We start from the raw sequence: 84228 nt of genomic DNA, 5'->3' as shown, positions 1-84228 counted from the left end.
ATCGCCGTACCCGGATGGCCGTTACCGACCTTCTGTACGGCATCGGCGGCCAGGACACGCGCGGTGTCGACGGCCCGCTGGTCCAACTCGGTCCAGGTGAAGGGGCTGACGGGCGGGAGGTGAGCTGCGTCCGCGGACGGGGACGGGGACGGGTGCACGGTGAACTCCAGATTCGAAAAGGGGCGGCGCGGTGGAGTCCCTCCCGCCGGGGCCGGACGGGAGGGACGGTCTGCCGGAGGAGGTCGAGGTCACTTCCCCCAGAGCTTCTGGTACGCCTCCCGGTATCCCTTGGGGTCCCACGAGGACTTGCCGCCGCTGTTGTCCGCCGTGGTGATGTGGGCCGGGGCGACGTAACCACTGGCGGGCTTGCCGGAGAAGGCGCGGTTGAACTCGTCGATGATCTGCCAGCCCTGCTCGGACAGCGGTTCGGGAACGGTCGCCTTCTGGAACTGCTTGCTGTTGATGCGCTGGAAGGCGGATGGGTCGCCGTCGCCCGCGCCGATGTTGAAGGGTGCTCCGTCGCCCTGCTTGCCCGACGCGCGCAGGGACGGGGCGGCGTCGGCGAAGTACAGGTCGTTGATGGCGATGGAGTTGGTCCACTTGGTGCCGAAGCGCGACAGCAGCGCGGACACCTCCTGTGGGGTGCGGTTGCTGGCGTCGGCGATGGGGATGTTGGACGTCGTCAGGACCTTCACGTCGGAGCAGGTGGCGAGTTCCTTCTCGATCAGGTCCGACTTGCCCTTGGCGAAGGGGATGGAGGCGTCGGTGAAGACGACCACGCCCGCCCGGCCGTTGGACTGGCTGATGACCCAGTCCGCGCTGATCTTGGCGACGTCCTGGACCCTGGTCGTGACGTTGCTGAAGAGCTTCGGGTTCGTGCTGGGGCCGGGGGCGTCGACGGCGTGCCAGCCGATAAGGGGGATGCCGGCGGCGTTGGCCTGGGCGACCTGCTGTGCGGTCGACTTGGGGTCGAAGCCGGACAGTACGATCCCGTCGGGCTTGACGGCGACGGCCTGGCTGAGCGCGGCCTGGATGCCGGCCGGGGTGCCCTGGCCGTCGATGATCCGCATCTTCCAGCCGATGGCCTTGGCGGCCTCCTTGACTCCCTCGGCGGCGCCGGCGACTCCCGGGTTGGTCATGCTCTGGGCGACGTAGACGATGGTCTTGCCGGGGACCGCCTTGGGGCCTGTAGTCGGGCCGTCCCAGGGGGCGTTGACGTCCTCGGCCGCCTTGACCGCCTTCTTGGCCTTGGCGAGGACGGCGGGGCAGCCGGCCTTCGCGTCGGAGACGGCGGCGGCGGTGCCGGCTTCCGAACCTCGGGTGCAGCCCGCGGCGAAGGCGGTGACGAGAGCGAGCGCGGCCACGGCTCTCAGCGGCGTGATGCGGGTGTGGTGGTACGACACGGACGTGCTCCTTGACGACGTGCGGGAAGGTTCGAGGGGGAAGGGGCAGGCGGCTCCTGGGGCGGTCCCTCCGCCGGGAGCGCTCAGGCCTGGTCCGCAGCCGGGGCCGGTGTGGACGGCGCGGGCTCGGAGAGCGACTTGCGGGTGGCGGTGGCCCCGGCGCGCAGCCGGCGGCGTGCGGAGTAGCCGGCCAGGCCGACGGCGAGGAGAAGGGTGCCGCCGTTGAACAGGGACGTGGCCCAGAACTCGGCGCCGAGCTGCTGGATGCCGGCGAGGCCGATGGCGAGGATGGCGACGGCGACGACGGTTCCGGCGGCGTTGGCGCGGCCGGGCTTGATGGCGGTGGAGCCGAGGAGCGCGCCCACGAAGGCGGGGAGCAGGTAGTCCATGCCGACGCTGGGGTTGCCGATCTGCTGCTGGGCGGCGAGCAGGACACCGGCGAAGCCGACCACGATGCCGGAGCCGGCGAAGGCGTAGATGCCGTAGCGGCGGGTGGGGATGCCGACCAGGTCGGCGGCGCGGGCGTTGGAGCCGATGACGTACAGGTAGCGGCCGAGCGGCAGCCGCTCCAGCAGCAGCCAGAGGATGACGGCGAGGCCGAGGACGTAGAAGGCGGGTACGGGCAGGCCGAGGAACGTCGAGTCGTACAGGTCCGTGAAGGCCGGGGGCAGGCCATGCGGGCCGGGGACGATGCGGGCGCCGTCGGTGATCCAGCCGGTGCAGGCGTACAGGACACTGCCGGTGCCGAGGGTGGCGATGAAGGAGTCGATCTTGGCGAACTCGACCAGCAGGCCGTTGAAGACGCCGATGAGGCCGCCTCCGGCGATGACGACGAGGCAGGCCACCGGCCAGGGCCAGCCGTTGTTGACGATGAGCTGCATCGCCAGGACGTGGGCGAGGCCGAGGCCGTAGCCGACGGAGAGGTCGAACTTGCCGGTGACGATGGGGATCATCGCGCCGAGCGCGAGCATCGCGGGGATCGACTGGTTGGACAGGATCGACGAGGCGTTGGCCAGGGTCGGGAAGGTGTCCGGCAGGGCGAAGGAGAAGACCAGGAACAGCAGGACGGTGAGGGTGAGCAGGCCGTAGGTGCCTATGAGGTGGCCGCGGAGCCGGCCGCCGCCAGGGGGCTTCTGCTTTCCGGTGCCCGGTTTGCGCGGACCTTCGGTTGTGGCGGTGCGGGGGGTCGGGCTCGTGTTCCGCAGGGCGTGGCGGGAGGATTCGGTCTCGGTGGCCATCAGTGGGTGCCCGTTCCGGTCAGCGCCGGCATGGCCGACGCGGCATGGGTGAGTTCGGTGACGTTGAGGGCTTCGCCGGACAGTTCCGCGGTCACGCCGCCCCGTACGAAGACCAGGGCCCGGTGGCAGACGTCGGCGACCTCTTCGAAATCGGTGGAGATGAGCAGGACGGCGAGTCCAGCTGCGAGGGCGTCGTCGAGGAGCCGGTAGATCTCGGCCTTGGCGCCGACGTCGACGCCGGCGGTCGGTTCCTCGAGGATCACCACGCGGCGGCTCAGGCGCAGCCAGCGGCCGATCATGACCTTCTGCTGGTTGCCGCCGGAGAGGGTGGCGATCGGTGCCTCGGGGTCGGCGGGGCGCACTCCGAAGCGCCCCACCAGGTCGCCGGCCTCCGCGCGCTCATGCCTCGGGCTGATCCAGCGCCAGGGTGAGCGGGCGTCCGCGCGGGGGTTGGCCAGGAAGTTCTCGCGCACGGTGAGTTCGAGGGCGCAGCCCTCCTCCTGGCGGTTGCTGGTGACGAAGCCGATTCCCGCGTCCACGGCGGCGGCTACCGAATGGGGACGGTACGGACTGCCGTCGAGCACTACCTCGCCTTCGGTGAAGGGGCGGGCTCCGGCGAGGGCGCGGCCGAGGTCCATGTGGCCGGCGCCGGTGAGGCCGACCATGCCGAGGACCTCCCCGGCGCGCAGCTCCAGGTCGACGGGGCCGGCGCCCTCGGTGGTGGCACCGGTCAGGCGCAGCACGGTGGCGGCCGTGGTGCCGGTGGTGCGGGGTGCGGCGGGACGGTGGCTCTCCGGCTCACGTCCGACGATGTCGTGCACGATCCGCTCGGGGCCGTGCTCGGCGAGCAGGCCCTGGCTGATGAGGTGCCCGTCGCGAAGGACGGCGAAGCGGTCGGCGACCTGGTAGACCTCGTCGAGGCGGTGGCTGACGTAGACGATGGCGTGGCCGCGGTCCCGCAGCGTGTGCAGGACGTCGAAGAGCCGGGCGCAGTCGGCGGCGGGCAGGCTGGCGGTGGGCTCGTCGAGGACGATGAGGCGAGCGCGGGTGGACAGCGCGCGGGCGATGGCGACCAGGGAGCGCTCGGCGCGGGTGAGGTCGGCGACGGCCGCGTCCGGGTCGAGGTGACCGGCGACGATGTCCAGGGCCTCGGTGCAGCGCCGCCGTACCTGCCGCCAGGAGACGAGGCCGCCCTTGCGGGGGTAGCCGGTGCCCAAGGCGACGTTCTCGGCCACCGACATCCACTCCACCAGGCCCAGGTCCTGGTGGATGAAGGACATCTCGGTGGAGGCCGCGTCGGTGCCGAGGGGGTGTCCGGCGATGGTGACCTGGCCTTCATCGGCGCGGTAAACACCGGCAAGGATCTTGATAAGTGTGGATTTTCCGGCACCGTTGTGCCCCAATAGGGCAAGGACGCTGCCCGCGTGGATATCGAGGTCGACATCGGCGAGGGCGAGGGTGCCGCCGAACCGCTTGCGCAGTCCGCGAATCGTCACCAGCGGGCGGGGATCCGCGAGGCCGTCGGGCGGCGAATGGCTGGGAGTCGTGTCATCGGGAGCGTCGTTCACGGACTTCTCCGGGGATCTGCCGGCCGAGGACCACTCCATCGGCTCGCCCAGAATCCTGAACTCAACCCAACATGTTGGTCAAGGCTTCGGCAGACATAGATTGCCCCAAAGTTACGGCGGCCGTACGGAAAGGTCCGTACGGCCGCCGTCGCGTCGCTCTCCCCGCCGGGACCTCACAGGTCCCGCGCGCCCTCACCCGCCGCTCGTGGACATCCCCTGCGGCAGCATCGGGTTCTCCAGCCCCGCCGCGATGTCGCGCAGGTCCTTCAGCAGCGCCTCACGGAACTCGCCGTCGAGCCGCGCCTTGAGTACGGTGACGCTGATCGCGAAGGGCGCCGAGTCCGTACGGAATCCCGTGACAGGTACGGCCAGGCAGAGCACACCCGCCGTGGCCTCCTCGTCGTCGATCGCATACCCCCGCTCCCGGGTCGCCGCCAGGTCCTCCAGCAGCGCGGGCACGGACGTCAGGGACCGCTCACTGAGGGCGGGCAGGGTCCTGCCGCGCAGCCGGTCCTCGGCCACCGCCGGGTCCAGGGTCGACAGGATCGCCTTCCCGGTGGCCGTGCAGTTCGCCGGGAACCGGTCGCCGATGTTGGCCGTGAGGCGCAACGGCTGAGTGCCGTCGTACCGGGCGAGGTACAGCACGTCCAGGCCGTCGAGGACGGCGACCCGGGCGGTCTCACGGGAGATGTGCGCGCTGCGCCGGCACAGCTCGTAGAAGTCGCGGAGCTGGTCCACCGTGGAAAGGTAGCGGCCGCCGAGCTCCACCAGCTTGCGCCCCAGGCTGAAGCCGGTGCCGTTGCGCGTGATCATGCCCGCCGCCTCCAGGGAGGCACAGAGGTTCCCCGTCGAGGACTTCGGCAGGCCCAGGGCGCGGGCGAGCTCGCTCACCGACAGTGGGCGGCCTTCCGCCTCACCGAGCGTGTCGAGGATCGCCACGGCCCGCGTCACCGCCGGGACAAGACTTCCCGGGTCGCTTGCGCTCACCGTCAACTCCACCCATCATTCTGTTCGTCGTTCAGCATGTTGTTATTGTCCCTCGTGTGTCCCCGAACGACAATGCCGTCGGCGCACGCTTTGCCGTCGAGTCTCACGGAGATTCCCGTCCGGATCCCCCCACGATCCCCGGCCGGGTCCCACCGAGAACTCCGACCGTAGCGCGCCTTCCGGGCCGGCCGACGACACCCTCCTAGCCTTGGAGCGCTGAGCAGCACATGACCAGCAGCCCGTCCGATTCCCCGCCTCCCCCTTCTGACCCCTCCCCTCCCCGCAACGGCCCCAGCCTCTCTCGGGAGGAGTTCGACACCCTCTTCGACACCCTGCGCACCTGGGGCCACTGGAGCCCCGCCGACCGCGGCGCGTGGAACCGGGTCACCCCGGCCCACGTCCAGCGTGCCACCGCCCTGGTCCGCTCCGGCACCACCGTCCCGATGGCCCTGCCCTGGAACACGATGCCCGGCCCGGACAACGGCAAGCCCGCCCTGCACTACATGTCCGACCTCGGCGACGTGGAGGCCCCCGAGCCCTCCTGTCACAAGGATTTCATTGCCGTCGACTACCACGGCAAGGGCGTCAGCCATCTCGACGCCCTCTCCCACATCGCCTACCGCGGCCAGCTCTACGACGGCCGCACCGCCCGCGAGGTCGTCGACGCCGTCGGCGCCCACTTCGGTGCTGTCTCCGCCCTGGGTCCGCTCGTCACCAGAGGTGTCCTGATCGACCTGCCTGCCGCCCTCGGCACCGACTGGCTCGAACCCGGCACCGCCGTACACGCCGACGACGTCACCGCCGCCGAGAAGGCGCTCGGCGTGACCATCGGCGAGGGCGACGCCGTCCTGCTGCGCTCCGGTCACTTCCGGCGCCGCGCCGAACTCGGCGCCTGGAACCCCGACAACGCCAGCGCCGGCTTCCACGTGGACGCCGTCCCCCTGCTGGCCGAGCGCGGGATCGCCCTCCTCGGCGGCGACGGCGACAGCGATGTCCGGCCCTCCCCCGTCGAGGGACTGCACTCCCCCGTGCACGCCCTCGCCATCACCGCCATGGGCGTGCCCCTGCTGGACAACCTCGACTTGGAGGCGCTGTCCGCCGCCTGCGCGGCGGAAGGCCGCTACGAGTTCCTGCTCGTCGTGGCGCCGCTGAACGTCCCCGGCGGCACGGGCTCGCCCGTCAACCCGGTGGCGGTGCTCTGATGGCGGGCACACGCCCGGCCGCGGGCCGGTTCACCGTGGGTGTCAGCCGTGACTTCCTCGACGCCGACGGGCGCAACGTCTGGGGTGACATCCGCCTCGGCGACCTGGACACCGCAGGGATCGACTGGCACTACCTGCCGCACGACTCCGCCGAACTCCTCGCCCCGGACATCGACGGCCTCGACGCCGTCCTGTTCGCCGGCCCCGCCGTCACCACCCGCACCTTCGCCGGCGTCACCAGACCCCCGCTGCTCCTCGCCCGCTTCGGAGTCGGCTACGACGCCGTCGACCTCGACGCCTGCACACGCAACGGCGTCCTGGTGACCATCACGCCGGACGGCGCCCGGCGTCCGGTGGCCACCGCCGCCCTCACCCTGCTCCTGTCCGTCCTGCACAACGTCACCGCCAAGGACCGGCTGGTGCGCGAGGGACGCTGGTCGGAGAAGGAACAGTGGATGGGGCGCGGGCTCACCGGCCGCCGGATCGGCCTGCTCGGACTCGGCAACACCGCCCGTGATCTGGTCGGACTGCTCCGGCCGTTCGAGGTCGAGGTCATCGCCTACGACCCGTACTGCCCGCCGGAGACCGCAGCGGAACTCGGCGTCCGTCTCGCCGACGCCGACACGGTGATGGCCGAGGCCGACGCGGTGATCGTGATGTGCGTGCTGACCGAGGAGACCCTCCACCTGGTCGATGGCCGGCGGCTGGCCCTCATGAAGCCCTCGGCCGTTCTGCTCAATGTCGCCCGGGGCCCGATCGTCGACGAGGCGGCACTGGTCGAGGCGCTGCGCGCCGGCCGGCTCCGCGGCGCCGGACTGGACGTGTTCGAGACCGAGCCGCCCGATGCGAGCAACCCCCTGCTGAGCATGGACAACGTGGTGCTCAGCCCGCACAGTCTGGCGTGGACGGACGAGATGTCCGCCGGAAACGGCGGCAGCGCGGTGAGGGCGATCCTGGACGTGGCGATCGGCCGGCTGCCCCGGTTCGTCGTCAACCGGGACGTGCTCGGCCACGCGGACCTGTCCGAGCGGCTGGGTGCGCTGGCAGCCGGTCCGGGCGAGCCCGCGACCGCGGGAGCCCGCCCGTGAGCTCCCCGTCTCCCCCGCCCCGGACGGTCGGCTTCATCGGACTCGGTGCGATGGGTCTGCCCATGGCGGCCAACCTCGCCGAGGCGGGCTTCGACGTCCTGGCCTGGAACCGCAGCCGGCCCTCCCTCGAAGCCGCCGTCGCCGCCGGATGCCGTGCCGCCGGCCGTCCCGCCCAGGTGGCCGGCGCCGCCCGGGTCGTCGTCACCATGCTGCCCGACCTCCCCCAGGTCCGGGTGCTGCTGGAAGGCCCGGACGGGCTGCTCGCGGGCGCCGGCCCGGGAGGTATGGACACGCTCGTCGTGATGGGAACGGTCTCGCCGGTGGCGGTCCGTGTCCTGGCCGGGGAACTGCGCCCGCACGGCATCGAGGTCGTCGACGCCCCCGTCAGCGGCGGCGTGACCGGCGCCCGCGACGCCGCCCTGTCGATCATGGCGGGCGGGACGGCGGACGCCGTCGAACGGGTCCGCCCCTACCTGGCCGCCATGGGCTCGACCGTCCGACGCATGGGCGACATCGGAGCCGGCTCACTCGCCAAGGCCTGCAACCAACTGGTGGTCGCCGGAACGCTGGTGGCCCTGGCCGAAGCCGTCCTGCTCGGTGAGCGCGGCGGACTCGAACCGGCGGCGCTGCTGGAGGTACTGGCCGGTGGCCTCGCCGCCTCCGAGGTGCTGACGCAGAAACGCCACCACCTCGCCGACAGCGACTTCACCCCCTCAGGCCCCGCGCGCTACCTCCACAAGGACCTCGGCTTCGTCCTGGACTGCGCCGCCGACGCCGACGTCACGCTGCCGCTGTCCGCCACCGTCGCCGGACTCTACGCCGAGATCGACTCCGGCGGCCTCGGCGACCTGGACAACAGCGTCGTACTCCGGCTGCTGCGCGAGGGCCGTCTCCCCTCCCCCGACTCGCACTCCACCACCCCGAAGGACGCAAACACATGCAGGTAGGAATCGTCGGTCTCGGACGTATGGGCGGCAACATGGCGGCCCGCTGGCGCGACCGCGGCCACGAGGTGCTCGGCTACAGCCGCACCTCACCGGACCGTGACGCGGACTCCCTGGAGGAACTGGTCGGCAAGCTCGCCGCTCCACGCGTCGTGTGGCTGATGCTGCCCGCCGGCGACCCCACCCGCCAGGCGATCCAGCAGCTGACCGGGCTGCTCTCCCCGGGCGACGTGATCGTCGAGGGCGGCAACTCCCGCTTCAGCGACGACACCGAGCACGCCGCGCTGCTCGCCGAGCACGGCGTCGGATACGTCGACTGCGGCGTCAGCGGCGGCGTCTGGGGCCGGGAGAACGGCTACGCCGTGATGTGCGGCGGCGCCGACGAGCACGTCCGGCGGGTGTGGCCGCTGCTGGAGTCGCTCGCCCCGGAGCAGGACGGCATCTGCCACGCCGGGCCGGTGGGCGCGGGCCACTACGCCAAGATGGTCCACAACGGCATCGAGTACGGCATGATGCAGGCCCTCGCGGAGGGCTACGAACTGCTGGAGGCCAGCGAGTTCGTGCCCGACGTGCCGAAGGTCCTCGCCTCCTGGCGGCACGGCACGGTCGTCCGCTCCTGGCTGCTCGACCTCCTCGTCCGCGCCCTGGAACAGGACTCCGGGCTGGCCGGCCTGTCCGGCCGGGTCGACGACTCCGGCGAGGGCCGCTGGACCGTCGAGGAGGCAGTGCGTCTGGCCGTGTCCGCCCCGGCCATGACCGCCGCCCTCTTCGCCCGCTTCGCCTCCCGCAAGCCGGATGCCGCCCAGCTCAAGGCACTGGCCGCGATGCGACAGCAGTTCGGCGGGCACGCGGTGCACGCGGCGGCGGGCACGCCCGGCGGCAACGGCTGAAACTCGGTCCGGCCACACGGCCGGAACACAACACCGCGGCCCGTCGGACGACCTGTCCGACGGGCCGCGGGCCCAGACGGACGGAACCTGGGATGGCCGTGGCACGGGCGACGAACCGGCGGTCAGCGAACACACACGCCGTCGATGCACACCGCCGCGACGCGGAGCGAAGGACATAACTGACGAGATGCACGGCAACCAGGCGGACAGTGGACACGGTGCCGGTGAAAATCCTGAGAGGGGCTCGTCGCTGAGCCGCCGGAAGTTCCTCGCCACCACGACGGTGGTGGTCACGGCGGGCGGCGCGCCGACGGTTGCCGCCACGGAGCCGCCGAGCCGGTCCGCTCCGGGCCTGCCCGGCCCGCAGTCCCGACTCACGCCACCCTCAGCCCCTTCCTGGACCCGCTGCCCGTCCCCCCGTCCGCACGCAAGACCCGCACCGACGGCATCTCGCACCTCACCGTCCGGATGCGCGCCACGACGACGCGGCTGCACTCCCAGCTGCCGCCCACCCGTCTGGTCCTACGACGGCCTGGTGCCGGGCCCCACGATCGAGGTGCGCCGGGGCGAGAAACTCCACGTCACCTGGGCCAACGACCTCTCCGGGCCCCTCCCCGTGACGGTGGTCGAGGTGCCCGCCACCACGACGCCACCAGCCCTCTGGGACCAGCCAGGCCGGAGCGGGTACGCGGCCCGGGACGACGTCGCGCAACTCCGGCCCTGGACAGTGGTGCACCTGCACGGGGCGGTCACCGGCAGCGGCAACGACGGCTGGCCCGAGAACGGGGTGGGGCCGGGGATGTCGCAGCTGTCCGAGTACGTCAACGACCAGCCGGCGACCGCGCTCTTCTGCCACGACCACGCCATGAACATCACCCGGTGGAACGTGATGGCCGGCCTGTCCGGCCTGTATCTGATCCGTGACGAGCAGGAGGACGCGCTCGGCCCCCCGAGCAGTCCGTACGAGGTGCCGCTGTTCATCGCGGACCGCAACCTGGACACCGACGCCGAGGGCCGGCTCACCGGTCGCCTGCTGCACAAGACGGCCGTCGTCCATCGTGAACCGATGCTGCAGATGCGGGCCTTCACCGGCCCGTTCACCCAGGTCAACGGTGTCATCTGGCCGTATCTGCACGTGGCGCCCCGCTGGTACCGGTTCCGCGTCGTCAACGCCGCCAACACCCGCCAGTACCGGCTGACGCTGACCGACGAGGACGGGCAGCCCATTCCGGCCGGCACCGTCCGGCAGATCGGCACGGACCACGGGCTGCTGCCCGAGCCAGTGCCGCTGGAGGACAACAGCCTGACGCTGTGCTCCGCCGAACGCGCCGAGCTGCTGGTCGAGTTTTCGGCGTTTGCCGGGAAGCGGCTGCGGCTGGTGAACACCAACGCCAACCCCGACCCCGGCCCCTGGCCCCAGGTGATGGAGTTCCGGGTGGACGCCCGTCCCGCGCACGATCCGTTCGTCCTGCCCCTGCGGCTCAGCACTGGCGCCCCTGCCCCACAGAGTGCCGCGCTGGACCGTCCCGGACAGGACCGGCTCGTGGTGCTCACCACCAGGGCCCCGGACAGGCAGCGCGTACGCCACGATCGCCTTCGCGGACATCGAGCCGGAGCGGACCGCGGACGCCAACGCCCTGGCGAGCACCGTGCAGCAGCTGGCCACCGGCCTGGGCATCGCCTGGCCGCCCTGGGCCTGCGCGCGTCCGGTCCCCTCGCCTCGCTGCTCGGCCTGGACGGCCCTACGGCGGCCTACGCGGTGGCGTTCGGGCTCCTCGCCGTGCTGCCGCTGGCCTGTGTCGCCGAGGCGTTGCGGCTGCCGCGGGACGCGGGGGCGGTGGTCACTGGGCCGGCTTCCGAGCGCGTGGGGCGACCTGCTGCCCGGACGGCCCGGTGACGGGCTGGACAGCGCCCGCCGCCGCGCCTGCGGTCGGCGCCCCTCCCCCTGGGCGGGATGCCGCGTTGCGGACCACGGCGCACGCCCCGTAGGCCCGGGCAAGGAAGAGCACAGTTCCCGGCCCTGCCGGTCAGCCCGCCCGTCCTTCGGGCACCGAGACCGCGGGGCCAGTGTCGTCGTCCGTCCGGGGCAGCGTGCCGCTTCCAGGCCGCGGTGGCTCCGAGCCCGCGCTGCGGGCTCGGAGCCACCGCGGCCGCCTTACGCGGAGAACTCCCGCAACACCGTGTACAGTCGCTCGACCCGGGGCCGGGCATCCGCCATCCGCCGGACGGCCACCGGGTCCGGCAGTACGGTCCCGTGCGGCCGGGACCAGACCGCGGCAGGCAGCGCGGACAGGTCGGGCACAGCACCCAGCGCACGCCAGCCGAGGAGCGCGGCGCCGAATCCGGAGCCGGCGGTGTCGTCCGTGATGCCCAGCGGCATGTCGAGCGCCGCCGCCACGATCTCCCCCCACAGCGACGACCGCAGCGCTCCGCCTGTCGCCCGCACGGAGGCGACCGGCGCCCCGGTGGCGACGACCGAGTCCCGGACCAGGGCGAGTTGCTGCCCCACGCCCTCGATCATGGCCCGGGTCATGTGGGCTCTGCCGTGTCCGCGCCGCAGCCCGACCAGGGCGCCCCGAGCGTCGGGATCCCACCAGGGAGCGCGTTCGCCGAGGAGATGCGGCAGCGCGGTGAGGCCCTCGCAACCGGCTTCGACCTCCGCCGCCTCCTTCAAGAGGTCGGCCACGTCGACGCCGCCGAAGGACTCGGCCGCCCACTGGGCCACGACTCCGGCATTGCTGACCGCCCCGCCGAGCACCCAGAGACCGTCGGCGAGGTGGTAGCAGAAGACACGGCACCTGTCGTCCACGCCCGGCCGGTCGCGTACGACGCGGAGCGCGCCGCTGGTGCCCAGCGACAGCGCGGCCGTACCGGGCGTGATGGCGCCGACTGCGAGATTGGCGAGTGGCCCGTCTCCGGCGCCCGCGACCACCGGCAGCCCGGCGGGCAGACCCAGCGCGGCGGCAGGCTCGGGCAGCAACGGGAAGGTGGCAGTCGGCGATACGAGGTCGGGCAACCGTTCGCCGGACACCTCTGCGACCTCCAGTGCTGGCCCGTGCCAGTCGGTGGTGCGGAGGTTCATCAGCCCGGTGGCGGAGGCACAGGAGTGGTCGGTGACCAGGCGGCCGGTGAACCGGGACAGCACGTAGTCCTTCATCCCGCACCACACGGCCGTGCGCCCGCAGAGGTCTGGTTCGTGTGCGGCGAACCAGGCGAGCTTGGTCAGCGGCGCCATGGGGTGCACCGGGGTGCCGGTCGCCCGGTGAAGTGCGTCCCCGCCCTCGGCCCGCAGCCGGCGGGCCGTCCCGGCCGCACGGGTGTCGGCCCAGCTCAGGGCGGGAGTCAGCGGTTCACCGGAGGAGTCGAGGGCGAGCAGGGTGTGCAGGGCCGCGCTGAAGGACAGGCCCCGGACGGTCAGCCCCAAACGCGCGCAGTGTCCGACGCTCTCCCGTACCGCGTCGGCCACCCCGGCCAGCACGGTGGCGGGGTCGTGGCCGGCTTCGCCGTGCCGCCCGGTGCGCAGGGGAGCGGGGTGTTCGACGGTCGACACCAGGCGGTACTCGGCGTCCACCGCGACCACCTTGGTGGCCGTGGTGCCCAGGTCGATGCCGAGCACCGCCTCGCCAGCGTCGTTCATCGCGGTCTCCGTTTCGGGTTGGTTCCGGGCACGCCGTGGGGTGGCCCGGCAAGGGGGTTTCGTTTGGGTGCCCGCCCGGCGTCCCCGGCCGGGGAACACGGGGGCGCTGGGCGGGCGGCTGAGGGAGGTCGGACGGCCGCGGGACCGGCCTTGGCGTGCCGGCCTTGAGGTGCCCGTCCCGCGCCTGGCAGCAGGGAGGAAGGGGCGCGGGACGGGCGGTTCGGACGCGGAGCGTCAGCGGGCGTCGGCGGGATCGGTGAGGTCCCGGCCGCGGGTCTCCGGTGTGGCGAACGTGGTCAGGAAGGTGATGAGGGACAGCACGATCACGTAGCCGGCGAGGGGCCGGCAGGAGTCGTTGAAGGCGAGCAGCAGCGTCGCGCCCAGCAGCGGGGCCACACCACCGGCGACGATCGCGCTGAACTCCCGGCCGATGGCCACGCCCGTGTAGCGGTGCCGCGCGCCGAACAACTCGGCGAGCAGGGCGCACTGGGAGCCGAGCATGCCGTTCACGCCGACGCCGATGCCGATGGTGATCACGGTGCAGATCAGCACCGTGTTGCCGGTGCTCATCAGCGCGGAGGCGGGGATGGCGAACAGGGCCCGGAAGAGCGCGGCCCAGCGGTGAACACCAGCGCCGAGGCGGTGCCGTAGATGGCGAAGTCGTAGTACTCGAGGGCGCTGCCCACCGAGCTCGTGAAGAGTGCGCGGCGCAACCCCGGGTTCTTGTGGGTGCTGTCGCCTTCGGCGGGCCGGGAGGATCTCGTCGTGGGCACCGTCATGGATGCCGCCCTTCCGTCTCACGGACGTGTCACACACCGTTCATCTGGGGACGACGGGGACCGTAACAGCATGCGGCACTGAAACCAATATGCTGTTCAGAACTCAAGCCCTCTCCTTTCGTTACAGCACTTCTCTTGCTCGTCGTCAACCATTGGGTCCAGTATATTGTCCTTAGTGCAGCATTTGGTTCAGGAGGTCAGGTGTCAGGACAGAAGAAGGTCGGCGTCGCAGGGCTCGGAGTCATGGGCTCCGCGATCGCCCGCCGGTTCCTCAGGCGCGAGCGCGCGGTGTGCGTCTACGACATCCGGCCCGAGGCCGCAGCCGAACTCGTGCGGGACGGGGCCAGCACGGCCGAGTCGCCCGCTCTGCTCGCCGCGTCGCGAGTAGTGGTCCTCTCCCTCAACACCGCCGATATCGTGGAGCAGGTCGTCTTCGGACCGGACGGAGTACTCAGTACGGCCGCGGACGGCGTGCTGGTGATCGACATGTCGAGCATCGACCCCGGACACACCCACGAGTTCGCCGAACGCGCCGCCAAACTGGGCGCCGGCTGGGTGGACGCACCGCTGTCGGGCGGCGCACCGGGCGCCGAACGCGGTGAGCTGACGCTCATGCTCGGCGGCGAGGAGGAGCACGTCGAACGTGCCCTGCCCGTTCTTGGCGCCCTGGCCTCCCGGCTAACGCATCTGGGCCCGGCCGGCTCCGGCCAGTTGGTGAAGTCCGTGAACCAGGTGCTGGTCGGCTGCGGTTTCGCCGCGCTCGCCGAAGCGGCCGCCCTGGTACGGACGGCGGGCCTGCCGCCCCGGCAGGTGCTGACCGCGCTCAGCGGAGGCAGGGCCGACTCGGCGCTGCTCCAGGAGTTCTTCGTCAAGTTCGCCGACGCCGACCTCTCCCCCACGGGGCGCGTCAGCAACATGGTCAAGGACCTGGAGGCCGCCCGCGACTACGCGCGCTCGGCCGGCGTACCGCTGCCGGTCACGACCGCCGTCGCCGAACTGCACCGCTGGCTCGCCGCGGCCGGGCACGGCGACGCCGACAACGCCGCGCTCATGCACTACTACGCTCCCCTGGAGGTACGGCCGTGAAGGCTCCTGCCCTGTTCGATCTCGCCGGCCGCCGTGCCCTGGTGACCGGCTCCAGCAAGGGCATCGGTGCGGCCCTCGCCGCCGGCCTGACCGAGGCCGGGGCCGAACTCGTTCTCAACGGCCGCGACGCCGGCGCGCTGGAGCGCGCCCGGGAGGAGCTGGCCGAACGCACCGGCGCGAAGGTGCACACGGCGGCCTTCGACGTCACCGACGAGAACGCCGTACGCCGCGCGGTCCGGGAGATCGAGGAAGGCATCGGCCCCCTGGACATCCTCGTCAACAACACCGGAGTGCAGCACCGCGAACCCATGCTGGAGGTCTCGGCCCAGACCTTCGAGCGAGTCCTGCACACCAACCTCACCAGCGCCTTCCTGGTGGGCAGGACGGTCGCCGCCGGGATGGTCGAGCGCGGCCACGGAAAGATCGTCAACATCTGCTCCGTGCAGACCTGGCTGGCCCGGCCCGGCATCGCGGCCTATGCCGCCTCCAAGGGCGGCCTGGCCATGCTGACGCGCAGCATGTGCGCGGAGTGGGCGGGCTCGGGCCTCACCGTCAACGCCCTCGCCCCCGGCTATGTGGTCACGGAGCTGACTCGCCCGCTGGTGGACGACCCCGCCTTCGACTCGTGGATCAGGGGCCGCACCCCTGCGGGCCGCTGGGCCTCGGTCGAGGACCTGGTCGGCACGCTGGTCTGGCTCGCGGCACCGGCGTCGGACTTCGTCAACGGCCAGGTGATCGCCGTCGACGGCGGTCTGACCGCGGTGGTCTGACGCACCGCCGACCACCCACCTGCACAACCAACTTGAGGCAGCCGAGCCGTTCGGCAGAGAGCGGGACGAGGACATGAACGACAGGGACTCAGCGACGATGCGAGCCGTGGTCGCGCACGGCGCGGGCGACCTGAGACTGGAGGAACGACCGGTACCGACGCCGGGGCCCGGCGAGGTCGCCGTCGAGATCCGGTACGGCGGCATCTGCGGCTCCGACCTGCACTACTGGCGCCACGGCGCGGTCGGCGAGTTCCGGCTGCGCGAACCCCTGATCCTGGGCCACGAGGTCGTGGGCCGGGTACGCGAGGCGGGCCCCGGCACCCAGGCGCCCTCGCCGGGAACACCGGTGGCCGTACACCCGCTGGCATCCTGCGGCCGGTGTCGGCAGTGCCTCGCCAGTCGGCGCAACACCTGCCTCGACACCGGCTATTTGGGCAGCGCCGCCCGCAACCCTCACGTCCAGGGCGGCTTCGCCGATGTCCTCGTCGTACCCGCCGAGCGTGTGCTGCCGCTACCCGAGGGTCTGGGCCTGCGGCTGGCCGCGGTGGCCGAGCCGGCCGCGGTCGCCTGGCACGCCGTACGGCAGGCCGGCGACGTACGTGGCAAGCATGTCCTGGTCACCGGTGCGGGCCCCATCGGCTGTCTGGTGGTCGCCGCGCTGCGGGCGGCCGGCGCGGCCGAGATCACCGTGACCGACGTGCACGAGGCTCCGCTGGCCGTCGCCAAGCACGTGGGCGCCACGTCGACCGTACGGGTCAGCTCCGGCGCCGACGGCGGACTGGAGGAACTCGCCGCGGACATCGCCATCGAGTCCTCGGGCAACCCGGCCGGACTGCGCACGTGCGTGTACGGAGTCGACCGGGGCGGCCTCGTGGTGGGCCTCGGTCTGCTGCCGCCCGGGGACACCCCAGTGGCCGCGAACGCCCTGATCACACGGGAGCTGCGACTCGTCGGCTCCTTCCGCTTCGACGACGAACTCACCGATGTCCTCCGGGCGTTGGCCGACGGACGCCTCCCCGTGGAGCCGGTGGTCACGTCCGTGCTCCCGGTGGCCGATGCCCTGGAGGGGTTCGAACTCGCGGCCGATCCCGCCCGCTCCTGCAAGGTTTTGCTCGACTTCGGCGGGGCCTGACGCGACGCCGGGACTTGTCCCCGTTGCCTGCCCCACCCCCACTACCGGACGGAGTTGAGCATGTCCGCCGCCCCCGCCCACCGTCCCCGCGTGGCCGTCAGCCGCACCGGCCTGCCGGGCGCCGGCGTCGAGCGCCTCACCGCCCGCTTCGACGTCATCGACTGGACGGGAACGGAACCACCGTCATCCGACCAACTGGCCCGACTGGCCAAGGGCTGCCAGGGCCTGCTCGTCCTCGGCAGCGACCGGATCGACGCCACGTTGCTCGACGCGACGGGGCCGGACCTGCGGGTCGTCGCCCTCGCGTCGATGGGCTACGACGGCGTCGACGTGGCGGCCGCCGCCGACCGCGGTGTCGTCGTCACCCACACACCCGACGTACTGGCGGACACCACCGCCGACGTGGCGATGGCACTGGTCCTGATCGCCCGGCGCCGCCTTCCCGCCGCCATGGACGCGCTACGCCGCGGCGCATGGGGCGCCTTCCGCATGGACGCTTTCCTCGGCCTCGACGTACACGGCGCCACCCTCGGGCTCATCGGCTACGGCCAGATCGCCCGCGCCCTCGCCCGCAGGGCCGCTGGATTCGGCATGCGCGTACAACACCACCACCCACGGCGCAGGGAGAGCGACGAGCTGTCCCGCTGGGTGCCGTTCGACGAACTGCTGCGCACCAGCGACGTGGTGTCCGTGCACACGCCGCTGACGAAGGAGACCGAAGGCCTGATCGGCGTGGCAGAACTTGCCATCATGAAGCCGACCGCGACCCTGGTCAACACCGGCCGCGGAGGGGTCGTCGACGAGCAAGCCCTCCTCTCAGCGCTGCGCAGCGGGGACCTGCACTCAGCAGGACTGGACGTCATGACCGACGAGCCGCGTACGGACCCGTCCGACCCTCTGCTCAACGAACCGCATTTGGTGGTACTGCCACATGTGGGCTCGGCAACCGAGGAGACCCGCGCGGCCATGGTGGAGCTCGCCGCCCGTAACGTCGAAGCGGTCCTGGACGGCCACCCCGCACCGACCCCGCTCCCCGGTACCGCGAGCCTGCCCGGCCGGGTGAGTTCCGTCTGATCGAGAGTTCACGTCCGGATCTAGAATCCACGTCGAAGCTGCCCGTCCAGGCCAGCGAGGCCCGGACGGGCAGCTTCGTATGTCCGCGTGCCCGGTCAGACCAGCGGCCACAGGACCGCGGTGAGGGCGAAGCCCGCGCATCCCATGACCGTCGTCAGCACTGTCCATGTGCGCAGCCCCGCCGCGACGTCCAGGCCGGCGAGCTTGGTGAACATCCAGTACCCGGTGTCGTTGATGTGGGAGAGCGCGAGGGCTCCCCCGCCCATCGCCAGGGCCACCAGCGACAGGTGACCGGTGGACAGGTCGGCGCGGTGCAGCAGGGGGGTGAGGATGCCGGCGGTGGTGATGAGGGCGACGGTCGCCGACCCCTGGGCGGCGCGCATGGCGAGGGAGGTGAGGAAGGCCAGCAGCAGCACGGGAAGGCCGGTGCGCTCCAGGACGTCGGCGATCACGTCGCCGACGCCGCTGGCGACCAGGACCTTGCCGAAGACACCGCCCGCGCCCGCGACCAGGATCACCACGGCCACGGGCGGCAGCGCGGAGCCCATGACCTCGGCGATGCGTGCGCGGTTCCAGCCGCGACGGGCGCCCAGAAAGTAGCCGCACAGGGCGACATCGATGAGCAGTGCCACCATCGGGGCGCCCAGGACGGTGAGTACAGCTCGCAGGGTGGAACCCTCGGCGAGCGTGTTCTGGCCGATGGTGCCGAGGAGGATCAGCAGGATCGGGGTGGCGATCAGCGTCAGGACCATGCCGAAGGACGGCGTCCGGAGGTCGGTGCCCGTGTCGGCGGGCTTGGTCAGCACCGCTGTGGCATGCCCGCCGTCGCCCGGTGTTCCCCCGGTCGGCGCTCCGCCCGCTGTCTCCGCCGGGCCGGGCGTGTCCTCCTCGGCGCCCGTTTCCCCGTACACCTCGGCGTACACGGCCGGGTCCGTTGGGTACTCGCGGCGGGTGAGCCGACGGGAGACGAGGTAGCCGAGCAGGACGACGACGGCCGCCCATCAGCAGCACCAGGCCCTGGCTGGCGCCGATCGTCTCGACGACGGCGACCGCGCCGGGGTGCGGCGGTCACCGTGGTTATAAAGGGTCGCCATTGCCGCAGGTTGTCGGCGCAGCCCGAGCAGCAGGCGGCCTTGCGCCCTTTCCGGCCCCAGGTCGGGCACCTGTGCAGGGTCCGGCTGGCGTCCATGGAGAAGGGCCGCTGGACGCCGCTCCGCCACGCGGCGACTGCGGGAGGCGGCCGTCGCCCCCATTCGCCGCTTCTTGTAATACACGGGCAGGGCTGAGTACTCCACGCCTGCGCGCTGGCGGCCCATGTCGGCGTGTGCACGCCGCCGCCCTCCTCGTACCGCGCATCCGCACACTTCCCAGCCTCGTCGATTTCCGGCGGCCTGGAACGACAGGGGCCGAACGGGCGTCATGGGCGGGACTTTCGGTGCCGGCCGCCGCTGCGGGCGCGCGGGCCTTTGGTGGCGGTGAAGGCGAGGGCTAGGCCGAGGGCCTGGAGGATGGCGCAGGCCGTAATGACGTGATCCAGGGCGGCCGGGGGTGTGGTGGCGACCAGGATGCCGGCGAGGGGGTAGGGCAGGAGCAGGATCAGGACGGTCAGGGACAGGGTGCTGCCGAAGACCTCGGCGGGTATGAGGCGGGAGCGCAGGGTTCGCAGGACGACGGTGAGCACGCCGTCTCCCGCCATGAAGGCAGCGATCAGCAGAAGGTACGTCGGATAGGCGTCGGCTTGAGCGAGGGCGAAGCAGGTCACGGACGCCACGCAGGCGGCGACGCGTCCCACTGAGGACAGGCCCCATCGGTCGATGGCAAACCGGCAGACCGCGATCGCCGCCAGGGAGGTTGCCGCTGCGGCGGACCACACCACGCCGACCGAGGCGCTGGTGTGACCGAGCTGTTTCACCAAAATCACCGGAACTGCGGCCTCCAGCACTCCGAGCGCCAGGTTGGACAAGGCCAGCCCCACCACCAGAAACGCAAGCGCAGGCAGCGCGCGCAAAGTCGACCACCCGGTCCGCAGACTGTCGGCGAGGGACATGGCCGCCGTCGACCGGGCTCCGCGCACCCGCGGGGTGACGGCAGCCGCCAGCAGGGACAACCCGCCGATGGCGGCGAGCATCCCTGTCGAGCCGGTCCACTGCAGGAGAAGGCCGCCCGCCGCGGGTCCCGCGAGAGCGGCGCCCTGGTCTATGCCGAGGAGGACCGACTGGACGCGATGCGCCCCGTCGGCGGCCTCCCGGCTGGCCTCCGCGCCGACGCTCTCGGCCGCGATGTAACTGAACTCGGTCAGGAAGCCGGTGCACGCGGCGAGCAGCATCACCACGACCGTTGCGGTGTGGCCCTGCGCGAACGCCAGGACCAGCGCGGCGAGGCCGACAACACCGGCCCGGGCGGTCGCGGCCAGCCGGAAGACCCGCGCGGCGCCGAAACGGTCGACAGCCGAGCCGGCCATACCGAAAATGCTCAGCCGGGGCACCCACGCCAGCATGAACGCGATCCCCGTCAGCGACGCCGAGTCGGTGGTGGCCAGCACCAGCAGCGGGAGGGTGTACGTGGCCATGGACGATGCGGCGGCATCGGCGAGGCGGGGTAAGTAGATGCGCCGCGACGGACCGTACTCCGGGAGACGGGCATGTCGGGGACCGGCGGATCGGACCAGAGTAGTCATCAGGTAGGGCAGTACTTCGCTTGTGTCTCACCGGAGCAAACGGTCGCTCATGTCGATTGCCGCCACAGGTCTGTGACTGCAAAGTGGTCGATTCGTCCCTCTACTGCATGTCCTGCTCTCTCCGCGAAGTAGCGCCGACGTCCTCTCGGGCGCCCGGCATTGCCGCGCACCGCCGTTCCGTCCTGCCCGAGCCGCGAAGGCTGTCGGGCCGCCTTCCGCTACCTGCCCGTGTCCGACCGATGCGGGATGCCCTACCGCCGCTGCACGCTGACGGTCATGATGCAGGGACAGTCCCGTCACGGGGGGAACGAGCCTGTCCCTGCACGTCGGAGCCCGCGTACCCCCTCCACAGAGGACGGGCCCCATGCCCCACACCGGTGGGCCACCTCGTACAGCGCACTGTGGGTCAGAAGTGTCACGGGTGACTGCGGAAGATCGCAGAGTCAACACACTTGTGCAGGAGGCCGCTCGGTGACGTCACAAGTCGGTTGCAACGACTGGCGCGTCCTTCGGCCTTGTGACGAGACCGTTCCAGTCGCCCTGCCAGTGCTCGCGGGTGAGGTCGACGACCTTCTCCATCTGCTTCAGCGCGGACCGCTTGCCGATCTGGTTGAAGACGAGCAGGACCGGCGGGTGCGACGCGTCGCCCCACCGGGGATCGTGGGTGGACGAGCGGGTGCGCCACATCGGCTTGTCCTAACCGTCGGTGTCCTTCGCCTTGCGGTGGAAGTGGAGCATGTACTTGTCGAACTTCGCCGCCATCTTCGCGGCATCCTCGGTGCAGTTGTCGGCCTCGATGAACAACAGCGGCAACCGCACCTCCGGGGCGGTGAGGACGATGACGGCCCACGCGCATCCCACGAGCGACAGGCACACAATGTTCCCTATGTCATAATGTGTGCATAGAGTAACTAAAGGAACACATGGACGTGTCATGACAGAGCTGCGCACCGCAGCGAGGGCAGCCGTCGCCGCAGCGCTGGCCGGGACGCTGGTTATGGCGTGCGGCGCCGACGGTGGCGGCTCGAGGACGTTGACCTGGTCGATGTGGGCCGACGGCGGTGAGGAACAGCGGGTCTGGCATGAACTCGCGGACCGTGTGTCCCGCGAAGATCCGCAGATCGCGATCAAGCTTGAGACCTCGTCCTTCAATGACTACTTCGCCAAGCTCGGCACCCGTTTCGGCAGCGGCGACGCGCCCTGCATCGTTTCGATGCAGGCGCTCCGCACCGCGGGCTATTCCCAGGGCATGCTGCCGCTCGACGATCTGATCGCCAAGAACAACTTTGATGTGACGGACTTCGACAAGTCCGTCATGGAGGGGCTGAGTGCCGACGGGAAGCAGTACGCGCTGCCGTACGACGTCGGCCCGGTGATCCTCACGTACAACAGGGACATGTTCCGGAACGCCGGAGTGCCCGAGCCCAAGCCCGGGTGGACTCTGACCGAGTTCGAGTCGGTGGCCCGCAAGCTGACCGGGAACCGGAGATACGGGTTCGTTGCGGGGCCTCAGGATGTGTGGATGTTTCCCATGGTGCTGACCAAGACGGGGGCGCAGCCCACTGACGGGGAGGGCAAACTCCGACTCACCACCACCGCCATGATCAAGGGCGTGCAGTGGTACGCCGACCTGGCGGCCAGGAAGAAGGTCGCCCCCCGCTTGCCCGGGGTCGATCCCGCCTTCGTCGACCAGCAGTTCCTCAGCGGCAACGTGGCCATGGGCACCAGCGGTCCATGGGCCTTGCTGAACCTGAAGAACCAGGCCGGCTTCCCGGTGGGCCTGACCACGATTCCCGCCGGTCCCGACGGCCTGAGGACGTACTCGTCCGGTTCCGGGTTCGGCATCTCCAAGTCCTGCCCGGACCCGGAGCGGGCGTTCGAGGCGATCACACTGATGACCGCCAAGAATCAACTGGAGTGGCTTGGTGAGGTGGGACGTGCCTATCCGTCACGTGAGTCGGCACAGCACGCGTGGTACGAGAACGCCCGCATCGCCGGTGCCCGACAGGTCCTCGAAGCCGCAAACGCCACGGCGATTCCGCTGCGTACGACGAAAAACTGGGAGCGAGTCAACGAACTGCTCAACCAGCACGGGCCCAAGCTCTTCAACGGAGCGAGCTCCGCGAAACAGGTCCTGGAACAGGTGCAAAGACAGGCAGGGCAGGATTGACCGGCGCGTGCCTGGACTGAAAGGCAAGTGGACGGAATCGACGAGCACCTGCGCCTGGGGGCCGAGCCCGTACTCCGGGAACTGAACATCCCCTCTTCCACCGATTACCGGTGGCGCCAGGCCGAGACCGAGCCGTGCGAACGGCTCCGCCGGGACGCCGAGCTGACGGGCAGAATCCGGCAGGTCCACGACGAGCCCGGCGGGATCTACGGCTCACCCCGCGTGCACGCCGTCCTCAGGCGTGAAGGCGTCCACGTCGGCCGCAAGCGCGTCGAGCGGCTCATGCGCCAGGCCGGCCTCGCCGGGATGAGCCCCCGCCGGGACAAGGGCTTCAGTCGCCGTGACCCGGACGCCGATCTGGCCCCTGGCCTGGTGCAACGCGACTTCGAACGGGCCGAACCGGCTGTGGGTGAACCGCTCCGGGATCGGTGGAGGCTCTATGCGTTGACTCCGGCCGCCGGTTGGGGCTGGTGTTGAGCGTAGTGGTTGGTCTCGTATTCGTGGGGTGGGAGGTTTCCGATAGCGCTGTGGAGCCGGTGATTGTTGAACCAGTCGACCCATTCCGCGGTGCCGAGTTCGACATCGGCGAGTCCGTGCCAGGGCCGACGGGGCTTGATCAGCTCTGCTTTGTAGAGGCCGATTTGGGACTCCATGAGCACGTTGTCCAGGGCATCACCGACGGTGCCGACCGAGGCGTCGATGCCGGCCTCCAGGAGATGCGCGGTGAACGCGAAAGACGTGTACTGACTGCCCGCATCGGAATGATGAACCAGCCCCAGTCCAGCGGGAGTTCCAGCACGGTCACGTCGCCACAGGGCCATGTCGAGGGCGTCGAGGACGAGTTTGGCCCGCTTGCTGGTGGCCGCGGACCAGCCGACGATCGCCCGGGAGAAGACGTCCACGACGAACGCGACGTAGACGATCCCGGACCAGGTGGCCACGTAGGTGAAGTCGGCGACCCACCTCTCGTTCGGCCGGGACGCGGTGAAGTCGCGCCTGAGCAGGTCAGCTGCCCGTTCGTGCCCGTCGTCGCGCACGGTGGTGCGGATCTTCCTGCCGCGACGGGCGCCTTCCAGCCCCAGCTCGCGCATCAGCCGGGCGACCGTGCAGCGGGCCACGGGTATGCCCTCACGGTGCAGCTGCCGCCACACCTTCCGCACTCCGTAGACGCCGTAGTTGTCGGCGTGGACCCGGCTGATGTGCGTCCTTAGCTCCGCATCCCGCACCGCGCGGGCGCTGGGAGCACGGTTCTTGGCGGCGTAGTAGGTGCTCGTTGCGATCTTCAGTCCGTGGTCGGACAGCACACGGCAGATCGGCTCGACCCCGAACACCTTCTTGAACTCGTCGACGAACGCTACGAGCGCCTGGACGGCCGGTCGAGCTCGGCCGCGAAGAAAGCCGACGCCGCCTTCAGGATCTCGTTGGCCCGCCGCAGTTCGGCGTTCTCGGCCCGCAGCCGCTTGATCTCCGCGGCCTCCTCAGACGTCGTGCCGGGCCGCCGACCGGCGTCCACCTCCGCCTTGCGGACCCGCGTCCGCACCGTTTCCGCTGCTCCGATGCCCAGCTTCGCCGCGACTGCCTTCATCGCGGCCCACTCGGTCGGATAGTTCGGACGAACCTCCGCGACCATGCGCACCGCACGCTCACGAAGCTCAGCAGGGTAGGGGGACGGACGTGCCATGACTCGATCCTCTCAGGGAATCGAGCCTCCATCAGACCCGGAGCGGTTCAATGGGCCGCACCGTCTGACCTCCACCCTGCACCAGGCACAGATGGACGCCAACGAGTCGCAGAAGAACGCGGCCTGCTCCCAGACCGGTGACTACGCCACCACCGGCCTGCCGTACACCCTGCAGCCGAAGACCGGCCAGGACTGCGATGAGTACCCGTTCCGCTCCACCCTCGAAGGCGCCGCAAGCCCGGACTGGGACTTCTCCGTCCGCGCCGTCGACAGCACGCAGAACCGCTCCGCTGGCGGCTCCCTGTCTGCCCTCGGATCTTCTCGCCGCCCTCGGAGTCAGCAGCCCGCAGCCACTTGAGGACGTAGCAGCAGCCTTGCGCGAGCACTACCACGACGCCTGGTTCCTCGAGCAGTACCCAGCCTCCGAGCGGCAACCTCCTATGCTGGCCGCATGCCAGATCGCATGCCAATGGTCTGCCGCCGTGGAGATCTTCGGCGCCACTGGATGGGTCGGCTGCACACCGCGCCTACTACGCGCACTATCCGAGCGCCACGGATTCGCCTGCACCGCCTACTTCGACCAGGAAGACGCGAAGATCTTCCTGTGCGACCAAGGCGCAGACATCGCACAGATCGACGCGACAACGGGAAATCGGATCGGCACGATCAACGCCAGCACAGAGGCAAGGCTGGCCCAGGCAGGCTTCCCCCCCGGGCGGCTTCCCCGCCATGTCCCCTGAAATGAAAGAGCTGGCCTACGTCGGTCGACTCGGTGCCGTATTTGCCGCGGTCACTCAGTACACCCTTGAGGACTGTCTCGCCGGTAGTTCATGGATCGGCGGCCTCGCTCAGCGGTGACGAGGTACACGAATGGCAAGGCCCCGCAGGCTGGTCGACCTGCAGGGAGGAGTGTGCATCATGAAGTTGCAATTCACGGATCTGGTGTGCGCGGGGTTCGGTGTGCTCGGGCTGGTCGAGGGCGGCTGACTTCGGTGTAGATCATCGGTCAGCGGGAGACTTCGCGGTTCGTCAAGACGAGCAGGGCCCTCACCAGCACGGCCGTCCACTTCGGGTCGGTGCGGACCTTGCCGAGCACGCGCCAGTTCTTCAGGTGCGCGAAGCCGTGCTCGACCGGCGCCCGGACCGCGGCCAGCGCCGTGTTGGACAGTTTCTGACTGCGGGTGAGCGGGCGGTTGCGGGCGGCCTTGTAGCCGGTGATCACCGCCGGGTCGGCTCCGGGCCGCTGTCGTCGAGGCCGACGAACCCCAGGTCGGCGATCGTGCCGAGGCCGACCGCCCGCAAGTGGGCGGTGAGTTTGTCGTGACGGCAGGCGGTGATCTTCGGCGCGGGCGTCCGGCTCTTCGACGGCGTCTCGCCCGAACTCGTGGCGAGGTAGGCGTCGCGCAGCCGATTGCACCAGCCGTCCAAGTAGCGGCCGTTCTCGTCCCGGACGTACGCCTCGATCGGACGGACCTCATAGTCGGCCTCATACCCACGCAGGTGATCGGCTCCCCGCAGGTCACCCACCTGGCTGTTCCTGCCCGCATCCTGGGATCCCGCCTCGCCGGAGGCCGATGCGGACAAGATCGCCCGCCGCGGCCGCTGCGGGATTTCCGCCCGGGTGGGGCATGTGGAGAAGTGGCAGCTGGCCCTGGACATGATCGACGAGGCCCGGTCATGGGGCGTCGACGTTCCCCTGGTGGTCGCGGACGCCGGATACGGTGATGCCGCCGCCTTCCGCCTGGACCTGGAGGAGCGCAGCTTGCCCTATGTGGTGGGAGTTTCCTCTCGCCATACCGCCCAGCCCGCCGGCGCCCGGCCCGTCCAGCCCGCCTACGCGGGCACCGACCGGCCACCGAAAGTGCAGTACCCCGAGTCTGCGCAGGGCGGAGGTCTCCCAGGCCACGACCCGGCGGCTTGTCATGCCTTCCGGCCTGCCCCTGCGGACTCATGCTGCGCCAGCCGCCGCCAGCACCGCCACCGGCAACAGCAGCATCCATTGCGGCAGGCGCAGCAGCGGCTTCGACCAGTTGGCCGCCAGAGAGACAGCGAGAAAGACGCCCGAGTAGGCGACGAAGTGGGCGGCCAGAAGCCAGGCGATGGTGTCACCGCCGGGGCGGTCGCCCAAGGCCAGCCAGATCAGGGCCACAGCGGCCAGCATCAGGTCGGCGGTGACCATGTGCCAGACCGCGTGCAGGACGCGGCGAGGTTCGCCCGGGAGATTGCCGGCCAGCAGCGGCCGGACGACATCCCGACCGCCCGCCACGGCGTGGATGGCGGCGATCGCCCCGGCGGTTATGCCAGCGGCGAGGAACCAGGCGTTCATCGGGTCTCGATTCCGCGGCCGACGATGGCCGCCAGTTGCGCGGCCAGCTGCGCGCTGGGCTGCTCGCCCACCAGGCCGACGTGGAAGAAGACAGCGCCAGCCAGTGTGTCCAGAACCAGATCGACGGGCAGGCCGGGGTCAGTCTCCCCGCGCTGGGCGGCTCGCTCGAACACGGCCATCAGGCCGGCCTTGGCCGGGGCCAGGAACTCAGATTGGATGCGGGCCTGCAACTCCGGGTTGGCGGCGAAGTCGGCCAGCAGGCCCGGCAGGGCCGCGGCGGCGGCCGGAGCAGAAAACTCCTGGATGAGGACCTCCAGCAGGGCGGTCAGATCGCTGGCCAGGCTCCCGGTGTCCGGTGCCGGAGCGGTTTCGGTCTCGGTGAAGACCGCCTCGTACACCAACTCAGCCTTCCCCGACCACCGCCGGTAGACGGTGTCCTTGCCGACGCCGGCCCGGGCCGCCACCGCCCCGATGGATGTGGCGGCGTAGCCCAGTTCGGTCACCAGCTCGACCGTGGCAGTCAGGATCGCCTGATGCGCACGGCTGTCTCGGGGACGCCCACGCGGGGCGTTGGAAAGCGTCACGGTATAACCATACGGGACGACCCGTTGGATTAATGCGTCAGGGGAGTAACACGGGTAGGTCGATGTGGCCACCAGTCGCGATTGGTGGCCGCTTCAGTGAGGTTCGGCAGTTACCGCCGCCTCACCGTCGATCAAGAACCATCAGGACCAGTGTTGCCGTCCCCGGTAGAGACAGGGCCGGAGACGCCCCCACCCATAGCGACCGATCGCACACCTGAACCGCCCCGGTTCGGTGGCCGACCTGCTGGAAAGCCTGCGGCAGGCTGCGGAGGACGAGCAGATTGCCGCACTGCTGGCCCGCGACCCCGCCACGCACGTCACCCTCGACGACCCGCACGCCCTGGGCTCTCTGCTCTACAGACTGCGGGAAGTCGGGGCGGACGAGCAAACTGCCGCCCTGACAGCACGGGCTGCCGCAGCGGGACACTTTGCTCAGTTCATCAAAAACAGCGACCACCGGAACTGGTTCCGATTCGGCCAGGAGCCCGATGGGAGTGCCGCTCCTTCATGGGTATGGGACGACCTGGAGTGACTCAACCGGAGCAACAGACCGGACCGTCCGCTCCCTGACATCACCAACGTGCCTGCACACCCCTCGAATAGCTGTGAGGCACGTCGGTGAGTTGCTGTATGCCTCACATGCCTTCTCCTAACTAAGAGGTTGTCTCACGTGGCAAGTTTCGCGAGCTTCTTGCGGCAGCTCAGGACAGTGGCCATGGTCAGGCTTCGGCTCTTCCGGTCATTGCGGTCCACGTACGGGATCTTGAGGCCGCGAGTAGCCCATGGCAGGCTCATGCCGCATGACCGATGAATTCGCCAAGGACACCCTGCACGGGAGACTGCGGCGGGACCGCAAGGCGCTGCTCTGGAAGCTCGACGGCTTGTCCGAATACGACGTCCGCCGACCATTGACAGCGACCGGGACCAACCTCCTCGGCCTGGTCAAACACGTGGCCAGCGTCGAGGCCAGGTACTTCGGCGAGGTCTTCGACCGCCCTTCCCCGGAACCGCTGCCTCGGTGGCAGGACCATGACGGCAGCGATCTGTGGGCGACTGCGGACGAGACCCGCGATCAGATTATCGAGTTCTACCGGCGCACGTGGGAACACTCAGACGCGACGATCAATGAGCTTCCCCTCGACGCCCCCGGCCACGTGCCGTGGTGGCCGGAGCCTTATACCAACACGAACCTGTTCGCCATCCTGGTCCACGTCCTCGGCGAGACCAACCGGCATGCCGGGCACGCCGACATCCTGCGCGAAGACGTCGATGGCCGAACCGGGATGCGGCCCGAACACGAGATGCAGATCGATGAGGAAGCCCGCGACGCCTACTGCGCGAAGATCGAGCAGGCCGCCAGATCGGCCGCATCGGTCAAGGCATAGAAGCCTGCGCCACGTGACTTGATGTTCGAGCGGCATGATGCCGACCGTGAGTGCTGATCTGTCGAAGCGTCTGGTTCCTGATGAGCTCTGGGAGCTGGTCGCCCCGTTACTGCCGACGTTCGCGGCTCGACCGCAAGGTGGCGGGACCGTCCGCGTGACGAGCGGGCCGTGTTCACCGCAGTGGTGTACGTGCTGACCAGCGGCTGTGCCTGGCGTCATCTGCCGCCGACGTTCGGCACGTCCTCCGCCACCGCGCATCGCCGCTTCACGGTATGGACCGGGGTCGGCCTGTGGCGTCGGCTGCATCGGGCGGTGGCTTTATTCACGAGTAGTGGTTCTGGCTCAGCTTCTGTGGCCAGTGGCAGAGAGCTACTGGGCTCGGCCCACCTGTTCAATCACATCTCCCTTGCCCAGGCAGTTAGCGTGTCCGGATGCCGTCCGTGAACCTGCGTCACTCAGTACGCGCGATCATCCTCGACGAGGACGACCGCATCCTTCTCTGCCGGTTCGCGATTCCAGAGCCGACGGGAACGGTGGTGTGGGCAGCCCCGGGCGGAGGTATCGAACAGGACGAGACTCCACTTGCCGCATTACGTCGCGAACTGTGGGAAGAGGTGGGCCTCGCTGTCAGGACCGACCCCCCGCACGTGTGGCACCAAGAAGCGGTGACGCCTGGGCACGCAGCGGGCTACGACGGCGTCGTCCATGACTACTTCCTCGTGCGCACTGCAGGGTTCAACCCGCGCGGCGCGCTGTCCGACGACGAGCTCGCCGAGGAGAACATCACCGAACTGGAGTGGTGGCACCCACAGGAAGTCGCCAGTTATGACGGTCCGGACCTGTTTTCCCCCCGCCGGTGAGGTGCGCTTTTGGTGGAGGTAGGCGCGAACGCGCTGGTAGCTGCCCTTGTAGCCGAGCGGGACGATTTCCTCCATAGTTTCCAGGCGTTGGTGCACCCCTCGCTCCAGCGGTCGTCGAGGTAGGTCTTGTACTCGTCCAGGACGGACGGCCGGGTCTGCCACTGACCGGTAAAGAGGTCTTCGGGCTTGGCAGCGTCGGCGTACCGCTTGACGGCGCGGCTGGTCATGTGGAGCTGCCGCTGGATCGCGCGGCGGCTGTGGCCTGCTTTCAGCAGCGCGTGGACGGCGGCGTGTGTGCTCCGGGTGCGGTCGGCGAACCGATGGCCGGTCGGCCACGGCGAGCCGGACGCCTCTTCCGCCGGGGCCTGTTCAGGCTCGGGTTCAGGTGCCTCGGGGACCAGGACGCGCAGGCAGCGGCGGTGTTGAGCGACGGTCCTCTCGACGGCCTCGCTCAGGTTGTGCCAGAGATGCCACATGTCCGCGACCTGGACGGCCTGCGGTGCCCCGGCGGCGGCGCCCTCGGCGAAGAACGGGGCACGGTCGCGGCAGACGACCCCGACTCCGGGCCGCTGTGCCAGCCACGCGGCCAGAGTCGGCGCCTCCCGGTCGGGCAGCAGGTCAACGGGGCGCCGCGTCTCGATATCGACGAGGACCGTGCCGTAGTGGCGGCCCTTGCGGGTGGCGTACTCGTCGACGCCCACCACCCGCGGCGCGGGCACGTCCGGCTCGGGAAGCGCGTCGACCAGGCGAAGGACGGTGCTGCGGCTGATGGACATCCCGAGGACGGAGGCCAAGCGGGCGCCGGCCCGGCCCGCCAAGGCAAGCCCCACTGCTGCCAGGGGCCGAGGCCGGCATCCGCTGCTGGGCCGACAAGGGATACCAAGGAGCCGGCGGAACCGTCCGCGTGCCCTACCGCGGTCGCTGGGAGAAGCTCTCCGCAGGTCAGCAGGCGGTCAACCGCGCCCATGCCAAAATCCGGGCGCTGGGCAAGCAGGCCATGGCCACGCTCAAGACCTGGCGACTCCTGCGCAAGCTGCGGTGCAGCACCACCCGCATCACCAGCCTTGTCCAGGCCGTCCTCACCCTCCACCTGACCTGCTCAAACCAAGGTTGAAAACGGCTCAGTGATAGGGGGCAGGCGGGCGGCGGGCGGCGGGCGGCGGGCGGCGGGCGGGAACTGCGTAGATGGGAAGCCGGGACGTAGGCCACCGGCGGTCTTCGTCGCTGGGGCTGGGGGCGAGGGCGTAAAAAATGGCCCGTTCGGAAAACTGCCGGTGGCCTTCTCTCGAACGCGAAGTCGAGGCGCGCGAATCTCACTGCGGACACACTCCAACAGCTGGCCGACTTCGGGCTGGAGTGGCCAGGCCTGCTCCCGGTTGTCCCACAGCTCCTGAGCGGTCTGCACGGTGGCGTCCAGGTCCTGGGTGGCCAGGTAGCCGGTCTCCCAGACGCCGGCCCCCGGCGCGACACGGAAGGACAGGCGCCGCCACCCGGCCTTGTGGGAGCGGCTCGGCACGCGGCCCTCCACCTTCGGCAGGTGGCTCGGGAGAGCACCGGCCAAGAGAGCGCGGAGTGATCAGACAGCTTCTGCAGATGACCTCCAACTGGCAGGGTGTCAGCCTCTGGGAGCTCGTCCGTTTTTCAGGTGAACTTACCGCTTTTCATGGGGATGGGCGCTAGACATCCTCCTACGCTCTTATCCGGCACGAGCAGTAAGAACAGGTGTGCCTGCCCTCTTTGGGCTCGATGACCGTCGGGGGTTCGCATGAGGCCGGGACAGACCGGTTGGGGGGGCTCGTTGCACGCCGTTCGTACCGGCTGGTCATGGGCGGCATGTGGGTGGGGCAAGACTCTGGGGCTGGGATGCGTGCTTGCCGCCGCAATGAGCGCGAGCGGGACGGCGGTGCTGTTCCTTCCAGTCGGCGTCGGAGTGCCGGCTGCGCATGGTCTGGCCGCCCTGTCCCTGCTTGGGCGTGCCAGAACGGTTACCGGAAGGGTGCGTCTTCGCCTCGCACTCTTCGCGGGTTCTTTGGCAGCGGGTGGCCTTCACCACCTCGTCATCAGTCAGCTCCCTTCCTCTCGAGGAGGGCCCGCTGGCGGGCTCCACGTCGTCCTCCAGGTGCTGGCGCTCACCGGAATCGTCCTGTGCCTGGTGGTCGCGATCGCCGGACTGGTGATCGCGGTTGCGGACCGCGGGGCGACGCTGGTCTGGCTGCGGCGAGTGCTGGACGGATGGATGATCGCCGGCTCTCTGCTCACACTGGGCTGGGTGCTGCTGCTGAATCGTGCCGACCAAAGCGGCGATGCCTTCGGGTCCTTGCAGGATTTGGCACGCGTGGCGACGGACATCCTGGTCTTCGGACTTCTGGTGGCACTGCGCTACTCCCTGAAGCGTCCTGAACGCACAGCGACAACGGTAGCCGCCTTGGCCCTTATCGTGTTGACCGCAAGCGACATGCTGCGCATCCTCATGCCGGCCTCCGGCACCTGGTACGGCATTCCTTGCGCGGCGGCCTGCTCGATCACTGGCCTGCTCCTCATCGCGGTTACCCCATGGCTGGCCGGAGGCACCAGCGTCGTGGACGTCGACCAGCGCATCATGCCCGTTGTCGGGGTCGTGGCCGCTTTCGTGCCCGTGGCCATCTGCGTCCTGGCCTTGACGGCTCACACCATGGTCGGAGGCCGCACCGACATGGTTCTGCTGGTCCTGGCGGGTTTGCTGCCCATCTCGCTCGGTATCCGCCAGGGCATCATCCACGCCGATCACCTGCGTATCACTCGCGAAGCCATCACCCGGGAGGCGCTTTATCGCGCCTTGGTCGACGGCACCCGCGACGTGATCACCATCGTCAGCCTGGACGGCCGCGTGCTCTACGTCAGCCCTGCCGCCCACCACGTCTTCGGCTACCGGCCTGAGGACCTGCTGGGTGCCCGTCTGCCCCTGTACTGCCACCCCGAGGACCTGACGCCGCTGATGCAAGCAGTCGAGACACTTCGGCAGGAAGCCGCATCAGCCATCCGCGGTCCGGGCCGCCGCGTGTCCTGCCGGGTCCGCCACGCCGACGGACGTTGGCGCCACGTCGAGTCGACGGTCAGCCACCACGCCGAGGGAATGATCTTCAGCAGTCGCGATGTGACCGACCGGGTCGCCCAGCAGGAACAGCTCGAGCACCTGGCCTTCCACGACGCGCTCACCGGACTGCCCAACCGGGCCCTGTTCGCCGACCGAGTCGCGCATGCCCTGCGGAAGCGGACCACGCGCACAGCCCCGCCCGCAGTGCTCTTCATGGACCTGGACGGCTTCAAGGCTGTCAACGACTCGGCCGGACACGCGGTGGGCGACGCTCTCCTGATCCACGCCGCCCGCCGGATCCAGGCATCTGTACGGGCTGAAGACACCGTGGCCCGCCTCGGCGGTGACGAGTTCGCCGCCCTCCTGGAGGGGGAGGCCGGGAGGCACCCCTCACGTGCTGAAGACGTCGCCGAGCGCATCCTGACTGCCCTGACGCAGCCATACGAGATCGCAGGCAAGCAGGCGCTCGTCTCGGCCTCCATCGGCATGACACTGGCCCTGCCGGGCGTCATGCCGGACGAACTCCTCCGCCAAGCAGATGAAGCCATGTACGAGGCCAAGAGAGCAGGCAAAGGCCGCATCCGCATGCACATCCCCCAGTCCCGCCAAACCGGCCACAGTCCATCACCCGGGGCCCACCCGACGGCCACCCCCCTCCAGGCGTCAGACCAACCGGCAGCACACGGCCCGGGACAGCGACCCCGTGCTGCCGGTACCCGAAACCCCTGATCCGAGCCTGATCTGCCAGCACGGACTGGACACTGTCATGGCGGTGAGTCAGAGCTTCGAAGTGCACCGGGAACCGGACGGCAAACGGAGCACGACCGCGATCACGCTCGCGGACCACCCAAACGCTCGTGCGGCGCCAGACCAGCCGTGTGCCTGCGTGGTCTCGGTCTCTACCCCTGGTGTCCCACGCCGAAGCCCCACATCCAGGGGGCCTTCATCACCCTCATGACCCGCCGCCCAGCCCGCCCCCGCCGCGAAGCCGAGGCCGCAGGTCCGGGCCTCGATGGGCTTCAACGAGGTCCGGCCCCGGCCCCGAGCGGGAGCGCCGCCCGCGACCGGTCCCGCGTCAGTTGTTCTGAGTGGTGCGGCGTCGACGCATCAGGTACACGGCCGCGGCGCCACCGAGGATGAGCGCCCCGCCCACGCCGGCGATGACAGGTGTGGCGGAGTTGCCGCCGGTCTCAGCGAGGTTCAAGCCGTCGTCGCCGGTCTGGGTGTTGGGCTGATTGCCCGCGGCGACAGCGTTCTCGGCGCCCTCGGCACTCTTCGAGCCGGCGGACTCGGCGGAGGACTGGCCGTCTGACGAGCCGCCCTCGGCCCTGCCACTGCCGGATCCGTCACCGCTCGCGCCGTTACCGTCCGCACCGTCACTGTCCGAACCATCATGGTCGGCGCTGGAGGCGCCCGGCATTGCGCAGGTGGCCTCGGCGAGCACGATCTCTCCGGATGCCTTCACCACGCCCAGCTTGGCTGGAGTCACTGTGTACTTCAGCCGAAGCGCGGTGGCGGCCCCCGTGCTGTCCGTCGTGGTCGCGTTCTCCAGGACGAGGTCGACGGTGCCGACGCCCGGCACCTCGACGTGCTGGTCGCCGGGCCCGTTCACGGGGACGGGCTTGCCGAGGACGGTCACGTTGTCCGCCAGCGCGGCCTTCGCGGTCGGTTTCTTGCCCGTCTCGCAGGAGGCCGTGGCCTTCAGAAGGTCGGCGGCCAGCAGCGGGTTGTCGGGCAGGCCGGGTGCGTAGGCCTGTACGCCGACGAGCTTGGCGTGGCCCACCGACCGGTGCGCGTCCGCCTTGACGCTGGAATGCGCGACCTTGGCCCTGACCAGCGTGGTGGGCTGCCCCTTGTTCACACCGTTCACCTCGGCGGTGAGCAGCGTCTGCTGCGCGTCCCCGGGCGCGCTCAGATCGTTGAGCGACTTCTTCACCGGAACGTCGCCGACACCCTCAACGGAGACCTTGAGGTCGGCGCGCGCCACGACGGCGGTCGCCTTGCCGGTGGAGCCGGAGTGTTCGCCGGCGGGTACCGCGTAGGCCGGGCCGGCGGCCAGTGCGCCACCGACCGCCAGAGCCGAAACGCTCAAGAGAGCGGCTGGGCGTGCGGGCATGCTGAAGACATTCCTGTACAACTGAGAAACTCCCACAAAGACATGGAGCCGTCGGCGCTACGGTGCTCGCTGCAGCGTGTCCGCCGACGGCCTCGACCCGCAGATCATGGCCTCACCGATGCCGGTCGTGCGACAATCCGATCAGGGATCACTCCAACGTGCGGTTTCCATGCCTACCCCTTGCCGATCGCGCAACTTCTGGGCTTGGTAACTCGTTGCCGTCAACCGGCCCTAACCCCTAACGCCGTTCTGCCTGGGCAGTGGTCGACCGCGTCGCCAGGAACCGTCGTCACCTCGGAACCCTCGGCCTCGCCCTGGGCGACGGCGAACGACCACACGTCCCCACCCTGCACATGCAGGGCCGGACGCGGGTCGCGCCGCAGGTGCTTAACCTTGGTGCCGTCGGCCGTGGTCGAAAGCCGCAACACTCGGGCTTCAGGGTCCATCTGTAGAGCATGGTGGTCAGGTGTGGGCGGCCACTGCCAAGCGCAAACGAAGGTCGCCAATGGCAGGTGCGCTGCTGGTCTGGCCGTGGCGTACAGCTGGTGGAGTCGGCCCGGACCGATGGAGGGCTGAGAAACGCCTCCCTCCTTGTCGCTCTTGTCAGGAGGTTGCGATGGCCACGCCCACCGGTCCTGAGTCGACGGGGATGGTGGCGGTGACGGTGTTGGTGGTGGTGTCGATCACCGACACGGTGTCCGAGTCGAGGTTGGTGACGTAGGCGCGGGTGCCGTCCGCCCCCGACGCGAACTGCTGCCGGGCGAGGAAGCCGACAACGCCGCCCACCGCAAAGTCCGTGCCCGGGTGGAGCATGTGATCGGCCGGATGAAGAACTGCAAGATCCTCCGCGACTGCCGGCAACACGGCGACGGCCTCCACCACGCCGTCCAGGCCGTCGCCCACATGCACAACCTCGCCCTCGCATCATGACCAGAAGACTGCCCCCACCGGCCCTGCCCTGCCCGGACACAGCCTTGTGCAACACGCTTTAGGGAGCCGGCGCGGCGACCGCCGTCCTGGGCGTCGAAGAGGCGGGCGGCGTAGGTCGAGGGCAGGGCGATGGTCAGGTGCCGGATGCGGTCCTGGTCGGTCGAGCCGATGGGTGCGGTGTAGCCGAGGCGGGCGCGGGTGTCGCTGACAATGCTGTCCGTGGAGGCGGCCTTGGCCTTGGCCCGGATCTGGGGCTGCCAGCGGTTCTTCACCTCGCGCTCCATGCGTGCTGCGAGGTCCGGGCGGTTTTTTGATCTGGTCCTTCACGTACCGTTCAACGGTGCGCTGGGAGATCCGCAGCAGCTGGGCGACTGCTTTGGTGCCGCCGAGCTGCTTGACCAGGTACCGCATCTGCGCGCCTCGGGCCCACGGATTTTCGCGTACTGGGCATCCAGGTCGAGACAGCGGTCAGTCGGTGTAGGCGTTCCTCAGGAGGATGCCGTCCTGTGCCTGCGGCGCGGAAACCTCCACAGCCGCAGGATGCCTATTCACTTGATGTTCTCATCCTGCTCAGCGCGGGGTGTTGTGAGTAGACGGGTAAGGGTGATCGCGGCCCAGGTTGCGAACAGGGCAGCGGCCAGAGTGGTGGAGAGGTAGAGCAACGCGGTGGCAACACGGTCGTCGCTGATGAGGTTGTAAGCGTCGGCGGCGTAGACGGAGAAGGCGGTGTAGCCGCTGAGGACGCCATGGAAGAGAAATGGCCGGATGAGTGGGTGGACGCTGATCTTCTCTGCGGTCAGTACCAGGAGTATGCCAAGGACCGCACTGCCGGTGACGTTGATCCAGAGCGTGGTCCAGGGGAATGTACCGGGCGCGGTCGGCCATATGAGACTCGCGCCGTAGCGGGCGCAGGCACCGATGCCCCCGCCGGCCGAGACGACGGCAAGGATCTGGGCCTCGCGGTGCCGAGGGGTAGAGGCGTCGGGAGACGGCCACAGGCCAGTGGCGGTGTTCGGATCAGCGCGCCGGCTTCGATCTGCCTGATTCGGTTTGGAGTAATCGGGATCCATGCGTCGGGCTCCCATCTGGTCGTCTTGAAGCCCCCGAGCGGACGGCGTGCCAGGCCTTTTTGAGGCCACTGCCACGCCGTATCGGCGGCCGTTGACGCCTGCGCTGGCGATGGTCGTCTGCGGCAGGCTTCCGTGTGATCGCCTGCGGGATCGCGGATCCCGAGGCCGGCGCCCTGCCTCAGACCGTGACAACCGCTTCGAGTGGCATCCCATCGAGCAGCGGCTGGAGCCTCTTACGTCCTTCCAGGAAACCCAGTTCCATCAGTACGCCGACGGCGACGACTTCCGCACCGGCGTTGCGAATCAGTTGGATTGACGCTCCCAAGGTGCCGCCCGTAGCCAGAACGTCGTCGATGACGAGTACCCGGCTGCCGGGTGCGAAGGCGTCACACTGGACCTCGACCTCAGCCTTGCCGTATTCCAGTTCGTATGATTGGGCCAGCGTCGGTCCCGGAAGTTTTCCTGCCTTGCGTACCGGAACGAACCCCACTCCGGCCTTCAGAGCGACGGGTGCGGCCAGGATGAATCCTCGGGCTTCCAGGCCGGCCACCGTGGTGGCCCCATGGAGTACGGCGAGGTCCGCGAGCTTGTCTACAAGGAGCGAGAAAGCCTTGGTGTCAGCGAGCAGCGGGGTGATGTCCTTGAATGTTACGCCCTGCTGGGGAAAGTCGGAGACATCGCGTATTCGGTCGAGGAGCCGCTTTTGCAGGGAGAGTGTCTCTTCAGCCGCAGTGCCGGTCGATTCCACGAACGGATTCCTTTCATGTCGGGGTGCGATAACAGCGGACTCGGTACACGTGCCGGTCACGTCAAGACGGTGCATCCCCGCTGCTCAAGGGTGGAGATCCATTCGGGCAGCGGGTCGATGATGTTCCACCGCAGGTCGAGCTTTTCTAGGCTGGGAAGGTCGGCCAGAGCGGCTGGGAGTTCCTCCAGGCCATTGTTCCGCAGATCCAGGTGGGTCAGCCGGTCGAGGTTTCCGATCGAATCCGGGAGCCTGCGTACCTTATTGTTTCGCAGGTCGAGGATCTGCAGCCGGGACAGCCGGCCGATCGATTCGGGCAGCGCCGCCACTCGGTTGTCCATCAGGCGCAGTTCGCGCAGATCAGCGATCTGGCCCACCTCGTCCGGGAGGCCGGTCAGTTCATTGCCCATGAGGTGCGCCTCCCTCAGATCGCGCAGGCCGCCGATCGACCGGGGCAGCTCGACCAGACGGTTGTTGTAGAGGCGCAGTTCGCGTAGGGAGACGAGGGATCCGAACCGCTCCGGGAGCGAGGTCAAGAGGTTGTCGGTGATGTTCAGGTAGCGAAGACGGGTCAGACGGCACAGCGAGTCCGGGACCGACGTGAGCCTGTTGTTGCTCAAGTAGAGGTACTGCGTGAGACCTGTCAGGTCGCCCAGGGATGCGGGGAGCTCGGCCAGTTCGTTGTGGCCCAGGTCGAGTGTGTGCAGGCGGCTCAGCCCGCCGATCTCGGAAGGAACCGATGAGAGGCGGTTGTCGGCAAGGTTGAGAACGCGCATCGCGCTGAGCTTTCCGAGCTCGGGGGGCACGTCCGAGAGGGCGTTCTTGTACAGACTCAGCACTTCAAGTCCTGCGCACGCGAGGACGACGTCCGGAAATCTGCTGAACCTGTTCCCGTCCAGACGCAACTCGGTGAGCTGGTGAAGTCTCCCCAGGTCTGCGGGCAGGTCGTCGAGGGAATTGAAGGAGAGATCGAGTCTTGGAAGACCCTTCATGTCCGTCAGTGCTGCGGGAATCGAATCGATCTCCTTTCCGCGCGTGGAAAGAGATACGACGTCGCCCCCTGCGTCACTTTTAGTTAATTCCTGCGGGTACGGCGACACGCTGTCATCGATCACGAAAACCACCCTTCAAATCGGCATTCGAAGTTCCAGTGCGGGGAAGGAGTGCGTAACCAGCCGCGGCCGCAAACGCCGCCAGGCAACCGAGCAGAATGAAACCATTCACAAATTGCCGATCGAGGGAAGATGAGCGCAATACGAGAACAAGAATTGAGAGGCCGACACTGCCACCGAAGTACTGTACCATCGTGATCATTCCTGATCCCACGCCCTGTTGTTGCTCGGGAATCGCCCCGGTGCCCAGCGCGAAGGTCGCGGTGTAGGCGATTCCTTGGCCAACACCGCTCATGAGCAGGGCCGGCAGAATCGCCCACGTGTACGGGATGTCCGCGGACGCCACCGTCAGAATGAACAGCCCCGCCCCTCCTCCGGCGAATCCGATGGCGAGGGTGTGCCGTTCACCCAGGCGCCCGATCAGGCGCCCGGTGACGGCACTGCCGACGGGGGCCGCAGCGGCCAGCGGAACGAAGGCCAGGCCTGCGGCGAACGGCGTGTATCCCCTGTCCTCCTGGAGCAACAGGGTCAGCAGGTAGAACTCCGCTCCGAAGCTCCCCATGAACAGGGCCGCCAGGAGTGTGGCGGTCGAGAAACGACGGTTGCGGAACAGGTGCGGCGGGATCAATCTGACGTTGGCACGCCGTTCTTGGTGCACCAGGAGTGCAATGCACGCTCCTGCGAGCAGGAGGGGCACGAAGAAGCCGGTATTCAGTTGGCCGCCCTCGGAAACACGGGTCATCCCGATGGCGAGGAACAGAACACCGAGCGTCACCAGGACCGCCCCAGTCCAGCCGACCGGGCCCCGCGCTGCCGTCGTGGTGCGATCGCTCCGGAAGGCGAAGTGGGCCAGTAGCAGCGCGGACAGGGCCAGGGGGACGGCGGACCAGAACACCCAGCGCCAGGAGGCGGCATCTGTGACGACTCCCCCACCGAGCACTCCCGCGGTGAGCCCCGAGGCCCCGGTGGTGCTCCAGACTGCGAGTGCTCGCGTCCGCGCCGGCCCTGGTGGGAAGGTGCCGGTCAGCAGGGACAGGGTGGACGGGGCGAGTGCCGCCGCCCCCAGGCCCTGCATCCCTCGCGCCACGAGAAGCTGCGCGGCACTGTCGGCCAGCCCGGCCCCGAGTGAGGACACTGCGATCATCCACAGCGCGCCGATCAGCATCCGTCGTGCTCCGAACAGGTCTACGAGACGGCCGCACACGAGGAGGAACCCCGCGAAGGGGACCGCGTAGGCGCTGACGACCCAGGGCAGCGCGGCGGAACCGAAGCGGAGGTCCTCCTCTATGGAAGGCAGCGCCACGTACACGACGGAGTAGTCCAGCGCGATGAGTAATTGCGCGGTTCCCAGGACTACGAGGGCACCCGCCCCGGCGGACGCAGTGGCGCCCACCGGGGTCGAAGATGTCCCCAACTGCTCGGCTTTGCTCACGATTAACCCCTCGGGATACCCAGCACGTCTGCGGCACGCTGGTACTTGGACTCCAGAATGGACTGGATTCCGAAGCGCTGCTCGAGTGATGAGGTAAGCGTCTCGATGAGCTGGATGAGCCGCGGATCGTGTGCCACCTCGTCCTCGAGGTGCGGGTATACCGGCAGTTCGATCTCGCTGTACGTCTTTCGCACCCGCTGCTCTTCGGGCAGCCGCAGGTCGTAGACCGTGACCCTGTCCATCGAGCAGCGCAGGGCGTCCCGCTTGTCCAGCCACACGAAGAAGGGGTGGCGGTACTGCTCCAGGCCGATAGCCGGAGTCAGGTCGTCGCCCGTTATACCGAACTTCTCGCGCAGATGGACGCCGGGGTGCTCGATGTCCGTGCGGGCGAGCAGCCGCTTGACGGCGGCCACGGCCTCCGGGGACGAGGGGGCCCGCTGGATGTTGGCCTTGTCCTCGCCCTCGAAGACATACCGGTGATCCCGCCGTACGGAGTTCTCGTCCTCGGACAGCTTGAACGCGCAGAAGGCGTGGGTCTTGATGTTGCACGTGGTGCGCAGCACGGCGCCGGCCCGCAGCAGGCGGTGGTCCTCGGTGTCGTAGTAGATGCCGGTGTTGAGCCTGGGCTCGGTGCGGGCGTAACTCTTCTCCGCGATCTCCCCTCCTGGTACCAGGTCGCCGATCCGGACGTGCATCTCGTCGAGCCAGGCGTAGTACTCCTCGTCCGTGGTGTCGTCCGAGAAGGCGAGCTTGACACCCAGCTGGTTGAAGACCGCGAAGTCTCCGGTCCGACTGTAGATGGGCTCTTCCGTGGGGATCTGAGGCGTGTGCATGGGACTCCCGTCAGTGAGGGGGAACGGCCTGTGGCTCAGCAGCGGTCGAGGACGATGCGGAGCTTTTCGGCGAGATCCGCGGTGGAAAACATCTGGTTCTCCGTGGGGTCGTACTTGACGGAGTTGCTGAAAACGCTCGCGTAGTTCTTCTGTCTGGGGCCGCGCAGCACCAGGGTGCAGGTCAGGTCCTCGCGCGGTAGGATCACCCGGTGGATCTGGTCGAACGTGAGTTCGTAGGACATGCCGGACTCGATGCGGGGAAGGTCCGTGGCGAGCAGGGGCGAGTCGCCCACGTTGACGTAGAAATTCCCCACGGTGGCGACGCTGTTGAGCTTCTCGGGGATGTACTGGTACTCCCCGAATAAGGTTCCGGTCGCGTCCCGTACGAAATTCTGCGAGGTCAGGGTGCCGGCGACGACGTGGGACCAGAAGCTGAAGCGGTGGTCGTGGATCTGCTCGTCCTCCGCCTCGGCGTCGGAGTAGGGCGGGTTCCACAGGTGGAGAGTCAGCCGGTAGCCGAGCTGGGTGCCGGGGTCCACCAGGACGATCTTGTCGAAGTGGTTGGTGTGCGGGTACGAACGCTGCGCGACGGAGGCGAGCAGCTTCTCGTCGGCGAGTATCTCGCCCAGCAGGGCGGAGAGGTTCTCGCCCGAGCCCAGGGCGTGGACGAGTTCCAGGTTGGACTGCACGGTGGTCTCGCTGCGGTCAATCGGCAGGGCCGCGAGCTTCCGGCAGACCTCTTCGTAGGTGGGCGGTGGTCCTGTCTGCAGGGAGGATTCGGGCATGCTGAGTGTGGTCATGGGATGCGACTCCTTATTGCTGGTTGCGGTGGGACGCTTCCAGTTACCAGGTGGGCGCGGAGGAGACTCCGCCATCCACGACGAGGTCGTGGCCGGTGATCCAGGACGCGAGCGGGGAGGCGAGGAAGACACAGGCGTTTGCCACGTCCTGTGCTGTACCGAGCCGCTCAAGTGGTGAGGCCTTTTTCCATCGCCGGACTCCTTCGGGCCATTCCTCTTGGAGTCCCGGCCGGTCGACCAGCCCGGGTGAGACGGTGTTCACGCGGATCCCCAGACGCCCGTATTCGAGCGCGGTACAACGGGCGTGCATGATGAGGGCGGCCTTGGAGGAGCAGTAGTGTGCGTGGCCGATAGCAGGGTGGCTTCCCTCGATGGAGGCGATATGGGTGATGGTGCCGCCTCCGCTGGCGGCAAGGATGGGGACCGCCGCCTGGGTACAGGTGAAGGCGCTCGCGAGGTTGGTGTCCAGCACCCGCCGCCATTCGGCGGTGGTCATCTCGGCCAGACCCTGCACCGGCTGGATGGCGGCGCAGTTGATGAGCCCGGTGAGGCTTCCGGACCACGCGGCGCCGTCCGCCATCAGACGGTGGCAGGCGGCCTCGTCGGTGAGGTCCGCGGACAGGGCGAGGGCCCGGCGGCCCTGGTCTGTCAGCTCGGCGGCGAGTTGCTCGGCCCGGTCTTTGCCTTCGTGTCCGTGGACGATTACGGCCGCGCCGGTCTGTGCGAAGCGCCGGGCGATGGCGCTGCCGATTCCGCCGCTGGCGCCGGTGATCAAAACGGTGTGCCCTGTCAGGTCGGGCAGGCCGGAGCCGGCCACCTCAGGTCACCGAGGGTGAGATCGAAGACGTGCGGGCGGACTGGTCGATCGCACCCTCGCTCCCGGCCGGGTGACGCAGCGGAACTCCGGGCCTGCAAAGTGCCTCGATGAGGCCGGCCGCCTCGGGGTAGCGGGCACTGAGCTGCTGGGCGTCGCCGCCCTCGTAGTCCTCGGAGCTGAACCCGGGTGCCAAGGTGCAGCCGAAGAGCGCCCACTGGCCTTCGGACACGACCCGTCCGCCCATCCACGTGCCGGCAGTGACCGTGTACTGGACGTGCTGACCACCCAGTACGTCCGAGCCCAGGACGACGACGCGGCTGCCGCCGTCCGGTTCGAGCAACACCAGTTCGACCGGGTCGCCCAAGTAGAAGTGCCAGACCTCGTCGGTGGGGAGCCGGTGCATCGCCGAGAACTGATTGTCCTCGGGAGACAGGAGAACGATGATCGACGAGCCGGTGGGACGCCCGTCGGGACGCGGCGGACCTGCCCAGGTGCGGGTGAATAGGCCTCCCTCCAGCGGCATGGGCCGAAGGCCGTAGAGGGCGGTGAGGTCTTCGACCGTGGGCCGGGGTGCGTGCATGGCTTCCTTTCCGGGTGCCGGATGGCAATTGCGGTCGTCAGGTGGTGCGCAGCCCGGGCGGCAGGTGGTCCCAGAGGTTCACGTGCACCACCCTCCAGCGACCATTGGTCCACTCGATTGCGTTGATGCCGCAGTTGTAGAGCTTGAGGCAGAAGGCATCGGACTCCGCGATCGTGCGGATGACCGTCTTGATCAGGCCACCGTGCGTCACCGCGAGCACGGGCTGCCCTGTTTCCTCGACCAGCTGGGTCAGTTCCCCCAGAGCGGTCCGCGCCTGGGCACGGAAATCGAGGTAGCGCTCGGAGAGCGGGTCCTCGGGCCAGGGCGCGAACGGCGCCGATGCCTTGGGGAGTTCGGAGACGACGTGAAACGTTGCCTCCGCCAGTGAGGGCTGCACGCCCACGGACAGGCCGAGGGAATCGCCGAGGTACTCGGCCGTCTCACGGGCTCGTTTCAGCGGGCTGGCCACCACGCTGCCCAGGGTCAGCCGGGTGGTGTCGTCGAGGACGGCACCACTGGTGAACCACTTCCCCAGGTGCTTGGCCTGGTCGTGCCCGAGCGGACTGAGACTGGTGTCCCAGTCCTGACTGGGGCTGACCTGCCACTGCGACTGGCCGTGGCGTACGAGATAGATCTTCACAGGTTGTCCTCCACGGCCGGCCTTCACCGTTCCTTCCGGATTCAGCGGCCGCCCATACCCAGGGCCGTCGCCGAACGCTGGTACTTGATGTCGGAGGTGACCTTGGTGTCGAAGCGTGCGCACAGGTCCTCCGAGAGCACCTTGAACAGCTCGACCACACGGGGGTCCTGGGCGACCTCCGGCTCGATCCGCGGGTAGATGGCCAGTTCGACCTCCGAGACGGGCCGCTCCTCCCGCTCGGCCTCAGGCAGCCGCAGGTTGGACACGGTGGCCCGGTCGATGCTGCAGCGGAGCGCGTCCCGCTTGTCCAGCCAGACGAAGAAGGTGTAGCGCAGGTCGTCGAGCTTGACCGTCGGGATGAGCTCGGTGCGCGGGATCCCGTAGGTCTCCTCGAGGTGCAAACCCGGGTGCTGGATGTCCGTGCGGGCGAGCAGACGCTGGACGACCGCGACCGCTTCCGGGGAGTCCGGGGCAGCCTGGATGGTCGCCTTCTCCTCGCCGTCGAAGACGTAGCGGTGGTCACGGCGCACGTGGTTCTCGTCCTGGGCGGCCTTGAAGGCACAGAAAGCGTGCGTGATCTTGTTGCAGGAGGTCCGCAGCAGCGCGCCAGTGTTCAGGATCCGGTAGTCCTCGGTGTCGTAGTAGATCGCTGTGTTCAGGGGAGGTGCCTGGCGGGCGTTCTCCTTCTCCACGATCTGTGCGCCCGGGACGCGGTCGCCGATGGTGGCGATCATGTCGTCGAGCCACTTGTAGTAGTCCTCGTTGCTGACCTTGTCCATCTCGATCTTCAGGGCGAGCTGGTTGAAGATCACGGAGTCGCCGCTGCGGCTGTAGACGGTCTCGTTCTGGGGCATCTTGGGGCTGATCATGTGAATATGCATCCTTCGGTGGGGTGGCCGGCTGCGGCCGGGGGGTCGATGGCCGGTGCGTGGAGACCGGGTGTCAGGGCAGTTCGATCCCGGTGTCGACGCCGTCGAGGACACGGCTGCACAGGCACTCCCGCTCAGTGGGCAGCGCCTTGAGGGCGTTGGCGAGGACGGGGCGCAGACGGTCGATGTTCTGGCCGAAGACCTTGAGGACATCCTCGTGGGTGACGCCCTCGCCGACCTCGACACCCGCGTCGTGGTCGGTGACGAGCGCAACGGAGGTGTAGCAGAGTCCGATTTCCCTCGCGAGCGCCGCCTCCGGGAACCCGGTCATGCCGACGACCGACCACCCCTGGGCGGAGTACCAGCGCGACTCGGCGCGGGTCGAGAACCGGGGGCCCTGGATGACGACCAGGGTTCCTCCGTCCTGAGCTCCCTCCCAGCCCGCCTCGCCGGCGGCGCCCAGTACTGCGGCGCGGCCCGCAGGGCAGTACGGGTCGGCCGTGGGAGTGTGCACGACCAGCGGGATCTGGCCGTCCGGGCGCTGGTACCCATCGAAGAAGGTCTGGTCACGGCCATAGGTCCGGTCCACGAACTGGTCCGGCACGACAAGCGTGCCGGGGCCCAGCTCCTCACGGAGGCTGCCGACCGCGCACGGGGCGATGATCTGGCGGACGCCGACCGATCGCAGGGCCCACAGGTTGGCGCGGTAGTTGATCCGGTGCGGCGGCGTGGAATGCTGCCGGCCGTGGCGCGGCAGGAACGCCACCTTCCGTCCGGCGAGCTCTCCGACCATGAGGGAGTCGCTGGGTTCCCCGTACGGGGTGTCGACGGACACCTCGGTGATGTCGTCGAGGAAGGAGTAGAAGCCGGATCCGCCGATTACACCGATCTCGACGTCGGACAGTTGGGTCATGGGAAGCCTTTCTTGTAACTACCGGCTCGTGCTGCGAGCGGTTGTGTGGGGTGATTCGTGGGAGTCGTGTTCATGCTCCCCCGCCGGCTGCTTGGCTGAGGGAGGCATGAGCGGTTTGCCGTGCGCGACGACCCGACCCAGCCAGTAGCCGGCGATCTGCGAGGAGATGATCGAAAGCAGGACCAGCGAGGTGAAGAAGTTCTCGTTGATGACGTGGGCGCCGAAGGCGACCGACGCAAGCACGATGCCGGGACCGCCGCGTGCGTTCATCGCGACGGCAAGGTTGGTCGCCGCCGATTGGGACTCACCTGCCGCCAGAGCTCCGAGCCATACGCTGAAGGACTTGATCAGGCAGGCGAGCACGAAGAACCACAGGAAGAACAGCGGGTCGAAATGCCGGACCAGGTCGAGCTTGACACCGACGATGGCGAAGTAGACCGGGACGAACAGGCCCATCGAGACGTGGCGCAGGGTCTCCTGCGAGGCCACGGCCCGATCCCCCGTGGCGCCTGCGATGCACATGCCGGCGACCAGGGCGCCGAAGATCGGATCGATGCCCAGTCCGGTGCAGGCAGCGCAGAGCAGGAACACCACGACCAGCCGGAACGCCAGCGGGCTGCGCTGCTCCAAGACGTTGATCCGCGACCTCGTCAGCCCCATGAAAGACCGCGGGCCGAGCCACAGCAGCAGGCCGAGGAAGAGCAGCGGTACGACGGTGAAGTAGACGATGGCCAGCGGCAGGGAGTCAATAGCGAGCAGTGCCCACATTCCGAAGCCGTCGCCGACGTCAGCCTGGGCCACGCCCAGGACGATGGCCAGGATGACGTAGAGGATGACGTCCTCGATCACGGCCACGGCCAGCACAATCCGCGCGAACAGCGACTGGAGAATACCCAGGTCCATCATGATGCGGGAGATGACGGGCACGCTGGTGACCGCCACGGCCATGCCGAAGATGAGGGCGAGGGTCGTGGGCGAGCCGTTCGGGCCCATGAGGTCGTCCATGTCCGCGGCGGAAGCGATGGCCAGGCCGAATCCGAAAGGCAGGACGAGTCCGGAAACGGTGACGAACCCGATGGTGCGCTGCCCCTTGTTGCGGCGGTGCGACCGCAGTTCGGTACCCGTCAGGTAGACGAGTAGCAGCAGACCGATCTGGTAGAAGGCACCCATTACGTGTCCGGTGGCCCCGTCGGTCGGGAGCAGCCAGCGCTGAACATCCGGGGCTAACTCGCCCAGCACGGTCGGACCGAGCAGGAGGCCTCCCAGGATCTCCCCGATGACCTGGGGCTGGCGCATTCGCGCGAACAGGTACCCGCCCAGGTGCGCCGCGACGAGGAGGACGATGAGGGCGAGAAGGACGTGGGCAACCTCGGCGGTCTTAAGGGACACCTCTTCAGCGCCTTTCCGTTTTGTCGACCTTCATCACCGCGTCCACCAGCGCCAGGGCGGCAAGTCCGTCGTCGAAGCAGGGCATCGGGCGGGCGCCGGTGTCCAGGTCGTCGGCGAGGCGGCGGTACGGGTTCATGGAGTGCGCCCCGAAGAGCTGCTGCGCGTCGCGTGCCCCCGTGGAGAGGGTGAACAGTCCGGACCCGTCCGCGGTGTTCACCCTGACGCGGATGACGCCGAGGGATCCGTGAGCGGTGACGAAGAGTTGCGGCTGGGTCCCGCCCGTCCGTGACACCATGACCCGGGCCCGGGTCGGGTTGACGATGGTGCGCAGTTCGGCCTGGGCGAAGTCGCCGGCAGTTCCGGACGCCGCATCGTGGCTCATTGGGGTGTCTTGGGCGCGGTGCGTCCAGGCTGACGACACCTGCCAGAGGCCCGCCCCGGTCAGCCACGGCACCAGGTCGAAGGCATGCGCGCCCAGTTCGGTGAGAGCGCCGTCGCCGGCGTTTCGCCGTTCGCGCTGGTTGCCGGAGCCGGCGGATCGCGCGTAGGTGTCATCGTGGAGGTCGATGTCGATCGCCAGGAGCTGGCCGACTGCGCCTTCGGCGAGGGCCTGCCTGGTGTGTCGCAGGGCCGGGTTTTCCCGCAGCTGGAAGGACACGACGGTACGGGCGTGTCGGGCGTGTGCCAGTTCGGCCAGCTCCAGTGCGGACTGCCGGCTGGCGGCCAGCGGAGCTTCGCATACGACCAGAAGCCCGCGGCGCAGCGCCTCGGACACAAGTTTGTGGCGGCTGTGCGTCGGGGTGGTGATGGCCACGGCGTCGATCCGGCCGTGTCGTATCAGGGACAGGGCGTCAGTTGTCACTTCGGCGTGCGGGTGGTGCGTGCGGACCACTTCGGCGGCCGTCTCGATGTCCTGTGAGCAGGCCACCGCCTTCACGGAGAACTCGGGGCACTGCGCGATCCACTGCGCATGAACGCTGCCCCGCCTGGTTCCGACAATTGCTATTTCCACAGGTTTCCCTCTTCTCGGCGGGGTGCGTGCGCGCGCGTGGGCAGGACGGGGTGCTGCTGTTCCAACAGACGCTCCAGCCAGCGGGCGACGCCGTCCTCGTTGTTGGAGAGGGTGATCTCGTCTGCTGCGGCAAGTACGTCCGGGTGGGCGTTGGACATGGCCACCGACCAGCCCGCCCAGCGGAGCATGGGCAGGTCGTTGGGCATGTCGCCGAAGGCGACGGCCTGCTCGGCGGACATGCCCAGCTGGACGGACAGCAGGTCCAAGGTCGCGGCTTTGGTGACGCTGCTGCGGGTGATCTCGCAGAACGCCGGAGTGGATACCGTTACCGTGCACCGGCCGTCCAGGGCGCTGGCTACGACCAGGTGGTAGTCGTGGGCCGATCCCTCGGTCTGGACGATGAGCTTGCCCACGCCGTGCTCGTCGAGTTCCTCCTCCAGCGACCGAACCCAGCGGGCCTCTCTGCTGAAAACGGGGTCGAGGTCGAATCCGTCTTCCAACAGCAGGTCCGGCCACCGCTCACAGCCCAGCCGCACGCCGGGAAGCTGGCGCCGGAGCACCGCGATCACCTCGGCGGCGACGGCCTGCGTCATGGGGTGGTGGGTCACGACGGTTTCGCGGGCGTAGTCGTAGGAGATGGCCCCGTTGCTGCAGACCGCGACGGCCATGTGTCCAAGGGCCTCCGCGATGGGCTGTACATCACGAACGGGTCGCGCGCTGGCCATCACGAAGGTGTGGCCCGCTTTCTGCACCGCCTGCACTGCAGCCCGGGTGCGTACGGAGATCCCGCCTGCGGAGTTGAGCAGCGTGCCGTCGAGGTCGGAAACGATCATCAGAGGCTTCACAGTGATGTCGTCCCCCTGCTGAGGGGCGCGGGGCCGGCGGGGCCGCTCGCGCTGCGCCGGAACAACGCGGCCGTCGCGTATGCCAGAGCTCCGGCCGCACCGATGACGAGGAAGGAGGCCCAGATCCCGATGTGCTGTTCGGCCGCGCCTGCGGCCGAGGTGCCCAGAGCGTTGCCCGTGAGGACGGCGGTCACCATCCAGGCGAACGCCTCGGTGGCAGTCCCTGGGGGCGCAACCTCACCGATGATCGAGAACCCACAGGTCAGCACTGGTGCCAGGAAAAGACCTGCGCAGAAGACGAGGATGCCGGCGATGACGGGATGGGGAACCAAGATCAGCGGCAGGTAGGACAGGAACATGCCGAGCAGCAAGAGGGTCAGCTGTCGTGATGAGTCGGCTCGCCACTGGCGGGCTCCGTAGAAGAGGCCGCCGATGAGTGCGCCGGCCGCGTTGACCCCCAGCAGGACACCGGACAGGCCCTTACTGCCGACGTGTTCCTGATAGGCGACGGTCGCGATGTTGAGCGCGCCCAGGCTCACGCCTACGAAGGCCAGGCTCACCAGCAGCTGCCGCAGCCGGGCGGAGCGCAGGGGGCCGGCCCAGTCCGGTGTACGGGGCTCGGCCCTCCAGCGCCGCACGGGCGCGGGGACGATGTAGGCCAGGGTGCCGGCGATCATCGCGACGGTGGTGACGACGAGCGCGACGGACGGATCGGCGACAGAGGTCAGCAGGACCACCAGGAGTGGTCCGGTGACGAAGACGACCTCCTGCAGCGAGGCGTCGAGCGCGTAGGCGGCGCCGATGGCCCGCTGGTCCTTGAGGACACTGGGCCACATCGTTCGCAGGCAGGGTTCCAGAGGGGGTGAGAAGAATCCGGCGACGACGACGGCCGCCGCGGCCATGCTCACGCTGCTGTCGCCGAACCGCACCAGAGCCAGGAAGCCCGTACCCGAGACGAGCGCGCTGACGAACAGGACGACGACCTGGCCGAATCGGTCTACCGCCCGGCCCAGGAGCGGGCCGCCCGCGGCCATGGACAGACCGTAGAGCGCGGTGACGGTGCCGACCGTGCCAAAGCCCAGCCCCTGGGCGCGCAGGAACAACGCGATGGCCAGGGGGGCCATGCCGTTGGGAAGACGGCCCAGGAGGTTGAAGGTGAACAGGTACTTGGCGTGCTGCGAGCTGAGGCAGTCCCGGTAGGCAGTCAGCATGATCAACGACGATCTCCGGGCGTAGGTTCGATCTGGGGATGCAAGGTGAGGTCGACCTCGACGATGTCGGGGCCGTCGAAGGCGATGCGGACGTGTGCCGCCCCGCTGAATCGCTGCGCGGGGACGCCGTCTGCCAGATGGAGCCATAGCCATGCGGCGTCGACATCGAAGGCGATGCAATTCTTCGGCGGTTTCCTGACCGAGACGGCGTACGAGGACAGGGCGTCGGCCACCCGGTCCGGCAGCGTCATGATGTCCACGTCGATGACTCTGCCGTGTACGTCCAGCACTACGGTGGCAGCCGCGACGACCTCTTCCTGGTACGGAAGGTGAGCGCTGGGTCCGTAGCCGACCAGCAGGTGGCGTCGTGCCGCGTCCCAGTCGGTTTTGGGCTCGGTGGTATGGACTGAGTCGGTCATGCCGGCCGCCCGTACCTGTCGCACCAGATCCAGGCGATCTCCTCGCACTGTTCGGGGGAGAGTTGATGGACGCCCGACGGGTACGGACGATGTGCCAGTTCCCGGATGCACAGGTACAGCTCGCAGCAGAGCAGGTCGTGCAGCCGGCCCACGATCCGCTCGTCGACGTGGCTCGGCGCGAGCCCGGTCATCAGGTACAGCAGTCGGTCCTCGAACCGGCAGACGGTCGTGCCTTCGTACTGCTCCACGCGGGTGAGCATTCCAAAGCCGCTGTCCGGGTCCTGGTCCGATGGATGGAAGCCCTCGGTGAGCACCACTGTCTCGGGCTTGAGCAGGCTCAGGGCCGCCGTGTCCGCCGGCAGGTCCCCGGACAGGTCGATCACCACGTCCGCCCCACCGAGCAGAGTGGCGCGATCCGCGACCCGGTAGCCGGACAGGACGGCAGCACACGTGGATATGGGGTCCGGATCGCACACACCCACGTCGGCGCCGAGCGCACGCAGGGCGGCTGCCACGGCCGTGTGCCGCTCCCCGAAGCCCAGGACCGCCACCGCGCAGTCGGACAGCGAGCGGGCCAAATCCCGGCGCAGCCGCACCTCCAGGGTTTGTGCGATGGCGTATCCCGCGGGAGTGTGGGCCAGGGAGTCCAATGCGCTGCCGCTGGTGGTGAAGACCGGCAGGCGCGGCTGGACCGGCTCCACGGCCTGTCGGCCGACGCCGCACTGCGCGCTCCACACCGCGCCGCGTGCCCCCTGCTCGGCGAGCAGTCCGGAGCCCTCCTCGGAGAGGAGGTGACCTGGTCCCTGGATCACGACGGGAGCCGCGGACCGGCGCGTGAGCCTGCCCGTGTATTCGGCGGCGGTGCGCACGATGTCCCGCGGGTGGTCGGGCGTGAGCATCAGGACATCCCCCAGGTGTGCAGTGGAGACCGCCGGCTGGTCGTGACCGGGGGTGGTGATCACGGCGCTGACGTCGAGGACATCGGCGAGCACCCGGAGGTAGGCCACTGTGCCGGGGCCCACTTCACCCGTGACGACCAGGCACGCCCCGTCGGCCGGGAACGCCTCGACGACCTTGCGCAGGGCGGGGAGTCGCGGCTCGCGCGTGGCTGCACCGGAATTCGCGGCGGAACGGGTACTGGCCGGGTTGGCCCGGGCCATCTGCGAAGGCTCCCCGGATGTAGCGGGTCGTCCTAAGTAGAGGGCTGTATGAGAGGCCGGACTTTGAATCACTGTGGTGTCCTTCGTCCTGCGCCCGGTTTCCCGGCGCGTGGTTCACCGTCGCGGAGCTCACACGTGCTGGAGGCGGTCTATTCCGGAGATACCGGGATCCTGCAGTAGTGCCGGGCGGATCTCGATGTCGCCGATGACCAGGTCGGAAGGCTGGTCCTGCACGAGGGCGCCGACACAGCGGGCGACTGACTCGGTGGCCATCTTGTAGGGCGATTCGTCGCCGTACTCGTTGGCGATGGCACCGGGGCTGACCAGTGTGGCCCGCACCTCGTGGGCCCGTTCCTCCAGCAGCAGCGTCTCCACCAGGGCCTTGAGGGCCCCTTTGGTGGCGCTGTAAGAGGCCCCGCCCTCGAAGAAGCGGGTTCCGGCGTGGCTCCCGATGATCACGTAGCTTCCCCGTGCGGCACGAACCGCCGGGAGCGAGGCCCGTACGATCCGGAAGACCGAGGTGAGGTTCACCGCCACGGCCCGGTCCCAATCGACCGGATCCATTTCGGCGATGGAAGCGAACGTGCGGTCCACCGCGTTGGTGACGCAGACGTCGAGCCGTCCGAAGTGTGCGAGCACCTGGTTGACCGCCGTGTCCACGGTGGCCGCTTCGCCAAGGTCACACGCGACCTCGTACATCCAGTCCTCGCCGAGGAGGGTGCGGTTGAGGCCGGCCACCCGGTAGCCGCGACGGTGCAGTTCTTGGGCGATGGCCAGCCCGGTACCCCGGTTCGTCCCGCTGATCAGGGCGACCGGGGCGCCGGTGGGGTCAGCCGACCTCATGAAGCAACCTCTGCCACGCGGTGACCAGTTCCTTCGGAGAGGCACCGTGGCGGAAGAGGTCCTTGTCCAGGGAGGACCCGTCGGGGTGACGCAGCCGCATGCAGTCGGGCGACACCTCGGAGACCACTACCGGCTCGCCCTGCGGGTCGAGCCCGAGGATGAGGCAGAAGTCCCAGACCTCGAGGGGGGCGAGCCAGGTGACCAGGGTGTCGTTGACGGCGAGGGCAATCCGTCGGAACTCGTCGACGGGAAGGTCCAGGGCGCGCAGGTAGTCCTCGCCTATCGGCTGGTCCTCGGGGTCGATCCGGTAGTCGAACTTCACCACCGGCTTGGGGAGCTCGGAGTTCGCCGTGAAGAGCCCAGGGTATTTGATCAGAGTGGACCCGATCGCCCGGTTCTTCACGATCACCTCGAAGGGCGGGGCCTCGTGGAACTCGGACAGGTAAACCGTCGGGGCCAGCCTGCGGACGAAGCCGGTCCGGATCCCGTCCTTGGCCAGTCGCGCTGCGGCACGCTCGTAGAAGTCCAGACGCAGCGGACCGGTGTCGTCGATGAGTTCGTCACGGCTGTAGGTGTAGCTGCGGAGGCTGGGGATCATCTCCACCACGCACAGACCGCCGGGGAGCATCCAGATGCGCTTGCTGCGCCCTTCGATGTCCGGGGTGCCCGCGTCGCGGACTGCGAGCAGCTCCTCGTCGCTCAGGGCAAGAGTCGCAGCACGGTCCGCCGACGATGAGTCTTCCACTGACAACGCCTTTCGTGATGAGGGGTTCCGGGAGGGGCGACCTGGGACTTGTCCGGCCGCCCCTTGCCCGGGGAGTCATGGGGTGCAGAGCCCTAGGTTCTGGGCGTGCAGGAGGAGGAGCAGGGTCTTGGCATCGGATGCCTGCTCACGCAAGACCTGTCTCAGTGCCTCGTGCAGGGGAAGTTCGAGGACCTGGATGTCCTCTCCTTCGTCGGGTACGCCACCCCCCGGGCCCGAGCGGACCCCGGGGGTGTACACGCCGGTGAAGAGGTGGGTCCGCTCGGTGCTCAGCTGCGGGGACAGGTAGGTCGTGAACGCCTTGCGTAGTTCGGTGACCTGGAATCCGGTCTCCTCCTCGGCCTCACGCCGAACCGCTTCCTCTGCCCCGGCCTCGTCGAGCAGTCCTCCTGGTGCTTCGATCAGCTGGCCGTGCGGATCTCCGTGAAGGAAGACCGGAAGGCGGAACTGACGGGTGAGGACCACGGTGCCGGCGCCCGGTGAGTACAGGAGAACCGCCGCCCGGTCGCCGCGGCGAAGGTCGACCCGGGACAGCCGCTGCGTCACGCCGTCGGTCCGGGTGACGTCGAGGCTGTACCGGCGCAGCGTGTACCAGTCTTCGCTCAATGTTTCGGAGGCGTGCAGCCGGGCCGACGGCCGGCGGGTCGATCCGTTCTCAGGCACCGTTGATGTTCGCCCGGATGCTGTTGAGCTTCCCGGTGAGTTCTTCTCGGGTGAACATCACGTTGCCGGTCGTGGTGTCGGTGCTGGGGTAGGCGGTGTTGTAGACGTTGGAGAAGTTGCGCTCCCGAGGGCCGCGCAGCACAAGGGTGCAGGTCATCGACTCCAGCGGGAGTACGACGCGGTGGATGCGGTGGTACTTGAGGTGGTAGGCGTTGCCCTGCTCCTCGATGCTGTCCTCCGTCACCTCCAGCTCGGTCTCGCCGATGAACTCGTAGAAGTTCGAGGTGGTGGAGACGCCTTGCTTCTCCGGGCTGTACCGGTACTGCTGAAAGCCGACGCGCGGATAGGCGGAGGGTGCGTCGGTGTCCTCGGGCCGGGAGAAGTTCTGCGACACCAGGCGTCCGGTGAGGATGGTGGACCAAAAGCTGAACCGGTGGTCGTGAATCAGCTCGTCGTTGATCTCCTTCTCGGTGTAGGGCGGGCACCACGCGTGCAGTGTCAGCCGGTAGCCGAGCTGGGCCCCCGTGTCGACCAGGACGATCTTGTCGAAGTGGTTGACGTGACGGTACGAACGGCCGGCGATTTCGTCCAGGAGGGTTTCGTCCTCGAGGAAACGACCGAGAAGCCCGGAAATACAAGGAGCTTCTCCCAGACGCCTCACCAGGTTCAGGTTGTAGTCACTCTGGCGTTCACTCACGTCGTGCGGAAGACCGTTGATCAGGGTTAACAGGTCCTTGGGTCCAATGCCCGTCAGGCTGTCGCTCGTCGTTGCAGGAGCAGTCATGAAATCCCCCAAAATTTCTAGCTTCTTCGGCTCTTTCAGCATCCCTGCGGGGAGCCTCGCCCATAGCCAGACGCTGCCGCCTTACCTGTCTAATCGAGCCCGCTCGAACAGATCAAGTACGCGAAAGTGCGCCCGATCGGAGGTAGCCGATCGAGCACCTCCATCGAGGCGTACCGATGTTCACCTTTCTTGGCGCGTTGCTCCAAGGGAGGGTTGACCAGGCAAGAACCGCCGATGACCACCCGTTCGCAGCGCCGCAATGTGTCCTGCATGTGAACGCGGAGCAAGCAAGCCGGCAGTGGTTCGAACGGACTGACGACACAGGGGGCGCGCATCGTGGGTACCGAGATCGAGCGAAAATTCGTCGTGCAGAACCTCGGTGAAGTTCTACGGATTCCGGCCATGCAAGTACGCCAGGGATACCTGGCACGCAACTCCCACGAGGAGGTACGGATCCGCCGGATGGGCGACGAGTACACCCTCACGACGAAGAAAGGCTCAGGGCTTCAGAGAGCTGAGTTCGAGACCCCGATCAGCGCCGCGCAGTTCGATGCGCTCTGGCCCGCAACCGAAGGCAGTCGCATCACCAAGACCCGCCGCGAGGTGAAGCTTCCGGAAGGCCGGATCGCCTACGTCGACGTCTTCGAAGAACACCTCGAAGGACTCACCACCGTGGAGGTGGAGTTCGACGAAACCAGCACCGCCCTGGCCTTCGTGCCACCGAACTGGTTCGGGCACGAGGTCACCGAGGACAAGCGGTACTCCAACAAGGTGCTCAGCTCGGAAGGGAAGCCGGAATGACCTGCGTCGCAGTACTGGGCCTCGGCAACATAGGCCGGGCCGTCGTCGCGCGGCTGCTGCTCGCCGGGCACGAGGTGCTGGTGTGGAACCGCGACGCCTCGGCCTGTGAGCGTCTGCCGGACGACAAGGCCATCGCGGTCCAGACCCCGGCCGAGGCAGCTCGCCGAGCCGAGGCTGCGATTCTGGTGGTCACCGACGAGGCCGCCGTAAAAGAGGTCGTCTCCGGCCCGGACGGTATCGCGGCCGGCGCCAAGTCCTCACCCGTGGTACTGATCCAGATGTCCACGGTGGCACCCCACACCCTTAACTGGGTCGCCGATGCCCTGCCGGACGGATCCGCCGTGCTGGACGCCCCCGTCATGGCAGGCCCCGGAAAGCTCGCCGCCGGCAAGGGAACGGTGTACGTCGGCGGATCCGACGAGCTGGTCCGGCAGTGGACCCCCCTCCTGCAGGACATCGGCAACATCTCACACGTCGGAGAGCTGGGGTCGGCCTCCGCGGCGAAGCTCGTCGCCAACTCCGCACTCTTCGGCATCGTGGCTCTCCTCGGGGAATCCATCGCTCTCGCCGAAGGCCTCGGCCTGGACCGGCGTACGGCGTTCGACGTGCTCGCATCCACACCACTCGCCGCCCAGGCCGAGCGCCGGCGCGCTTCACTGGAGACGGACACGTTCCCCACCCGATTCTCGCTGAGGCTTGCCGCCAAGGACGCCGGACTCATCCACGAGGCGGCTGCGGACCACGATGTCGAACTGCGCCTGGGCGCCGCCACACGTTCGTGGATCACCGAAGCCCGGGCCGCGGGCCACTCGGAGGAGGACTACACGGTCATCCTGCGCGCGGCGACCGCGAAGGAACGCCCCCCGCAGTACTTCTGACGTCAAGTCAGGGCCGATAGACGGGGAGCAGGCCAAGCTGGGTGACCTTCAAAGCGGCCTCGGTACGGTTCGTGCTGTCGAGCTTGATCAATAAGTTCGAGACGTGCCGCTTGACTCCGTGAATGGAGATACCGAGCGCCCGCGCAATCTGCTGATTGCTCTGCCCCTGCGCCAGCAGCGACAGCACCGCGCGCTCACGCTGGGTCACCCTGTCCAGGCCTCGCTCCGCCACCGTCCTCGAGGAGTGCGGCGGCGGCTCACCGACGACCGGATACAGGCTCACCGCGGTCAGCTGCTCGAAGACTCGCTGAAGCACTTGGGAGTCGATGCGCTGTTCCTGAAGCCAGGCATCCGGCCCCCTCGTCCCGTCAGCGGGCTGCCCAAACGACGGCCGTCGGGCATGCGGGCTGGTAATGACCAACTGCGCGCCGGCCTCCCCCACGGACGAAGCCACCGAAGCCGTGTACGACTGCGACGGCACCACACATATGCCGAACCGCTCCTCCTGGAGAAGTCTGTGGAACATCTCCACGGTCCGGCACAGCCGGTAGCGGCGCACGAGAGAGAGACCATCCAGGAGGACGGGAAGCCCATAGAAGGACACCTCGTCGTGCGCGAGCCACAGGACGCTCTCTCCCCCGCGTCCCTCGTCCGCCCCGTCCCCCGTCCTCCCCGTCCTCGCTAACGAGCCATCGGACTCAAGAACGGCTGCCGCCTTGTAGGCGCTCACAGTCCCCCCTGTTAGATCGCCCCGTTGGCGTACGGGCAATTGTCACCGGTCGAATTAGCGTACGGCCCGTAAAGGGGAGGCTGCCCGACCGTTCAAGCCAAGATCCCATCTGAACCAGGAGCCCCACGTGATCCCCACACCGGCCGAGGAAACCACTGCCCCGGTAGAGCGAACCCTCGTGCTCATCAAGCCGGACGCACTCCTGCGTGGCCTGGTCGGCCGCGTATTGACACGTTTCGAGGAGGTCGCCCTCAAGATCGTGGGAGTGAAGATGCGGACCATGGACGACGCGTTCATCCGGGAGCACTACTTCGACCTGGAGGAAAGGCGCGGTTCGGTCGTCTACGCTCGCTCCGCCGCATTCATGAAGCAAAGTCCGATAATCGCCTTCGTGCTGGAAGGCTACGGCGCTGTGGGCACTGTCCGAAAACTGATCGGCTCCTCCTGCCCCGACGAAGCAGCGCCGGGCACCATACGTGGCGACCTCTCCCACTTCAGCAGCGAAGCAAGCAACGCCACTGGCAAGGGCATGGCCAACATCGTCCACGCCTCGGCAAACCGGCAAGAGGCCGAGTACGAAGTACAGCTGTGGTTCACGCCGGAGGAACTCCACACGTACCGGTCCCTCGCCGAGCTGCTGACCTACTGACGCACCCGAGGGGCGGCCGGGACGGTCCAGGTTTCCCCCAGGTCTGCCGGTCGGAACGAGGATGTCCGTATCGCCGCCCCGTCCGCCGACCTCACCCCGATCACCTGGCCGATGAAGTGACGTCGAGCGCTTCCCGGGGCGCGCCCGGGGGCGGGGCGATCCACGTCGGGTGCGGAACGGCGGGCGGCGGCGGGCGCGAGGGCGGCAGGCCGGGGCGGTGGGGCGAGGGAGCGCATCGCGCTCGTCTCGTACGCGCCGCTGCGCCGCTGGGCCGCCGCGACGGGCGCCGAACCCGGCGCGTACGACGCGCGGGGCCCCGTCTTCATCCACGCCGGTCCCTGCGCGGGGCCGTCCGACGGCCCCGCCACCTCGTACCCCTTAATAGGCCTCCGTTAGGTCTGTCTCCATCTTGATGTCTTGCGTGGCCTGGTGGGCAGGGGTTGGTGGCAGGTGGTGCAGATGCCGGTCCAGCACCTCAGGATGTCCTGGAGGGCGTCGAGGGTCTGGTAGAGAGTGAGCCCGTGTGGGTGCTTTTGGGGCCAGGCGCTGTTCGGTGAGGAAGGCGTGGGCGGCGGTCACGAGGGTGACGTGGTGGTGCCAGCCGGGCCAGGAACGGCCTTCGAAGTGGTCCAGGCCCAGGCCGTGCTTGAGTTCGCGGTAGTCGTGCTCGATGCGCCAGCGGACCTTGGCCAGATGGACCAGGTCGGTGATCGGGGTGTCGGCCGGCAGGTTGGACAGCCAGTAATCGGTCGGTGCGGCATCGGCGGGCCACTCGATCAGCAGCCAGCAGTCGGGCAGGATGCCGTCCCACCAGCCTTGTTCGGCCGAGGCCGCGGCTTTGATGGGACGCTCGACTGCTTTGCCGGCCGGGCGCACGCGCACGGCGGCGAAACGGGAGCGTAACTCGCCTCTCGAGCCGTGCCGCCAGGTGAGCGGGGTGAATGCCTCCGGCTTGAGGCCGGCGGCCAGGGCTGACACCGACGGTGCGGTCTGCCGGTAGCGGGGCTGGGGCCAGCAGCCGATGGCCCCTTTGCGGACCGGAGTGACGGGCTTCGTCTCGAAGGGGTGGGCGCTCACGTCCGACCGGACGGCCAGGACGTAGGCAAGCCCGCGCTCTGACAGTGCGGTCCGCAGGTGAGCGTTGGTGCCGTAGGCGGCGTCGGCCACCACGACCGGAGGCTTCATGCCCCAGGCTGCGAGCGTGTCGAGCATGTCCAGGGCGAGGCGCCACTTCTCGCGGTGCGTGACCTCCGCCGGGATGCGGGCGAGGGCCCGGCGAGCGGTGTCCGACGCCCAGTCCTTGGGCAGGAACAGGCGCCATTGCAGCGGGCAGGACGCGGTATCGGTCGCGGCATGAACGCTGACCGCGACCTGGCAATTCGCCCTCTTTCCCAAGGCTCCGCAGTACTGCGGAGCCACGCCGGCCGACAGCCGGCCGTCCTTGGGCACCGACACGTCGTCGATCACCCAGGCCGCCGGATCGATCAGCGGCAGCATCCGCTCACAGAGCCGCCGCTGCACCGGCACCGGATCCCAGGTGGACTGGTTTACGAACTGCTGGAGGTTCTGTTCGTTGCCGTCCGGTAATCGCGAGGCCATGGCCTGGATGGACTTGCGGCGGCCTGCTTTGCAGGCGCTCGGGATCCTCGTCCCGGAAGGCGTCGTGGGTGCCGAAGCCCGCGTTGTTGACCAGTCCGATGGCGTGGATGCCGCGCGATTCGAGCTCGGCCGCCGACCGGGCCGACAACCGGCTGACAGACCGGCGCGGTCTTGTCGAAGACCTTCTTCCCGGCCGGGGCGAGCCCATGGCTGCCGACGTCCACCACCTCTCGGTGATGGTCAAGCACCAGGCCCCGGGAGGCTCCGTCGGCATGAAGCAGTCGGAGATCGATGAGATCCTCGGCGTCGGCCAGGCCTCGATGAGCCGCGCCATGGCCCTGCTGGTCGAACGCGGCATCGTCTTGCGTTCCGGAGGCGGCTGCGGGCATCGGTATGCCCTCAATCCCGCGGTCGCCGGCTACGAGTCGCAGACCGAACTCGAGAAGGCGATGACCGAGCAGCTCGCCGTGGGCGGCCCTCCCCCGATCAAGGTCCCTGGCTACGCCAAGCGCCCTCCCAAGCCCGGCAAAGGCGGACTGCTCGCAGTGGCGTGAATGCACACAGCGAGGCCCCGGCGGAATCGCCGGGGCCTCGCCACACCTGTACGCGATGAACGCGCATCACCAGTATGCCTGCGCTCCTTCGGCTCCCACACACAACCACTTGCCGACCAGCGCAAGAAACGAGCGGCGGCCGCTGCCGCAGCCAAGAGGCGCGGCCTGCTGCACGCCGTCGGCTGACCGGGCACCTGCCTAACTGGGCAACATGGCGCTGCCCCCGACGGCTCACAGCTGCCGTGTCCGAGGGCTACGGCGTACGCGCTGACTTGCAGTCCGAGTATGAATAAGCGCCTCACCCGTGTACCGCCTGGGTCGTGCGAATGCTGCGCTCCGACCAGGAGGACCAACATGTACGTCGACTCTGGACGATCCTTAGTTGTATGAGGTTATGACGTTGGTTACACCTGCTCGGAGTAACGATGCTGGTGGTCGGTTCCCCGCGGCCGTGTGGGGCCGGTGGTAGTTGTAGTGCACGTTCCACGTGGTGAGAGCGTCTGACCGATGCTGCTCCGAGATCAGGTGCGGGCGTAGAGGAACTCCTCAGCCAAAATGCGGTTGTAGCGTTCTACCTTGCCGTTGTGGCGTGGGGTGTACGGGGTGATGCGCTGATGCCGGGCTTGGTGGAGGACGCGAGCGAAGTCTTTGGCGCGGTAGCACGATCCGTTATCAGTGACGATCCGTCCAATTCGGTTGATGCCATGTGCGGCGAAGAACGCCCGCGCCCGGTGTACGAATCCGACAGCGGTGACCGCCTTCTCATCCTGCAACGCTTCGGTGTAGGCCAGGCGGGAGAACCCGTCGACGGCAGAGTGCAGATACACATACCCGCTGGGGGCTCCTGCCGCTTTCGCCCGGTCGACTGCCTTGGCACGGTTGCTGCCGCGACCGTGGACTCGCCACCCGCCACCGTCGGGTATCCGGCCGACCTTCTTGATATAGATGTGCACCATGTGGCCGGGCCAGCGGGCCTCAATCCGTCCTGGTGTCCGGTTGGGCTCACCACTGGGGTCCAGGAACCTGCGCCGGTTCAAGCCGAGGTGGTTCAGGTGTCGGCTCACTGTTCGTGTCGAGATCTTGGTCCCGCTGGTGGTGAGTTCGTGTGCGATACGGCGTGCCGACCATTTGCGATCGCGGCGCAGTCGCTCGATCTGGGCCACCACATTGGCCGGTGTGGAGGGCGGCTGGTGGTGCGGTGTCGAGGGCCGGTCGAGCAGGCCAAGGTCGCCGTAGCGGCGGTACCGATTCACCCATTTGCTGGCGCAGGTGCGGGAGATACCCATCTCAGCAGCTACGTGCGCTATGGGGCGTGTCCGGCACCGTTCTATGAGTCGGCGGCGCCCCTCCGCGGACAGGGGGGCGTTGCGGTGGACTGGGGCTGCCCTGCGGGAACTGGTGCGGACCGCACCAGGGCTGGGGTGTTCGGCGTAGGCATTCATGAGGTCGTGCTCACGCGCTTGGCGGGGAAACCGTGTGAGCGAGTGGCGATCACGACGACCAGCACCGGCACCAGAAGCGCAAGGACGCTCCAGGGGAAGGAGGTCGTACCGAGCAGGCCGAGGAGGATGCCACCGACGACTCCGCCGCCGGCCATGGCCACGTTCCACAGGGTGACGAGCATGGCCTGCGCTGCGTCTGCCGCCTCGCCGCCCGCGTCGCCCACCGCAGTCTGCAGGAGGGTGGGGGCGCCACCCCATCCGAGGCCCCAGAGGGTGACCGCGGCGTAGACCAGGGCGGGACTGTCGGCCAGCACGGCCAGGGTGGCGGCTGCCACGGCGACAAGGAAGGCGCTGGCGATGGTGAGGGCGCGCAGCCGGCGGTTGATGTGAACACCCACGATCCAGATGCTCACCAAGGAGGCTGCGCCGAAGACCAGCAGTACGAGGTCGGTGGAGCCGCCCATGCCGAGGTGGTCGAGGAACGTGGCGATGTAGGTGTAGAGGATGGTGTGGGCCAAGACGAAGACCAGAGTGACGAACAGGACCGCCGTCACGCCGGGGATGGTGAGCGTGCGCAGCATCGGGGTGCGGCCCTCGGCCCGCTGTCCGGGGTAGTCCGGGACAGCCGCAGCGATCCATACGAGCAGAACGACGGTGAGCCCGGTCATGAGCAGGAACGCCACCTGCCAGTTCACCGCCTTGCCGATGAAGGTCCCCGCAGGCACGCCCAGCGACAGTGCAATCGGAATGCCAGCCATAGCGATCGCAATGGCCTTGCCCTGCAGATGAACGGGTGCCATGCGGCGGGCGTATCCGGCGAGCAGTGCCCAGGCCAGACCCGCGGCCACCCCGGCGACGAATCGGGCCACCATGGTCAGGGGGTAGCTCGCCGAGAGGGCGGTGACGGTGTTCGCGACGGCGAAGCCTGTCATCGCTGTCAGTAGTAGACGCTTGCGCCGCCACCCTACGGTGGCCGCGGTCAGGGGAATCGCCGTGAGTGCGGTCCCGAGCGCATAGATCGTCACCGTCTGGCCCGTGGCGGATTCGCTGACGCTGAGGTCGTCACTCATCGCGGGCAGCAGACCTGCAGGCAGCGTCTCGGTCAGGCTGGTGATGAAGACAGCCGTCGCGAGGGCGAGGAGCGCTGGCAGGGGGAGTTTCCGGTCCTTGACCTCGGTGTCAGAACCGGCTGTTCGTACGGGCTCGGTGGTGTGGGTTCGCATGCTGGGTATGCTCGAACCATCACATTGATGTGAAGGTCAAACCGCCGGTCGATGAGGTAGAGCACATGCGAATCGGAGAGCTGTCGGAACGTACTGGCACCCCCCGGCGGCTGTTGCGCTACTACGAGGAGCAGGGATTGATCATCCCTGATCGCTGCGCGAACGGCTACCGCACGTACGACGAGCGCCTCGTAGACCGGGTCATGCAGATCAGAGGGCTGCTCGACGCCGGACTGCCGACCCGGATCATCAAGCAGATCCTCCCCTGCCTCGACAAGCCCCGGGCCATCCATTTCTCCGACGCGACACCGGAGATGATCGCCACGCTGGAGAACGAACGTGATCGCATGACCGAGCGCATCAAGTGCCTTACGCGCAACAGGGATTCGGTCACCGAGTACCTCGACGCGGTGCGCAGTAACAAGCGCCCAGATGCCGCCTCCGATGCGTCTACAACGTCATGACCCGCAACACTTGGCTGCCGCGGCCGCTCGGCGGGCACGCGGACTCGTTGTTATCCGTCATGCGACCTAGAGCCCTCGAGGCCCCGGAACACGAAAGCGACTCCGCTCACACGCCTGTGTCGTCGGGAGCTGTTGCATGAAGCAGCGCGGGCTACACCTCGATGTACGCAACGACTACGACGGTGCGCAGGGCGGTGACGAAGTACAGGATGCGCACAGACTCGATTTCGTCGGTGTACTGGCGCAGCTGGGGGCCGGCGGTGTCGCCGGGGATCGGCTCGCCGACGTCCGGGGCGACGGAGATGACGACCAGGGCGCGGTCCAGGGCGTGGATCTTCGCCTCGCTGGTGATGGACTCCAGCTGCTTGGCGGCGGAGTCGGAGAAGGCGATGCGGGCGCGGCGCGGGCCCTGCCGCGGGGCCATCAGGCGACGGCCGGGCGCTGTGAGGCGAGCCGGGCGAGGTGGGTCTCGCGCAGCTCCTCCCACGGCGTGCAGTCCTCCACCGAGGGCAGCCCGTTGGCCGCGATGTCCTCCAGGACGGCGGCGAACTGGTCGGCGCTGGCGCGGGTCTTGGCCGCGTACGCGCGCAACCCGTCGGCGGCCGCGGGCTCCAGCTGCTGCCGGGCGTGGTCGGCGGAGGCCGGCTGTTCGCTCATCGAGGGCTCCAGAAGGCAGAACTGGCGTCTGTTCCAACGGTATCGGCCGCCCCTGGCTCTGGGGACCACTCCGGACGAACCCGGCCGTTCGAGGGTGCGAGACCCAGGGACCCAGGTAGACCCAGATGCCGGGACGGTTCGTGTCCATCAGGGAAAACACTGGTCCCGGGACCCAGGGACCCAGGTTCTGGGGGTGGTTGATGGATCCGGATGGGTCCCGCCTGCTGGCGATGACACAGATCAGCTGAACAGTGACACAGATGAACGTGTCCACCCGGAGAAACGGGGGGTGGATGACACTGATCGGCCGGACTGTTCAGGTGGGGATATCGGAGAATGGGGCGCGACTACGTTCCGTACGGCGCTGTCCGCTGCCACTGAACTTTGACCGTTTGCCACCGAACTTGACGGCCGATCCGCTCGAACAACTCAGGTCAGCGAGATAGGTGTCCAGAGGCTGGACACGCCCTGGAAGACCTTCGAGTAGACCCCACCAGTGTGGAAGTGATCCTCACTGACGGCGGGCCTTGTTGCGTTCCATGGCCTTGTATGCGCTGTACACTCCGTAGCCGATCAATCCGACGGCGAGTGCCCCGCCCGCTGCGTACACCATGTTGTTGCTCCTCTGCGGTCAGTACGGTCCCATTCGCTGGGCTCCTAGTACCAGGGTCACCCCACCGCCATGTATCCGCCAATGAAGGGCATCGGGCTTAACGGCCGTCACGAGAGCTACCCACCGTCGACTATCTCGTAGAGGAACCGCTGGCCATCTTGGTCGGCCTTGCGGGCCCTATCCGTGTCCTCACCCGCCCGGGCCACGCACGTCGCGGACTTGGGCTGCTCTTCATAAGGTCGCGCAGAGATGGCCTGCCAAGCAGGGGCCATCCAGCCCGTACTGGGTACTGATCACCTGCGGCGGCAACGGAGGCATTGTGGGTAGGAACGGTAGGCATGAGTTCAAGTTCGTTCTTTCCGATGTCGATCTCACCAAGGAACAGCAGGAGAAAGTCAGCCGTGCGGTCGCACAGGCCGGCGCCCTGGCGGTGAGCGACCTGCTTCCGGAAGGGTCCCTGACGGTACCGGTGCGGTCGAACGTGTGGTGGCATGGCCTTCCCCGACCAGATCTGATGGCGGAACTTCAGAGGTCGGCGGCTGAACATGAGCTCCAGGAATAACCATGGCAACCGTCCAAAACCAGGGCAGGGGTCGGGCCTGCCCGAGCGGCCTCTGTCACGAGGACAGTGCGATCATCGGCGTGATGACCGAGCAAGGCCGACTAGCCTACCTGCCGATGCCGGTCGCGATGGACACCGCGTTTGCCTCCCGCCTGCAGGATGGGGGGCAACCGGAGCGCCGGTACCGCTTCAGCCAACCCTGCATCGAAAGTGCCTGCTCGCAGTGGACCGGCGAGGGATGCGGCGTCATCGACCACGTGCTGGATGATCCCCCCGACAGTGGGTGCGCACAGCACCCTCGCGTGACGGATCCGGACGTACTTCCTGCCTGTGCAATCCGCCGCGACTGCAGGTGGTTCTTGCAGCGTGGCGCAGCCGCTTGTGGGGCCTGCCCAACCATCGTGGCGGACACCGGCGGGGCGGCCACATATCGTCGGCAGCGCTCATTCAGCACGACAGCCAAGCGAAGCGACAACTCCGAGGAGTAATTCGAACCCGGTCAAACTTCAGTGGCAAACGGTCAAGGTTCAGTGGCACCGGACAGGCGCACGAGTGCGCGCCAGGCAAGACCACAAGTGTCACGCTCCACCCGCAGATTTGCCCTGGAGGGGATCCGCGGGCCTAAAAATCGGACATACGTGGACGTATTGAAGGGAGCGTGACAGCTTTTCCGGGGAGCGTGACAGGCAGTGTCACGCACACGCTGCGTTAGCGTGACGCCGTCCGGGAGCACGTGACGACCACCCTGTGCTCCTGGCGCTCGTTCACGCCCGGCTTCCCTCAGCGCCGGCCGACTCGGTGGCGCGGGTGAGGAACGCGGCGAGGTCGGCAGTGGCCTCGGGGGCGGCGACGACGAGGCGGGGCCGCGAACGCCAGCTGGTCGACGCAGGCGGCCGGGACCAGGCGGGCGAGTTCGGCGAGCAGCGCGGCGTGGGCAAGGACGGGCTGCGGCAGAAGGCCGGCGGCGGCCTCGCGGGCGACCGGGTCCCGGTAGTGCCCGAGGTGCGCGGCCAGGGCGTGCGCGAGCCATGCGTCGACGTCGGCCTGGACGTACGACCCGGCCCGGCGAGTGAGTTCGTCCCGGACGGCTTCGTCGCCTTCGCGGGGCTCAGCCTGTTCCAGCGTGCCCAGCTCGCGCAGCGCCTGGAGCTCATCGGCGCGGGCCGCGATCCGGGCGGCTTCGCGCAGCTCGGTTTCCCGGGCGGCGGCGGCCGCGGCTTCGGCGGCGAGCTCCTCCTGGACGACGTCGTCGGTGTCCGGGTCGTAGACGGTGCCGGAGGGAGCGGCGGCGAGCAGCTGGTCGATGCGCTCCCACTCCGCGAGCTCCGCCCGGCCGCGGGTGTCGTCGGCCAGGTGCTCGTGGCGGGAGTCCTGGCGTGCGTCGAACCGGGCGTCCTCGAGGGCCGCCGCGACGGCGGCCGCGTCCATGCCCTTCGCGCGGCGGCGGACCACACGCCGGCCGATACTGGCGTGGTCGACCGGCTCACGGGGCGCGGCCGCGCGGGGAACGGGACGGCGGGCAGTGCGCCGGGGCGGCCAGGGGCTGCTCATCAGGGCCTCGCATTCGGCGTGCGGAATAAGGTGCGGGCCGCCGCCAGAGCGCTGTACGACGGCCCGTGGATCATGAGCCGAAGCACGCAGGTTGTCACCAGTGGAGGTGGGCGAGCTGGCAAAAGGGATCGGTCGAAGCAGCGTGGTTGTCACAGACGAGGCATCCGACTTGTCACACACGCTCATCCAGCAGGCCTTCTGGCACCAGAAGCGACGATCGAAAGCTTGGCGGCAGTTCTGAGGCGGTTCAGCCGCGACAGTACGGTTCCCGCACTTCATTATGGGCATGCATGACTCATGCATGGAGAATCACGTACGGCGAATCTTTTGGGAGCCGCCGCGCTTGCCCTCAGTGACGTGGTGGTCGCCGAGGCGACGCGGGCGGCCAGCACGAGTTCGAGCGGAGCTGCCGCGCTGGTGGTGTTGTCCACAGACCCTGGCTTGAGTGTCACCGAGCTGGGTCGGCGGGTAGGACTGAGCCAGTCTGCGGCGGCCCGCATGGTCGATGGCCTGGAAAAACAGGGACTGGTACGCAAAGAAGCCAGCTGGGGAGCGTGGGTCCGCCTTCAGCTCAGCGATCTGGGCGTACAGGCAGCACGCACTCTCCTCGCCTGCCGCAGCGACGTACTGCGACAGGCGCTGAACCGCCTCGACGACAGCGAGAGGGAGCAGCTCGGCCAGCTGCTGAGCAAGGTACTGACGGGTTTGTACCAGCAGCCCGGTGACGCCGAACGCATCTGCCGGCTGTGCGACCGGTGTGTCTGTGTCCGGGACGGTGCGACCTGCCCGGTGGGCCAGGCGGACCGGGACCACCGGGCGAGCCACGAGCGCGACCATGGGTGAGTTGCTCGCTCTGCTGTCCGCTTTGTGTTTCGGTATCACACATTTCGTCAACGGCCTGGTCTCGCGCAGACACGACGGGCTGACCGTCGCACTTCACGCCCAACTGGGCGGCACCGTGCTCGGGCTGCTCCTGGCACTGTTTCCGGACGGTGGAGCCGCCTCGCTCGCCGACTACGGTTGGGGTGCGCTGTCGGGGGTGGGTACAGGACTGGGGGTCGCCTTCCTGTACCGGGCGATGTCCCAGGGGGCGATGAGCGTGGTCGTCCCGGTCAGCGATGTCGGAGCTGTGGCTCTTCCGGTCCTGGTCGGGGTGTGTTTCCTCGGGGAGCACCCAGCCCTGCCTGCGTGGGTGGGGATCGCCTCCGTCTTGCCGGCGCTGTGGCTGGTCTCGCAGAACTCGCCGGGTCTCGGTGATAAACAGCGCGGGGCGATATCCGCAGGGGTTCCCAGTGCCTTGATCGCCAGTTTGGGATTCGGCGTGCAGTTCCTCGCCATGGCGCAGGTGGACACGGACAGCGGCTTGTGGCCGGTAGTGCTGAGTCGGATGGTTTCCGTCGTGGTCATCGCCGCGGTCCTGGGTGCCTATGGTGCCCCTTGGGGCCTGACGGGAAGGCCATGGGGGGCAACGGTGGCGGCCGGTGCCCTGGGCACACTTGCGATCGTGCTGTATCTGGAGGCCACCAGACAACAGCTCATGGCCATTGCCACCGTACTCTCCGCTCTCTACCCCGCCATCCCCGTCATCCTCGCCCTCGTACTGCTGAAGGAACGCCTGAACCACCGACAGGCTGCTGGTCTCGTCTGCGCGGCACTCGCGATAGGGCTCATCGCACTGCGCTGACCCGCCCGGCCCGCTGTCGCCAGCGGCCAGCGGGTGCGTTCACAACCCCAGGCAGGCCATGACGTGCCTGATGCGGGTGTAGTCCTCCAGGCTGTAGGGCGTGAAGTCATCGGCGTCGGTGACAACAAGCCTGCCGATGTGACAAAACGGGGCTGCCGCACGATCGGGTGACATCTGAACTGGCTTGCCCTGTGGGGCGGGTGGGAAGGATGTCGCTGTGCCCAAGCCTTATCCGGAGGAGTTCCGCCAAGACGTCGTGCGGGTCGCGGGGAACCGCGGGCCGGGTGTGACGGTCGAGCAGGTGGCCACCGACTTCGGAGTCCATCCGATGACGTTGTGGAAGTGGATGCGTCGCGCGGACATCGACGACGGGACCAAGCCCGGAACGACCAGCCAGGAGAGCGCAGAGCTTCGGCAAGCGCGTCGGCGGATCAAGCTGCTGGAGCAGGAGAACGAGGTCCTGCGGCGGGCCGCGGCCTATCTGTCGCAGGCCCATCTGCCGGGAAAAGGATCTACCCGCTCGTGAAGGAGCTGGCCGGGGACGGGGTGCCCGTCACGGTTGCGTGCCGGGTGCTGAAGCTCGCCAGACAGCCCTACTACCGCTGGCTGGACCAGCCGGTGACCGACGCCATGCTGGAGGATGCGTATCGCGCGAACGCGCTGTTCGACGCGCACCGTGACGACCCGGAGTTCGGCTACCGCTTCCTGGCCGACGAAGCGCGCGGCGCCGGGGCCGTGATGGCGGACCGGACTGCATGGCGGATCTGCCGGGACAACCGCTGGTGGAGTGTGTTCGGCAAGAAGCGCGGCAAGGGCAAGAAAGCCGGGCCGCCGGTGCACGACGACCTCGTCCGCCGTGAGCGGGCAGTGAAAGCGGCTATCGCAGACCGCACGGTCGCGGCCTGCGCGGTCAGTCTCTGCCCCCGGGGAAGACGGATGGCTGACGCACCGTAGCCGGGACGGTCCAGCGCCAGCACCGTATAACCCAAGCGAGCACCCAGCGCCAGCAAGGACACATCCGGGTGCGCCTGGCCATCGAAATAGCCGGCATTCATCCCCCCGCCGTGCAGCGCAACGATCACCGCACGCGCACAACCATCCGCAGGCTCACTCATCAAACCGGACAGCGTGACGCCGTCCGCATCGACCCTGACGGGCCGTACACCCGGGGACAGCTGCCTGCCACGCACGTCCGGTGCAGCCGGTATTCGGGCGCCGGCCTGCACCGGGGCATCACCCACGACACACACCCCGACCGAGCCGGGAACAGGCACGCGCCGAGACCGCCCTGCCAGCCGCACACAGCACGCCAACCCCTCCACGAGCATCCCAAACCGGACCGGAATCCAAGGGCAGCGCCCCGCACCTCATCCTCCAAGCCGCACCCCCCTCAGCCAGCCGGCTATCCCCCATCCGTGGAACACCACACCCGCGCGCCCGCGGGCGCCGATCACTACACCACGCGGCGGAACAGGCCCCACGAGCAGGTCTCGACGTCGGCTACCGCCACCGAGGCACATAGCTCCTTCGACCCACCCGCCGAACGCGCACCCTCCGAATGGTGCACGTCGGCATCCCACCGACGGACACCGCAATGTCGGACCTGCACCGACGCCCACCGTCGCCCACAACAGCACGGTGCCTGCTGCGCCGGTTCAGAAGGCAGCCGAGACACGAAGGCCGCCACGGTGATCGCCAAACCTTCCAGCGCAGGACTGCCTGCCGGGCATCGCGCTCCCCGTGTAACACATCGACGCCGCAACGCGCTGTAGACAATGACCCGATCATGAGGGTCGCGAAGCCCGCCCTCTGTGGAGGGGGCAGCGGGCTTCAACGTGCAGGTGCAGACCGGTTCCCCCCGTGACAGGTCTGCCCTGCACGCATAAAACGGTCAGGTCGCCCACACGCGGCATGGCACCCGGGAGTGGACGCGGTCTCTGGACCATTCAACCGAAGTCGAGGTGACTGTCCATTGATTGCGCGGCCAGCCGGGTGACGAAACGAACGGTCCGCCGTCCTACCCGCGGGGCGTGTCCGTTCCCCGCGCATGCCGCCCTGCTGTAACTGTGGCCGTCATGGGCAAGGCTGTGGGGCTTCAACTACTGCTTTGACAGACTGGTTGCCCGCATCGGCGGAGAGGACGGTATTCCAGGTCTGCAGGAGAGGGTAGATCGGAATGGCTGTGAAGAAACTCCGTCCCCATCAGCGAGAAGCCGTGGACGCGATCCTTCGCGCGCTCGAATCTCATGCAAGATCCACTGTGCCTGAGCGGGGTCTCCGTACTCAGGTGATCATGGCAACCGGAACTGGTAAGACCCTTGTCGCCACCCGCAGCGCGGAGAAGCTCGGTGCCGGCCGCGTTCTCGTCCTCGTGCCCTCGCTGGACCTGCTCGCCCAGACCGAGGCCGCGTGGCTCGAGGGCGGCCGCAGCGGGCCGATGATCGGGGTCTCCTCCCTGCGCGGGAACGAGGTGGCCTTCCCCAACACCACCGACGTGGAGGAGCTGGTCGACTGGGTCCGGCCGTTCGACAAGGTCACCGTCTTCGCCACCTACGCCTCACTCGGGCTGGGCACCCTGGAACGCGCCCACCAGGCCGGTCTCCCGGGATGGGACCTGATCGTCGTGGACGAGGCGCACCGGACCTCGGGGCGGATCGGGAAGCCGTGGGCGGTCGTCCACGACAACACCCGCATCCCCGCGCTGCGCCGCCTCTACATGACCGCCACGCCGCGGCTGTGGCAGCTCGACGACGACCAGGAGCAGCAGGGCGCGCCGGGTGAGCTGGTGGCGAGCATGGAGGACGACCCGGGCGGCCCGTTCGGCAGCCGCTGCTACACCCTGACGCTGTCGCAGGCCATCGATCGCGGGATCTGTGCGCCGTACCAGGTGGTGTGCGTAGACATCACCGACACCCAGCTCCAGGCCGCACAGCTGCTGGGCGAAGACGCGCGCTCCGAGCAGGTACGCGGGGCGCGGCTCGCCGCACTGCAGACCGCCTTGGTGAGGGCGTCAGCGGAAGAAGGCTTCCGCAGGACGCTGGTCTTCCACCACATGGTGAAGGAAGCCGAAGCCTTCGCGGCCGGCCTTCCCGACGTCGCCGCACAACTGTACGCCGCCGACCCCGAGCTCTACCCACGCACGGTCTGGGCCGACTGGCTGTGCGGCGACCACAAACCGCTCCACAGGCGCCGGGTTCTCGGGGAATTCGCGGCCGGAGTCGCCACGGACGGCACGGTCGTGGAGAAGGGCTACCTGGGCTCGGTGAAGGTGCTGGGCGAAGGCGTCGATACCAAGAACTGCGACTCCGTCTACTTCGCCGACGTACGCGGCTCCATGCCCGACCTCGTCCAAGCCGTCGGCCGCGCACTGCGTATGCAGCCCGGCGAGGGCAAGATGGCCAGCCTGGTCGTGCCGGTCCTGCTGGGGCCCGGGGAGACGGTCGACAACATGCTCACGAGCCGGGCCTACGGCGGCCTGGCGAAGCTGCTGGAAGCACTCAGGGCCCACGACGCCCGAGTCGTGGAACAGCTCGCCGAACAGCAAGCCCGCAGCAGTGTCAGAGGCGTACAGAGCCGTAGCGGGGGGCAGGAGGGCGAGGGAGCCGAAGGCGGCGACCGCGGACTGTCGGTGCCGGCCCGGGAGCTGCTGAAGTTCAGTACCCCACGCGACCCCGCGCAGCTGGCCGCGTTCATCAACCTGCGCGTCCTCAACCCCGAACACCAGCACTGGCGACGCGGCACGGAAGCCGCCACCATCTACCACCGACTCCACGGCAACCTGAAGGTCCCCTTCACCTACCGCGTCCCCGGCAAGAACGAACCGGAGGCGGAAACCGAAGGGTGGCCGGCCTCCCTCACTGCCTTCCCGCTGGGGCAATGGATCGCCGACGCCCGCCGCTTCTACGCCCGCGGGCACATGGACGCCGACCGTGTCGAGCAGCTGGAGAAGCTCGGCATGGTCTGGTCGCACTACGACATCGCCTGGGAAGAGGGCCTGGCCGCCGCCCGAGGATGGGCCAAGGACAACGGCCACCTGCTGGCCCCGCTGGACGCCACCTACCAGGGCTACAAGGTAGGCATCTGGCTGAAGAACGCTAGAGCGGCCGCCCGGAAAGCGCAGGAGGTCGAGCAGCGGCGTGCCGAAGGCCTGCCGGTTCAGTCGTCGGCGGGGGCGCTGTCGGAGGAACGGCGCGAGCAGCTCGAGGACATCGACCCCGCCTGGTGCCCGGCCTGGCCGGTGGAGTGGCAACGCGCCTTCCACCTCGTCCGGCAGCACCTGGAAGCGGGCGGAACACTGCCGACAGAGCCGGGTGCCGTCGTGCACCAAGGCGAAGACCTCGGACGATGGGTACGGGCGCAGCGGCTCGGCTTCGACAAGCTCACCGGCGTGCAGCAGTGGATGCTGGAGCACGTCCTCGGGATCGAGCCCGCCGGCGAGAGCGAGAAGCCCAAGCCGCGCCGTACACAGGCCGACAAATGGGCCCTCAACTACCAGGCCGCCAAGCAGTACTACCAACGCGAAGGACACCTTCGCGTGCCGAGGAAACACGTCGAGACGATCGTCATCACCAGCGGGAACGGAGAAGTGGACGGCCACGAGGACAGCGAGGGACAGGAGGTACGACAGCTTCGGCTCGGGGCATGGATCAGCAACCAGCGCTCACGCGCCGCGACCCTCTCCCCCGAACGCGTGGAACAACTCTCCGCCATCGGCATGCGCTGGACATAACCCGCTCTGTCATCGGCGCTCTCCTGGGGCTCTCGTAGCCGACGCCAGTTGGTGCTGTCACGGGAATGCCGAAAACGGCGGTCAGCGGCAGACAGCGTGGGAGGACTGAAGTCACGGGCTGGGATGCCGGCCTGTGACGAGTTCGGGCCGCTCAACCTGATGCCCCCGGCCCGCCCTCGTCGGTGTGAGTGCTGAGCCTCAGCCGCGCGTCGGTCGCTGCTTCTCGCAGATCATGACGGTCCCCGCCGGGCAGGGCTGGCGCGTCGCCCCGGACGGCTCCGCCGTCAAGCTCGGGCCGACCTCACCGACGGACACCTGCCGGATCAGCCACCTCTCTGTCTGCCCGGGACGCGGCGCCTGAGCCGGACCCGAACCCCCTGAAGATCAGCCACCCAGCCAGCCCCAGCTCCCAGGCGAACACCGGGAGCGCGGCGGCCGACCCCGCCAGGGAGAGCTGCGCGTAGGCCCCGAACATCACGGCGACGGCCGAGGCGCAGATCAGCGGCCCGCCAACCAGCCCGAGCACAGCGATGAAGCGCGGCACGAGCCGTGCGCGGTACGCCAGGTAGGCAAGCAGGACGGTGTTCAAACCGAGGGCGATGTTGGGCCCGAGCAGGAACGTCCAGTCGTGCACGGCCACCAGCGCGTCGTCGGCGCCTGCCGCCGCCCCCGCGTCCCGCCGCAGGGTGACGAGCGCCAGCACGGCGACGATCCCGAGGGCGATGACGGCCGCCTCCAGCAGCCGCCCGAAGGCGTACCCGAACGCGAGCCCCTCGCCGTGGCGCCGCAGGACGGGGAACAGCGCCGCCCCGGTACCGGCCACCGCCACCACCAGCACCACCTCGCAGAGCACCCCGAGCAGCGCCCGCGTGTCGGCGCCCTGCGCGAGCCGGCCGTCCGCCGCTCCCAGCAGGGGGCGGTACAGAACGGCCCCTGCTATCGCGGCGGCCTCGGTCAGCAGGAACAGCGACCCGGCGGCCACCGCGGTTCTCCGGTCCGGACTCATCTTCTCGGTACCCCCTACTCGGTGGTGGTGTACGCCGTACACCTCGCGGCGAGCATAGGTGTACGACGTACACTCGTCAAGGAGAGGGCGCTGTCGAGGAGGGAAAGGGCCGAACCGGAATGACCCGGCAGGAAGCCACACACACGCATCGGATCCCCCTGAACAGGGACCGCGTCCTGCGCGCCGCGGTCGCGCTCGCCGACGCCACCGGCATCGACGCGCTCAGCATGCGCAGGCTCGCGCAGGAGCTGGACGTCGTACCGATGGCCCTCTACAAGCACGTGGCCAACAAGGAGGAGCTGCTCGACGGCATGGTCGACACCGTGGTCGGCGAGATCGACCCGCCGGCTGCGGGCCCCGAGTGGCAACGCGTGGTCCGCGGGCGGATCCTCTCGGCCCGGCGGGTCCTGTTGCGCCACCCCTGGGCGGCCCGGCTCATCGAGTCGCGGACCGGCCCTACCCCGGCCGTGCTGGCGTACCTGGACTCGATGGCCGGAAGCTTCCGGGACGGCGGTCTCTCCGCCGACCTTACGCACCACGTCATGCACGCGATGGGCAGCCGCCTGCTCGGCTTCAGCCAGGAACTGTTCGACACCTCGGGCCCCTCCGGCCCGCCGGGCCCCGGGCTGGCGGCGCGCTACCCGCACATCGCGGAACTCGCCGCGACGGCCGCACACGACGGGAGTTCCACAGTCGGTGGCGGCTGCGACGACCAGTTCGAGTTCGAATTCGCCCTGGACCTCCTTCTGGACGGCTTCGAAAGCCTCCGCCGCCAAGGCTGGACGTCCGCGCGGAAGGCGTAGCGGGTGCGGGGGGCTGATCTAGCGTCGAGGGGGGAGGGAAGCCCAACCGAGCCTAGAACTCGACGGCGATCCCTCAGATGAAGCGGAGCAGGCCCACGCTGACAGCCGCGCAACGAGCTGCGGCAGACTGCGCGCCCGCCGGCAACGCCACACCCGCCACCGCACCGCTCTGCCCCACGGGCACGCCCCCGGTCGGCTCTGGTACGAGACGCGGGGGCGCGGACGCCTTCTCCGCGCCGCGCTCACGCGGCCCGGCCAGGGCGAGGCCAGCCAGAGCCCCGTTATCTTCTTCGCAGTCCTGCAAGAGGGCCGCTGGCCTCCGGGCCCGGCATGACTGTTGCCCCCTGTCGAACAGATGACCTGGGGGGTGGTGTCACCGGGTCCGAGGGGTGCCGTCACAGACGCTGATCAGAGGTCCGGCCACCGCCCGGCCCGGCGCAATGCCCGGCCACTCGAGGGCGGCAGGTCTGCATAACGTGGATGCGCGCGAACGGCCCCAACACCGAGGCCGGCACAGCATCGACGCATGTGGGGGCACGGTGATCGACATCAGCGAGACGGGCGTCTTCCTCGGCCTGGACGTTGGCAAGAGCAACCACTGGATTGGCGTACGTTTTGGGTGCCGACAGCTCGCCGGGTGGCGGGGGACCGGGTGCCTGTTCTGGCTGGGTGGGGGGACCTGACCGTACGTGAGGATCGCGTTGGGATTCATCCTGGGGATCCCATTCTTCTTTCTCCGGACTACCGGATCGACGAGGTACTGAGCCGGTATCTGTGCCGGTCGTCGTTCACCCGTCTCGCACAGGAGAAGAAGCGCAACTACACGGACGACTACTGCCTGTTCTTCGATTTCCTGTGGGGTCGCGGGAAGTGGTGGAGCGAGGCGTCAGCGGACGATCTGTGGGACTTCGAGGACTGGCGGACCCGCTCGCCGCGGAATCCTTGCCGGGTCGGCGGGGCGCGGTGGAACCGGGGACCGGCCGCGCTCGCGCGGCTGTATGAGTGGGCGGTACAGCGCGAGTAAGTGCTGGCGAACCCGGTGCTCATGCGTACGGTCACCAGCCGGACCGGCGAGATCGTGCTGGTGCCAGCGGCGCGGGCGAAGAACGCGCGCACTGGCGAGGTGCGCTGGCTGACGCCGCGCGCCTTCCGCCGCTGGGTGGAGGTGGGACTGCGCGGTCACGGCGCGGACGGCTGCCGGACGCCGGGTGGGCGGGACGGCTGGCCGACCGCAACGCGGCCTTCGCTGACCTGCTGTTCTCCTCCGGGGTGAGTCGGACGAAGGGGCCTCGCTGCTGACGCTGATTCCGCGTCTCCAGCTGGAGGGCGGCCGGTACTACGCGGGGCGTCTGGCACGGGTGGTGACGAAGTCGAAGCGGGCGCGCACGTTCTGTGCCTCCTCTGTCGTGGTCGGACACCGACCTCAAGGCGGAGTTCTACGAGCAGGTTCGGGCCCGGGGAGGGACGCCGGACAGCGAGCGGCGTCTGCGCCAGCAGGTCCGGCGGCTCAAGGAGCTCAGGGCAGCCGACGCGCAGGAGATCACCCAGCTCAAAGCTGATGTCGACGAGGCACTGGTGGGTGCGGTGCGCTGCACCAGGCCACAGTGGAGAACAGCCACCTGCACCGGCAGCTCGCCGACCGGCGTGCACATGCGATTGTGCACGTGCTGCCGACGCAGACGACGCCATGAACCCGCGTGGTGGAACCCAGCAGCGTCGCGAACCGGTCCGGCGGCTGTCACTCCGTGGCCGCGCCGGGTTCCCCGCTAATGGCTTTCTGGTAAGCATCCGCGTAGGTGGGAGAGTCCTTGATCAGGTCGTCGCAGAACGCGGCGACGTCGGTGCCGATGAGTTCCAAAACTCCCTTGCCCGCGGCGACGCCCTCCTCGAAGAAGTCGACGATTCCTGGGAGGAGGGGTCCGTCGGGCAGGCTGACCGGTCCGACCTTGAACAGGTACTTCTGCATCTCCTTGTAGACGATCTGGTAGTCCGGCGGGAGTGCCTTGACCCGGGCCACGTGCGCCCGCCATTGTTTCTTGCCTTCGATGATGTCTTGGATGCTCACGTCAGCCTCCCAGCCGATTCAGTTTCCTTGCGACGTTCCTGTTCAACTGCTCGCGCCACCGGTCGCGATGAGTCCGGGCCCCTGCTCCGCCGGCCAGCGCCGTGCAGAAGCCCTGGATGTCGTCGCCGAGCACCTCGTGGACGCTCTGCCCGTCCGCTGCCGACACTTCGAGCAGCCCCAGGGCGGAGTCGAGAATCGGTGTCAGGTTGCGGCCAGTGAGGTCCCCGTAAGGGAAGAGGTGGGCGACGATCTGGTCCCACGCCTCCCGGTAGTCGTCCGGCAGGGCCTCGACCCGGGCTCCGAACGCCTTCCAATCCCTGGTGAGATCGCTGCCTGTGGCCTTCTCCCAGAAGTTCATCTCCCGCCCTCCTTGAGCCTGTTGATGCGTGATGAGAGGTACTGCCACTTCTCCCAGAACTTCGCGAGTTCCTCGCGCCCGGCGTCGTTGAGCGCGTAGAACTTGCGTGGCGGACCGACCCCGGATGGTCGTTTCGTCACCTGGACGAGCCCGTTCCTCTCCAGCCGCAGCAAGATCGTGTAGACCGTGCCCTCAATGACGTCGGCGAAGCCGAGCTCGTTCAGCTGGCGAGTGATGGCGTACCCGTAGGTTTCCTCGCTGCCGATGATCTCGAGTACGCACCCTTCGAGCGTGCCCTTCAACATCTCCGTCAGGTCGTCCATCGCGGGTGCTCCTCATCCGGCCAGTACTACGTGCTACCGAGTACCGCTATACGGTATCACCGAGTAGTGAAACGGCAACGTCTCCGGTGGACACAGCCCTGGGCCGAAGGTTCGGCGAGGGACCGGGTTCCGTCGAACGCTGCAGCCCGGTCATCGGTTGAGATGACGGGTGAGCCGTTTCACGTCAACATGCCGAAGGTTGCGTGCCGCGCGGGTGTCGCCCTGCATGCAGGCGCGGATCGTGTCGTCGTGGGCGAGGTTCTCCTGGTCGTGACGTGAGTGAGGCGACCCGCGTGGTGGTGCGGGACCGCCCCGGGTTGGCTTCGACGGGTCAGAACGGGGCCTTCGGGAGAGCCGTTGATCAGGCGGCCAGCCGGTGGCCAGCCGGGGCCGGGGAGGTCATGTGGGTGTCGGGGCTGGGCTCGTAGCCCTTGTGGCACGGGTCGCAGCAGCCCTGGGTGCGCAGCGGTACTGGCGCGGAGCACTTGTTCCGTTGCTGTCGTATTCCTGGCCAAGAAGGTCCGTCAGATCCCTCGGACGTGCCCTGGGCCGTGCGAATTTGCTGGTCGAGAGAGGGGGCGGTGCGGGAAGCTGCATGCGTGATCGAGCGAGAGGCCGCCGTTCGGGCCGTCGAGGATCAGCTGGAGCGCGACTATCAGCAGTGGCGGGCTGCGGGCGTGGACGCGATGCGGATGGCTGTGGTCGACGTCGAGGAGCACGAGCTGGTGTGGATCGTCTCCTGGACCTCCGAGGAGTTCGTACGCACCCGGAACCCGGAGTTCATGCTGGCCGGTAACGGGCCTTACCTGGTCGACCGTGTCGACGGGGGACTGCACCGGGTCGGCGTCGTCTCCGCGGTAACCGGGGAGTGGGAGGCCGACTATCGAGCCCGGATACGTGGGCTGCCGGTGCGCACCGCAGTAGACGATCTGCACGACGTGCTGTGTGAAGTCGCCGCTGCGCGCGGACGCGTGCACGCTGTACGGACACTGCGCCAGAGGCTGCCGATGTTCTCGCCTGCGGAGGCCATCGAGTATGTGAGCGCATTGCTGGACGGTGATGCGCCCGCGCGGCTCGTGGCCGTCGCCACCGAAGCGCTCGTGAAGCCTCTCAACCCGGTACTTGCAGTGAAAACGATTCTGAGCGGGGCGGAGATCCGAGCGGGTCAGAGACCCGAGGGGTGAGGGGAAAGCCAGTCGGCATGCCGATCGCGCGCCATCCCGTTCCTCGGACGTGGTGAGGAGAACGTCCGCGCCACCGTCGTAGGGGTGGTGGATGCGCTGCATCCGGGTGTCGGTGATGAGGACGCCCGCCACCATGTCGTCGGCGATGTCTCGGAGCGGCTCGTCGATGCAGCCACGCCGCCAGGGCCGGCGGGCGGCGAAGAGGTGGCAGTAGGTGCGGAACGCAGGGTCAGGATCGTCCTCTACCAGCAGGCTCTGCCCATACCCGGTGACGGCCTGCGATGGTGGAACCTCCGCTTCGGTCGTCCAGAGCGGTGTGATCACATACACGTCCGCACCAGCGAACAGCTCATCGCGGACGGTGTTGTAACGCTCCAGGACGACGGTGTACTCGCTCTCGTCCTCCGCGTACCGCTTCGATTCCGGCAGGCTGTGAAAACGTGCCCAGACGTCCCGATACGGGCCCCGGAGCTTGTACCCAACCGGCGGGCAACTGGGCCAACGCTGCTGCCACAGCTCCGTCAGATCCGCCTGCCCGTCCCCGGATCCGGAAGCGAGGGGATCAGCCTCAACAGGGTGTTCCTGCTGACCGGAACCTTGAAGGCGTCCGTTCCGGGCACCGGCCCGGCCCGCGAGCGCAAGACCGACCGACACCGGCGTCGACCGCAGCCGTTCGGTCCGTCGCCCGAAACTGCGGGTGAGACCGGGTACTTGCTCGGCGAAAGTCATGCGCTCGCAAGATTCCTCCTCGCAGACGAACCTCCGTACCCGCAACGACACCACGACGAACGTGCCCGCCGTCGGCAGAGCACGGGGAAAGCGCAGGTAGGAGCCGTGTATTCGCCCCGACCAGCACCCGCACCCCGGACAGACACCTCAGGCGCCTAACTCGTCAAGCCATGCGTGTCTCCGGCGTCTTCGGCATCGAGTGCCGCGTCCAGAATGTCTCCGATCTGGATGAGGTCTTCCGCAGAGAGCTTGGGTGGAGTCCAGTGGTGTGCGCGTGCGTGGTCGACGAAGGTCTCGTCCAGCGGGACGTGGTAGCGCTCGACGTAGTGGGCGAGGTCTGAGTACCAGAACCACTCGCCGTCAGTGTGCAGCTTCAACGCGCCGATGAGTTCGTTGCTCAGCGCGTCATGGACTGGTGATCCGGTGACGGCAAGGGCACATCCTGAACGGAGATAACGCACCAGCTTCTCCTCGCCCCGGGCGGCGTGGTCGCGGACCGAGTCGCGAAGTGCAGGGCCGTCGGGGCGACCATGTGCCAGTTCCTGAAACTCACCAAGGAACCGGTTGCAGGGAAAAGATTCGCTGGCCATACGCGGAAGCCTATTCACGCTCTGCGGCCTGGTCACGCCGCCTCTGGAGCTGTGGCAGAAGTAGAACTGGAGACCGTGGTAGAGCTGGCCGAGCATGCGGTGAGCAACTGTCAAAACTTGTGGATCGGCGGGGAGAGGACCCGGGGCACGAGGCATAAGATCGTCTTATGCCCCGTGCACTGGTCCTCGGTGGTACCGGCCTGATCGGTCGCGCTGCCGCCCTGCGGCTGCTCGCCGCCGGATGGCAGGTGGACGTCACCGGCCGGAACCCTGCCCACATGCCGTCCGAACTCGCTGCCGCAGGAGCCCGCTTCGTCGCGGCGGACCGGTCTGACGGCAGCCGGCTCCAGGCTGCCCTGGGAGGGGGTACCGATCTACTGGTCGACTGCATCTGCTACACCGCTGCCGACGCCCTGCTCCTGCTGCCACTCGCCAGGAACGCCACCTCCACGGTGTTGATCTCCAGCAAGGCCGTGTACGTCGATGCCGACGGCCACCACTCCAACTCCGACGCCCCGCCCCGGTACGACGGCCCTGTCCGCGAAACCCAGCCCACCCTGCCCCCCGGTGACATGGACTACCACTCACGGGTGGGGTACGGCCCCAACAAGGTCGCGGCCGAGCATGTCGCCCTGGACAGCGGCTTGCCCATCACTGTCGTGCGCCCTTCCCGCATCCACGGTGTGGGCGCGGCCCGCCCCAGGGAATGGGTGGTCGTCAAACGCGCCCTGGACCGTCGCGGTGTTGTGCTGCTCGCCAACCGGGGCAACGGGGTCGTCCACCCGACGGCCGCGGCCAACATCGCGGCTCTCATCGAAACGGCCGCCGACACGCCCGGCGCGCGCATCCTCAACTGCGCGGACCCCGACGCGCCGAGCGCACTCGAGATCTTCCGCACCATCGCCCGGTACCTGAAGCACACCTGGGAAGAAGTCCTCCTCGACGACACGGCTCCGGGCACCCTGGGTCGAACCCCCTGGAACTCCCCCCACCCGGTGGTGCTCGACACCTCCGCCGCGGAAGCTCTCGGGTACCGGCCAACCGGCGACTACGCGACGACAGTCGCTGCTGAGATCGACTGGCTGCTCGACTCCGCCCGGGCCGGCGACCGGGCGGGGATCCTGCCCAAGACGGAGGACCCGTACTTCAGCCGGTTCTTCGAGTATGCAGCCGAGGATGCGTTCCTCGCCGGGCGCACACGCTGAGGTCCGGGCAGGTACGGCCAGCAGTCCGGCCCGGCCGTTACTGGACTCCATCCGGTACGGCGGAAAAGCTCATGCCGCGAGGGTCTCGGGGCGTTCGACGAGGTGGCCGCGTCGTCCGATCAGATCGCGTGGCCTGGGGCCGTGCATCGCAAGGCGCCGGTGGTGGCGCCACGCCACGTAAGCGAGGCCGGCCGCGATGAACAAGACCAGGAGCACCCAGCCAAGAGCAGCAGCGCCCAGATCACGTGCGACGCGGTCTCGGCTCCCACACGCTCGCCTCGTGTGACTGACCAGCCGCATCGCGGGTGTGCCGTGCAGCAGGTCACGGGCAGCGGTGGCTGTGTCCCGCGAGGGGGGCAATTAGCCATCGATTCCAAATTTCTGCAGAGGGCTTTCCACGAAAAGGAGTCTCGATCACCGATGCGGAATAGTTATTTTTGCGCTGCGCACGTGGATGCGGTGAGGGGGCTCCAGCCGGTAACAGGAGCCCCCTCTTCCCCCGCTCATGCACTGCCGCGCCCAGGAAGGGGAGGGGACGGTGTATTTCGAGGGCGGGGGTTCCGCTTGCTCAGCTCACCACCTTGCTGGCCACTGTGCAAGATCTTCCGCGTTCCGAACGACTCGGAACGGCGCGGAACGCGTTCCGAACGAGTGAATACCCAGGTCAGCGGACACATCGGCTGGCCTGGTGGTGCTGCGGCAGCCCTCCTTGCGGTCGATCTCCAGCCTGAACGGTTCGGACGCCGACGGACGAGCCGTCGAGATGCATCGGCACGCCGCGCTATTCGAGCGGAAAAGGGAGAGTGAAAGCTTTTTGCTGAGCGGTTAATGTTCGGACTTATTCCAATCGGGCTGGAGTGTTTCCCTCCCCCTCAGCCACTGCCAAACTGGGTAATGACCGCATCACGCCCGGTAAGCGCCGATGCGGTCGCGGTATGGCGATCTTCGCCGCGTTCAGGAAGGGAACGACTATGTCCGTACGCATTACGCGATCGCGGCGCCGCCGGCAGGCGGCGTCCTCGGATCACGCGCTCTGCGGAGCGAGCCTCACGCCCGCCCAGCGGATCACCGTCCTTACGGTGATCCTGGTGGTGGTGATCGTCCTCGTGTGCAGCGGGCAGCCCGTCTGCGATGTCCTGGGGCTGGTCATGGCGGCCGGAGCTGCCGCCGCGCAGATCGGCCCGTGGCTGAGCGGACAGCACCCGGCCGCCGGCACTCCGGGAGGAGTGCGATGACGCAGCCGGAGGACCCGCCGGCCCCCCAGGACGAGCAGAGGACGTGGCCCGACCCGACGCACCTGCGCGACCAGAGGGACTTCCGGAAGGCACTGAAGCAGTTGTGCAAGAGCCGGAGCCTGACCTACGCAGAGCTGGTGAAGGCCAGCGCTGACGGCCCAGAGAAGCTGTCCTCCACCGCCACGATCTCCAGCACGTTGAACAAGGACGCGCTGCCCAACCGAGGCTTCGTGGTCAGCTTTCTGCGCGCTTGTGGGCTGAGCGAAAAGGAACAGGGGCCATGGCTGACGCGCTGGGAGCAGTTGAGCTGGCAGGAGACGGCTCCCGAGGAGGGACTGCAAGAAGCGGCTCCGGCTGAGACGGACCTACCCGTGCCGCCTGCCGAGCAGGGCCGGTGGTGGGCGCGCCGGTGGGCGCGCCCTATCGGTAGCGGCCGCTCCCGGCTGAGTGCAGTCGTGGTGGCCGGCACCGTACTCGCTCTCACCGTCGGCGCCGTGGTGTGGCTGGTGCACCAGCAGGACCGGGAAGAGACCAAGGAGCGGCACTGTGGCACGTTCAATCCGAGCCTGATGACAGAGGCTGATGGGGAGTGCACGGGCGTCACCGACGGCAGTGACGGCGCGGCCGTCTTCGGCAGTGACCTCAAGCCGGTCATGACCGCCATCGGCGCGGAGAACAGGAACGTGGTCAAGGACGGTGACTACGTGACGGTCGCGTTCCTGACACCTTTGACGTCGAAGGACTCCAACAACCTAACCGTGGGTCAGTACGTCGCCGAGCTCGAGGGCGCCTACACCGCCGTCGAAGAGGCCAACAAGAAGAACACCAGGCCCAAGATCCGGCTGCTGGTGGCCAGCATGGGCAGCAGCCAGAAGCACTGGGAGCGCGCTGTCGACCAGCTGGTGGCCCGCAGGTCCGAAGACCGCCTGGTGGCGGTGGCCGGCATGGGTCTGAGCCAGCAGGAAACCGTCGACGCGGCCCGCAAGCTCAGCAAGGCCGATCTGCCCATGGTCGGGGACCTGATCACCGCGGACGGCTTCGACGCCACCGGCGCGGTCGACGGCAAGGGACGGATCGACGGACTGGCCCGCGTCGCCCTCTCCAACAAAGACCAACTAACCGCCATCAGCAAACAACTGCCCTCCGGCCAGCACACCGCGGCCCTGGTCAGCACCTCGGTGACGCCCAACGGGACCAGGGACCTCTACACCGAATCCCTCAACCGGGGCTTCCGCACCATCAAAGACCTCAAGAAGCATCTCGACGACACCTCCGACTTCAAGTTCGACCCCCGCGGCGGGCCCGGCGCCATCCTGCCCACCATCAGCCAGAACTTCTGCAGCAGCGGCAAGACCATCGACACCGTCTACTACGCCGCCCGCGTCAGGTACCTGCCCGACTTCCTCGACGCGCTGGCCAGACGAAGCTGCCACGCCCAGCCCATCACCGTGATCACCGGATCGGATGCGGCAGCACTCGACCCCAAGACAGAAGCACTCCGCGACCCTGACGCGCCGATCACTGTCCTGTACGCGTCCTTCCCGAACGCGGCCCAGTTCCGCAGCGCCGACAACCCCGGCCGCGGTCAGTACAACGCCTTCGTCAAGGCCTTCACCTCCCACCACCACGGACAGCAGTTCCCCGCAGAACATCTCACCCGCAGCTACTGGGGCATCGTCGCCCACGACGCCGTCCTCACGGCCGCGACCGCCCTGCACCGTGCGGCCGCCCACGGCGCCCCGGGCAGCCTGCCCAACCGCTACGCCGTCAGGAACGAGCTTTACGCGCTGCGCAACGACGCCATCGCCGGCGCAAGCGGCTACTTCGGCATCGACAAGAACGGAAACCGCACCAACACTCACACCGTCGCCACCGTCCACCGCCTCGGCGAACCTCTGCCCACAACCACCAGCGCCCCAGCTGACCAACCACGATGAATCCCTTGAGGTGCTGAGCTCAGGGACACCAGACCCGTACATCGTTGAGGCCCCTGGTCGCCGTGGGCGGTTTCTAGGGATCGTCGCAACACATGATCGGTTGTGTCAGACGGCGAGCAGTTTATGCAGGCGCTCGGCTGGGGTCTCCCAGCCGAGC

Annotated in this window: 86 protein-coding genes and 11 pseudogenes; 40 read left to right on the top strand and 57 right to left on the bottom strand. The window is 68.4% G+C overall.

Translation table 11 applies throughout. The features are described from left to right. From ACWD1U_RS34840 to ACWD1U_RS34820, 5 genes are all read right to left on the bottom strand, one after another. A partial coding sequence (locus ACWD1U_RS34840) for a hypothetical protein (protein ID WP_451113366.1) occupies positions 1-158 on the bottom strand: 158 nt, incomplete at its 3' end. 90 nt (positions 159-248) lie between these two features. Beyond that, positions 249-1364 (bottom strand): substrate-binding domain-containing protein, encoded by a 1116-nt coding sequence (locus ACWD1U_RS34835; protein ID WP_451113365.1) that lies wholly within the window; start codon positions 1362-1364, stop codon positions 249-251. A gap of 122 nt (positions 1365-1486) precedes the next feature. Then, a complete protein-coding gene (locus ACWD1U_RS34830; protein ID WP_451113360.1) occupies positions 1487-2641 on the bottom strand; it encodes an ABC transporter permease in 1155 nt (384 codons plus the stop codon). Further along, entirely contained in the window at positions 2641-4209 is a 1569-nt protein-coding gene (locus tag ACWD1U_RS34825; protein ID WP_451113359.1) for a sugar ABC transporter ATP-binding protein, read from the bottom strand. The genes ACWD1U_RS34830 and ACWD1U_RS34825 overlap by 1 nt, the downstream gene beginning before the upstream one ends. A gap of 192 nt (positions 4210-4401) precedes the next feature. Beyond that, positions 4402-5196, bottom strand: coding sequence for an IclR family transcriptional regulator (locus ACWD1U_RS34820; RefSeq protein ID WP_451113358.1), 795 nt, complete (start codon positions 5194-5196; stop codon positions 4402-4404). Positions 5197-5423: 227 nt separating this feature from the next. On the opposite strand from ACWD1U_RS34820, the gene ACWD1U_RS34815 reads away from it, so the two are divergent. The 5 genes from ACWD1U_RS34815 to ACWD1U_RS34795 all read left to right on the top strand — a co-directional run bounded on the left by ACWD1U_RS34815 (position 5424) and on the right by ACWD1U_RS34795 (position 11217). Further along, a complete protein-coding gene (locus ACWD1U_RS34815) occupies positions 5424-6398 on the top strand; it encodes a cyclase family protein (protein WP_451113357.1) in 975 nt (324 codons plus the stop codon). Beyond that, entirely contained in the window at positions 6398-7486 is a 1089-nt protein-coding gene (locus ACWD1U_RS34810; RefSeq protein ID WP_451113356.1) for an NAD(P)-dependent oxidoreductase, read from the top strand. The genes ACWD1U_RS34815 and ACWD1U_RS34810 overlap by 1 nt, the downstream gene beginning before the upstream one ends. Beyond that, a complete protein-coding gene (locus tag ACWD1U_RS34805; RefSeq protein WP_451113355.1) occupies positions 7483-8433 on the top strand; it encodes an NAD(P)-dependent oxidoreductase in 951 nt (316 codons plus the stop codon). Before ACWD1U_RS34810 ends, ACWD1U_RS34805 begins: the two co-directional genes overlap by 4 nt. Continuing rightward, complete coding sequence (gnd, locus tag ACWD1U_RS34800) at positions 8424-9320, top strand: phosphogluconate dehydrogenase (NAD(+)-dependent, decarboxylating) (RefSeq protein WP_451113354.1); 897 nt, start codon at positions 8424-8426, stop codon at positions 9318-9320. The genes ACWD1U_RS34805 and gnd overlap by 10 nt, the downstream gene beginning before the upstream one ends. A gap of 535 nt (positions 9321-9855) precedes the next feature. Next, positions 9856-11217, top strand: coding sequence for a multicopper oxidase family protein (locus tag ACWD1U_RS34795; protein ID WP_451113353.1), 1362 nt, complete (start codon positions 9856-9858; stop codon positions 11215-11217). A 258-nt stretch (positions 11218-11475) separates the two neighbouring features. On the opposite strand, the gene ACWD1U_RS34790 is transcribed toward ACWD1U_RS34795, so the two are convergent. From ACWD1U_RS34790 to ACWD1U_RS34780, 3 genes are all read right to left on the bottom strand, one after another. Then, complete coding sequence (locus ACWD1U_RS34790) at positions 11476-12957, bottom strand: gluconokinase (protein ID WP_451113352.1); 1482 nt, start codon at positions 12955-12957, stop codon at positions 11476-11478. Between the two features lie 234 nt (positions 12958-13191). Then, positions 13192-13527 carry a hypothetical protein gene (locus ACWD1U_RS34785; protein ID WP_451113351.1) on the bottom strand — a complete coding sequence of 112 codons (336 nt, stop codon included), beginning with the start codon at positions 13525-13527 and terminating at the stop codon, positions 13192-13194. Continuing rightward, positions 13527-13736, bottom strand: coding sequence for a hypothetical protein (locus ACWD1U_RS34780; protein ID WP_451113350.1), 210 nt, complete (start codon positions 13734-13736; stop codon positions 13527-13529). Before ACWD1U_RS34780 ends, ACWD1U_RS34785 begins: the two co-directional genes overlap by 1 nt. Before the next feature lie 201 nt (positions 13737-13937). Here ACWD1U_RS34780 and ACWD1U_RS34775 point away from each other — a divergent pair, with 201 nt between their 5' ends. From ACWD1U_RS34775 to ACWD1U_RS34760, 4 genes are all read left to right on the top strand, one after another. After that, on the top strand, positions 13938-14822 hold the full coding sequence (locus ACWD1U_RS34775) for an NAD(P)-dependent oxidoreductase (RefSeq protein WP_451113349.1): 885 nt from the start codon (positions 13938-13940) through the stop codon (positions 14820-14822). Continuing rightward, positions 14819-15592, top strand: a complete 774-nt coding sequence (locus ACWD1U_RS34770; protein ID WP_451113348.1) for an SDR family oxidoreductase — start codon at positions 14819-14821, stop codon at positions 15590-15592. Before ACWD1U_RS34775 ends, ACWD1U_RS34770 begins: the two co-directional genes overlap by 4 nt. A gap of 73 nt (positions 15593-15665) precedes the next feature. Continuing rightward, a complete protein-coding gene (locus ACWD1U_RS34765; RefSeq protein ID WP_451113347.1) occupies positions 15666-16724 on the top strand; it encodes an L-idonate 5-dehydrogenase in 1059 nt (352 codons plus the stop codon). Between the two features lie 60 nt (positions 16725-16784). Next, entirely contained in the window at positions 16785-17798 is a 1014-nt protein-coding gene (locus ACWD1U_RS34760; protein WP_451113346.1) for a 2-hydroxyacid dehydrogenase, read from the top strand. Between the two features lie 95 nt (positions 17799-17893). Here the strand turns inward: ACWD1U_RS34760 and ACWD1U_RS34755 are convergent, their stop codons facing one another. The 4 genes from ACWD1U_RS34755 to ACWD1U_RS34740 form a co-directional block, all read right to left on the bottom strand. Further along, complete coding sequence (locus tag ACWD1U_RS34755) at positions 17894-18721, bottom strand: GntT/GntP/DsdX family permease (protein ID WP_451113345.1); 828 nt, start codon at positions 18719-18721, stop codon at positions 17894-17896. A gap of 494 nt (positions 18722-19215) precedes the next feature. After that, positions 19216-20475, bottom strand: a complete 1260-nt coding sequence (locus ACWD1U_RS34750) for an MFS transporter (protein WP_451113344.1) — start codon at positions 20473-20475, stop codon at positions 19216-19218. Between the two features lie 477 nt (positions 20476-20952). Next, positions 20953-21162: a hypothetical protein gene (locus tag ACWD1U_RS34745; protein ID WP_451113343.1), complete on the bottom strand. Its 210-nt coding sequence runs from the start codon at positions 21160-21162 to the stop codon at positions 20953-20955. 9 nt (positions 21163-21171) lie between these two features. Next, complete coding sequence (locus ACWD1U_RS34740; RefSeq protein ID WP_451113342.1) at positions 21172-21336, bottom strand: hypothetical protein; 165 nt, start codon at positions 21334-21336, stop codon at positions 21172-21174. A gap of 73 nt (positions 21337-21409) precedes the next feature. Here ACWD1U_RS34740 and ACWD1U_RS34735 point away from each other — a divergent pair, with 73 nt between their 5' ends. Together ACWD1U_RS34735 and ACWD1U_RS34730 are read left to right on the top strand one after the other, a co-directional pair. Beyond that, on the top strand, positions 21410-22645 hold the full coding sequence (locus ACWD1U_RS34735; protein WP_451113341.1) for an ABC transporter substrate-binding protein: 1236 nt from the start codon (positions 21410-21412) through the stop codon (positions 22643-22645). Between the two features lie 27 nt (positions 22646-22672). After that, positions 22673-23122, top strand: coding sequence for an IS3 family transposase (locus ACWD1U_RS34730; RefSeq protein WP_451113340.1), 450 nt, complete (start codon positions 22673-22675; stop codon positions 23120-23122). Here the strand turns inward: ACWD1U_RS34730 and ACWD1U_RS34725 are convergent. Continuing rightward, positions 23083-24326 (bottom strand): IS3 family transposase gene (locus ACWD1U_RS34725; protein ID WP_451113339.1). Its coding sequence is split into 2 segments (ribosomal slippage): positions 23083-24044 and positions 24044-24326, totalling 1245 coding nucleotides; the frame shifts between segments, so codons are not numbered across the junction. The genes ACWD1U_RS34730 and ACWD1U_RS34725 overlap by 40 nt on opposite strands. Between ACWD1U_RS34725 and ACWD1U_RS34720 the strand changes: the two genes are divergently transcribed. Both ACWD1U_RS34720 and ACWD1U_RS34715 read left to right on the top strand, forming a co-directional pair. Continuing rightward, positions 24325-24684 (top strand): NucA/NucB deoxyribonuclease domain-containing protein, encoded by a 360-nt coding sequence (locus ACWD1U_RS34720; RefSeq protein WP_451113338.1) that lies wholly within the window; start codon positions 24325-24327, stop codon positions 24682-24684. The two genes, ACWD1U_RS34725 and ACWD1U_RS34720, sit on opposite strands and share 2 nt — an antisense overlap. A 16-nt stretch (positions 24685-24700) precedes the next feature. Next, positions 24701-25066 carry a hypothetical protein gene (locus ACWD1U_RS34715; RefSeq protein WP_451113337.1) on the top strand — a complete coding sequence of 122 codons (366 nt, stop codon included), beginning with the start codon at positions 24701-24703 and terminating at the stop codon, positions 25064-25066. 266 nt (positions 25067-25332) lie between these two features. Here ACWD1U_RS34715 and ACWD1U_RS34710 read toward each other — a convergent pair whose 3' ends face one another. Together ACWD1U_RS34710 and ACWD1U_RS34705 are read right to left on the bottom strand one after the other, a co-directional pair. After that, positions 25333-25548, bottom strand: a complete 216-nt coding sequence (locus ACWD1U_RS34710; RefSeq protein WP_451113336.1) for a transposase family protein — start codon at positions 25546-25548, stop codon at positions 25333-25335. After that, positions 25545-25853, bottom strand: coding sequence for a hypothetical protein (locus tag ACWD1U_RS34705; RefSeq protein ID WP_451113335.1), 309 nt, complete (start codon positions 25851-25853; stop codon positions 25545-25547). The genes ACWD1U_RS34710 and ACWD1U_RS34705 overlap by 4 nt, the downstream gene beginning before the upstream one ends. 4 nt (positions 25854-25857) lie before the next feature. Between ACWD1U_RS34705 and ACWD1U_RS34700 the strand changes: the two are divergent. Beyond that, positions 25858-26208 (top strand): annotated as a pseudogene (locus tag ACWD1U_RS34700) (transposase); the annotation flags it as partial. A gap of 66 nt (positions 26209-26274) precedes the next feature. Here ACWD1U_RS34700 and ACWD1U_RS34695 read toward each other — a convergent pair. Both ACWD1U_RS34695 and ACWD1U_RS34690 read right to left on the bottom strand, forming a co-directional pair. Continuing rightward, entirely contained in the window at positions 26275-26652 is a 378-nt protein-coding gene (locus tag ACWD1U_RS34695) for a hypothetical protein (protein WP_451113334.1), read from the bottom strand. Further along, positions 26649-27236, bottom strand: a complete 588-nt coding sequence (locus tag ACWD1U_RS34690; RefSeq protein WP_451113333.1) for a TetR/AcrR family transcriptional regulator — start codon at positions 27234-27236, stop codon at positions 26649-26651. The genes ACWD1U_RS34695 and ACWD1U_RS34690 overlap by 4 nt, the downstream gene beginning before the upstream one ends. A gap of 232 nt (positions 27237-27468) precedes the next feature. On the opposite strand from ACWD1U_RS34690, the gene ACWD1U_RS34685 reads away from it, so the two are divergent. From ACWD1U_RS34685 to ACWD1U_RS34670, 4 genes are all read left to right on the top strand, one after another. Next, the gene (locus ACWD1U_RS34685; protein ID WP_451113332.1) at positions 27469-27768 is read left to right on the top strand and encodes a hypothetical protein; all 300 of its coding nucleotides are present in this window, start codon (positions 27469-27471) and stop codon (positions 27766-27768) included. A 268-nt stretch (positions 27769-28036) separates the two neighbouring features. Beyond that, positions 28037-28621: a DinB family protein gene (locus tag ACWD1U_RS34680; protein WP_451113331.1), complete on the top strand. Its 585-nt coding sequence runs from the start codon at positions 28037-28039 to the stop codon at positions 28619-28621. A gap of 87 nt (positions 28622-28708) precedes the next feature. Beyond that, a complete protein-coding gene (locus tag ACWD1U_RS34675; protein ID WP_451113364.1) occupies positions 28709-29065 on the top strand; it encodes a transposase in 357 nt (118 codons plus the stop codon). Continuing rightward, positions 29053-29481, top strand: coding sequence for an NUDIX domain-containing protein (locus ACWD1U_RS34670; protein ID WP_451113330.1), 429 nt, complete (start codon positions 29053-29055; stop codon positions 29479-29481). Before ACWD1U_RS34675 ends, ACWD1U_RS34670 begins: the two co-directional genes overlap by 13 nt. Here the strand turns inward: ACWD1U_RS34670 and ACWD1U_RS34665 are convergent. Next, positions 29476-30320: pseudogene (locus tag ACWD1U_RS34665) on the bottom strand (transposase); the annotation flags it as partial. The gene ACWD1U_RS34670 and the pseudogene ACWD1U_RS34665 overlap by 6 nt on opposite strands. 5 nt (positions 30321-30325) lie before the next feature. On the opposite strand from ACWD1U_RS34665, the pseudogene ACWD1U_RS34660 reads away from it, so the two are divergent. Both ACWD1U_RS34660 and ACWD1U_RS34655 read left to right on the top strand, forming a co-directional pair. Beyond that, positions 30326-30595: pseudogene (locus tag ACWD1U_RS34660) on the top strand (transposase family protein); the annotation flags it as partial. Between the two features lie 1005 nt (positions 30596-31600). Next, positions 31601-33283, top strand: coding sequence for a diguanylate cyclase domain-containing protein (locus ACWD1U_RS34655; protein ID WP_451113329.1), 1683 nt, complete (start codon positions 31601-31603; stop codon positions 33281-33283). A gap of 346 nt (positions 33284-33629) precedes the next feature. Here the strand turns inward: ACWD1U_RS34655 and ACWD1U_RS34650 are convergent, their stop codons facing one another. The 3 genes and pseudogenes from ACWD1U_RS34650 to ACWD1U_RS34640 form a co-directional block, all read right to left on the bottom strand. Beyond that, the gene (locus ACWD1U_RS34650; RefSeq protein WP_451113328.1) at positions 33630-34670 is read right to left on the bottom strand and encodes an SCO1860 family LAETG-anchored protein; all 1041 of its coding nucleotides are present in this window, start codon (positions 34668-34670) and stop codon (positions 33630-33632) included. A 233-nt stretch (positions 34671-34903) separates the two neighbouring features. Beyond that, positions 34904-35151 (bottom strand): annotated as a pseudogene (locus ACWD1U_RS34645) (PPOX class F420-dependent oxidoreductase); the annotation flags it as partial. A 122-nt stretch (positions 35152-35273) separates the two neighbouring features. Further along, positions 35274-35483, bottom strand: coding sequence for a hypothetical protein (locus ACWD1U_RS34640; protein WP_451113363.1), 210 nt, complete (start codon positions 35481-35483; stop codon positions 35274-35276). On the opposite strand from ACWD1U_RS34640, the pseudogene ACWD1U_RS34635 reads away from it, so the two are divergent. After that, a pseudogene (locus tag ACWD1U_RS34635) lies at positions 35406-35600 on the top strand (transposase family protein); the annotation flags it as partial. The gene ACWD1U_RS34640 and the pseudogene ACWD1U_RS34635 sit on opposite strands and share 78 nt — an antisense overlap. A 50-nt stretch (positions 35601-35650) precedes the next feature. Here ACWD1U_RS34635 and tpg read toward each other — a convergent pair. The 22 genes and pseudogenes from tpg to ACWD1U_RS34525 form a co-directional block, all read right to left on the bottom strand. Further along, positions 35651-36065, bottom strand: a pseudogene (gene tpg, locus ACWD1U_RS34630) (telomere-protecting terminal protein Tpg); the annotation flags it as partial. Between the two features lie 83 nt (positions 36066-36148). Further along, positions 36149-36670 carry a fluoride efflux transporter FluC gene (locus ACWD1U_RS34625; protein ID WP_451113327.1) on the bottom strand — a complete coding sequence of 174 codons (522 nt, stop codon included), beginning with the start codon at positions 36668-36670 and terminating at the stop codon, positions 36149-36151. A 178-nt stretch (positions 36671-36848) separates the two neighbouring features. After that, complete coding sequence (locus tag ACWD1U_RS34620) at positions 36849-37418, bottom strand: adenine phosphoribosyltransferase (RefSeq protein WP_451113326.1); 570 nt, start codon at positions 37416-37418, stop codon at positions 36849-36851. Between the two features lie 56 nt (positions 37419-37474). Then, complete coding sequence (locus ACWD1U_RS34615) at positions 37475-38530, bottom strand: leucine-rich repeat domain-containing protein (protein ID WP_451113325.1); 1056 nt, start codon at positions 38528-38530, stop codon at positions 37475-37477. Then, entirely contained in the window at positions 38520-39959 is a 1440-nt protein-coding gene (locus ACWD1U_RS34610) for an MFS transporter (protein WP_451113324.1), read from the bottom strand. Before ACWD1U_RS34610 ends, ACWD1U_RS34615 begins: the two co-directional genes overlap by 11 nt. A 2-nt stretch (positions 39960-39961) precedes the next feature. After that, entirely contained in the window at positions 39962-40792 is an 831-nt protein-coding gene (locus tag ACWD1U_RS34605) for a hypothetical protein (protein WP_451113323.1), read from the bottom strand. Positions 40793-40827: 35 nt separating this feature from the next. Then, a complete protein-coding gene (locus ACWD1U_RS34600; RefSeq protein ID WP_451113322.1) occupies positions 40828-41592 on the bottom strand; it encodes a hypothetical protein in 765 nt (254 codons plus the stop codon). A gap of 43 nt (positions 41593-41635) precedes the next feature. After that, the gene (locus ACWD1U_RS34595; protein WP_451113321.1) at positions 41636-42409 is read right to left on the bottom strand and encodes an SDR family NAD(P)-dependent oxidoreductase; all 774 of its coding nucleotides are present in this window, start codon (positions 42407-42409) and stop codon (positions 41636-41638) included. Position 42410: 1 nt separating this feature from the next. Further along, positions 42411-42989 (bottom strand): cupin domain-containing protein, encoded by a 579-nt coding sequence (locus tag ACWD1U_RS34590; RefSeq protein WP_451113320.1) that lies wholly within the window; start codon positions 42987-42989, stop codon positions 42411-42413. Between the two features lie 37 nt (positions 42990-43026). Then, complete coding sequence (locus tag ACWD1U_RS34585) at positions 43027-43629, bottom strand: histidine phosphatase family protein (RefSeq protein WP_451113319.1); 603 nt, start codon at positions 43627-43629, stop codon at positions 43027-43029. A gap of 41 nt (positions 43630-43670) precedes the next feature. Further along, positions 43671-44498, bottom strand: coding sequence for a hypothetical protein (locus ACWD1U_RS34580; RefSeq protein WP_451113318.1), 828 nt, complete (start codon positions 44496-44498; stop codon positions 43671-43673). 73 nt (positions 44499-44571) lie between these two features. After that, positions 44572-45411 (bottom strand): S-methyl-5'-thioadenosine phosphorylase, encoded by an 840-nt coding sequence (locus ACWD1U_RS34575; RefSeq protein ID WP_451113317.1) that lies wholly within the window; start codon positions 45409-45411, stop codon positions 44572-44574. Positions 45412-45429: 18 nt separating this feature from the next. Then, positions 45430-46800 (bottom strand): cation:proton antiporter, encoded by a 1371-nt coding sequence (locus ACWD1U_RS34570; RefSeq protein ID WP_451113316.1) that lies wholly within the window; start codon positions 46798-46800, stop codon positions 45430-45432. A gap of 4 nt (positions 46801-46804) precedes the next feature. Next, positions 46805-47812 (bottom strand): Gfo/Idh/MocA family protein, encoded by a 1008-nt coding sequence (locus ACWD1U_RS34565; RefSeq protein WP_451113315.1) that lies wholly within the window; start codon positions 47810-47812, stop codon positions 46805-46807. Continuing rightward, positions 47803-48645, bottom strand: a complete 843-nt coding sequence (locus tag ACWD1U_RS34560; protein ID WP_451113314.1) for a Cof-type HAD-IIB family hydrolase — start codon at positions 48643-48645, stop codon at positions 47803-47805. The genes ACWD1U_RS34565 and ACWD1U_RS34560 overlap by 10 nt, the downstream gene beginning before the upstream one ends. A gap of 8 nt (positions 48646-48653) precedes the next feature. Continuing rightward, positions 48654-49868 carry an MFS transporter gene (locus ACWD1U_RS34555; protein WP_451113313.1) on the bottom strand — a complete coding sequence of 405 codons (1215 nt, stop codon included), beginning with the start codon at positions 49866-49868 and terminating at the stop codon, positions 48654-48656. 2 nt (positions 49869-49870) lie between these two features. Then, a complete protein-coding gene (locus ACWD1U_RS34550; protein ID WP_451113312.1) occupies positions 49871-50287 on the bottom strand; it encodes a hypothetical protein in 417 nt (138 codons plus the stop codon). Then, entirely contained in the window at positions 50284-51447 is a 1164-nt protein-coding gene (locus ACWD1U_RS34545; protein ID WP_451113311.1) for a hypothetical protein, read from the bottom strand. The genes ACWD1U_RS34550 and ACWD1U_RS34545 overlap by 4 nt, the downstream gene beginning before the upstream one ends. Positions 51448-51576: 129 nt before the next feature. Next, entirely contained in the window at positions 51577-52290 is a 714-nt protein-coding gene (locus tag ACWD1U_RS34540) for an SDR family NAD(P)-dependent oxidoreductase (protein WP_451113310.1), read from the bottom strand. Next, on the bottom strand, positions 52277-53035 hold the full coding sequence (locus ACWD1U_RS34535) for a phosphoribosylaminoimidazolesuccinocarboxamide synthase (protein ID WP_451113309.1): 759 nt from the start codon (positions 53033-53035) through the stop codon (positions 52277-52279). Before ACWD1U_RS34535 ends, ACWD1U_RS34540 begins: the two co-directional genes overlap by 14 nt. 75 nt (positions 53036-53110) lie before the next feature. Continuing rightward, positions 53111-53716 carry an NUDIX domain-containing protein gene (locus ACWD1U_RS34530; RefSeq protein ID WP_451113308.1) on the bottom strand — a complete coding sequence of 202 codons (606 nt, stop codon included), beginning with the start codon at positions 53714-53716 and terminating at the stop codon, positions 53111-53113. Then, positions 53709-54413 (bottom strand): hypothetical protein, encoded by a 705-nt coding sequence (locus ACWD1U_RS34525; RefSeq protein ID WP_451113307.1) that lies wholly within the window; start codon positions 54411-54413, stop codon positions 53709-53711. The genes ACWD1U_RS34530 and ACWD1U_RS34525 overlap by 8 nt, the downstream gene beginning before the upstream one ends. A gap of 423 nt (positions 54414-54836) precedes the next feature. On the opposite strand from ACWD1U_RS34525, the gene ACWD1U_RS34520 reads away from it, so the two are divergent. Both ACWD1U_RS34520 and ACWD1U_RS34515 read left to right on the top strand, forming a co-directional pair. Beyond that, on the top strand, positions 54837-55301 hold the full coding sequence (locus tag ACWD1U_RS34520) for a CYTH domain-containing protein (protein WP_451113306.1): 465 nt from the start codon (positions 54837-54839) through the stop codon (positions 55299-55301). Next, positions 55298-56179, top strand: coding sequence for an NAD(P)-dependent oxidoreductase (locus tag ACWD1U_RS34515; RefSeq protein ID WP_451113305.1), 882 nt, complete (start codon positions 55298-55300; stop codon positions 56177-56179). Before ACWD1U_RS34520 ends, ACWD1U_RS34515 begins: the two co-directional genes overlap by 4 nt. Positions 56180-56186: 7 nt before the next feature. Here the strand turns inward: ACWD1U_RS34515 and ACWD1U_RS34510 are convergent, their stop codons facing one another. After that, positions 56187-56909 carry a response regulator transcription factor gene (locus tag ACWD1U_RS34510; protein ID WP_451113304.1) on the bottom strand — a complete coding sequence of 241 codons (723 nt, stop codon included), beginning with the start codon at positions 56907-56909 and terminating at the stop codon, positions 56187-56189. A gap of 127 nt (positions 56910-57036) precedes the next feature. Here ACWD1U_RS34510 and ACWD1U_RS34505 point away from each other — a divergent pair, with 127 nt between their 5' ends. Next, positions 57037-57558, top strand: coding sequence for a nucleoside-diphosphate kinase (locus ACWD1U_RS34505; RefSeq protein ID WP_451113303.1), 522 nt, complete (start codon positions 57037-57039; stop codon positions 57556-57558). A 198-nt stretch (positions 57559-57756) separates the two neighbouring features. After that, a pseudogene (locus tag ACWD1U_RS34500) lies at positions 57757-57936 on the top strand (DUF1203 domain-containing protein); the annotation flags it as partial. 97 nt (positions 57937-58033) lie between these two features. Here ACWD1U_RS34500 and ACWD1U_RS34495 read toward each other — a convergent pair. Continuing rightward, positions 58034-59181: pseudogene (locus ACWD1U_RS34495) on the bottom strand (IS701 family transposase); the annotation flags it as partial. A gap of 44 nt (positions 59182-59225) precedes the next feature. On the opposite strand from ACWD1U_RS34495, the gene ACWD1U_RS34490 reads away from it, so the two are divergent. Next, on the top strand, positions 59226-59711 hold the full coding sequence (locus ACWD1U_RS34490; protein WP_451113302.1) for a hypothetical protein: 486 nt from the start codon (positions 59226-59228) through the stop codon (positions 59709-59711). Between the two features lie 378 nt (positions 59712-60089). On the opposite strand, the pseudogene ACWD1U_RS34485 reads toward ACWD1U_RS34490, so the two are convergent. Further along, positions 60090-61069, bottom strand: a pseudogene (locus tag ACWD1U_RS34485) (IS481 family transposase). Between the two features lie 80 nt (positions 61070-61149). Beyond that, positions 61150-62376 (bottom strand): MFS transporter, encoded by a 1227-nt coding sequence (locus tag ACWD1U_RS34480; protein WP_451113301.1) that lies wholly within the window; start codon positions 62374-62376, stop codon positions 61150-61152. 65 nt (positions 62377-62441) lie between these two features. On the opposite strand from ACWD1U_RS34480, the gene ACWD1U_RS34475 reads away from it, so the two are divergent. Next, entirely contained in the window at positions 62442-62840 is a 399-nt protein-coding gene (locus tag ACWD1U_RS34475) for a MerR family transcriptional regulator (protein ID WP_451113362.1), read from the top strand. A 151-nt stretch (positions 62841-62991) separates the two neighbouring features. Here ACWD1U_RS34475 and ACWD1U_RS34470 read toward each other — a convergent pair whose 3' ends face one another. The 3 genes from ACWD1U_RS34470 to ACWD1U_RS34460 all read right to left on the bottom strand — a co-directional run bounded on the left by ACWD1U_RS34470 (position 62992) and on the right by ACWD1U_RS34460 (position 66223). Further along, positions 62992-63264 (bottom strand): hypothetical protein, encoded by a 273-nt coding sequence (locus ACWD1U_RS34470; protein WP_451113300.1) that lies wholly within the window; start codon positions 63262-63264, stop codon positions 62992-62994. Then, positions 63264-63497: a hypothetical protein gene (locus ACWD1U_RS34465; protein ID WP_451113299.1), complete on the bottom strand. Its 234-nt coding sequence runs from the start codon at positions 63495-63497 to the stop codon at positions 63264-63266. The genes ACWD1U_RS34470 and ACWD1U_RS34465 overlap by 1 nt, the downstream gene beginning before the upstream one ends. A 1955-nt stretch (positions 63498-65452) precedes the next feature. Beyond that, positions 65453-66223, bottom strand: a complete 771-nt coding sequence (locus tag ACWD1U_RS34460; protein WP_451113298.1) for a hypothetical protein — start codon at positions 66221-66223, stop codon at positions 65453-65455. Between the two features lie 357 nt (positions 66224-66580). Here ACWD1U_RS34460 and ACWD1U_RS34455 point away from each other — a divergent pair, with 357 nt between their 5' ends. The 4 genes from ACWD1U_RS34455 to ACWD1U_RS34440 all read left to right on the top strand — a co-directional run bounded on the left by ACWD1U_RS34455 (position 66581) and on the right by ACWD1U_RS34440 (position 68861). Next, positions 66581-67066, top strand: a complete 486-nt coding sequence (locus ACWD1U_RS34455; protein WP_451113297.1) for a MarR family winged helix-turn-helix transcriptional regulator — start codon at positions 66581-66583, stop codon at positions 67064-67066. After that, positions 67059-67907 carry an EamA family transporter gene (locus ACWD1U_RS34450; protein ID WP_451113296.1) on the top strand — a complete coding sequence of 283 codons (849 nt, stop codon included), beginning with the start codon at positions 67059-67061 and terminating at the stop codon, positions 67905-67907. The genes ACWD1U_RS34455 and ACWD1U_RS34450 overlap by 8 nt, the downstream gene beginning before the upstream one ends. Positions 67908-68124: 217 nt before the next feature. Further along, positions 68125-68433, top strand: coding sequence for a transposase (locus ACWD1U_RS34445; RefSeq protein WP_451113295.1), 309 nt, complete (start codon positions 68125-68127; stop codon positions 68431-68433). Then, on the top strand, positions 68430-68861 hold the full coding sequence (locus ACWD1U_RS34440; protein ID WP_451113367.1) for a hypothetical protein: 432 nt from the start codon (positions 68430-68432) through the stop codon (positions 68859-68861). Before ACWD1U_RS34445 ends, ACWD1U_RS34440 begins: the two co-directional genes overlap by 4 nt. Here ACWD1U_RS34440 and ACWD1U_RS34435 read toward each other — a convergent pair. Further along, positions 68771-69022, bottom strand: a pseudogene (locus ACWD1U_RS34435) (alpha/beta fold hydrolase); the annotation flags it as partial. The gene ACWD1U_RS34440 and the pseudogene ACWD1U_RS34435 overlap by 91 nt on opposite strands. Before the next feature lie 1061 nt (positions 69023-70083). Here ACWD1U_RS34435 and ACWD1U_RS34430 point away from each other — a divergent pair. Together ACWD1U_RS34430 and ACWD1U_RS34425 are read left to right on the top strand one after the other, a co-directional pair. Further along, the gene (locus tag ACWD1U_RS34430) at positions 70084-72636 is read left to right on the top strand and encodes a Helicase associated domain protein (RefSeq protein WP_451113294.1); all 2553 of its coding nucleotides are present in this window, start codon (positions 70084-70086) and stop codon (positions 72634-72636) included. Between the two features lie 232 nt (positions 72637-72868). Next, positions 72869-72997 (top strand): DUF6083 domain-containing protein, encoded by a 129-nt coding sequence (locus ACWD1U_RS34425; protein WP_451113361.1) that lies wholly within the window; start codon positions 72869-72871, stop codon positions 72995-72997. On the opposite strand, the gene ACWD1U_RS34420 is transcribed toward ACWD1U_RS34425, so the two are convergent. Further along, positions 72938-73642, bottom strand: a complete 705-nt coding sequence (locus ACWD1U_RS34420) for a DUF4386 domain-containing protein (RefSeq protein ID WP_451113293.1) — start codon at positions 73640-73642, stop codon at positions 72938-72940. The genes ACWD1U_RS34425 and ACWD1U_RS34420 overlap by 60 nt on opposite strands. Before the next feature lie 119 nt (positions 73643-73761). Here ACWD1U_RS34420 and ACWD1U_RS34415 point away from each other — a divergent pair, with 119 nt between their 5' ends. From ACWD1U_RS34415 to ACWD1U_RS34405, 3 genes are all read left to right on the top strand, one after another. Next, positions 73762-74445 carry a TetR/AcrR family transcriptional regulator C-terminal domain-containing protein gene (locus ACWD1U_RS34415; RefSeq protein ID WP_451113292.1) on the top strand — a complete coding sequence of 228 codons (684 nt, stop codon included), beginning with the start codon at positions 73762-73764 and terminating at the stop codon, positions 74443-74445. A 652-nt stretch (positions 74446-75097) separates the two neighbouring features. Further along, the gene (locus ACWD1U_RS34410; protein WP_451113291.1) at positions 75098-75469 is read left to right on the top strand and encodes a hypothetical protein; all 372 of its coding nucleotides are present in this window, start codon (positions 75098-75100) and stop codon (positions 75467-75469) included. Then, positions 75470-75718 (top strand): hypothetical protein, encoded by a 249-nt coding sequence (locus ACWD1U_RS34405; RefSeq protein ID WP_451113290.1) that lies wholly within the window; start codon positions 75470-75472, stop codon positions 75716-75718. Positions 75719-76183: 465 nt separating this feature from the next. Here ACWD1U_RS34405 and ACWD1U_RS34400 read toward each other — a convergent pair whose 3' ends face one another. From ACWD1U_RS34400 to ACWD1U_RS34390, 3 genes are read right to left on the bottom strand one after another with little or no spacing between them, the layout of a single operon-like run. Then, complete coding sequence (locus tag ACWD1U_RS34400) at positions 76184-76510, bottom strand: DUF1048 domain-containing protein (protein ID WP_451113289.1); 327 nt, start codon at positions 76508-76510, stop codon at positions 76184-76186. A 1-nt stretch (position 76511) separates the two neighbouring features. Next, entirely contained in the window at positions 76512-76868 is a 357-nt protein-coding gene (locus ACWD1U_RS34395) for a DUF1048 domain-containing protein (RefSeq protein WP_451113288.1), read from the bottom strand. Beyond that, positions 76865-77191, bottom strand: coding sequence for a PadR family transcriptional regulator (locus tag ACWD1U_RS34390; protein ID WP_451113287.1), 327 nt, complete (start codon positions 77189-77191; stop codon positions 76865-76867). The genes ACWD1U_RS34395 and ACWD1U_RS34390 overlap by 4 nt, the downstream gene beginning before the upstream one ends. A gap of 599 nt (positions 77192-77790) precedes the next feature. Between ACWD1U_RS34390 and ACWD1U_RS34385 the strand changes: the two genes are divergently transcribed. Beyond that, on the top strand, positions 77791-78375 hold the full coding sequence (locus tag ACWD1U_RS34385; RefSeq protein WP_451113286.1) for a YrhB domain-containing protein: 585 nt from the start codon (positions 77791-77793) through the stop codon (positions 78373-78375). 81 nt (positions 78376-78456) lie between these two features. Here the strand turns inward: ACWD1U_RS34385 and ACWD1U_RS34380 are convergent. Then, positions 78457-79200, bottom strand: a pseudogene (locus tag ACWD1U_RS34380) (DUF3885 domain-containing protein); the annotation flags it as partial. A 59-nt stretch (positions 79201-79259) separates the two neighbouring features. Next, positions 79260-79694: a hypothetical protein gene (locus ACWD1U_RS34375; RefSeq protein WP_451113285.1), complete on the bottom strand. Its 435-nt coding sequence runs from the start codon at positions 79692-79694 to the stop codon at positions 79260-79262. Between the two features lie 167 nt (positions 79695-79861). Here ACWD1U_RS34375 and ACWD1U_RS34370 point away from each other — a divergent pair, with 167 nt between their 5' ends. The 3 genes from ACWD1U_RS34370 to ACWD1U_RS34360 all read left to right on the top strand — a co-directional run bounded on the left by ACWD1U_RS34370 (position 79862) and on the right by ACWD1U_RS34360 (position 84071). Next, entirely contained in the window at positions 79862-80899 is a 1038-nt protein-coding gene (locus ACWD1U_RS34370; RefSeq protein ID WP_451113284.1) for an NAD-dependent epimerase/dehydratase family protein, read from the top strand. Positions 80900-81870: 971 nt separating this feature from the next. Further along, entirely contained in the window at positions 81871-82134 is a 264-nt protein-coding gene (locus ACWD1U_RS34365; RefSeq protein WP_451113283.1) for a hypothetical protein, read from the top strand. Further along, entirely contained in the window at positions 82131-84071 is a 1941-nt protein-coding gene (locus ACWD1U_RS34360; protein ID WP_451113282.1) for a hypothetical protein, read from the top strand. Before ACWD1U_RS34365 ends, ACWD1U_RS34360 begins: the two co-directional genes overlap by 4 nt. Positions 84072-84228 lie beyond the last annotated feature (157 nt).

It is taken from the genome of Streptomyces sp. NPDC002788, from assembly GCF_053592115.1.
Note: the sequence above shows the minus strand (reverse complement) of the source record. Positions and strands in the feature narration are given on the sequence as shown.

Bases quoted from the DNA above. Each gene is read 5' to 3' on its own strand.
- ACWD1U_RS34415 (WP_451113292.1), top strand. From the start codon at position 73,762: ATGACCCGGCAGGAAGCCACACACACGCATCGGATCCCCCTGAACAGG.
- ACWD1U_RS34830 (WP_451113360.1), bottom strand. From the start codon at position 2,641: ATGGCCACCGAGACCGAATCCTCCCGCCACGCCCTGCGGAACACGAGC.
- ACWD1U_RS34580 (WP_451113318.1), bottom strand. From the start codon at position 44,498: ATGATCAGCCCCAAGATGCCCCAGAACGAGACCGTCTACAGCCGCAGC.
- ACWD1U_RS34395 (WP_451113288.1), bottom strand. From the start codon at position 76,868: ATGAACTTCTGGGAGAAGGCCACAGGCAGCGATCTCACCAGGGATTGG.
- ACWD1U_RS34810 (WP_451113356.1), top strand. From the start codon at position 6,398: ATGGCGGGCACACGCCCGGCCGCGGGCCGGTTCACCGTGGGTGTCAGC.
- ACWD1U_RS34540 (WP_451113310.1), bottom strand. From the start codon at position 52,290: ATGAGGTCGGCTGACCCCACCGGCGCCCCGGTCGCCCTGATCAGCGGG.
- ACWD1U_RS34370 (WP_451113284.1), top strand. From the start codon at position 79,862: ATGCCCCGTGCACTGGTCCTCGGTGGTACCGGCCTGATCGGTCGCGCT.
- ACWD1U_RS34460 (WP_451113298.1), bottom strand. From the start codon at position 66,223: ATGAGCAGCCCCTGGCCGCCCCGGCGCACTGCCCGCCGTCCCGTTCCC.
- ACWD1U_RS34550 (WP_451113312.1), bottom strand. From the start codon at position 50,287: ATGACCGACTCAGTCCATACCACCGAGCCCAAAACCGACTGGGACGCG.
- ACWD1U_RS34590 (WP_451113320.1), bottom strand. From the start codon at position 42,989: ATGCACGCACCCCGGCCCACGGTCGAAGACCTCACCGCCCTCTACGGC.
- ACWD1U_RS34515 (WP_451113305.1), top strand. From the start codon at position 55,298: ATGACCTGCGTCGCAGTACTGGGCCTCGGCAACATAGGCCGGGCCGTC.
- ACWD1U_RS34480 (WP_451113301.1), bottom strand. From the start codon at position 62,376: ATGCGAACCCACACCACCGAGCCCGTACGAACAGCCGGTTCTGACACC.
- ACWD1U_RS34765 (WP_451113347.1), top strand. From the start codon at position 15,666: ATGAACGACAGGGACTCAGCGACGATGCGAGCCGTGGTCGCGCACGGC.
- ACWD1U_RS34560 (WP_451113314.1), bottom strand. From the start codon at position 48,645: ATGATCGTTTCCGACCTCGACGGCACGCTGCTCAACTCCGCAGGCGGG.
- ACWD1U_RS34670 (WP_451113330.1), top strand. From the start codon at position 29,053: ATGCCGTCCGTGAACCTGCGTCACTCAGTACGCGCGATCATCCTCGAC.
- ACWD1U_RS34815 (WP_451113357.1), top strand. From the start codon at position 5,424: ATGACCAGCAGCCCGTCCGATTCCCCGCCTCCCCCTTCTGACCCCTCC.
- ACWD1U_RS34375 (WP_451113285.1), bottom strand. From the start codon at position 79,694: ATGGCCAGCGAATCTTTTCCCTGCAACCGGTTCCTTGGTGAGTTTCAG.
- gnd (WP_451113354.1), top strand. From the start codon at position 8,424: ATGCAGGTAGGAATCGTCGGTCTCGGACGTATGGGCGGCAACATGGCG.
- ACWD1U_RS34420 (WP_451113293.1), bottom strand. From the start codon at position 73,642: ATGAGTCCGGACCGGAGAACCGCGGTGGCCGCCGGGTCGCTGTTCCTG.
- ACWD1U_RS34745 (WP_451113343.1), bottom strand. From the start codon at position 21,162: ATGTGGCGCACCCGCTCGTCCACCCACGATCCCCGGTGGGGCGACGCG.
- ACWD1U_RS34545 (WP_451113311.1), bottom strand. From the start codon at position 51,447: ATGGCCCGGGCCAACCCGGCCAGTACCCGTTCCGCCGCGAATTCCGGT.
- ACWD1U_RS34390 (WP_451113287.1), bottom strand. From the start codon at position 77,191: ATGGACGACCTGACGGAGATGTTGAAGGGCACGCTCGAAGGGTGCGTA.
- ACWD1U_RS34780 (WP_451113350.1), bottom strand. From the start codon at position 13,736: ATGACGGTGCCCACGACGAGATCCTCCCGGCCCGCCGAAGGCGACAGC.
- ACWD1U_RS34475 (WP_451113362.1), top strand. From the start codon at position 62,442: ATGCGAATCGGAGAGCTGTCGGAACGTACTGGCACCCCCCGGCGGCTG.
- ACWD1U_RS34575 (WP_451113317.1), bottom strand. From the start codon at position 45,411: ATGACCCAACTGTCCGACGTCGAGATCGGTGTAATCGGCGGATCCGGC.
- ACWD1U_RS34555 (WP_451113313.1), bottom strand. From the start codon at position 49,868: ATGCTGACTGCCTACCGGGACTGCCTCAGCTCGCAGCACGCCAAGTAC.
- ACWD1U_RS34450 (WP_451113296.1), top strand. From the start codon at position 67,059: ATGGGTGAGTTGCTCGCTCTGCTGTCCGCTTTGTGTTTCGGTATCACA.
- ACWD1U_RS34360 (WP_451113282.1), top strand. From the start codon at position 82,131: ATGACGCAGCCGGAGGACCCGCCGGCCCCCCAGGACGAGCAGAGGACG.
- ACWD1U_RS34720 (WP_451113338.1), top strand. From the start codon at position 24,325: ATGACTCGATCCTCTCAGGGAATCGAGCCTCCATCAGACCCGGAGCGG.
- ACWD1U_RS34750 (WP_451113344.1), bottom strand. From the start codon at position 20,475: ATGACTACTCTGGTCCGATCCGCCGGTCCCCGACATGCCCGTCTCCCG.
- ACWD1U_RS34650 (WP_451113328.1), bottom strand. From the start codon at position 34,670: ATGCCCGCACGCCCAGCCGCTCTCTTGAGCGTTTCGGCTCTGGCGGTC.
- ACWD1U_RS34365 (WP_451113283.1), top strand. From the start codon at position 81,871: ATGTCCGTACGCATTACGCGATCGCGGCGCCGCCGGCAGGCGGCGTCC.
- ACWD1U_RS34425 (WP_451113361.1), top strand. From the start codon at position 72,869: ATGACGGTCCCCGCCGGGCAGGGCTGGCGCGTCGCCCCGGACGGCTCC.
- ACWD1U_RS34625 (WP_451113327.1), bottom strand. From the start codon at position 36,670: ATGGATCCCGATTACTCCAAACCGAATCAGGCAGATCGAAGCCGGCGC.
- ACWD1U_RS34695 (WP_451113334.1), bottom strand. From the start codon at position 26,652: ATGAACGCCTGGTTCCTCGCCGCTGGCATAACCGCCGGGGCGATCGCC.
- ACWD1U_RS34430 (WP_451113294.1), top strand. From the start codon at position 70,084: ATGGCTGTGAAGAAACTCCGTCCCCATCAGCGAGAAGCCGTGGACGCG.
- ACWD1U_RS34680 (WP_451113331.1), top strand. From the start codon at position 28,037: ATGACCGATGAATTCGCCAAGGACACCCTGCACGGGAGACTGCGGCGG.
- ACWD1U_RS34465 (WP_451113299.1), bottom strand. From the start codon at position 63,497: ATGAGCGAACAGCCGGCCTCCGCCGACCACGCCCGGCAGCAGCTGGAG.
- ACWD1U_RS34600 (WP_451113322.1), bottom strand. From the start codon at position 41,592: ATGACCACACTCAGCATGCCCGAATCCTCCCTGCAGACAGGACCACCG.
- ACWD1U_RS34760 (WP_451113346.1), top strand. From the start codon at position 16,785: ATGTCCGCCGCCCCCGCCCACCGTCCCCGCGTGGCCGTCAGCCGCACC.
- ACWD1U_RS34470 (WP_451113300.1), bottom strand. From the start codon at position 63,264: ATGGCCCCGCGGCAGGGCCCGCGCCGCGCCCGCATCGCCTTCTCCGAC.
- ACWD1U_RS34785 (WP_451113351.1), bottom strand. From the start codon at position 13,527: ATGAGCACCGGCAACACGGTGCTGATCTGCACCGTGATCACCATCGGC.
- ACWD1U_RS34735 (WP_451113341.1), top strand. From the start codon at position 21,410: ATGACAGAGCTGCGCACCGCAGCGAGGGCAGCCGTCGCCGCAGCGCTG.
- ACWD1U_RS34790 (WP_451113352.1), bottom strand. From the start codon at position 12,957: ATGAACGACGCTGGCGAGGCGGTGCTCGGCATCGACCTGGGCACCACG.
- ACWD1U_RS34605 (WP_451113323.1), bottom strand. From the start codon at position 40,792: ATGCACACGCCTCAGATCCCCACGGAAGAGCCCATCTACAGTCGGACC.
- ACWD1U_RS34640 (WP_451113363.1), bottom strand. From the start codon at position 35,483: ATGCTCCACCCGGGCACGGACTTTGCGGTGGGCGGCGTTGTCGGCTTC.